General features: G+C 40.9%; 109 protein-coding genes and 1 riboswitch (1 of these 110 cut by a window edge). Of the genes, 49 read left to right on the top strand and 60 right to left on the bottom strand.

Going from position 1 to position 115,343, the window contains the following annotated elements:
* Nucleotides 1-46: 46 nt before the first annotated feature.
* The 4 genes from ABJV04_RS10215 to dusA form a co-directional block, all read right to left on the bottom strand.
* A complete protein-coding gene (locus tag ABJV04_RS10215; RefSeq protein ID WP_348491420.1) occupies nucleotides 47-466 on the bottom strand; it encodes a MarR family transcriptional regulator in 420 nt (139 codons plus the stop codon).
* Between the two features lie 151 nt (nucleotides 467-617).
* Entirely contained in the window at nucleotides 618-758 is a 141-nt protein-coding gene (locus tag ABJV04_RS10210; protein ID WP_348491419.1) for a hypothetical protein, read from the bottom strand.
* A gap of 117 nt (nucleotides 759-875) precedes the next feature.
* Nucleotides 876-1,163, bottom strand: a complete 288-nt coding sequence (locus ABJV04_RS10205) for a hypothetical protein (RefSeq protein WP_348491418.1) — start codon at nucleotides 1,161-1,163, stop codon at nucleotides 876-878.
* A gap of 223 nt (nucleotides 1,164-1,386) precedes the next feature.
* Nucleotides 1,387-2,418, bottom strand: a complete 1,032-nt coding sequence (gene dusA, locus ABJV04_RS10200; protein ID WP_348491417.1) for a tRNA dihydrouridine(20/20a) synthase DusA — start codon at nucleotides 2,416-2,418, stop codon at nucleotides 1,387-1,389.
* A 332-nt stretch (nucleotides 2,419-2,750) separates the two neighbouring features.
* Here dusA and ABJV04_RS10195 point away from each other — a divergent pair, with 332 nt between their 5' ends.
* Both ABJV04_RS10195 and ABJV04_RS10190 read left to right on the top strand, forming a co-directional pair.
* Entirely contained in the window at nucleotides 2,751-3,044 is a 294-nt protein-coding gene (locus ABJV04_RS10195) for a hypothetical protein (RefSeq protein WP_348491416.1), read from the top strand.
* 147 nt (nucleotides 3,045-3,191) lie between these two features.
* The gene (locus tag ABJV04_RS10190; RefSeq protein WP_348491415.1) at nucleotides 3,192-3,752 is read left to right on the top strand and encodes a CBS domain-containing protein; all 561 of its coding nucleotides are present in this window, start codon (nucleotides 3,192-3,194) and stop codon (nucleotides 3,750-3,752) included.
* A gap of 53 nt (nucleotides 3,753-3,805) precedes the next feature.
* Here the strand turns inward: ABJV04_RS10190 and ABJV04_RS10185 are convergent, their stop codons facing one another.
* A complete protein-coding gene (locus ABJV04_RS10185) occupies nucleotides 3,806-4,927 on the bottom strand; it encodes a zinc-binding dehydrogenase (RefSeq protein WP_348491414.1) in 1,122 nt (373 codons plus the stop codon).
* Nucleotides 4,928-5,216: 289 nt separating this feature from the next.
* On the opposite strand from ABJV04_RS10185, the gene ABJV04_RS10180 reads away from it, so the two are divergent.
* The 3 genes from ABJV04_RS10180 to ABJV04_RS10170 all read left to right on the top strand — a co-directional run bounded on the left by ABJV04_RS10180 (nucleotide 5,217) and on the right by ABJV04_RS10170 (nucleotide 7,917).
* Nucleotides 5,217-6,710 carry a methyl-accepting chemotaxis protein gene (locus tag ABJV04_RS10180; RefSeq protein WP_348491413.1) on the top strand — a complete coding sequence of 498 codons (1,494 nt, stop codon included), beginning with the start codon at nucleotides 5,217-5,219 and terminating at the stop codon, nucleotides 6,708-6,710.
* Nucleotides 6,711-6,719: 9 nt separating this feature from the next.
* Nucleotides 6,720-7,244, top strand: coding sequence for a DUF6436 domain-containing protein (locus tag ABJV04_RS10175; RefSeq protein ID WP_348491412.1), 525 nt, complete (start codon nucleotides 6,720-6,722; stop codon nucleotides 7,242-7,244).
* Between the two features lie 79 nt (nucleotides 7,245-7,323).
* Complete coding sequence (locus ABJV04_RS10170) at nucleotides 7,324-7,917, top strand: pyridoxamine 5'-phosphate oxidase family protein (RefSeq protein WP_348491411.1); 594 nt, start codon at nucleotides 7,324-7,326, stop codon at nucleotides 7,915-7,917.
* A gap of 18 nt (nucleotides 7,918-7,935) precedes the next feature.
* Here ABJV04_RS10170 and ABJV04_RS10165 read toward each other — a convergent pair whose 3' ends face one another.
* On the bottom strand, nucleotides 7,936-9,225 hold the full coding sequence (locus tag ABJV04_RS10165; RefSeq protein WP_348491668.1) for a ribonuclease J: 1,290 nt from the start codon (nucleotides 9,223-9,225) through the stop codon (nucleotides 7,936-7,938).
* 358 nt (nucleotides 9,226-9,583) lie between these two features.
* On the opposite strand from ABJV04_RS10165, the gene ABJV04_RS10160 reads away from it, so the two are divergent.
* The 4 genes from ABJV04_RS10160 to ABJV04_RS10145 all read left to right on the top strand — a co-directional run bounded on the left by ABJV04_RS10160 (nucleotide 9,584) and on the right by ABJV04_RS10145 (nucleotide 13,291).
* The gene (locus tag ABJV04_RS10160; protein WP_348491410.1) at nucleotides 9,584-10,141 is read left to right on the top strand and encodes an HNH endonuclease; all 558 of its coding nucleotides are present in this window, start codon (nucleotides 9,584-9,586) and stop codon (nucleotides 10,139-10,141) included.
* Between the two features lie 94 nt (nucleotides 10,142-10,235).
* Nucleotides 10,236-11,144 carry an acyltransferase gene (locus ABJV04_RS10155; protein ID WP_348491409.1) on the top strand — a complete coding sequence of 303 codons (909 nt, stop codon included), beginning with the start codon at nucleotides 10,236-10,238 and terminating at the stop codon, nucleotides 11,142-11,144.
* A gap of 6 nt (nucleotides 11,145-11,150) precedes the next feature.
* Nucleotides 11,151-12,047 (top strand): acyltransferase, encoded by an 897-nt coding sequence (locus tag ABJV04_RS10150; RefSeq protein WP_348491408.1) that lies wholly within the window; start codon nucleotides 11,151-11,153, stop codon nucleotides 12,045-12,047.
* Complete coding sequence (locus tag ABJV04_RS10145; protein WP_348491407.1) at nucleotides 12,047-13,291, top strand: mechanosensitive ion channel domain-containing protein; 1,245 nt, start codon at nucleotides 12,047-12,049, stop codon at nucleotides 13,289-13,291. Before ABJV04_RS10150 ends, ABJV04_RS10145 begins: the two co-directional genes overlap by 1 nt.
* A 118-nt stretch (nucleotides 13,292-13,409) precedes the next feature.
* On the opposite strand, the gene ABJV04_RS10140 is transcribed toward ABJV04_RS10145, so the two are convergent.
* The gene (locus ABJV04_RS10140) at nucleotides 13,410-13,592 is read right to left on the bottom strand and encodes a hypothetical protein (protein ID WP_303471126.1); all 183 of its coding nucleotides are present in this window, start codon (nucleotides 13,590-13,592) and stop codon (nucleotides 13,410-13,412) included.
* A gap of 329 nt (nucleotides 13,593-13,921) precedes the next feature.
* On the opposite strand from ABJV04_RS10140, the gene ABJV04_RS10135 reads away from it, so the two are divergent.
* Both ABJV04_RS10135 and ABJV04_RS10130 read left to right on the top strand, forming a co-directional pair.
* Nucleotides 13,922-14,701, top strand: coding sequence for a YggN family protein (locus ABJV04_RS10135; RefSeq protein WP_348491406.1), 780 nt, complete (start codon nucleotides 13,922-13,924; stop codon nucleotides 14,699-14,701).
* Nucleotides 14,702-14,718: 17 nt separating this feature from the next.
* Nucleotides 14,719-15,531 (top strand): NAD-dependent epimerase/dehydratase family protein, encoded by an 813-nt coding sequence (locus ABJV04_RS10130; protein WP_348491405.1) that lies wholly within the window; start codon nucleotides 14,719-14,721, stop codon nucleotides 15,529-15,531.
* Between the two features lie 66 nt (nucleotides 15,532-15,597).
* Here ABJV04_RS10130 and ABJV04_RS10125 read toward each other — a convergent pair whose 3' ends face one another.
* Together ABJV04_RS10125 and ABJV04_RS10120 are read right to left on the bottom strand one after the other, a co-directional pair.
* Nucleotides 15,598-17,019, bottom strand: coding sequence for a sodium-dependent transporter (locus ABJV04_RS10125; protein WP_348491404.1), 1,422 nt, complete (start codon nucleotides 17,017-17,019; stop codon nucleotides 15,598-15,600).
* A gap of 197 nt (nucleotides 17,020-17,216) precedes the next feature.
* Nucleotides 17,217-17,951, bottom strand: a complete 735-nt coding sequence (locus tag ABJV04_RS10120; RefSeq protein WP_348491403.1) for an SDR family NAD(P)-dependent oxidoreductase — start codon at nucleotides 17,949-17,951, stop codon at nucleotides 17,217-17,219.
* Nucleotides 17,952-18,159: 208 nt separating this feature from the next.
* Between ABJV04_RS10120 and msrA the strand changes: the two genes are divergently transcribed.
* Nucleotides 18,160-18,696: a peptide-methionine (S)-S-oxide reductase MsrA gene (gene msrA, locus ABJV04_RS10115; protein WP_348491402.1), complete on the top strand. Its 537-nt coding sequence runs from the start codon at nucleotides 18,160-18,162 to the stop codon at nucleotides 18,694-18,696.
* 9 nt (nucleotides 18,697-18,705) lie between these two features.
* Here msrA and ABJV04_RS10110 read toward each other — a convergent pair whose 3' ends face one another.
* Entirely contained in the window at nucleotides 18,706-19,815 is a 1,110-nt protein-coding gene (locus tag ABJV04_RS10110; RefSeq protein ID WP_348491401.1) for a hypothetical protein, read from the bottom strand.
* Nucleotides 19,816-19,926: 111 nt separating this feature from the next.
* Between ABJV04_RS10110 and ABJV04_RS10105 the strand changes: the two genes are divergently transcribed.
* The 4 genes from ABJV04_RS10105 to ABJV04_RS10090 all read left to right on the top strand — a co-directional run bounded on the left by ABJV04_RS10105 (nucleotide 19,927) and on the right by ABJV04_RS10090 (nucleotide 23,927).
* The gene (locus ABJV04_RS10105; RefSeq protein ID WP_348491400.1) at nucleotides 19,927-21,864 is read left to right on the top strand and encodes an alkaline phosphatase D family protein; all 1,938 of its coding nucleotides are present in this window, start codon (nucleotides 19,927-19,929) and stop codon (nucleotides 21,862-21,864) included.
* A 190-nt stretch (nucleotides 21,865-22,054) separates the two neighbouring features.
* Nucleotides 22,055-22,597: a flavodoxin FldB gene (fldB, locus tag ABJV04_RS10100; RefSeq protein ID WP_348491399.1), complete on the top strand. Its 543-nt coding sequence runs from the start codon at nucleotides 22,055-22,057 to the stop codon at nucleotides 22,595-22,597.
* Between the two features lie 7 nt (nucleotides 22,598-22,604).
* Complete coding sequence (locus ABJV04_RS10095; protein WP_348491398.1) at nucleotides 22,605-23,387, top strand: CLCA_X family protein; 783 nt, start codon at nucleotides 22,605-22,607, stop codon at nucleotides 23,385-23,387.
* Between the two features lie 129 nt (nucleotides 23,388-23,516).
* Entirely contained in the window at nucleotides 23,517-23,927 is a 411-nt protein-coding gene (locus tag ABJV04_RS10090) for a biopolymer transporter ExbD (protein WP_348491397.1), read from the top strand.
* 99 nt (nucleotides 23,928-24,026) lie between these two features.
* Here the strand turns inward: ABJV04_RS10090 and ABJV04_RS10085 are convergent, their stop codons facing one another.
* The 3 genes from ABJV04_RS10085 to ABJV04_RS10075 form a co-directional block, all read right to left on the bottom strand.
* Nucleotides 24,027-24,404, bottom strand: a complete 378-nt coding sequence (locus ABJV04_RS10085) for a hypothetical protein (protein WP_348491396.1) — start codon at nucleotides 24,402-24,404, stop codon at nucleotides 24,027-24,029.
* Between the two features lie 112 nt (nucleotides 24,405-24,516).
* Entirely contained in the window at nucleotides 24,517-25,278 is a 762-nt protein-coding gene (locus ABJV04_RS10080; RefSeq protein ID WP_348491395.1) for a methyltransferase, read from the bottom strand.
* An 82-nt stretch (nucleotides 25,279-25,360) separates the two neighbouring features.
* Nucleotides 25,361-25,732: a PH domain-containing protein gene (locus tag ABJV04_RS10075; RefSeq protein ID WP_348491394.1), complete on the bottom strand. Its 372-nt coding sequence runs from the start codon at nucleotides 25,730-25,732 to the stop codon at nucleotides 25,361-25,363.
* A gap of 185 nt (nucleotides 25,733-25,917) precedes the next feature.
* Here ABJV04_RS10075 and ABJV04_RS10070 point away from each other — a divergent pair, with 185 nt between their 5' ends.
* A complete protein-coding gene (locus ABJV04_RS10070; protein WP_348491393.1) occupies nucleotides 25,918-26,901 on the top strand; it encodes a serine/threonine dehydratase in 984 nt (327 codons plus the stop codon).
* A gap of 14 nt (nucleotides 26,902-26,915) precedes the next feature.
* Nucleotides 26,916-28,568 (top strand): amidohydrolase, encoded by a 1,653-nt coding sequence (locus ABJV04_RS10065; RefSeq protein WP_348491392.1) that lies wholly within the window; start codon nucleotides 26,916-26,918, stop codon nucleotides 28,566-28,568.
* Between the two features lie 548 nt (nucleotides 28,569-29,116).
* On the opposite strand, the gene ABJV04_RS10060 is transcribed toward ABJV04_RS10065, so the two are convergent.
* Together ABJV04_RS10060 and ABJV04_RS10055 are read right to left on the bottom strand one after the other, a co-directional pair.
* On the bottom strand, nucleotides 29,117-29,602 hold the full coding sequence (locus tag ABJV04_RS10060; RefSeq protein WP_348491391.1) for an N-acetyltransferase: 486 nt from the start codon (nucleotides 29,600-29,602) through the stop codon (nucleotides 29,117-29,119).
* Nucleotides 29,578-30,435, bottom strand: coding sequence for an MBL fold metallo-hydrolase (locus ABJV04_RS10055; RefSeq protein ID WP_348491390.1), 858 nt, complete (start codon nucleotides 30,433-30,435; stop codon nucleotides 29,578-29,580). Before ABJV04_RS10055 ends, ABJV04_RS10060 begins: the two co-directional genes overlap by 25 nt.
* Before the next feature lie 165 nt (nucleotides 30,436-30,600).
* On the opposite strand from ABJV04_RS10055, the gene ABJV04_RS10050 reads away from it, so the two are divergent.
* Entirely contained in the window at nucleotides 30,601-32,331 is a 1,731-nt protein-coding gene (locus ABJV04_RS10050; RefSeq protein ID WP_348491389.1) for a Na+/H+ antiporter NhaC family protein, read from the top strand.
* A 27-nt stretch (nucleotides 32,332-32,358) separates the two neighbouring features.
* Here ABJV04_RS10050 and ABJV04_RS10045 read toward each other — a convergent pair whose 3' ends face one another.
* Nucleotides 32,359-33,114 carry a LytTR family DNA-binding domain-containing protein gene (locus ABJV04_RS10045; RefSeq protein ID WP_348491388.1) on the bottom strand — a complete coding sequence of 252 codons (756 nt, stop codon included), beginning with the start codon at nucleotides 33,112-33,114 and terminating at the stop codon, nucleotides 32,359-32,361.
* Nucleotides 33,107-34,189 carry a histidine kinase gene (locus ABJV04_RS10040; RefSeq protein WP_348491387.1) on the bottom strand — a complete coding sequence of 361 codons (1,083 nt, stop codon included), beginning with the start codon at nucleotides 34,187-34,189 and terminating at the stop codon, nucleotides 33,107-33,109. Before ABJV04_RS10040 ends, ABJV04_RS10045 begins: the two co-directional genes overlap by 8 nt.
* Before the next feature lie 457 nt (nucleotides 34,190-34,646).
* On the opposite strand from ABJV04_RS10040, the gene ABJV04_RS10035 reads away from it, so the two are divergent.
* On the top strand, nucleotides 34,647-37,604 hold the full coding sequence (locus ABJV04_RS10035; protein ID WP_348491386.1) for a TonB-dependent receptor: 2,958 nt from the start codon (nucleotides 34,647-34,649) through the stop codon (nucleotides 37,602-37,604).
* A gap of 94 nt (nucleotides 37,605-37,698) precedes the next feature.
* Here the strand turns inward: ABJV04_RS10035 and ABJV04_RS10030 are convergent, their stop codons facing one another.
* The 16 genes from ABJV04_RS10030 to ABJV04_RS09955 all read right to left on the bottom strand — a co-directional run bounded on the left by ABJV04_RS10030 (nucleotide 37,699) and on the right by ABJV04_RS09955 (nucleotide 53,471).
* Nucleotides 37,699-37,908: a DUF1653 domain-containing protein gene (locus ABJV04_RS10030; protein ID WP_348491385.1), complete on the bottom strand. Its 210-nt coding sequence runs from the start codon at nucleotides 37,906-37,908 to the stop codon at nucleotides 37,699-37,701.
* A gap of 2 nt (nucleotides 37,909-37,910) precedes the next feature.
* Nucleotides 37,911-39,110 carry an MFS transporter gene (locus ABJV04_RS10025; RefSeq protein WP_348491384.1) on the bottom strand — a complete coding sequence of 400 codons (1,200 nt, stop codon included), beginning with the start codon at nucleotides 39,108-39,110 and terminating at the stop codon, nucleotides 37,911-37,913.
* Nucleotides 39,111-39,223: 113 nt separating this feature from the next.
* Nucleotides 39,224-40,291, bottom strand: coding sequence for a DNA polymerase IV (dinB, locus tag ABJV04_RS10020; RefSeq protein ID WP_348491383.1), 1,068 nt, complete (start codon nucleotides 40,289-40,291; stop codon nucleotides 39,224-39,226).
* A 58-nt stretch (nucleotides 40,292-40,349) separates the two neighbouring features.
* Nucleotides 40,350-41,246 (bottom strand): hypothetical protein, encoded by an 897-nt coding sequence (locus ABJV04_RS10015; protein ID WP_348491382.1) that lies wholly within the window; start codon nucleotides 41,244-41,246, stop codon nucleotides 40,350-40,352.
* 206 nt (nucleotides 41,247-41,452) lie between these two features.
* Nucleotides 41,453-41,686, bottom strand: a complete 234-nt coding sequence (gene nqrM, locus ABJV04_RS10010) for a (Na+)-NQR maturation NqrM (RefSeq protein ID WP_348491381.1) — start codon at nucleotides 41,684-41,686, stop codon at nucleotides 41,453-41,455.
* Between the two features lie 27 nt (nucleotides 41,687-41,713).
* A complete protein-coding gene (locus ABJV04_RS10005) occupies nucleotides 41,714-42,745 on the bottom strand; it encodes an FAD:protein FMN transferase (protein ID WP_348491380.1) in 1,032 nt (343 codons plus the stop codon).
* Nucleotides 42,746-42,828: 83 nt separating this feature from the next.
* A complete protein-coding gene (gene nqrF, locus ABJV04_RS10000; protein ID WP_303471192.1) occupies nucleotides 42,829-44,061 on the bottom strand; it encodes an NADH:ubiquinone reductase (Na(+)-transporting) subunit F in 1,233 nt (410 codons plus the stop codon).
* Between the two features lie 26 nt (nucleotides 44,062-44,087).
* A complete protein-coding gene (gene nqrE, locus ABJV04_RS09995; RefSeq protein ID WP_216048953.1) occupies nucleotides 44,088-44,696 on the bottom strand; it encodes an NADH:ubiquinone reductase (Na(+)-transporting) subunit E in 609 nt (202 codons plus the stop codon).
* A 3-nt stretch (nucleotides 44,697-44,699) separates the two neighbouring features.
* A complete protein-coding gene (locus ABJV04_RS09990; RefSeq protein ID WP_348491379.1) occupies nucleotides 44,700-45,332 on the bottom strand; it encodes an NADH:ubiquinone reductase (Na(+)-transporting) subunit D in 633 nt (210 codons plus the stop codon).
* An 11-nt stretch (nucleotides 45,333-45,343) separates the two neighbouring features.
* Nucleotides 45,344-46,102 carry a Na(+)-translocating NADH-quinone reductase subunit C gene (locus ABJV04_RS09985; RefSeq protein ID WP_348491378.1) on the bottom strand — a complete coding sequence of 253 codons (759 nt, stop codon included), beginning with the start codon at nucleotides 46,100-46,102 and terminating at the stop codon, nucleotides 45,344-45,346.
* On the bottom strand, nucleotides 46,092-47,300 hold the full coding sequence (locus ABJV04_RS09980) for an NADH:ubiquinone reductase (Na(+)-transporting) subunit B (RefSeq protein ID WP_348491377.1): 1,209 nt from the start codon (nucleotides 47,298-47,300) through the stop codon (nucleotides 46,092-46,094). Before ABJV04_RS09980 ends, ABJV04_RS09985 begins: the two co-directional genes overlap by 11 nt.
* Nucleotides 47,301-47,303: 3 nt before the next feature.
* Nucleotides 47,304-48,644, bottom strand: a complete 1,341-nt coding sequence (locus ABJV04_RS09975; protein WP_348491376.1) for a Na(+)-translocating NADH-quinone reductase subunit A — start codon at nucleotides 48,642-48,644, stop codon at nucleotides 47,304-47,306.
* 480 nt (nucleotides 48,645-49,124) lie between these two features.
* Entirely contained in the window at nucleotides 49,125-50,303 is a 1,179-nt protein-coding gene (gene fabV, locus ABJV04_RS09970; protein ID WP_348491375.1) for an enoyl-ACP reductase FabV, read from the bottom strand.
* A gap of 159 nt (nucleotides 50,304-50,462) precedes the next feature.
* On the bottom strand, nucleotides 50,463-51,560 hold the full coding sequence (locus ABJV04_RS09965) for a TRAP transporter substrate-binding protein (protein WP_348491374.1): 1,098 nt from the start codon (nucleotides 51,558-51,560) through the stop codon (nucleotides 50,463-50,465).
* 19 nt (nucleotides 51,561-51,579) lie between these two features.
* Entirely contained in the window at nucleotides 51,580-52,938 is a 1,359-nt protein-coding gene (locus ABJV04_RS09960) for a TRAP transporter large permease subunit (RefSeq protein ID WP_348491373.1), read from the bottom strand.
* Nucleotides 52,938-53,471, bottom strand: coding sequence for a TRAP transporter small permease subunit (locus ABJV04_RS09955; RefSeq protein ID WP_348491372.1), 534 nt, complete (start codon nucleotides 53,469-53,471; stop codon nucleotides 52,938-52,940). The genes ABJV04_RS09960 and ABJV04_RS09955 overlap by 1 nt, the downstream gene beginning before the upstream one ends.
* A 142-nt stretch (nucleotides 53,472-53,613) precedes the next feature.
* A riboswitch (cobalamin riboswitch) is annotated at nucleotides 53,614-53,743 on the top strand.
* A gap of 173 nt (nucleotides 53,744-53,916) precedes the next feature.
* On the opposite strand from ABJV04_RS09955, the gene ABJV04_RS09950 reads away from it, so the two are divergent.
* From ABJV04_RS09950 to ABJV04_RS09940, 3 genes are read left to right on the top strand one after another with little or no spacing between them, the layout of a single operon-like run.
* Nucleotides 53,917-54,735: an ABC transporter ATP-binding protein gene (locus ABJV04_RS09950; protein ID WP_348491371.1), complete on the top strand. Its 819-nt coding sequence runs from the start codon at nucleotides 53,917-53,919 to the stop codon at nucleotides 54,733-54,735.
* Nucleotides 54,728-55,756 carry an iron ABC transporter permease gene (locus ABJV04_RS09945; RefSeq protein WP_348491370.1) on the top strand — a complete coding sequence of 343 codons (1,029 nt, stop codon included), beginning with the start codon at nucleotides 54,728-54,730 and terminating at the stop codon, nucleotides 55,754-55,756. Before ABJV04_RS09950 ends, ABJV04_RS09945 begins: the two co-directional genes overlap by 8 nt.
* An 8-nt stretch (nucleotides 55,757-55,764) precedes the next feature.
* Nucleotides 55,765-56,661, top strand: a complete 897-nt coding sequence (locus ABJV04_RS09940; protein WP_348491667.1) for a cobalamin-binding protein — start codon at nucleotides 55,765-55,767, stop codon at nucleotides 56,659-56,661.
* 72 nt (nucleotides 56,662-56,733) lie between these two features.
* On the opposite strand, the gene ABJV04_RS09935 is transcribed toward ABJV04_RS09940, so the two are convergent.
* Together ABJV04_RS09935 and ABJV04_RS09930 are read right to left on the bottom strand one after the other, a co-directional pair.
* Nucleotides 56,734-57,057 carry a BolA/IbaG family iron-sulfur metabolism protein gene (locus ABJV04_RS09935; RefSeq protein WP_348491369.1) on the bottom strand — a complete coding sequence of 108 codons (324 nt, stop codon included), beginning with the start codon at nucleotides 57,055-57,057 and terminating at the stop codon, nucleotides 56,734-56,736.
* A 146-nt stretch (nucleotides 57,058-57,203) separates the two neighbouring features.
* Nucleotides 57,204-57,818 carry an alpha-ketoglutarate-dependent dioxygenase AlkB gene (locus ABJV04_RS09930; RefSeq protein WP_348491368.1) on the bottom strand — a complete coding sequence of 205 codons (615 nt, stop codon included), beginning with the start codon at nucleotides 57,816-57,818 and terminating at the stop codon, nucleotides 57,204-57,206.
* A 24-nt stretch (nucleotides 57,819-57,842) separates the two neighbouring features.
* Between ABJV04_RS09930 and ABJV04_RS09925 the strand changes: the two genes are divergently transcribed.
* Both ABJV04_RS09925 and ABJV04_RS09920 read left to right on the top strand, forming a co-directional pair.
* Nucleotides 57,843-58,982, top strand: a complete 1,140-nt coding sequence (locus ABJV04_RS09925) for a methyltransferase (RefSeq protein WP_348491666.1) — start codon at nucleotides 57,843-57,845, stop codon at nucleotides 58,980-58,982.
* Between the two features lie 12 nt (nucleotides 58,983-58,994).
* Nucleotides 58,995-59,594: a peptidylprolyl isomerase gene (locus tag ABJV04_RS09920; RefSeq protein WP_348491367.1), complete on the top strand. Its 600-nt coding sequence runs from the start codon at nucleotides 58,995-58,997 to the stop codon at nucleotides 59,592-59,594.
* On the opposite strand, the gene ABJV04_RS09915 is transcribed toward ABJV04_RS09920, so the two are convergent.
* The 4 genes from ABJV04_RS09915 to efp form a co-directional block, all read right to left on the bottom strand.
* The gene (locus tag ABJV04_RS09915; protein WP_348491366.1) at nucleotides 59,589-60,119 is read right to left on the bottom strand and encodes a GNAT family N-acetyltransferase; all 531 of its coding nucleotides are present in this window, start codon (nucleotides 60,117-60,119) and stop codon (nucleotides 59,589-59,591) included. The genes ABJV04_RS09920 and ABJV04_RS09915 overlap by 6 nt on opposite strands.
* A complete protein-coding gene (locus tag ABJV04_RS09910) occupies nucleotides 60,116-61,255 on the bottom strand; it encodes a GGDEF domain-containing protein (RefSeq protein WP_348491365.1) in 1,140 nt (379 codons plus the stop codon). The genes ABJV04_RS09915 and ABJV04_RS09910 overlap by 4 nt, the downstream gene beginning before the upstream one ends.
* A 174-nt stretch (nucleotides 61,256-61,429) precedes the next feature.
* A complete protein-coding gene (gene epmA / locus ABJV04_RS09905) occupies nucleotides 61,430-62,407 on the bottom strand; it encodes an elongation factor P--(R)-beta-lysine ligase (RefSeq protein WP_348491364.1) in 978 nt (325 codons plus the stop codon).
* Nucleotides 62,408-62,460: 53 nt separating this feature from the next.
* Nucleotides 62,461-63,030, bottom strand: a complete 570-nt coding sequence (efp, locus tag ABJV04_RS09900) for an elongation factor P (protein ID WP_348491363.1) — start codon at nucleotides 63,028-63,030, stop codon at nucleotides 62,461-62,463.
* A gap of 32 nt (nucleotides 63,031-63,062) precedes the next feature.
* Between efp and epmB the strand changes: the two genes are divergently transcribed.
* On the top strand, nucleotides 63,063-64,088 hold the full coding sequence (gene epmB, locus ABJV04_RS09895; RefSeq protein WP_348491362.1) for an EF-P beta-lysylation protein EpmB: 1,026 nt from the start codon (nucleotides 63,063-63,065) through the stop codon (nucleotides 64,086-64,088).
* Between the two features lies 1 nt (nucleotide 64,089).
* Here the strand turns inward: epmB and ABJV04_RS09890 are convergent, their stop codons facing one another.
* Nucleotides 64,090-64,278, bottom strand: a complete 189-nt coding sequence (locus ABJV04_RS09890; RefSeq protein ID WP_348491361.1) for a hypothetical protein — start codon at nucleotides 64,276-64,278, stop codon at nucleotides 64,090-64,092.
* 122 nt (nucleotides 64,279-64,400) lie between these two features.
* Here ABJV04_RS09890 and ABJV04_RS09885 point away from each other — a divergent pair, with 122 nt between their 5' ends.
* The gene (locus tag ABJV04_RS09885; RefSeq protein WP_348491360.1) at nucleotides 64,401-64,730 is read left to right on the top strand and encodes a hypothetical protein; all 330 of its coding nucleotides are present in this window, start codon (nucleotides 64,401-64,403) and stop codon (nucleotides 64,728-64,730) included.
* 175 nt (nucleotides 64,731-64,905) lie between these two features.
* On the top strand, nucleotides 64,906-65,256 hold the full coding sequence (locus ABJV04_RS09880; protein ID WP_348491359.1) for a hypothetical protein: 351 nt from the start codon (nucleotides 64,906-64,908) through the stop codon (nucleotides 65,254-65,256).
* 9 nt (nucleotides 65,257-65,265) lie between these two features.
* Here the strand turns inward: ABJV04_RS09880 and ABJV04_RS09875 are convergent, their stop codons facing one another.
* From ABJV04_RS09875 to nudF, 7 genes are all read right to left on the bottom strand, one after another.
* A complete protein-coding gene (locus ABJV04_RS09875) occupies nucleotides 65,266-66,585 on the bottom strand; it encodes a hypothetical protein (RefSeq protein WP_348491358.1) in 1,320 nt (439 codons plus the stop codon).
* A gap of 128 nt (nucleotides 66,586-66,713) precedes the next feature.
* Nucleotides 66,714-67,223: a type II secretion system protein gene (locus ABJV04_RS09870; protein ID WP_348491357.1), complete on the bottom strand. Its 510-nt coding sequence runs from the start codon at nucleotides 67,221-67,223 to the stop codon at nucleotides 66,714-66,716.
* Nucleotides 67,224-67,269: 46 nt separating this feature from the next.
* Nucleotides 67,270-69,159: a DNA topoisomerase IV subunit B gene (gene parE, locus ABJV04_RS09865; protein WP_348491356.1), complete on the bottom strand. Its 1,890-nt coding sequence runs from the start codon at nucleotides 69,157-69,159 to the stop codon at nucleotides 67,270-67,272.
* 178 nt (nucleotides 69,160-69,337) lie between these two features.
* Nucleotides 69,338-69,913, bottom strand: coding sequence for a YqiA/YcfP family alpha/beta fold hydrolase (locus tag ABJV04_RS09860; protein ID WP_348491355.1), 576 nt, complete (start codon nucleotides 69,911-69,913; stop codon nucleotides 69,338-69,340).
* A complete protein-coding gene (locus ABJV04_RS09855; RefSeq protein WP_348491354.1) occupies nucleotides 69,914-70,669 on the bottom strand; it encodes a metallophosphoesterase in 756 nt (251 codons plus the stop codon).
* An 11-nt stretch (nucleotides 70,670-70,680) separates the two neighbouring features.
* Entirely contained in the window at nucleotides 70,681-71,127 is a 447-nt protein-coding gene (locus ABJV04_RS09850; RefSeq protein ID WP_348491353.1) for a DUF1249 domain-containing protein, read from the bottom strand.
* A complete protein-coding gene (gene nudF / locus ABJV04_RS09845) occupies nucleotides 71,114-71,740 on the bottom strand; it encodes an ADP-ribose diphosphatase (RefSeq protein ID WP_348491352.1) in 627 nt (208 codons plus the stop codon). Before nudF ends, ABJV04_RS09850 begins: the two co-directional genes overlap by 14 nt.
* A gap of 353 nt (nucleotides 71,741-72,093) precedes the next feature.
* On the opposite strand from nudF, the gene tolC reads away from it, so the two are divergent.
* Nucleotides 72,094-73,431 (top strand): outer membrane channel protein TolC, encoded by a 1,338-nt coding sequence (tolC, locus tag ABJV04_RS09840; protein ID WP_348491351.1) that lies wholly within the window; start codon nucleotides 72,094-72,096, stop codon nucleotides 73,429-73,431.
* 126 nt (nucleotides 73,432-73,557) lie between these two features.
* Nucleotides 73,558-74,391 (top strand): ion transporter, encoded by an 834-nt coding sequence (locus ABJV04_RS09835; RefSeq protein ID WP_348491350.1) that lies wholly within the window; start codon nucleotides 73,558-73,560, stop codon nucleotides 74,389-74,391.
* Between the two features lie 731 nt (nucleotides 74,392-75,122).
* On the opposite strand, the gene prsT is transcribed toward ABJV04_RS09835, so the two are convergent.
* A complete protein-coding gene (prsT, locus tag ABJV04_RS09830; RefSeq protein WP_348491349.1) occupies nucleotides 75,123-77,864 on the bottom strand; it encodes an XrtA/PEP-CTERM system TPR-repeat protein PrsT in 2,742 nt (913 codons plus the stop codon).
* Between the two features lie 329 nt (nucleotides 77,865-78,193).
* Here prsT and ABJV04_RS09825 point away from each other — a divergent pair, with 329 nt between their 5' ends.
* The 3 genes from ABJV04_RS09825 (at nucleotide 78,194) to ABJV04_RS09815 (ending at nucleotide 82,499) form a co-directional block, all read left to right on the top strand.
* The gene (locus ABJV04_RS09825; protein WP_348491348.1) at nucleotides 78,194-79,924 is read left to right on the top strand and encodes a DEAD/DEAH box helicase; all 1,731 of its coding nucleotides are present in this window, start codon (nucleotides 78,194-78,196) and stop codon (nucleotides 79,922-79,924) included.
* A gap of 142 nt (nucleotides 79,925-80,066) precedes the next feature.
* The gene (gene cysG / locus ABJV04_RS09820; protein ID WP_348491347.1) at nucleotides 80,067-81,464 is read left to right on the top strand and encodes a siroheme synthase CysG; all 1,398 of its coding nucleotides are present in this window, start codon (nucleotides 80,067-80,069) and stop codon (nucleotides 81,462-81,464) included.
* Between the two features lie 81 nt (nucleotides 81,465-81,545).
* Nucleotides 81,546-82,499 (top strand): hypothetical protein, encoded by a 954-nt coding sequence (locus tag ABJV04_RS09815; RefSeq protein ID WP_348491346.1) that lies wholly within the window; start codon nucleotides 81,546-81,548, stop codon nucleotides 82,497-82,499.
* Nucleotides 82,500-82,707: 208 nt separating this feature from the next.
* On the opposite strand, the gene ABJV04_RS09810 is transcribed toward ABJV04_RS09815, so the two are convergent.
* A complete protein-coding gene (locus ABJV04_RS09810) occupies nucleotides 82,708-84,105 on the bottom strand; it encodes a PhoH family protein (RefSeq protein WP_348491345.1) in 1,398 nt (465 codons plus the stop codon).
* Between the two features lie 394 nt (nucleotides 84,106-84,499).
* On the opposite strand from ABJV04_RS09810, the gene rapA reads away from it, so the two are divergent.
* From rapA to ABJV04_RS09785, 5 genes are all read left to right on the top strand, one after another.
* Complete coding sequence (gene rapA / locus ABJV04_RS09805) at nucleotides 84,500-87,340, top strand: RNA polymerase-associated protein RapA (RefSeq protein WP_348491344.1); 2,841 nt, start codon at nucleotides 84,500-84,502, stop codon at nucleotides 87,338-87,340.
* A gap of 35 nt (nucleotides 87,341-87,375) precedes the next feature.
* Entirely contained in the window at nucleotides 87,376-88,080 is a 705-nt protein-coding gene (locus tag ABJV04_RS09800; RefSeq protein WP_348491343.1) for an RluA family pseudouridine synthase, read from the top strand.
* Nucleotides 88,081-88,142: 62 nt separating this feature from the next.
* Nucleotides 88,143-88,988, top strand: coding sequence for a DUF3530 family protein (locus tag ABJV04_RS09795; RefSeq protein ID WP_348491342.1), 846 nt, complete (start codon nucleotides 88,143-88,145; stop codon nucleotides 88,986-88,988).
* 161 nt (nucleotides 88,989-89,149) lie between these two features.
* Nucleotides 89,150-89,473, top strand: coding sequence for a hypothetical protein (locus ABJV04_RS09790; protein WP_348491341.1), 324 nt, complete (start codon nucleotides 89,150-89,152; stop codon nucleotides 89,471-89,473).
* A 102-nt stretch (nucleotides 89,474-89,575) separates the two neighbouring features.
* A complete protein-coding gene (locus tag ABJV04_RS09785) occupies nucleotides 89,576-90,931 on the top strand; it encodes an MFS transporter (protein ID WP_348491340.1) in 1,356 nt (451 codons plus the stop codon).
* Nucleotides 90,932-90,972: 41 nt separating this feature from the next.
* Here ABJV04_RS09785 and ABJV04_RS09780 read toward each other — a convergent pair whose 3' ends face one another.
* From ABJV04_RS09780 to rppH, 7 genes are read right to left on the bottom strand one after another with little or no spacing between them, the layout of a single operon-like run.
* Nucleotides 90,973-91,926 carry a diguanylate cyclase gene (locus ABJV04_RS09780; RefSeq protein WP_348491339.1) on the bottom strand — a complete coding sequence of 318 codons (954 nt, stop codon included), beginning with the start codon at nucleotides 91,924-91,926 and terminating at the stop codon, nucleotides 90,973-90,975.
* 6 nt (nucleotides 91,927-91,932) lie between these two features.
* On the bottom strand, nucleotides 91,933-92,976 hold the full coding sequence (locus tag ABJV04_RS09775; RefSeq protein WP_348491338.1) for a response regulator: 1,044 nt from the start codon (nucleotides 92,974-92,976) through the stop codon (nucleotides 91,933-91,935).
* Nucleotides 92,977-92,988: 12 nt separating this feature from the next.
* Nucleotides 92,989-93,822, bottom strand: coding sequence for a thymidylate synthase (locus ABJV04_RS09770; protein ID WP_348491337.1), 834 nt, complete (start codon nucleotides 93,820-93,822; stop codon nucleotides 92,989-92,991).
* Between the two features lies 1 nt (nucleotide 93,823).
* The gene (gene lgt, locus ABJV04_RS09765) at nucleotides 93,824-94,654 is read right to left on the bottom strand and encodes a prolipoprotein diacylglyceryl transferase (protein WP_348491336.1); all 831 of its coding nucleotides are present in this window, start codon (nucleotides 94,652-94,654) and stop codon (nucleotides 93,824-93,826) included.
* 8 nt (nucleotides 94,655-94,662) lie between these two features.
* Nucleotides 94,663-95,463 (bottom strand): sulfite exporter TauE/SafE family protein, encoded by an 801-nt coding sequence (locus tag ABJV04_RS09760; protein ID WP_348491335.1) that lies wholly within the window; start codon nucleotides 95,461-95,463, stop codon nucleotides 94,663-94,665.
* Complete coding sequence (gene ptsP, locus ABJV04_RS09755; protein WP_348491334.1) at nucleotides 95,464-97,752, bottom strand: phosphoenolpyruvate--protein phosphotransferase; 2,289 nt, start codon at nucleotides 97,750-97,752, stop codon at nucleotides 95,464-95,466.
* A gap of 12 nt (nucleotides 97,753-97,764) precedes the next feature.
* On the bottom strand, nucleotides 97,765-98,286 hold the full coding sequence (gene rppH / locus ABJV04_RS09750; protein WP_303471346.1) for an RNA pyrophosphohydrolase: 522 nt from the start codon (nucleotides 98,284-98,286) through the stop codon (nucleotides 97,765-97,767).
* A 129-nt stretch (nucleotides 98,287-98,415) separates the two neighbouring features.
* Here rppH and mutH point away from each other — a divergent pair, with 129 nt between their 5' ends.
* Nucleotides 98,416-99,096 carry a DNA mismatch repair endonuclease MutH gene (gene mutH / locus ABJV04_RS09745; RefSeq protein ID WP_348491665.1) on the top strand — a complete coding sequence of 227 codons (681 nt, stop codon included), beginning with the start codon at nucleotides 98,416-98,418 and terminating at the stop codon, nucleotides 99,094-99,096.
* Nucleotides 99,097-99,151: 55 nt separating this feature from the next.
* Here mutH and ABJV04_RS09740 read toward each other — a convergent pair whose 3' ends face one another.
* The 4 genes from ABJV04_RS09740 to ABJV04_RS09725 form a co-directional block, all read right to left on the bottom strand.
* Nucleotides 99,152-100,582 carry an aldehyde dehydrogenase family protein gene (locus tag ABJV04_RS09740; RefSeq protein WP_348491333.1) on the bottom strand — a complete coding sequence of 477 codons (1,431 nt, stop codon included), beginning with the start codon at nucleotides 100,580-100,582 and terminating at the stop codon, nucleotides 99,152-99,154.
* A gap of 8 nt (nucleotides 100,583-100,590) precedes the next feature.
* The gene (locus ABJV04_RS09735) at nucleotides 100,591-102,231 is read right to left on the bottom strand and encodes an acetolactate synthase large subunit (protein WP_348491332.1); all 1,641 of its coding nucleotides are present in this window, start codon (nucleotides 102,229-102,231) and stop codon (nucleotides 100,591-100,593) included.
* A 333-nt stretch (nucleotides 102,232-102,564) separates the two neighbouring features.
* Complete coding sequence (locus ABJV04_RS09730; RefSeq protein ID WP_348491331.1) at nucleotides 102,565-103,710, bottom strand: helix-turn-helix transcriptional regulator; 1,146 nt, start codon at nucleotides 103,708-103,710, stop codon at nucleotides 102,565-102,567.
* A 7-nt stretch (nucleotides 103,711-103,717) separates the two neighbouring features.
* On the bottom strand, nucleotides 103,718-105,217 hold the full coding sequence (locus tag ABJV04_RS09725; RefSeq protein WP_348491330.1) for a CYTH domain-containing protein: 1,500 nt from the start codon (nucleotides 105,215-105,217) through the stop codon (nucleotides 103,718-103,720).
* A gap of 156 nt (nucleotides 105,218-105,373) precedes the next feature.
* Here ABJV04_RS09725 and ABJV04_RS09720 point away from each other — a divergent pair, with 156 nt between their 5' ends.
* The 10 genes from ABJV04_RS09720 to ABJV04_RS09675 all read left to right on the top strand — a co-directional run.
* The gene (locus ABJV04_RS09720; RefSeq protein WP_348491329.1) at nucleotides 105,374-105,979 is read left to right on the top strand and encodes a TIGR04211 family SH3 domain-containing protein; all 606 of its coding nucleotides are present in this window, start codon (nucleotides 105,374-105,376) and stop codon (nucleotides 105,977-105,979) included.
* 207 nt (nucleotides 105,980-106,186) lie between these two features.
* Nucleotides 106,187-109,987 (top strand): bifunctional proline dehydrogenase/L-glutamate gamma-semialdehyde dehydrogenase PutA, encoded by a 3,801-nt coding sequence (gene putA / locus ABJV04_RS09715; protein WP_348491328.1) that lies wholly within the window; start codon nucleotides 106,187-106,189, stop codon nucleotides 109,985-109,987.
* 216 nt (nucleotides 109,988-110,203) lie between these two features.
* Nucleotides 110,204-110,482, top strand: coding sequence for a cell division protein FtsB (ftsB, locus tag ABJV04_RS09710; protein WP_348491327.1), 279 nt, complete (start codon nucleotides 110,204-110,206; stop codon nucleotides 110,480-110,482).
* A 116-nt stretch (nucleotides 110,483-110,598) separates the two neighbouring features.
* Nucleotides 110,599-111,297 (top strand): 2-C-methyl-D-erythritol 4-phosphate cytidylyltransferase, encoded by a 699-nt coding sequence (gene ispD, locus ABJV04_RS09705; RefSeq protein WP_348491326.1) that lies wholly within the window; start codon nucleotides 110,599-110,601, stop codon nucleotides 111,295-111,297.
* 2 nt (nucleotides 111,298-111,299) lie between these two features.
* Nucleotides 111,300-111,779 (top strand): 2-C-methyl-D-erythritol 2,4-cyclodiphosphate synthase, encoded by a 480-nt coding sequence (gene ispF, locus ABJV04_RS09700; protein ID WP_348491325.1) that lies wholly within the window; start codon nucleotides 111,300-111,302, stop codon nucleotides 111,777-111,779.
* Complete coding sequence (truD, locus tag ABJV04_RS09695) at nucleotides 111,776-112,825, top strand: tRNA pseudouridine(13) synthase TruD (RefSeq protein ID WP_348491324.1); 1,050 nt, start codon at nucleotides 111,776-111,778, stop codon at nucleotides 112,823-112,825. Before ispF ends, truD begins: the two co-directional genes overlap by 4 nt.
* The gene (gene surE / locus ABJV04_RS09690) at nucleotides 112,803-113,555 is read left to right on the top strand and encodes a 5'/3'-nucleotidase SurE (RefSeq protein WP_348491323.1); all 753 of its coding nucleotides are present in this window, start codon (nucleotides 112,803-112,805) and stop codon (nucleotides 113,553-113,555) included. The genes truD and surE overlap by 23 nt, the downstream gene beginning before the upstream one ends.
* A 26-nt stretch (nucleotides 113,556-113,581) precedes the next feature.
* A complete protein-coding gene (locus tag ABJV04_RS09685; protein WP_348491322.1) occupies nucleotides 113,582-114,220 on the top strand; it encodes a protein-L-isoaspartate(D-aspartate) O-methyltransferase in 639 nt (212 codons plus the stop codon).
* Nucleotides 114,221-114,246: 26 nt separating this feature from the next.
* Nucleotides 114,247-115,188 carry a DUF368 domain-containing protein gene (locus tag ABJV04_RS09680; RefSeq protein WP_348491321.1) on the top strand — a complete coding sequence of 314 codons (942 nt, stop codon included), beginning with the start codon at nucleotides 114,247-114,249 and terminating at the stop codon, nucleotides 115,186-115,188.
* Between the two features lie 5 nt (nucleotides 115,189-115,193).
* Nucleotides 115,194-115,343, top strand: the 5' portion of a protein-coding gene (locus tag ABJV04_RS09675; RefSeq protein ID WP_348491320.1) for a peptidoglycan DD-metalloendopeptidase family protein. Its footprint extends 720 nt past the window's final position; the window shows 150 of its 870 coding nt (coding positions 1-150); the start codon lies at nucleotides 115,194-115,196; the stop codon falls past the right edge of the window.

Raw genomic sequence — 115,343 nt, 5'->3', positions numbered from 1 at the left:
GAGAGAGTGCATAACAAATAAAAAACAGTCCTCAAAAGGAAATTACTTAAAGCTTTTTAAGTACGTCTAAAACAGACTCCATTTGATATTGTCGTAAGTCAGATAAAAGATGTTCAGAAAAGTGTTTAAACGTAACCGATGCATCTGCATACAGAGATACTCCAGTATCTGATAACTGCACTAAACTTACCCGGGCATCCCTTGGATTTTTTTGTTTTTCGATTAGGTGAATCTTTTCCAGAGGATTTAGCATACGAGTAACACCTGAAGCAGTCATGCCCAGTGCTTCAGCCAACGCTATACGACTCATGGTGTGAGAGGGTTGTTCTGCAAGGAAGTGTAAAGCCATGTATTCACTGAAACTAATACCATGTACACCCAAACTTCGATCAAGTTTTTTATTCAGTTTGATTGATGCCAAGTTTAAATTAGTCAGTAGTAACATAGCGTCAGTAAGTTGTTTCATTTCAAGCCTCAATTTTAGTTAACTAGTCAAGTATATATCAACCATTAGAAAAGTAAAATGAGTCTAAAGGTTTATTTTTGGTAGGCTAGTGAAAACATTAATACTGAATGAGGGATCTTTTCTTATAAACGAGCTGGAAAAGGATTAAATGTTAGATGGTGATTGCGGGAACCCGTTGAGAAACAGTGGGTTGATTGGGTTTCAAAAAGTAATGAGTAAGAGAATGACGGTCTCTACTGCGTATTGCGACCGTCATGATATTGGAGGTTAGAACCGTTAACCGGTACTGCATGGCTGTTTTTCTTACTCTCGACCAGACTAAATACAAGTGCTGCTGCGAGGTAGGCCATAACCGGTGCTAGTAATAAAGTAAGTAGATGTATGTGATTAAACATCGCTAGTCTCCTTACTATTCAGCTTTATCGCTTTCTTCTTTTTTCTCTTCAGTATTGCTGTTCAAGTCAGTAATAGTCACGTTAGTAACATAATCTTGTGAATCGGATTCAAAACCAATTGAATTGTTTACTGTCAAGATTGCTTCTTCAACACCGTATGACAATTCTTCTTTGGTAACTTCTACGGCTTGGGAAACAAGTGAACCAACAAGTTGCTCTAAAGAGACTTCTGCGGCTTGTGCAGATGACGCTACGAATAAACCTGAGATAAGTACAGTTGCAGTTGTGATTTTCTTAAACATAATAATTTCCTTAGTAGTTGTGCTGTGTTTGTAACTGATTATTCAGTTACTAGTTAAGTCGCAATCATTATTGCGATAGTTGTGCCAACTACTAAAAAAATATTCATCTAATTGATTTATATAAACTTTTTAAAAATCATAGGAAATAAATTAAAAACTAATGGGAATTTTCGTGAAGTGAAAAATTACATTTTAGTATTTTTGACCAAGTCAGTTAGTTATTTTAACCAACTTGATCAGGTGCGTGGGTATTCCGGAATTGTTCTGCTTGGTATTGAGCTTCATTAAGGGTATCTAAGGCATCATTTAATAACTCAATGCCAGTACCTTTTTGGGTGCCATTTTGACTCAAGTACCTGCGCCAAATGCGCGCGCCAGGTTGCCCTTGAAATAGCCCAAGCATATGTCTAGCAATGTGCCAAATTCGGGTGTGAGGTAGTTCCAATTGAACTTTGGCATACTCAACCATGTTTGCCACAATATCGTGGCGAGTGGGAATGTTGTGGTTATCGTCGTAAAAACGTTTATCAACTTCAGCCAAAATATAAGGGTTGCTATAGGCCTCTCGACCGATCATCGCCCCGTCTATATATTTAAGGTGTAAAGCCACATCATCCAAAGTTTTAACACCACCGTTGATACTAATGTGTAGATCTGGAAATTGTTCTTTTAGATGGTAAACACGCTCATACATCAATGGCGGGATATCGCGATTTTCTTTTGGACTTAACCCTTTTAACCAAGCTTTGCGGGCATGCACAATGAAAGTATCGCACCCTGAGTCTGCGACTTGACTGATGAACCGCGTTAAGTCCTCGTACTCATCCATTTCATCAATACCAATGCGCGACTTAACCGTCACGGGAATATCCACTTCGGCTTGCATACTCTTAATACAGGCTGCAACGGTTTCTGGTTCCGCCATCAAGCATGCGCCAAAACGACCATTTTGAACACGATCAGAAGGACAACCAACATTAATGTTCACCTCATCATAACCACGCTCTTGGGCTAACAACGCACAACGGGCCATATCTGCGGGGTCAGAACCACCTAATTGCAAGGCGACGGGATGCTCTTCATCATTAAATGCTAAATAATCACCTTTACCAAAAATTATCGCGCCCGTTGTGACCATCTCGGTATATAACAAAGAGTGTTGTGATATCTGGCGTAAAAAATAACGACAGTGTTTATCCGTCCAATCTAACATTGGTGCAATTGAGATGGTGCGGTTGATGGTTGATGTATTCAAGAGAGTCTAGTTGCCTAAAGTATGCAGGTTATAAACCTATAGTTAAAAATGCGAATAATTTAGCGTGACATTTTTTGACAATTTCTTAACATTTACGACAACTGGTCGATTTAATGGGTTAAAAAGTTTGTACTCTGTCACTGTATGGGCGTATTTTAACACATAACAAGTTAGGAGAAAGTAATTGCATGGTCTTTGCGTTGATTCTAACTGGTTTACAACTCGAGGTTCGTGGGTATTGAATAAGGCGTAAATCCTTTTTTATACAACAAACCGTCAAGTTTACTAACGTAGTTCATAAACAAGTTTACTTATTTAAGAGTAGGAATTTGATGAAAGTCCTTTGGTTCAATATATTGTTAATGTCATGGGTAGCTAGTTTTAGCTTCTCGTCATTAGCATATGAGAATCAACAAGGGGCAGTAGATCAAAGTACTTCCGTAGTCGAGCAGGCTGAAATATTTAACCTTGATCCCTTCGATTTCGATTTAGATGCGATATTAAACTCTGTTTCCGCATCCGCTAACCCCATCAACTACCTTGCTATTACTTTTCAGCATACTGAAGCCTTTGAGGTTTCTAAAAACGCTGATCTTATTCGTGGACCTCCCTCTTTAACCATCTGATATAAAAACAATTTTTCTAATAATATAAATCAGAGGGTATTCCTATGAGTATAACTGACGTGCTAATTCGTTACCGTAGTGACTGTGCTTTTATTCAGTCTAAAACAAAAAATAATCTGCTAAAAACCGTTAAAAAGGAGCGTGCAAATGAAAAAGTTAGCGCTCTATAACACTGAATCCGTAGACAAGCTTGCCTGGCCACCAGAGAACACAGGTATTACCATGCGCTCAAACGCATTATCTATTTTCACTGATTTCAAGGAGTTCACTCCTTTGGTAATAGATGCGTCAGCCAAAGCTGTGGAGCTTGAAGGTTTGATGAAAAAGTCTCATGTTAGAATGGAGCTAGTGCTCGATAACGAGCAAAACTTCATTGGCATTGTGGCTTTAAGTGACTTAAATGAACAAAAGATTCTCGCCAAGGTAACAAAAGATCAACCTCGAGAAGAGATAACCGTCACTGATTTTATGCGCCCAAGAAACATGCTTAAGGCCTTTGCATACGAAGATTTAAGTGTCGCCAGTGTTGGTGATGTGGTTGAAACCCTTAGGGATAATCATCAACAACATTGTTTAGTCATTGATAAAAGTAACCACGAAATCCGGGGACTGATATCTGCAAGTGATGTGGCAAGAGTACTAAAATTGCCTGTGGATATTCAATTACAGCCGTCTTTTGTTGACTTGTTCAACGTCGCAGCTGCGTAACAATTCGCACCCTATCTACACGATAGGGTGCGCTATTGAAACTAAATTTTAACTTAACCTAAGCTTGGGTTAAGTAGAAATTTCTCTCCTGTCTTCTTGGCCATATATTTACCAATAATACTTGGCTGCAAAGCCTGCTCGAACGTTAGTTCATCGGTAAAATCAATGGCAAAAGTCGTGTCAATTTCATTGGCAACCCGTTGATGCAATTGTTTAACTTTTTGTGGGCTTTGTTTGCCTAAGAATTGCATTAGCAACCAGCCGCCAATTCCCCACGTCATTCCATAAGCACGATTTAACACTGTTGGCGAGAAATCTAAGCCACCATAAATGTACACTTGTTTGTTATCAGGTGAACCATAGGTATTGAACCCTTTGGCGTCTTTACTGCCAACTTGCTCCATTGCTGCCAGTATATTACTTACTAAATCACCACCTCCAATGGCATCAAAGGCCAGCGTAGCCCCCGTGGCTTTAATTGCTTCGTATAGATCTTGTTTAAAACTATCACTTGAAGAGTTGCAAATGTATTTAGCGCCCAGCTTTTCTAAAAGCTCCACTTGCTCTTGTTTTCTGACAATGTTTACTAAGGGAACATCTTCAGCAATACATATCTTATTGAGCATAGTTCCTAAGCTTGAAGCTGCTGCGGTATGCACCAAAGCAGTGTGCCCTTCAGCTCGCATGGTTTCCACCATTCCTAATGCAGTAAGAGGATTAACAAAAGAAGACGCAGCTTGTTTAGCTGTCGTATTTTCATTGTGAACAATACAGGCCTGCCAAGGCACAACACAATACTGAGAATAGGCTGCACCGCTTAAAATACCCACGGTTTTACCTAGCATTGCTTTGGCCCCTTCACTTTCACCAGTGGCAACCACCTTGCCAGCGCCCTCATTACCAATGGGTAAAACCTGATCAAGTCTAGATTGCACGCGGGCAAGCATAGATTGAGCAACGGGGGCGGTAAATTCCATTTTCTCTTTATTAAAAGAGCCTTCGGCTAAATTTGCAGGACCGAACATGGGCCACATATCTGAGGGATTGATAGGCGCGGCTTGAACTTGAACTAAAACTTCATGAGGTTTTAATGAAGGAACGTCTCGCTCTTTTAATGAAACCACTAATTGACCGCTGGAAGTAATTTCGGTGAATAATTGTTTGCTTACTTTCATTTATTGACTCCGATATTGAAAAGGCAGAATAAGTAAATCCAAGCTAACATTAAGTTTAGAGATATTCGAATGCTAAAATTTGTTTGACGTATATTAGTTACATTAATGTAACAAGTTTGCAAGACGATAAAGAAGTATTCGCGGCAAGCTTAAATGAATACGGTCATTTAAGACAAGGGCTGCAAAGAAGCCATTAGTGTTAACTATTTTGCTTTATCAAAAACACAAATTTGGCAAATCAATCTGCAAACTCCATATTTGAACTATAACAAACCCATGGATGAATAAAATGGATACGATTAACCGACCTTGGATTGATAGCGCAAACAAAGTCGTTACTTTCGCGTTATTGATTTTATTACTAATTAGTTTCGCCATCGCACCTATTTACGATACATGGCTCGAAGCTACCGTTGTGGGCATTCCCACCGCCCTTATCCCACTATTTTTGATCAAAAAAAATGGTCAAGCTGAAATAACTCAACATGTTGTATCCGTCAGCTTCATGTTGTTTTCAGCGTTGCATATTCAGCAAATGCAGGGGTTAACTGAAGTTCATTTTGGCATATTTGTGTTAATGTCATTTTTAGCTTTTTATCAGAATTGGCGTATTTTTATTACTGCAATTGTCGTAGTCGCAGTTCATCACGCCAGCTTTTACGTATTGCAAAAATCTGGTGCTCCGCTATATGTTTTAGTTGATGAAAATTTGCTATTAACATTACTAATGGTGCATTTCGCTTATGCTATTGCCCAATCTGTTATTTTAGCTTGGATGAGTAAGGAAAATGCCGAAACCAGTCATTCAGCACATGAAATCCTTAAAGGTGTTAGCCGTATAAGTGCAGGTGATGGAAAATTCAATTTATCCTACCGGATAGATTCCACAATAAACAGCCAATCTATAGCGGCCTTTAACCATTTAGTGGAGTCTTTTGAAGCCATAGTCAACGAGGTTGAGTCTTTGGGGAAGAACGTAGATAAGAATGCTAGCTCGACTAAAACGGCTTCCGGCAAGCTGTTAAACTTTAAGCCAATCGCCAACAACGAGCTCTCTTCCATTGCAACCGCGTCTGAACAATTATCTAGTTCGGCTTCTACCATTTCTGAACTGGCCGTAGAGACCTACGATCGAGCAAGAGAGGCCAGACAAGATACCGAAAAAGCGCAAATAGAAATGACCAACGCTAACACTGAAGTAAGCAAGTTAGTGGAAAATATTAGTAAAACAAGTGAAAGTATTGAAGATTTAGCCAATGAATGTGACAGCATATCCAGTGTTTTAGAAACCATTCAATCCATTGCCGATCAAACCAACCTACTAGCCTTGAACGCAGCCATTGAAGCAGCCCGAGCAGGGGAGCAAGGCCGGGGATTTGCAGTGGTCGCTGATGAAGTTCGTCAACTGGCATCGAGAACCAAAGTCAGTACTGAAGAAGTGAATGAAATTATGGCCAGATTATTGTCTTCCTCCAAGCAATCAAGCACATATATGCAAGATTGCATGACCTCAGGCACTATCACCAGTGAACAAGCAGATTCAGCCCTCAATTTAATGCAAAACGTGCAAACCAATATCGAACAAGTAGATAATGTTACCAATGGTTTAAAAAGTGCCGTTGAAGAGCAAACTAACGTAATCGATAACATTGCAAACTCTGTTGGACAATTAAGTTCTATTAGTGAACAAGAGTCAGTATTAGTGCAATCAGTTTCCCATGAGACTCAACAACTAGAGTTAATCTCAAACAAACTGATGTTAAGTCTTAATATTTTCAAATGATAATAATCAATGTCGTTTAAAGCTATATTGGGAATAGTGATGTGGGCAGGAATAAGCTTGTTTGCCCTATTTTTCATTGCGCAAAACAAAGTAACAAGTTTTGATCCTCAGCAATTATTGTTGTCAGCCTCAATGTCTCAGGATTTTGATGAAAAGGTTAAGTCGGCTTTTTCAGAGACTTTACAACCACTGGCTCGCACCGTTTTTCATATTGGCGAAGAATCATGCGCCTGTAGTCAGCTATCTAAGGCTCATATTCGTAAACTCAACCGAACATTTGCTGAAAATGGCTATGTGGTGAAAACACTTAACCCTAAAGATAAAGTAAAACTGAAAGCAATTGTTCCATCCTACCCTGCTATGGTTATTTTCGATAAATCTGGCAATTTAGGGTACTTAGGGCCCTATTCCACCGGCTATCTTTGCAGTACTAAAACGAGTTTAATCGAGCCGATTGCAAGCACAATAGTTGCAAATAAACATTTAGGTGCCACCGTGATAGCCGATGGAGAAGGCTGTTATTGTCAAACCTAACAAATACCGTGTAACTCAAAAATTAAATACCTTGTGCAATATTTTTACTAGCATGGGTTAGAAAAAGTTGAACGAAAAAATGAATAACAATAAAAGTGCCACTAGTTGGCTACAAACTCTTCAGGGTTCATTAAATGAGAACCAAGCATTACCAGAAGCAAAATATCTGCAACTAGCCACTATAAACAGTGAAAACCATCCCGAAGTAAGAACAGTGGTTTTTCGCGGCTTTGTGGACTCAAGCGCTTCGTTATTAATTCACACTGATATACGTAGCCAAAAAATTCAGCACATATGGGCTCATAACCAAGCTCAAATATGTTGGTACTTTAGCCAATCCAGAGAGCAATATCGTTTGACTGGTAAGGTTAAGGTCGTCACTGCTAACAGCGATCTACAGCAGTCACTTCGCTTACAACATTGGCAGAACCTTTCCGTCAGTGCAAAACACTCCTACTACTGGGATACACCTGGGGAAGTTTTAGGGCTTGATGACGAATTTCAGGGACGAGTTGATGAAAACAAACACACCGAGCAAATAAGTGACAACTTTTGTTTATTGGTGTTTTCAGTTTTAGCGGTAGATCATTTGCAACTAAAACCAACTCCCCATAAACGCAGTCGTTATGTATACAGTGACGATAGTTGGCAAACTATCAAGGTGAACCCATAAAGTCTTCGTCAACTTTGGCTAATTATTTTGCAGGGCAATACGTCCAGTTTTGATAGCTTGGCGCTTCACTCCTAACTGGGGAGCAAGTAAAAATATGTCGCCATTTTGCCCCGTCAAGGTACGTAAAACCTTTGATTGTTTAGCTAAATAAGCATTTCGTTGCATATGCATCTCCTCACCATGGGTAGGCACTGCAACTTGCGGTCTCACCCAGCTGTACATTAATTTCAATTCTTCCTCGCAAGGATGTCCAGAAGCGTGAATGGGGAGTTCACTGTCATCTGACAAAACCGTTTTTATTTTGCGTGCTTTAAACGCTTTAATGAGAGTCTCTACGTCTTTTTCATTGCCAGGGATGATAATAGAACTAAAAATCACTAAATCGCCTTCATCAAGAGATAAATCACGATAGTTGTCCTGGGCGAGCCGAGACATAGCTGCTCGAGGCTCTCCCTGACTGCCGGTTGCAACCGCGAGCACTTCATTGGACGGTAAATAGCCACTATGATAGGCATCAATAATGGTTAAATCGTCGGGCCAATGCCCGGTTGCTTTGGCCGCTCCCACGGTGTTTTGCAGTGAACGTCCGAGTAAAGCTAGGTAACGACCTGTATTTTTTGCAATTTTCGCTAAGGTTATCAGTCGCGCAATATTACTACTAAAACAGCCTACAACTACGCGCCCCTCAGCCCCATCTACCAATTGCTTCAAACCTCGATAACACGCACCTTCGGATACAGAATAACCGCTTTTTGTGGCATTAGTTGAATCGCAAATCATGGCTAAAATATTTTCTTTACTCAACTGCTTAAATGGCTGTTCGTTAAAAGCTTTACCCGTTACCGGATTGTTATCAATTTTCCAATCAGCAGTATGGAAAATATTCCCAGCCTCGGTACGTATAATTAACCCGTGGGGCTCCGGAATAGAGTGAGTAATTGGCACCCACTGAACATTGAACGCACCAATATCCACTATTTGATTGGATACCACTTCAATAATTGGCATATTTTGATTAGCTGTATTTCGTAACTTTCGGCGCAGTATCTCAGCGGTATAAGGCGTTGTATAAACAGGACATTTAAAGCGTTGCCAAAGATGAGGCAACGCGCCAATGTGATCTTCGTGTGCATGGGTAATGACAATCCCAGCTAAGGTCTCTTTCTGACGGGTAATAAACGCGGGATCAGCACATACAACATCGTGCTTCGGGCCAACTGCACAACCATGCTTTAGGGTTAATGGCTCATCGAACGTGATACCACAATCTACCATCAGCCATTGATTATCATGACCGAAAAGGTTCATGTTCATACCGATTTCACCTGTTCCACCTAACGGTAAGAACCATAGGTCGTTGCGACCAGGAATATAAGACTGAATAAATACCGTCCTTTTATAGATTCACTTGCATAATCTTATTATGCACTAGCTACATAAAAAGTTTTGTTTAAACATAAATAAATATTTGTTTTTTGACAAAACTGTATTGTTAGATTTTTTGCATTAAATCTGTCACAGTAACTGTATATTATTTATACCGCTGCAAAACCATATAGATAAATACGGGCTTGAAATTCTTGCAAGGTGGTTTTTGGCAAAGCCAAATCACAAAAACACTATTTTCATACGGGTTTCAAATAACTAGAGTGAATTGGGGAAGTGTATGTTGGTACTGCGATTAAACAAGTCAGGTATGCCGCAAGCGTGGATAACACCTGAAGAAGCGGCTAAGTATTATGCCCAAGAGCGCGTTCTATTTGAGTTAGGGGAAAGTAAAAAAGTCATGCTCGGTGGCTGGAATAACCAAGGTGTGCAAAGTCGTCTGCAACTTTCTTCAATTATTGGTTGCGAAGGTAAAGTGACTAATTTAGATGGCAAAATATCTTTGTGTAATCGTTATTTGTTTCGCCGCGACAATTACCTGTGTATGTATTGCGGACAAAAATTTAAGTCTTCCCAACTCACTCGTGATCATATAATTCCCCGTTCTCGTGGCGGCAAAGATGTCTGGACTAACGCTGCGACAGCTTGTATTCGTTGTAATTGCCACAAAGCTGCAAGAACCCCTGATGAAGCACAAATGTCGTTAATTGCAGTGCCTTTCACCCCCAATTTATATGAACGATTTTATTTGATGAATCGACGAATTTTAGCTGACCAAATGGCCTTTTTGGGAAACCACTTTTCACGAAATAGAAGTTGGTTAGAGCAAATTTTATAATCCCCTTAGCTGTTGCAATAATTGTATATAACAATATCTGCAATTTAGTTTACAATATCCCCCATTAATTCTGAGAAATAGGGTCTATTCTAGCGTGTCTATCCGCAATATTACTGCTCATTTTGTTGGTGCCATATCTGTCATTATTTATTTCATTAATACTGTTTTTTGGGTCATACCCATTGTACTTCTTTCATTTCTAAAGCTGATTCCCATTATGACTTGGCAGAAATTGGTAAGTTATCCTTTAGATGGGTGTGCTACAGCTTGGATAAGTATTAATAATTTAAACCAAAGAATCACGTCGAATACACAGTGGGATGTTGAAGGCATAGAAACACTCACACTTAATGACTGGTACTTGGTGACCTCTAACCATCAATCTTGGGTTGATATACTTGTTTTGCAGAGAATATTTAACCGAAAAATTCCCTTTTTAAAATTTTTCCTTAAAAAGGAATTGATTTGGGTTCCGTTTTTAGGCATTGCGTGGTGGGCACTAGACTTCCCATTTATGAGTCGTTATTCAAAATCTTTCCTAGCAAAAAATCCGCATTTAAAAGGAAAAGACATGGAAAGTACTCGAAAAGCCTGTGAAAAATTCAGTACTAAACCCGTTAGTATCATGAACTTTGTAGAAGGCACCCGCTTAACAGAAGAAAAGTTAAAGCGACTTAATGGTCCTTATAAACATCTACTAAAACCTAAAGCCGGCGGAATGGCTTTTGTGTTAAGTGCCATGGGCAACCAATTACACAAATTATTAGACGTAACAATCTATTATCCAGAAGGTATCCCTACTTTTTGGGATTTTGCCTCTGGCAGAGTCAAAAAGATAGAAGTTAAAGTTCGTATCTTGTCCATTGAAGATATTCTTAATAGCGATGCGTTTGCCATGGATTATTTTGATAATCCCGAACAACGTGCTCGTTTCCAACGATGGTTAAATCAATTGTGGTTAGAAAAAGATCAGACTCTATTGAACATGTCTTCGAGTAAATAAAGCGCTATGTTGAGTTTTATCCCTGCTTTTTTAATGTTTCCGGTCCACTTTACCCTGCAGATGCTCAACCTTGGTTTTTGGGCTGTGTTAATTATCTGTTTAGGCTTGGTCAAATTTTTACTGCCTTTTAACTGGATAAACTCGGTTCTGAGCCCAATTATGCACTTTATGATGTTTGCTTTTGGTGTGGTGAGTATCAAGCTCATACGTCTAACTAATAACGTCCAATGGGACTGTTCAGTTGAAGGTGAGTTAAGTAAAGACAACTGGTATTTAATGATGCCAAATCACCTGAGTTATTTGGATATCATTTTATTAATTGAATTTGCCGCTTCTCGGATCCCGGCTCCTAAGTTCTTTCTAAAAAAAGAACTCATTTGGCTGCCTTTTGTAGGCTTGGGAGCTTGGGCACTTGGCATGCCGTTTATGCAGCGCTATAGCAGAGAGTTCGTGGAGAAAAATCCCCACTTGAAAGGAAAAGATATAGAAACTACCCGAAAGCACTGTAAAAAGTTTCAAACTACGCCGACTACAGTGATTAACTTTGTGGAAGGCTCAAGATTCACGCCCAAAAAACAACTCGTCAAGGCTAGTCAATATCAAAATTTACTGCCACCAAAAGCCGGTGGGGTTGCTTTTACTTTAGCGACAATGGGAGAGCAATTTACCAACATTTTAAATGTCACGATTTTGTACCCCGAAAATACTAAGCATCCGATGATGGATATGCTTTGCGGTAATCTTACTCGGGTATTTATTCATATTGATGTTTTGCCAGTGACAGATGAAGTGATTGGGGACTATTTTAATGATGTTGAATTTAAAGGTCGCTTTCAAACTTGGTTGAACCAGTTATGGTCCAGTAAAGATAAGTTTATTTCACAAGTAGGTAATTCAAAATAATGCTTAAACAAGAGAAAGTAAAAGATTGGTTACTGACAAATTTAAGTACCATTGATGTCGGTATCACTGAACATAGTTGGTTATATCAAAGTTCCGCTATTTTACTATCTTTAGGCGTAGCCACTATCGCCTTTATGTTGACCCGTTTGCTAATGCGCGGGCGTATCTCTCGGATCGTTTCTTTGAGCCGAAATAACTGGGATAACGAACTCCATAAACATGGTTTTTTCACTCGAATTGGGCATATAGTGCCAGCTTTGGTAATGTTCTTATTAACCCCAGTTTTCCTGGACAGTTCGAATATTCTTTACGCCTTTATTCAAAAATCCATGCTGGTTTATATAGCCATCTCTGTTGTGTGGTCAAGTAGTGCATTATTTAACACTATTGAAGATATTTACAATGCCTCAGAATTAGCCAAGCGAGCCCCAATAACCGGGTTTATTCAAGTGGCTAAACTGGTAGTAGTGATTGTTGCAGTACTACTAATTATCTCCAATTTGCTTAATAAATCTCCGCTGTTATTGCTATCAGGCTTAGGTGCTGTTACCGCGGTTTTATTGTTATTGTTCAGAGATACTATTCTCGGTTTTGTCGCGGGAATTCAGATCGCAGCCAATCGAATGGTAAATAATGGTGATTGGATTGAACTACAAAAATACGGTGCTGATGGTGAAGTTTTAGAAGTGGGCTTAACAACAGTGAAAGTGCAAAATTGGGATAAGACAATCTCAACAATCCCCACTTACACTTTGATTAGCGATTCAGTCAAAAACTGGCGTGGTATGTCTGAATCAGGTGGCAGACGCATAAAACGTGCAATTCAAATCGATATTAATAGTATTGAGTTTTGTGATGCTGAAACCCTTGCTGAATATAAAAAAATTAGATACATCAGTGATTATATTGAGTCTAAAATTCAGCTTCTGCGGGATTATCACAATCAACAACATATTGATGAGCAAGACTTATTAAACAGTCGTCGATTAACCAATATAGGTACCTATAGGGCTTACGTTAATGCATATTTGCAACACCATATGCAACTTAACAAAGAAATGACGATGATGGTTCGACAGTTACCCCCCACCGAAACGGGTTTGCCGTTAGAGATATATTGCTTTTGTGCTGATAAAAATTGGGTCAATTATGAAGGGGTTCAAGCAGATATATTTGACCACTGTTTAGCTATGTTACCTGTATTCAACCTTAGAGCTTATCAAAGAGTCAGTGACAAATCCTAAAGCCCAAGCTTTCAAAAGTATGCTTTAAAGCAAATTGCAGACATAAAAAAACGCTGACTAATGGTACTCTTTTCAAATACATTCGTCAGCGTTCAAGTCTCTGGTAAACAGAGTGGATTTAGCTCCAGGCGATGGCTACAGACAACAGTAGTGTTGCAACTAAACCTGTAACGCCAAAAAAGCCATACTCTACTTTTTCACGCATTCCACCAGCTGGGGAAGGTAGAAAGCCCATAATTAAACAAGTTGTGCCTAATACAAACACAAGAACAGTTATTCCAAACAAAACGGCATCAACCATGCTATCTCCAAATTAATTAACGTTAAACTCCGTATATTATGCACCAAAATCATTAATTGGGGGAGTGATCTATATCAAACAGTTAAAATATTCTTCAATATATAATAGCCAAAAGAATGTAGTGAAATTGACTAACATTTAGCATATCTTCCTACTCACTTACACTAACTCCGCCTCAATGAAACCATAAAAACACACTAACCACTTGATTTTAAAAAGCTTTTAAAAAGTGGCTAGAGTGTTGCTACTCTATAGCCATAACTAATCATCACAGGCGGTGTGTGCTAAAGCCACTGTCTAAAATCGTTAAAGTATACAAAGGAAAAATTATGAAACAATCAGTGATCGCCGCAAGTTTATTATTGCTATCTGGCACAGTGGCAGCCAATGAGTGCGACGTTAGTATGAACGGTCAAGTTTCATTGATGAATAACGTGTTGACCGTTACCACAGAAGATAACGATATAATTAAAATAGACGCTGGCGAGAAGCTTTTTGTAAATGGCCAACGTATGGATGTCGACAAAAATCAAGAACGCTGGGTATCTGAGTATTATAATGGTATTTACAATGCTGTTCCTGAGGCTGCTGACCTTGCTTTAGAGGGAGTTGCAATTGCCAATGTAGCAGTATCCGAAGTCTTGGGTAATTTACTGGGAACGGATAGCAGCGCCGTTGAAAAAATCCAAAGCAAGCTAGATGACGTTAAACAGAAAATCGAATATAACTTTTACGCTGACGATGGCAGTATTCAATTAGATTCAACCAACTTCTCAGATGGAGATTTCCTCGGCGCACAGTGGGAACAAGATTTTGAAGATACGGTTGAAGAAGTTGTTACCGCGTCCATAGGTCATTTGATGATCGCCTTAGGAACTGAGCTTATATTTGGTGATGGTGATACAGATGACTTTAGTCAACGTATGGATAACTTTGGTCAAGATATTGAACAAAAAATTGAAGCAAGAGCGGGTAATCTAGAGCAAAAAGCTGATGCATTTTGCATGAGTTTAGCGAAAATTGATATCGTTGAAAATAACCTACAAAATTCAATGCAAGCGTTGTCTGGGTTAAACCTGATTACTGTTGATTCTGACCGCAGAATGTAAGGAACTCATTAAAAATCGTGAAAATTGCAATTATTGGGGCGGGTTGGTTAGGTTTACCACTTGCCCAAGCATTAACTAAAAGTGGCCACACAATAGTGGCCACAAAGCGTTCTGGCACTGAAGTTAACAAGTTACAAGAAATAGGGATTTCGGCAATCCAATATGAACTTGGAGATAACTTAGACACTCAGCAATTAACTCATTTATTCAATGCGCAAACATTGATCCTAAATATCCCGCCAGGTAGAAAATCACCTTCATTAGACACCTTTAGCCAGAACATGCGAGCCTTGCTCTCTACAGCTAAATACAAAGGTATTCAGAATGTGCTTTTCATTTCCACTACTGCGGTTTACGGCAACACCGAGGGAACTATTTACGAATACACGCCTGTTGCTCCTCAAACACAAAGTGGCAAAATCCACGTTGAAATTGAAAACTGCGTTCGTAGCTTGTTTCAGCAAAATGCCTGCATTCTTCGATTAGGGGGATTAGTTTCACCAGACCGACACCCTGCACGCAGTTTAAGTGCGAGAAAACACATTGAAAATGGTCAACAACGTGTGAACCTAGTTCATAGAGAGGACGTTATTCGTGCCATTGAAAAGATAATTAACAGCAATAAATTTGGTCAAACTTACCATTTGTGTAGTCTTGAGCACCCCACGCGACAGCAATATTATACGGATGCTGCAACCGCAATGAAATTGGCACCGCCGGAGTTTGTTGAAGACTTATCATTACCCTCAGGCAAATGTATAAATAGTGAATTTACCCTTAACGCCCTAGAAATGGCGCTCGTCTATCCCAGCCCCTACGATATGTTTTAGGGCGTGCGAAAACCCTGCATAAAAAAGCCGGTCGTTTGACCGGCTCCGAATTACACGACATTCGAACTAGCCAACCAAAGCCTTACCAAAATATTTCAAAGCAACGGTGTTAATAAAGACTAGAAGCAGTATCAGAGGAATAAAAGTCCCTACCGAAAAATCAACGTATCGTTCAAAGAAGCTACCTTTGTAATTAGGAGCCCCTTCATCTAACTCGGCATTAAAGTTCTCTTTTTTCCAACGATAAATGACGAATAAACAGATCAGTAAGCCGTTTAGAGGCAGAATTGTGTCATAGAAAACATCGACGATGATGTCGAACAATGACTTATTCAAGCCCGCGTAGCTGGTCAATGAGGTAACCGGGTCCCAAATACCAAATGACAATGACGTTACACCAGAGGTGACAACTAATAGCAAGCCCATTACCCCTAGGGCTTTTTTACGGCCGACCTTTTTTGATTCCATATAAGACGCTACTGGCACTTCGAATATTGAGACTAAGGAAGTGATAGCAGCAAAGAAGACGAGTAAGAAAAACAACCCCGCAACGACACTCGCCCCGACATAGCCAATTGATGCTTGTAAGGCTAAAAAGATCTTCGGTAAGAAGGTAAAAATCATTCCTACAGAGGAGTCACTTAACTCAGCAGTATTGGTATTAGGGTTAAAAGAGAACACCGCAGGAAGAATTAAAAGTCCAGCAATGAATGCAACTCCGGTATCGGCCAAAGCCACGAACTTTGCTGATCCTGGTACATCACTCTTGCTATCTAAATAGGAACCATAGGTGATCATGATCCCCATCCCCAAAGACAATGAGAAGAATGCCTGAGACAACGCAGCGCTAACCACAGAGGCATTAATTTTACTAAAGTCTGGCACCAGATAATATTCGACACCAGCAAAGGCATTATCTAAGGTAAGAACAAAAATCACTAAACCTATTAGCATCACAAACAATGCTGGCATCATTACTTTGGCTGCTTTTTCGATGCCTTGTTTGACCCCACCTTGTAAAATCAAATACACCACAGCTAAAACACCCACCATATAAATAAATAAGTGAGATGATTTAACAAAGTCAGTAAATGTGGAGGGATCAGCTAGTTTATCTAGGTTCCCAGAGCCTATTTGAAAAAGGTAGCCAAAAATCCATACGGTAATGACGAGATAAAACACCGCGATCATAAAAGGAGTAATGATGGACAACCATCCCGCCATTCGCCAGTGCAATTGATTCTTGCTCAATTTCACATAGGCGTTAAGAGGGTCCATTCGGCTTCGTCGACCTACCGACATTTCGGCTAACATTACAGGTAAACAAATTAATGCAACAAAAAGCGCATAAATGAGTAAGAAGGCCCCTCCCCCATTTTTAGTAGCAGCAACGGGGAATCCCACCATGTTACCAATACCCACTGCGGACCCAGCCGCGGCTAAAATGAATCCGAGACGAGAACCAAACTGCTCACGATCTGCTGCCATAATATTTTCCTTTCTTATTGGTTGTTGACTCCCATTAGCTTCAATTTAATGGGGTTTAATCAACCTTATTGTTTTTAGGTTAGAATGACGATGTTAACAGTCTAATTTTAAAATGTCTTTCACTTAAAAAACTAGGGGAAGCAAAAACCTGTTATTAAAAGTTTGCACGCTTTTATTGCTCACATAACCGATCACATTCACCACGGAATGGGCTTATTGTCCCAATCAATAAAGTGTGGTGCATTATTAATGTCTAAGGTTGCTAAGTGTGAAAGTAATTTTTCCACCGTAAAACTCACTGAAAATAACTTGTTATTAGGTACGTTAGCTTGAAAAGGTTTAGATAGGCCCGTATCAACTGTACCAGGATGATAGGCTACGATTTGAACGGTTTTAAATCGACGTTGGTACTCCACCTGACTGGTTTTTATCAGCATATTTAAAGCGGCTTTACTCGCTCTATATCCATACCAACCACCAAGCTTATTATCCTCAATACTAGCAACTCTAGCAGATAGGAAAACAACGTGAGAATCAAAAGATGGAGAAAAAAGCTTGGGCAGATGTTTCATCCACATCATGGGCGCAAGAGTATTAACGTTGAAATAAGACTCTAATTGCTTAGCCGATAAATCCTCTAGTCTTTTTTCTGGTTTTATGTGTTCATCTTGCCCATCTAAATGAAGCATACCAATACAACAAACGACTAGGGTAAAGGGGCCATGTTTTTGTAGGGTTTGACAGATATTTTCAACTTGGTTTTCATCACTACTTTCTGCCTGATGCGAACACAGTTTGGGGTGAGAAAACCTCAGTACATTCCGTGAAACTGCATGCACGTTATCAAAGTAACTGTTATTACATAATTGCCGCACCAATTCCGCGCCAATTCCTGAGGAGCTACCAATAATTAACGCATTTTTTTTCGACATGACAGTATCTACCTCTTTGCTTAAAATTCGGCGGCTTAACGCCGTTAGTTCCTTAGGTTAACCTTTCATTCACCGCACCATCTCATTGTTGATGGATACGAATATAGTCTAGTACGCAAAACTATCTGTTGTGGATGCCTTGAACTAAACTAATTTCATGACCATGTTAATCCCAAACAAATTCACTAATTAGATATCTGAGGAAAAAATGGCAAATATTCAACAAGCAACTCTGGCAGGTGGCTGTTTCTGGTGCCTTGAGTCAGCGTTCAATTCAGTCGAAGGAATCCAATCGGCCTATTCGGGTTACGCTGCAGGTCATGTAGACAACCCAACTTACGAGCAAGTTTGCTCTGGCTCAACAGGTCATGCTGAGGTAGTAAGAGTCAACTTTGACGAAGACAAGATTTCATATCGAGATGTATTAGAAATATTTTTTGCGTTACATAATCCCACTCAGCTAAATCGGCAGGGCAATGATGTTGGCAGCCAGTATCGAAGCGCAATTTTTTATCACAATGACGAGCAAAAAAAGCTAGCGGAAGAGATTATTACTGAAGTTGAAGAACAAAAAATCTGGCCTGATCCTGTTGTTACTGAAGTGACACAGATTAATAATTATTATCAAGCTGAAGACTATCATCAGGATTATTTTAGTAAAAATCCTCAGAACCAGTACTGCAATATGGTGGTGGCCCCTAAACTCGCAAAATTTAAACAAAATTTTGCGAGTCGCCTGAAGTAATTAAACGACTTACTTAAACCACAATGGATTAACTGGCATCGAGAACATTAACGGTGCCATTTTTTCATATTTACCGCGATTGGATTCACAAATTACATTTTTTGTATAATTCTTTTTCCAAGGATCATTAATCATCCAAATTCGGTCACCGTCTACAGCAACACCTTCTAGTGAAGCGTTGTGCATCAATTCCCACTCGTCACAACTTGCGTCGTTTGAGTCAGTAGGTGCATAAAATTCAACAGGAATCACTAAGGTAGGGTGTTTCTTGGCTAAATCTATTAACCAAATATCGTTGTCATTTCTCGCAGCAGCAACCAAGTAGCCTGGATGGTTATCCCTCGGTAAATAGTCCATACCATTCACAGGGTGATTACCTTTTTCATAATGTGGCAGGTTAAGTTCTACGTCAGTTACTTGTGCAAAATCATCGGAGTTCCAAAATTGCTCATCAACTTTTACGGAAAAGATTCTAGCTTGCACTTTTTCGTCTTTTTCTTTGCCAAGATATAAAGTGCCATCCAGTCCAAACGCTAACCCTTCAATACCATCATTGGGGAAGTTTCCAATATGGTAGGAGGCTTTGAATTGCAGGGGTCTGACATTGGTCATCAAAAGGCTATTGTCGTCTTGTAATTCAAGTCTAACTAACAAACTAGGATAATCCGTTGAACCGCTACCTTGATATTTTTCGAAACAGCTATCAGACATGGTTTTACTGCGGGTCGCATCTTCAGTAACAACCACAAAAACTTTGTCATTTTGGGGGTCAACAGCTAGGGCTTCTAAATCAGGAGAGTCATTTAAATAATCGGCAAAACAACTTTGTTGAACATTGTCTGACATTTTAAATAATAACGATTGTTCCGCTACCACGGCACTTTGAGGGTCGATAATATGCAACTGCTTACGTTGCGAAATGTGAGCACTTCCATCTGAAACAGAAAGTAATTTCCCTCTCCAAGCTTTCAGCCCAGAGGTTTGTGGGTTTAACATGACTTCGCCGTTTGACTCAGTTAACCATTGCCCTTTTAGAGAAATCAGTTCAGGTTTAAACGTCGTTGTTGCACAACTGATTAACCCCGTGACAATAATTATTAATAGACCAAATTTTTTCATTTTCCTTCCTCTCCCTAGGCAGGGTTTATAAATTTATAATGATTCAATAGCAAGTAATTCAGAAAACAATTTGATTGATCGGTTAAATCTAATGCAAACTTAGCTGTAACCGTGGCTATTTTATTTATTGATTTGCAAAAAACACAACAATTTCAAAACTCACAACAAGCGCTCCCCCCAATTATTGCGGGACCCATTTTGCGTGCAATAGATGAAACTAGCATGACAATATGGATGTTAGTTAGCCATAAACATGAATTCAATGCAAAAGTCTGGACCAAACAGTCTGAAATCCTATTTGACCAGAATATTAAGCAATTCTCAAATATTGTGAAAGTCGGCGAAAGTGCTTTCATTTATGTCACGACCTTAACACTTTCACAAGCCCTTTCGGAGGGCAGTCGGTATAGTTACGATATTACATTTACCGACAATCAGGGGACGTGTAAAAATCTGCAAGAACTAATGCCAGATATTGTTTATGGCAATCAAAAAAACCCTAGTTTTTACTTCAACAAACGCATAAAAAATATTTTACACGGCTCGTGCCGTAAGCCTCACCACGCGAGCAAAGACGGCATGTTGTCCGTCGACCAAGCCATCGAGCAATCATTTGAAAATGATACCTCACCACCAGACTTACTTATATTATCTGGAGATCAGGCTTATATTGATGATGTGGCAGGGCCCACATTATTTGCCATAAACCAAGTAATAGAACGCTTAGGCCTTTTCCAAGAGGATTTACCAGGTGCGACTGTTAACAATAGTAAGCAGTTACCAACTGACGAACATTGTTACTATCAACGACCCGCTTTATTACCAGATAATGAAACCACTGAAACTGTCATGTCGTACTTTTTCAAAGGTAAAAAGAAGCCTATATTTACCTCGGTGAATGCCAATAACCACCTCATAAGCTTTGCAGAAGTAATAGCTATGTATGCGCTAATTTGGTCACCTGAAATGTGGCGCTACACTACATTAACTCCTGAAAACATCGCCCCTCAATTTGCAGCGACTTACGCAGAAGAACTGAAATGGGTTGAGGACTTCAAACAGGGATTATCAAAAGTTCGTCGAGCAATGGCACACATTCCTGTGTATATGATTTTCGATGATCATGACGTAACCGATGACTGGAACTTAACCAGAGGTTGGGAAGATGCCGTTTACAACAACGCCTTTGCCAAACGTATTGTGGGTAATGCCCTCATCGGTTACTGGTTATGTCAAGGCTGGGGAAATGATGTATGCAAACTTTCTCCCTTAGCAGAACAACTGCTGCCTTTTTTCTCTGATACAGGTATCACCGAGCATGACAAGGTCATTGATATTCTACTGCATTGGGATCAGTGGCACTATACCTTAGATACGCAACCCAAAATCGTCGTGTTAGATACAAGGACACAGCGCTGGCGTTCTGAATCAAGTTTGAGCAAGCCTTCAGGATTAATGGATTGGGAAGCCCTGTGCGATTTGCAGCAAGAGTTAATTAATCAGCCCGCCGTTATTATGGTATCCCCAGCCCCTATTTTTGGGGTTAAGCTAATTGAAACCATTCAACGTATTTTTACGTTTTTCGGTCGAGCACTTGTGGTCGATGCGGAAAACTGGATGGCCCATAAAGGCACAGCGAGTGTTATCCTTAATATATTCAGACACTATAAAACGCCTCCCAACTTTGTCATTCTATCTGGGGATGTACACTATTCATTTGTTTACGACGTTACCTTAAAATTTAGACGTAATAGTCCCCACATCACGCAAATAACCAGTAGCGGAATCAAAAACGAATTCCCAGCAAAGCTGTTAAACTGGTTTGATCGACTTAACCGTATTTTATTCGGAACCAAGTCACCTTTAAATTGGTTTACCCAACGTCGAAACATGACAATTCGCCATCGTCGCCCAAGTAATCAACAAATCAGCACTCTCCTAAACGGGTCCGGAATCGGGCAAGTAAAGGTAAACCATGACTGTACTGAGGTTGATGCCACGGTTTTGCTATCAAATGGTGAAGAAGTGGAGTTTATTAAGCGGGATTAGCAGATTGTAATCCCGCCTTCAGCAAGTTCCTTAAGCAAAGTGACAATCACCAAATGAATAAATTAAAAAATCGTTGGATATTGCTAGCGCATACAGGGACAATAATGTCTGAATAATCGTGAATACCTTTTTCGTTAAAACGCCGGTGACAAATAACGGCTTTTTTAATGAAATAAGTATGAGGAAAAAAATGTCAGAACACGCTGTAAATATTGGCTTATTTTTCGGTTCTACCACCTGTTATACGGAAATGGCTGCGGAAAAAATCCAATCGGAAATCAATGAACTTTTCGACGCGCCTGTAGTTGAGTTATTTAACATAAAAGACGTGGCGTTGAGCAAAGCAGAGTCATTCGATATCTTGTTGTTTGGTATTTCCACGTGGGACTTTGGTGAATTACAGGAAGATTGGGAGTCTACCTGGGATGATATAAAAACCCTAAACCTAAAAGGCAAAACCGTGGCTCTATTCGGCCTTGGCGACCAAATTGGTTACGCCGATTGGTTTCAAGATGCGTTAGGTATGTTACACGACGAACTTGCTGTGCTTGATTGTGAATTTATTGGTTATTGGCCTAATCAAGGTTATGAGTTTAATCATTCAAAAGCACTTACCGCGGATAAAGGCCATTTTGTTGGACTATCGCTAGATGATGAGAACCAATACGATTTAAGCGAACAACGCATCAGCCAATGGTGTGAACAACTCCTCACTGAACTTCCACTTAGCTAATTACCCCATGTCTGATATTCGCCCTAGAATCCAACGACCTTTTTATCGAAATGGTCCAGAGCATAGGGCGGGGGCAGACGTAAGTTTTGGCGATATCCGTAAAATATTTGGCTTCAAAACAATTCAAATTGGCAAGTGGGTAACCCAAGCTGAACAACAGTTGGCCGCCAATCTTTTTTTCGATGCCCTATGTGATTTAATGGATATATTGCAAGTTAATGAGCAGGTAATATCCCTCAACGGCACCCTATCATTAGCTTTTGGTATCGGTGGACAAAAACATAGTAGTGCCCATTACCAAGCGCCTAAAAGGCAATTATCCTTAGCTAAAAATGCCGGTGGCGGTGCCCTCGCCCATGAATGGTTCCATGGTTTCGATCATTATATTAGTTCTAAAATGTATAACACGACATTACCCAATGGTTTTGCCTCAAGCCTTTGGCTAGAAGATGCCACTATGCATTCACATCCTTTAAACCAGACCCTTTCACATTGGTTTCAAACGTTATTTTTAGATGCCGATGGAATCGAACCTAGCGACTACGTCACTCGCTGCGTAAAAGCAGATAAGAGCCTACAATTTTATTATTTTGCTCAACCACAAGAGATGGCAGCAAGGGCCTTTGAAGCCGCAATTCAGGATCAAGCCATCAAAAATGCTTTTTTAGTACAAGGCACAAAACAAACTGTTGAAGCACAGGTAGGAATTTACCCCATCGACCAACATCGTTTAGAAAGTAACGCTAGCATACTGAAATATTTTAAAATTTTAGGTAAAGCGCTCAATTAATGGGCAAATTTAAACTCAAAATAAAATTAATTGCCAAAATCTATCAACAAATTGCATTTAACGCATTTACTCTTGCACCAAAGTAATTCTATACTAGGACATTAACGATTAGTAACTGTGGTTGAATTTATGAGAAAGAAAAAGCACGGCTCCGCTGATGACGAAGCTCAAATTGATATGACCCCCATGCTAGACATCGTTTTTATTATGTTGATTTTCTTCATTGTAACGACGTCTTTTGTGAAAGAAGCTGGCTTGATGGCTAATCGTCCAAAGGCTCCTGATGCGCCGCCACCGCCAAGTAATGCAAAAACCTTGGCAATACGAATTGATCAGCAAGGTACCATTGTAATGGATAACCGTGAAGTTGATATCCGTCGTGTTGTGGCAAACATCCAAAGCTTTTTAGCAGAGAATAATACGGATTCTGCAGCTATCCAGGCTCATTCAAAAGCTAAACACGGTATCGTGGTTGAAGTGATGAACCAAGCTAAAGAAGCAGGAATAGACAAAGTGTCGATTCTTGTTAAAGATAGCTGATAAGTTTCAAGACTAATTAAAAAGCCCTTCTATCGAAGGGCTTTTTTGTATCTGTAATATGCTTGTCTGCTGATTCCCTGCATGCCTGAGCTAAAGGGCTTACACAAAGTCCTTTACAATGTGCCTCACTGTACGATGATTCCGAGGAACACTTAGATCATCCGCCACATGATCTGCAGGGTAACCGTACAAACCAAATCTATCTTCCTTACTATGGGTAATGATAACAACATGGGCCGGAGGCTTATCAATATTGCCTCGAAATGGGTCGATAACGGGCACTTCGTAACGTCCGAGCTTAATCAGTGCGACTCTCCGTCCGTTGCGATATATAAAGCGGTCGAACACGGGGTTGTCCAAAATACTATAAACCGCAAACTTGGGAATTTGAAAGGGGATACCCTGCCACACTATCTCTACGATCTGTAGCTTATCTGCTAAATTAGAGATCGAATCCGGTAGGTCAATATCTCGCATACATCACCACTTTATCTAAACCACTTAAATTAAATATAGCAACAAAACCGCTAAGAGAGAATTGTTTGTACAAAAAACCTGCAGAGGTGCAGTCTAAATCAGTGCTGGGTATTTAAAAATTAAGATAGTAATCACGGCAAAGCGCCACATAATCATCGGAATAGCCACCCTGCTGAGTATGGATAGTAATATATTCCACTCTTGCTTCAGTTTGCTGAAAACCAAACTTAAGTAATTGACGAATGGCTGGCTTAGAAGGACTCGATTTCACCATAGTCTGCATTTGGCAATAAAGTCCGTGTTGAGCTGCGAGGGAGATTATGCCGTTGTTATCGGTAGGAAGTATGCAGCAAAACTGTCCTTCCTTTGTTAGTAAACAAGATACTGATTTAAGTAAGTCCTCAAGGCTTAAGCTTTTATCATGCCTCGCCTTTCTTCTGGATTCAGAGATAAAGTTAGCATCAGTGACCTTCAAATCTCCGGTTTTACCTTTGAAATAAGGGGGATTGCTAACAATTAGGTCATATTGAGGCAACGGCGGTAGCTGTTGCAAAGCTGTATGCTGAAAAGTCAGTTTATCCGCCCAGGGACACTTTTGGCCATTTTGCTGTGCCTGTTGCACTGCACTTTCATCAACGTCGATACCCACTATTTTTGTGGTTTCATGACTGCGCTGTGCTAGCATAATTGCAATTAAACCGCTGCCGGTACCAACATCTAAAATAGATGAATAACTGCCCCTAGGCACCCAACTGCCTAGCAATATGCCATCGGTTCCCACTTTCATGGCGCAATTTTCATGTTCAATATCGAATTGCTTAAATCGAAATCCATTAAACTTGGTTTTTGCAGGCGCGGTTTGTTTTGCAGTCACGTTGAGCGAATCACTTAAATATAGGCAGTTATTTTAAAGGGGGTTAGGTGGAAATTATTTCCACCTAGATTTCAAATAACCATTAAAACATATAATCGGCAAGGGTACGTTGAATGCCCACCACCACGTTTTTATTGAGTTCTTTTTTGATAGGCTCATCAATTCCAGAAATCCAAATTTTAAACTCGGCATCTAAGTCAAAATGACCAGCGGTTTCCAACTTGAATTGAGTGATAGCTCGATAAGGAATCGAGTGATAATCAACCTTTCTTCCGGTCAATCCTTGTTTATCAATTAATATCAAACGCTTACTAGTAAAAACATACATATCACGTATTTCTTTAAAGACGCGTTCTACGGTTTCATTTTCACCGATAATAGGGGCTAACTCGTCACTCACATCAGACACATCTATTTCTGATGCATTGCCCATTATTTTGTCTAACAATCCCATTTTTGTCTCCTGATTCAAATAGCTCTGTCAAGCATAGGGGATTGGTTGTAAAACACAATACACCTATACCCATAGTGTCGAGTTTATGCTTCACTAGTAAAGGATAAAAACGTTAAGTAGAGTAAGCCCCTTACCATACATAATATGCGTGTGATACGCGTGAAAAGCACATAAAAGGAATATTAATGACAGCTTATTCTGACATTGTTCAAGCCCGCAAACGGATTGCTAAATTGATCCATCAAACTCCAATTATGGAGTCTTCATTACTTAATCAATGGCTAGGCCATCGAATTTTGTTTAAAGCGGAATGTTTGCAACGCACCGGCGCGTTTAAAGTCAGAGGGGCGATTAACACTTTAGCTAAACTCGCGGAACAAAATGCATTACCTGAACGGGTTGTGGCTAATAGTTCAGGCAATCATGCCCAAGCAGTAGCCTACGCGGCGAGTCTTTATGGTATTCCTGCAAAAATATTTAGTACCCAAAATGTATCCGCAGTAAAAGCTCAAGCCACTCAATTTTATGGTGCTCAATTGGCTCTATTTGCAACTCGTGTTGAAGCAGATGAAGCGGTTAAACAGGCTTCCTTAGAACCGGGAACCTTGTGGATCCCCCCCTTTAATCACCCCGATATTATCGCTGGTCAAGGCACGCTATTGGTGGATGCATTAGAACAAACCGGTGATGTGAATGGGATATTTGCCCCTTGTGGTGGTGGCGGTTTATTATCAGGAACTATGATTGCAGCCAAAGCGCTTTGCCCTGCAGCAAAAGTATTTGGAGCAGAACCTCTTGCGGCAAATGATGCAGCTGAATCATTGCGACAAAACAAAATTATTTCCCTCAGCCAACCTCCACAAACCTTGGCGGATGGAGCAGCTACACCATCGGTAGGCGAACATACTTTTGAGGTGTTAAAAACCCTGGATGGTATAGTGGAAGTATCCGAGTCTCGTATCGCATACTGGACCCAATGGTTACAACATTTACTGAAGTTGCATGTGGAGCCGACGAGTGCCATGTCAATGCAAGCTGTTGTTGACTGGTTAAAACATCAACCTAAAGATCAAACAGTGTTAGTGCTTTTATCTGGCGGCAATATTGACCAGTCAAAAATGCAACAAATTTGCTCAATCGATCACCTAGGTGAACTACCTAGCTTATAAAAATAAGAGGATTTATGAAAAATCTATTTGTATTAGCTGTCTGCTTGTTTAGTGTAATAACACATGCTAAACCAACTATAATAGGCAATGTTAAAGGGTATACCCTTGATAATAACGGAGCCACGATACAGTTTTCTCACCTTGCATTTGAAAATGGCAAAGTCTTGTCAATCGGCGACCAAACCATAGTCAATCATTACCCTAACAGTGTATTAATTGATGGTCAGCAGAAAGCCCTTATCCCCGGTTTAATCGATGCCCACGGACACTTGATGTCTCTTGGAGATTCACTGCTAAAAGTAGATATTCGAGATGTTAAAACGGCTCAACTATCTGCCTCTAAGGTAGGCGAATATGCAGCAGCAAACTCACATTTAGAGTGGATAATGGGCGGTGGATGGAATCAAGTATTGTGGCCAGATAAACAATTTCCCAAAGCACAACTGCTTGACGAATATGTGAATGAAACCCCTGTTATTTTAAGTCGAGTGGATGGTCATGCCGTTTGGGTTAACAGTAAAGCAATGCAAATCGCGGGCATAGACAAAGACACTTTAGATCCGCCAGGTGGCAAGATAATTCGAGATGAACAAGGAAATCCATCAGGTGTATTAATAGATACGGCGATGGATCTGCTATGGGAACATCTACCAGAAGAGAGTAACGACAGCAATGAAGCTAGCCTAGAAGCCGCTTCACAGCACTTACTTTCAGTGGGTATAACCAGTATGCATGATGCTGGAATAAGTAAATCAGAATATGATTTTTTAAAACAAAAAGCCTTAGCAGAAAGTTTAGCCGTGCGTATTTATGCAATGTTCTGGTTTGAAGATCCCAGTTTACAGGAAGTACTCGAGGCGGGTTATTTTAATGATCCCGACGATTTTTTATCGATTAGAAGTGTTAAAGCCATGGCCGATGGAGCGCTAGGTAGTCGCGGAGCAGCTTTGTTTGAAGACTATTCAGATGCAGCTGACAATAAGGGGCTGATGGTCATGCAGGAAGAACAATTTAAACCCCTTTTTGATTTGGTACTTAAACACAAATTTCAACTCAATGTGCACGCCATTGGTGATCTCGCGAACCACTTAGCCTTAAATCAATTTGAAGCCTCATTTAAAACCGTTGGCGGCAAAGATCTGCGCAATAGAGTGGAACATGCTCAAGTTATCAGCTTGAATGATATCCCTCGCTTTAAACAACTAGACATCATTCCTTCCATGCAACCTACCCATGCCACCAGCGATATGAACATGGCTGAAGACCGTTTAGGAAAAGATCGTTTACGTGGCGCATACGCTTGGAAACGCTTCATTGATCAGGGCTCACCATTGCCCCTAGGTTCAGATTTTCCAGTTGAATTAGCTAACCCATTTTATGGCATTCACGCAGCTGTCACCCGTCAAGACAGAAACAACCAACCTGTGGAAGGCTGGATCCCCAGTCAAGCGTTAAGTCTACAACAGGCCTTTAAAGGTTTTACCATTGATGCTGCTTTTGCCGCACATCAAGAAGATATTTTAGGGGGCTTAACAAAAGGTAAATGGGCAGATTTTATTTTAATTGATCGTGATATTTTTGAGATTGATAAACAAGATCTTTGGAAGACGAAAGTTTTGGAGACTTGGGTAGCTGGGAAACGAGTTTATAAGAGTAGCGATAAATAACAGAAGGAAAAAACCCGCACAAACCACAGGACACGAAAATTTGTGCGGGTAGTATTGCCTTCCTGCCTCAAACAACTTAGCTAGCGTTTGAAGTATTTCAACATTGTTTATTGTTTTTATTATCAATGGTTACACATATAACTTTTCTATCGTAGATGCGTAATCAAGACTTACTTAGCATCTTCAGTGCCAACTTTTTTATCTTTATAAATCAATGGGTTAAATTTTACCGATCTGTACCTTTTTACTGAGATCATACCAGTTTGGTGCATCAGCACTTTATTAGGGCGCAGACCTCAATCTGGTGATCATATTTCATACAGCACTTATCAGGCTTTTTACATGACATTTTGTTTATTTTTTGCACAAGCAACTGATAACAAAGGTAAATTTTCTTCCAACGGCCATGATTGACTCAGCATAAGTTCGAGCTAATGTGGATAAAAAGCTTAGTTTGCCGATTATTTAAGTAATTTGAAGGATTTATCGTTGAATTGTTTCACAGTAGATATTTTTAGCTATGGGCGTTGCACCACATTAGCTAACCCTTAGTCTTTGATTAAATAGTCACACTCAGCCATCTCTGTCGTCATAGCTTCTGGGTAATCAACAACTTGAAAACCAAGAGACAGGTACAAACTTTTAGCCACTTGATTATGGGGCCAAACAAATAACGAAAAGACTTTGAGGGAATTTTTTTCTGTTTCTTGCTCCAATAGTTGCATAACTAATTGTTTACCGAATCCCCTACCTCTATACCTTGGATTAACAATCAAGCGGGCGAAATGACACCTGCCCAGTCGATCATAACATTGGCCAAAGGCAAGCATAGTGTTTTTGCTGTCGATTAACTTATAGCTTAATACTTTGTTGAAGTTCGTTTCTGCAACCAAGGTTGCTAAACTAACGGGAAAAGACATTTGTGGCCCTCCCCAATCGCGAACTTCATCAAGGCTATCAAACCAACTACAAAGGTTAGCTAAATCCTCTTCACAGGTCTCAACTAAGGTTAACGGTAAAGTGTTCTTATCCATTTTTCTTCATTAATAAAGGCCCAACTCCAACCTTTCCATTTTTCATCTAATCCGGAATCTATAATGTCTTCAACGGGCATACCATTTATCTTCAGTTGTTTAACTTGAGCAGACGTTTGTTTAATCATATCAACAAACTCCTGTAACTGTGCTTTATTGCCCAATTGACCGTGGCCAGGAATAATCTTGGTATCATCATCAATCATACCAATAAGTTTCTCAACACCTGCAATATACCCCTTGACTGAACCACCACCGTCAATATCGATATAGGGAAATAGACCATTAAAAAACAAGTCTCCGGTGTGCAAAACGTTAGCACTTTCAAACATAACGGCACTGTCACCATCTGTATGGGCATGTGCTAAATGCACCACTTTGAGTGTGTCACCGTTAAAATGAAAGGTCACACCTTGGGAATAAGTCACAACAGGTAACTCTGAGTGTTTATGTTGTTCTTTGCTAAGAAGTCTAATGCGCACATTATCATGGGCAAAAATCGTCGCATCTTTGACTTCTTTCATATATGCGTTGAAGCCGGTGTGATCGCCGTGATAGTGGGTATTGATCACATACCTTAATTTGTCTTTTAGAATGGCATCCAGAGCAACAGAGATTTTTTCAGCCATGGGCTCGTATTGGTCATCAATAATCAACAGGCCATCGTCCCCCGCTGACACACCAATATTACCGCCCATACCAGTCAGCATATAAACTGAACCGCCCAAACTTTCTGATTTCATAATGACATCTTCGGGGTTATTTTGCCCATAGCTAGAAGCCGATATGAGTGCGCTGAACAGAAACAGCAATGAAAGAATTTGTTTACGCATTTTTCTATCCTTTGTATTTAATCAAGTTTCAAAATTAAGGAATGAAGCAATAGTGAGCATTTAACAACATTAGTGCCTAATTAGCTTAGATGTTTAGACTCCTTGGATGCTAAACTCCCTATTTCCTAAATTGCTTATCAACTAATTACTTAGAGTGGCGCTAGAATGAATAAATTGCAAAATAAGTTAACCTTTTTAACTATTATTTTAGGTTTAGTAGGTGCTTTATATGTCAATTTCTCCGTTCCAGCAACTTGGATTGAGTCCAGAATTCAGTACCAAACCTACTTAACTGAACAAGGCGAATGGGCATATATCAAACAAGGTAAGGAACAAATAATTAGTTCTGTAACCCCTTACCAACAATCCCCTCTGGCCCAAGCTAAACTGGATTTACTCACCTCAGAACCAGCAATGAAGGAACAGTGGGTAGTAATCTCAGAGGTTAGTCCGAACCCCCTCTTACTCCGTGCAGACTATCATTTTAAAGCCTGGTCGCTGTTACCAGCATTTATCGCCATTGCCCTGTGTTTGATTAGTCGAGAACCGCTGCTGGCGTTGTTTAGCGGCATCGTTGTAGGTGCTTTTATGTTAGGTAAGTTTGATATTAGCCAAGAGGTTTTAATCCCCAACATGGCCACCACTGATGCTGCATCTATTTTAATATTGTATTTATGGCTACTGGGGGGGCTCATGGGGATTTGGTCGAAGACTGGCGCTGCCCAAGCATTTGCGGAAATGATGAGTAAGCGTTTTGTTACCGGTCCCCGCTCCGCGAAACTGGTTACTTGGATGCTGGGCGTGTTATTTTTCCAAGGTGGCACCATGAGCACCGTATTAGTTGGCACTACGGTAAAACCTATGGCCGATAAAGCCAATGTAAGTCATGAAGAACTCAGTTATGTGGTTGACTCAACAGCGTCGCCAATTGCCGCTGTACTTGCGTTTAATGCCTGGCCAGCCTATATCCAGGCTTTTATATTTGTTCCTGGCGTTGCTTTCTTAGCCACGGAAAGTGACCGAATTTCCTTCTTCTTTTCCAGTATCCCATTTAGTTTTTACGGTATTTTTGCAGTAATTGGTACTCTACTGCTGAGTTTAGAGTTTACGGTATTCTCTGGAAAACCAATTCGTAAAGCCATTTCCAGAGCTAGGCTCACCGGCCAATTGGATGCGCCAGACGCTGCTCCAATTAGTGCTAAAGAACTTCAAGAAACCAGTGTTCCTGAAGGGTATAACCCTCACTGGATAGAGTTTGTTTTTCCCCTTGTTAGTCTCATTGGGATTGCGGTGGTGACCTTCATCATAACCGGCACCCCGCAAATTCACTGGGCCTTTGGAGGCGCTTTGTTAATTGCGGTGCTGTTCGCCATCGGTAAAGGCATGCAAATTCGTGAAATGCTTAATGGTCTTGGCATCGGCTGGAAAGGTGTTGTCGTCGCTTCGGTAATTTTAATGTTAGCAATAACCATTGGCACCATCAGTAAACAACTTGGTGGTGGGATTTATTTAGTCGACCTACTGGGTGAACAGATGCCGTTCTGGATTCTGCCGGTAGTTTTACAATTGCTCACTATGATCATCGCCTTTTCCACAGGCACAAGTTGGGGAACATTTGCTATTGCATTCCCCTTAGCCATGCCTTTGGTTTGGGATATTTCCCAAAATGAAATGTTAGCCAACCCTGAAGTATTTATGATGATTTGTTTTGCTGCAGTGTTAAATGGCAGTGTCTATGGCGACCAATGTTCGCCCATATCGGATACCACTATTCTTAGCTCGATGACAACCGGCTGTGACTTAATGGATCATGTAAAAACCCAGCTAGTGCCAGCTACAATAGCAGCCTCTATTGCAGCGGTGTTATGGACCTTGTGTGCATTATTTATGAGTTAAGCGCAGATTAAAGGCGAGTCGTCATTTTTAATTGGTTAACTCATCAAGCTTAACTCTATTTCCACGAGATAAAGTTAGAACCTCGCCACTTTGTAAGATTACTGAGTAGTCACCTTTGTCATTTGGACGCAATTCACTAATGGCACTGCGACGAACAATGGAAGAACGATGAATCCGCACAAAATCTTGGGGGTTGAGTTGCTCTTCCAAAGTAGAAAGAGTTTCTCGATGCAATACATGTTTACCATCATTTAGATGAATTTCCGCATAATTTCCTGCACCAGAGATAAAGTTAATTTGCGCCACATCGATTAAACGAATTCGACCAGGATCCCTTATCACTAACCTTTCTCGATAAACCGTTTGCTGATCATCCATAATCTGCTGAATAACTTCACTCAACTTAGAGTAGTCATCTTGTTGTTCACCTTTGATCTTTTTCCTCGCTCGCTGCAAAGCCTTAAAGAAGCGCTCATCGTCATAAGGCTTCAAGATGTAATCTATGGCATTAAGTTCAAAAGCCTCAACGGCATGCTCATTATAAGCAGTTACAAAAATAATCACGCTTTCAGGTGGTACATGTTTGGCCACTTGAATACCAAATAGTTTCGGCATTTCAATATCCAGAAAGACTACATTCGGTTTATATTCGTTAATCAATAAAAGTGCCTGATTGCCGTCTTCAGCTTCGTAAACAGTACCAATATCCGTTTCATTTGATAACAATACTTTGATCGTTTCCCGAGCCAGATATTCATCATCAGCAATAAGCACATTAAGCATCTTGCGCTCCTATTGGTATAGCTAAAGAAGTTTCAAATAAGTCGTTTTCAAGGGGGTGTAACTCCAATCGAAACTGCCCATAGAGTCGAGCTAATCTCTCACGAGTATTACTCAGGCCGATTCCAAAACCATTGTGACTATCATTCCTAGCGACCTTGTTGGTTAGTACCACTCTAAGTTCGTATTCATTCCTACTAATATCTAAATTTAATAGATTTCGGCTCGACTCTAATTGCGATCCGTGTTGTACCGCATTTTCAACCAACGGATGCAAAAGCATATTGGGAATTGTCAGGTCGAGACATTCTGGTTGCACGTGAATGTGGGTATCCAGCTTGTCTGCAAAACGCATTTTTTGGATAGCTAAATAACTATTGATAAAAGCAATTTCGTCTTTAATCTTAATATCATCATTATTTTTCGTTTCGAGTATTTTTCGTAACATAATACTTAATTCAGAAAGAGCAGTTACAGCATCTTTATCACGCTTTAAGCGCACCAAGCTGGCGATAGTATTGAGTGCATTGAATAAAAAATGTGGATTCAATTGGGAGCGTAAAGTCCGCAATTGCTCTTGGGTGAGTTCATGATGTAAGCGTTTTAATTCTACACTTTCCTGAACTGCATTGTGATAAAAACGCAAAGCCATCGCAGCACCAAGCACCCCTAAATACATAAAAATATCCAGTTGTGCATTCTGCGTTATCGTGCGCATAAAATAATATGAAAACTCATCCATGGTCCTATCTGTCAAAGCAATGATGAGTACATGCGCTGTAGCCCAATAAATTACTAAAATAAACAGCATCCATCCTAGATGGAAGAGCACTTTAGCTGTGACTGATTTAGATGATTGACTAGTGAGTTGCACCAATTTGAAGATAATGGCAGTAACGCCGATCCAAATAACAAACCAGGGACTTATAGCAATCCACAATTCAGTCCAGTTTGGGTTTTTATCATTTTGTTCAAATGCGAGAAATTTAACATGAGTATAAAGGGCGTGAACGGCCAACCAAAAGAAGGTGTTGGCAAACCAGAAATAGCGATTAAAAATCAGTTTTGAATGGGCCATTTCAATTATTCTTTTTTATTGGCTTTTTTTTAACATATCTGTCTTTTTACAATTAATCCACAAATAAAATTACACTGGAGCAGTGTCAAAAATTCTTCACAAGCGGCCCCTATTCGAACCAAAATTGTTTTATTTAAATACTTTAGAAGTAAGCTGACAAAAGCACAACATTAATTACAAATTATATTTAAACTCTTAATTATCAATAATTTAATTATTTCCAGGGCATTTTTTTAGCCCCTATTTACCCTCAAAAAACAGTCGTTCATCGAAAGTTCCCCCAACTCATCACGCAAAACATCCATTTGATCACACACTTGCTGCAACTGACGGATACGACCTAGAGCAACTCTCTGTTAGCGCATAGGTTATCCCTAGACAAACGATTTTTGTCGCAAACTATCATTACAAAAAATGTGAGTCCAATTCACTATTGAGACCCATTGGGGAGCTAAAAATGTATATCACCTCAAAACTAGCTAGTTCAATTAAGTTAGCACTTTGTGCTAGCTCGATTGCTGCATTAAGCACAACACCTGTTGTCGCACAAGAAGCAACAGATGCAACAGACGTAGAAAAAATTTCAATTACTGGTAGCCGTATTTTGTCACCTGGCGTTGAATCATCTAGTCCTATTTTTTCCTTAGGTGAGGAAGAAATTGGTTATTTACAAACCCCTGAATTTGAAAAAATAATTCGCTCACTACCTTCTACGATTCCAGCAGATGGCGGTAATGTAAACAATGGCACAGCGGGTGCTGCAACCATTGATTTACGCGGTTTAGGCGCGCAACGTAACTTGGTGCTACTAAACGGGAAACGTATGGTGCCATTTAATTTTAATGGCCAAGTAGATACCGCTAACATACCCACAGCCCTTATCGACAGAATCGATGTGGTCACCGGAGGAGCCTCTGCAGTGTATGGTTCGGATGCCATTTCTGGTGCCGTAAACGTAGTATTAAAAAACAACTTCCAAGGAGTTTCTTTGGATATGAACCACTCGCAAAGTAGCGAAAGTGATGGGGATCAAGACAACATATCTCTTACCATTGGTGCTAACTTTGATGACAGCCGAGGGAATGCAGTTTTATCAATTAGCTGGATGGAACGGGACTCAGTACTGCTCGGCGATCGTTCCTTAGGATTATTTGGTATTAACTCCAACACAGGTTCAGGTTACCAAGAGTTTTTAAACGGAGATGTCGCCACACCTCCGCCCGCTGGTTGTGGCGGTCCAAACGTTGTGGATTTATCTGGTAGTGGTTCAACGACTGCAATCCCCACTCGATTTGAGTTAATAGGAACCGGTGTAAGTGGACAGTTTAGAGAGGACGGTACCCTTGGTTCAAACTGTAGTTTATTCAACTTTAACCCGTTTAATTATTATCAAACTCCAGCTCAACGCTATGGTGCAACAGCTCTTGCTAACTATGAAGTAAATGATCACATGGAGTTCTACTCGTCGTTTAACTTCACGAATACCACAGTGGTTCAGCAAGTCGCTCCATCAGGTACCTTTGGCAGTAGCTTTAATTTACCTTTATACAACCCTCTGATTGGTAGCCAAGCATTAGGCTTTATTCTTGATGGCGCAAATGCCGCAGTTGGTGATGGGACCTTAGTAGATGGTGGTAGTTGGACTGATGCTAATGCCAACGGAATTGTGGATACAGAGGATTCTCTAACCGTTAGATTACGTAGACGAACCCTAGAACTAGGCCCACGTTCCGAACGTTATGATGCCGAACTTTGGCAAATTAACGCAGGTATTCGTGGTGAACTAGCAGCCGACTGGGATTATGACTTTTCCTATCAATATGGTGAGTCTAATCGTACAACAGTGCGTGACGGCTATACCAACCTGGGTAATATCCAAAATGCTCTAGATACCCGTGATGGTGTCACCTGTGCAGTTGGCGGAACTTGTGTACCCATAGATCTATTCGGTGGTTTCGGCACCATAACGGATGCTGCATCAGCCTACGCTAGAGCGATTGCTTTGCAGCAACAAAAATACGAACAAGAAATTATATCCCTAGTACTTACCGGCCCAGTGGATTTCATTGAGTTACCTACCGCAGGGGCGCCTCTTGCCATGAGCTTTGGTTTTGAAAACAGAACAGAAACAGGTATTTTGGAACCTGACGAATGTTTAAAGGAAACCCCAGCTAGCTGCCAAGGTGGCGCGGGAGGAAACTTACTTCCAATCAAAGGTGGGTTTAAAGTTGATGAGTTCTATTTTGAAGGAATTTTGCCCGTTTTTGACGGTGCAGCCTTTGCTGAAACCATGGATGTAGAATTCGGGTTTAGAACTTCGGATTTCGACACAATAGGTACAGCTGAATCATGGAAAATTGGATTTAATTGGCGTCCTGTAGAGCCAATACTTTTGCGTGTAATGCAGCAAAAAGCTAACAGAGCTCCAAATGTAGGCGAACTTGCTTCCCCTGTGACGTCAGGATTAGACAATGCCGTAATAGATCCTTGCTCAATTGCAAATGCTGGCAATATTGATGCTGCACTAACAGCTCTATGTGTATCAACCGGCATGACTGAAGCGCAAGTAGGCGTGATACCCGACATCATTTCTGGTCAAATCAATACCTTTAATGGGAGTTCACCAAGCAATCCTCCGGGACCAGAAGAAGCTGATACTTTCACGGCGGGTTTTGTGTGGACACCAGATTTTACTTGGGCTAACGATTTTACCCTTTCGGTAGATTATTATGACATCGATATCTCAGGCATTATTGGTAACTTTTCTGCACAGGAGATACTTGATTCATGTTATATCAACGGAGACGCGGGAGAGTGTGCGAAAATCAATCGCGTTGGCGGCGATTTAACCGGCTCTGCGGCGGGTGTTAATCAATTTACCACCAACCTGAAGTATCTTCGGGCTGAGGGGGTTGAAATTGGCTTTAACATGAACTTTGATTTAGAGGAGATGGGCAACATTGCCATCTCAGGTAACATCAATAAATACTTAACCCAGGAGTCACAAAGCTCAGACACAGTGCCAGTACTAGACTGCAAAGGGTATTACGGTACTAGTTGTGATCCGCTATCCGATATACGCTGGATCCAGCGTACGACTTGGTCATATGATGACTTTACTGTTTCGTTATTGTGGAGACATATTAATTCTGTAGATGTAGAGCCAGGTGAACGTGACTTGCGATTTGAAGCCTTCAGAAAAATTGATTCTTATGATTACTTCGACATATTTGCCAGTTATAGTTTTACTAAATATGCCACCTTTACTTTGGGTATAGATAATATGTTTGACAAGGAACCACCCGTTTTAGGAAATGATATTGGTGACACCAGTTCAAATTCGGGCAACACCTTTCCAAGCAACTATGAAGTTTTAGGTAGAATATATAAAGCAGGTCTTAAATTTAAGTTTTAGTACTTTGATTTAAACTAAAAAGTAACTTTAGCAAACTCAAAACGGAGCTTAAATAGCTCCGTTTTGATTCCTGTTTAGCAATCTTAGGCTTAACTTACTCTTCCACAAAACGAAAACGAGGGGTGGATTTGCCATCAATCACCACCTCTTCAATAAACATCTCCAATGGCCTTACCCACAACTTGCCTTCTCCGTAGAGTGGACGATAAACCACTAACTCAGACTCATCTTCGGAATGTTTAGCAACCCCAATCACTTGATAATCATTACCTTTATAATGACGATACTTACCCACTTTTAACATCTTTAACTCTCTCCACTTAATTGCGAAATTCTTGCGCTTTTAATTCGCCAAGCTTGCCATGCCAACAAGAATGTCTGGCAGCAAATAATGATAAAACTGGTTAACATTAGCCCTTGCCATCCCAAAACAAAAAGCAATGCCCCAGCCCCTAGCGCGGCCAGACCTTGGGCACTAAATACGGCAAATTCATTAATACTTTGAACTTGGAATTTCTGCTTTGCTGTGTGGGTTTGCGGTAACAGTACAGTGCCGCCCAAAAATAAAAAATTCCAGCCAATCCCGAGTAAAATTAAAGCACTCCAATAATTAATCAATTGACTGTCTATGGAACCCACCATGATGGTCAGCAAATAGATAATCAAGCCCGCAGCAATCACTCGGTAAACACCCAGTTTTGCAATCAACAGTCCGCTAAATAGTGATGGTAAATACATCGCCAAAATATGACTTTGGATGACCCATTTTGCATGCTCTAAAGTATGAGGTGTATTAACATGCATATGCACAGGCGTAGCTGTCATAATAAAGCTCATTAGCGCGTATCCCACCACGGATGCTGAGACAGCAATAATAAATGATGGTTTGCATAAAACATCCTTAATATCTACTTTTTGCGGCTCTGAATTCGGTGTCGGTCTATGAGTCTCTGCAAAAAAACAAAATAATCCCATACACACTAAACAAAGCACCCCCATTAACATGAATGATCCGACATAAGCGGTGGGTAATAATTGATTACCCAAAGTGGCAAGTTCGGGGCCTATGATTGCCGCGGCTAATCCACCGAGCAAAACAGTTGATGCAGCTCTAGGGGCGCGCTCTAAATCAACGGACTCCATGGCAGCAAAACGAATTTGTTGAAATCCAGAAATGGCGATACCCAATAGAAACGTCGCCAGCAAAAAGAGTGCAAAATACTCCACGTAAATACTAACTGCGGCAAGGAAAGATGCCAAAGATGCGATTAAGGCAACAGTGAGAAAAATCGGCTTACGACCCACTCTGCCCATGGCCCGAGTTACCGGTAACACCCCGGCAGCCGTGCCAATAATCATCATAGCAACGGGTAAAGTAGCAAGCCCTTGGGAAGGAGCTAGATTTGTGCCCACCAATCCACCTACCATTACCATCATCGCGCCGGCACTCATGGCTAAGGCAAGTATTAAAGTTAATATCCATACATTTCGAGGGAGCGTAAACAAACTGGTCATTTCCTATTGAAGTGAATAACGTACTAAAACTAGCACTCTTGGGATCAGCATAACGTGAATAATACCGAGGAAACATCTTGTAAGCACGATTTGTTGAGCAACACTTAGGTCAGTGCAGTCTCGAAAGGTAAATCCATTTGCTGAAATTTGCTTTTTGTAGGCAAGCCAACGTGCAATCCAACTAAGCGAATACCACGTTCAGTTTTGCGATTGAATGCCTCATCAAGCAACTCAACAAAATAGTCTTTATCTAATTCCCCACACCTGTGTTCAACTGTGGTTTGTTGGAAGTCACTGAATTTTAGCTTCACACCTTGGGTTTGGATCTTGTTATCGCTTCGAGCAGATTTTAATCGCTCTTGCAGTTTCGGATAGAGGGTTTCCAAAACTTGCAAACATTGTTCTTTAGTCTGAATATCTTCATGTAGGGTGCGCTCTACCCCGACAGACTTCCGCTCTCTAGACAGGCTTAAATCTCGATCGTCTATGCCATTGCTACGCTTCCAGATTACAGGGCCAAACTTTCCGAAACTTTTAATTAGCTGCTCTATGGGAAAGGTACGAACATCGTTACAGGTAAATAGCCCTAAATTATGCAGCTTCTGCACTGTTACTTTGCCAACCCCAGGAATTTTCCCAAGGGGAAGCTTTTTAACAAAGTCATCTAATTTGTCTGGCGTGATCACGCATATGCCATTTGGCTTGTTTTCATCACTTGCAATTTTTGCCACAAATTTTATAGGTGCGACGCCAGCAGAGGCTGTTAACCCCGTTTCGTTCACTATTGTGTTACGTATATCCTCTGCTATTAAAGTAGCACTGCCAGAGAATAGCGTGGAATCAGACACATCTAAATAGGCTTCGTCCAATGATAGGGGTTCTATTTTGTCGGTATATCGCTCGAAGATAGCGCGTATTTGTTTTGAGATCTGTCCATAGAGTTCCATACGGCCTGGCACCATAACAAGGTTAGGACAAAGTTTTAGGGCATGCGCAGTGGCCATCGCTGAACGTATACCAAACTTACGAGCAGGATAGTTACAAGTTGAAATAACACCACGCTTATCGGAGCGCCCACCTATGGCAATAGGAACATTTTTCAGCGCGGGGTTGTCACGCATCTCCACAGCTGCATAAAAGCAATCCATATCGATATGAATAATTTTGCGCATATTAACGACCTAAACTAAAACCTGTTTTTTTATACAGTAACAACAAATTCAGGTCAAGTTATTTGAACGTTGGTAACTCCGGCAGCAAAGACTTCATTTGTGCATAAATAGGCTTGGCAATTTTTTTAAACCCCGATTCCGTAGGGTGGATTTCATTAAGCCAATCACTCTTATTACCTGGGCGCAAAATACCTTGGGTATTAACCACAATAAGTTTGTTTAAGTGCTCTGGTCGACTAGCTAATGCCTGAAGTCGGGTTTTTAACGTCCCTAGTAAGATTTCGACGATTGGCAAATGTAGCTCCAAAGGGATATTTTTTTCGATTAAATAGGGATATATCCAAGGCTTAGTTTTAATCAAACCCCAAAAGAATTCAGCGCCATCTTCACTAGGTTTAGCGATATCGTAGGTATGGGTGATGATAGTTGCTTGTGGATTATATTCATCACGTAGATCTATTAATTGGTCAAAGGCCAAAATAATAGCATCCACTTTACGGCTGAAACGCTCTGCATGAATACAATCTTGAGCGCTAAAACCCTCTTCGTATTCGTTAAGCAGCATGGGCATATCACGTTTGCCCACAATATCATTCCCACCGCCAGAAAAAAGGATCAACTTAACGTATTTAGCAGTCTGTTCCATTACGGAGGCTAAGTCAGCCTTTTGTTGACCCGACATCATATCAACCGCTTCATCTCCGTTGCTTGCTAGTCTGAGCAGGTTGACTTTGTCGGTTCGCGAGACCACATTTTCAATATGATGAATAACGTTTATATCGCCTCCAAATGCAATCCACTTCTTAGGATAAGCGAACCAAGAATCGCCTTCGGTAATAATTCCGATTCTATCTGGATGTTTTTTGCAGATATGCAAAAAATCAGTACGTAAACTTGTAACTCCGGTATGGGCAGCTATGCGTCGGCGGCGTTCTATTGGTGTTTCTTTTGGCATTTTTCTATCCCTGCTTACCTTTTTATTAAGTGTAGTAAAGGTAATTCAATTTGCAGCAGATTTTAACAATTTCATTGCTAAGCAAGTTAGAAAATAAATAACAGAATCAGAAAGGGAGTATCAAGAATAGAGGGATAGAATAACTATTGAAGGTAACAAGGTTGTATTGAGCCACACAACCTTGTTACCTATTTCCCTAGCACAGGTTATAGAATTTGGTTTTGTTTCCACTCAGCTAATTTTTTCTGGCGGATTTCCTCTTTTTCTAAACGCGCTTTTTTGCGGTCACATGGTTCAGGGCAGTCACAGGCTTTAGAAATCCCTATGGCACCTAAGCCGCCGCAACTTCCGGAGATAGTTTTTTGTTGAAATATGTACCCAACTGCCATGGCTAACACCACAACTAGAAAAAACACAAAGGCTAAAATAAACGTACTCACAATATATCCTAGTTATTTCAAGTTAAATTACTGCTCGTTCGCAGCGTTAATATATTCGTCGAATTTACCCGTAGTATACGCTTTAAAGTCGCCATTTTCTCGGGTAATTAACATCACATCCAAATTGTGCTGTTTCGCTACACGTAACGCATCTTCCTTACCAAGCACGTTCAGAGCAGTAGCTAAACCATCTGCAGTCATCGACGAAGGATGCACAACAGTGACGGCAACTAAATTATGTGTAATGGGGTAACCGGTTCGAGGATCAATTAAATGAGAATAACGCATACCATCTTGTTCAAAGTAGTTACGGTAATCGCCTGAGCTAGCTACAGCGTTATTACCTATGGTCAAGATAGATTGCACAGCGCGTTCATCGTTGACGGGTTTCTCTACTGCAATGCGCCATTCTTGACCATTACTTTTTACCCCAGCAACACGCATCTCTCCACCAATCTCGACTAGATAGTTGGTGTAGCCGTAAGACTCCAATAACTCAGCCACAGCATCCACTCCGTAACCTTTTGCAATGGTAGATAAATCCACATACAAGTCTGGCTGTAGCTTAATTATAGTAGAGCCTTGGATCACTAATTTATTCAATCCAATTTTATCTTTAACGGAGTTGATGGTTTCTTGAGAGGGTATTTTATCTGGTCGAGCATCCGGCCCAAATCCCCATAAATTCACTAATGGTCCAACGGTAACATCAAGTACCCCATCGCTAACCTCACCAAGCCGCTTAGCTTCCTTTAATACCTTCAAGGTTGCTGGCGACAATTCAAACGGTTCAGAAGATAGTTGCTGATTGAAGCGCGAGAGTTCCGAATTTGGATCGTAGGTCGACATTAATTTATTAATATCCACCAAAAGCGCGTCGATTTTTTGTTGTAACTCTTCTGGCGCCATTCCTTTAGCTGAGGGCACTTTAACATTGTAACTTGTGCCCATAGTTGCACCTGACAAATGCACTTCACCGGCATTATCAGGGTCATTCCAAACAATGAAAATAACCACTGCAACACAAAGCAGTAGGCCAAGGGATTTTAATTTACTCATTTAAAACGCCATTCACACAATTTGATAGGTTGGAAAAAAAAGAGGGACATTAAATGTCCCTCTTAACAATTTCCATCTAAAAGTTAGCCACCGAAGTCATCTAACATGATGTTTTCGTCTTCAACACCTAACTCTTTAAGCATGTTGATTACGGCCGCATTCATCATAGGAGGACCACACATGTAGAACTCACAATCTTCAGGTGCAGGGTGATCTTTTAAGTAGTTTTCAAGCAATACGTTATGGATAAACCCGGTATCACCTTCCCAATTATCTTCCGGTTGTGGATCAGATAATGCAACGTGCCACTTAAAGTTTTCATTTTCTTTTTGCAGCATATCGAAATCTTCAACATAAAACATTTCACGTAGTGAACGAGCACCATACCAGAAAGTAATTTTACGGTCGGTTTTAAGACGACGTAACTGGTCGAAAATGTGAGAACGCATTGGTGCCATACCAGCACCACCACCAACAAAGACCATTTCAGCTTGTGTGTCTTTAGCAAAGAACTCACCAAATGGACCAGAAATAGTGGCTTTATCGCCTTCTTTCAAGCTCCAAATATATGATGACATTTTACCAGCAGGCAAGCTCAAGTTGTTGGGTGGAGGCGTAGCGATACGCACGTTCAACATAATGATGCCTTCTTCTTCTGGGTAATTAGCCATTGAATAAGCACGAATAGTTTCTTCATCAACTTTAGATTCAATATCAAAGAAACCGAAACGTTCCCAATCAGGCTTATACTCGTCAGGAATATCGTAATCTTTATATTTAACGTGATGAGGTGGAGCTTCAATTTGAATATAACCACCGGCACGGAAAGGAACACTTTCACCGTCTGGCACAGCCAATTTAAGTTCTTTGATAAAGGTTGCTTTATTATCGTTAGAAATAACTTCACAATCCCATTTTTTAATACCAAAGACTTCTTCTGGCAACTCAATATCCATGTCTTGTTTAATCGCAACCTGACAAGATAGGCGGCAACCTTCTTTAGCTTCACGTTTACTAATGTGGTCAAGCTCAGTAGGCAGAATTTCACCACCACCTGATTTTATATCAACTCGACACTGTCCACATGAACCACCGCCACCACAGGCAGAAGATACAAATATGCCTGAATCAGCCAAAGCACCTAGCAGTTTGCCACCTGGTGAGGCTGTAATGGCTTTATCTGGGTCGCCATTGATAGTGATAGTCACGTCGCCTGATGGTACAAGCTTAGACTTTGCGAACATGATGATAAGTACGAGTGCCAATACAATGGCAATAAACATACCTACACCAAGGTAAATTTCATTTGGATTCATTTACAAATACTCCTTAGTGTCTTCGCTTAAAGGGCTACGCCAGTGAACGACTGGAAACCCAATGCCATAAGACCTGCAATCATAAACACAGAGCCTAATCCACGTATGCCTTCCGGCATATCAGCATATTTTAATTTTTCACGTACTGCTGCTAGTAGGGTAATCGCGATTGCCCAACCTGCACCACTACCGATACCGTAAACCACACTTTCAGTGAAGTTATATTCACGTTGTACGGCGAAAGCTACACCACCAAAGATGGCGCAGTTAACGGTAATTAGCGGTAAGAAAATACCTAACGCGTTATATAGCGCTGGGAAAAACTTATCCAAACTCATTTCTAGAATCTGAACTAATGCTGCGATAACACCGATAAAGGTTAAGAAGTTTAGGAAACTCAAATCTGCATCAGGGAAACCAGCCCAAGCAAGTGCGCCAGGAGCAAGAATGTTCACGTAAATTACTTGGTTTACAGGTACTGAAATACCTAACACCACGATAACCGCAACACCAAGTCCCATAGCAGTTTTTACTTTTTTAGATACTGCTAAGAAAGTACACATACCTAAGAACAGTGACAATGCCATGTTTTCAATGAAGACAGACTTAACAAAAAGGCTTAAATAATGTTCCATGTCTTACTCCTTAGGTTCGACTTGTTCAGGACGAATGGTACGAATAAACCAAATTAATCCACCGATCAAAATGAAAGAACTGAAAGGTAGAATTAATAGACCATTACCTTGATACCAGCCACCATTTTGCACTAATGGCAAAATTGGGAAACCAAGAATAGTACCGAAACCAAATAGCTCTTTAATAGTACCGATAACGATAAGTACCATTGAATAACCTAAGCCATTACCAATACCGTCAAGGAAGCTCATGAAAGGAGGACTCTTCATAGCATAAGCTTCTGCCCGTCCCATAACGATACAGTTGGTTATGATCAAACCAACAAATACCGATAGTTCTTTAGCTATATCGTAGGCGACCGCCTTTAGAATTTGGTCAACAACGATTACCAAAGAAGCAATAATAGTCATTTGAATAATAATACGTACGCTAGAAGGTATCTGCTTACGAATAAGTGAAATAAATAAATTAGAGAATGCTGTAACTGAGGTTAGAGCTAAGGCCATAACCAATGCAGTTTCTAATTTAGTTGTAATAGCAAGTGCGGAACAAACACCTAACACTTGCAATGCGATGGGGTTGTTGTCCAGAATGGGTCCGAACAGCACCTTTTTCATTTCTTTAGTTTCAGCCATTGTGCTTCGCCCTATGATTTCCAAGTCTGATTTTTAAGGTATGGTCCATAACCATTCTCACCCAACCAATATGTCAATGTGTTCTGCACACCATTACTAGTTAAGGTTGCACCAGATAGCGCATCAACCGCATAGTCGTTATTAGACCCTGCATTTTTCTTAACTTGAATTGCCACATCGCCATCTTTAAACAGTTTTTTGCCGTCCCACTTCGCTTTCCAGCTTGGGTTTTGCACTTCACCGCCTAGTCCGGGAGTTTCTTTTTGCTGATAGTAAACCAATTCACGAACGGTGTTACCGTCAGCATCAATAGCAAGGAATCCGTACATCAAATCCCATAAGCCTGAACCATGGACAGGTAATACGATACGAGTAACTTCATTGGCTTCATTTTCAATTAAGTAAACGCTTGCAACACTTGAACGACTCTGAAAACCAACATTGCTGTTTTCAACTTTGACACTGTACGCTTCTTGTTTAGCGGCTTTGTACATATCGAAGTCTTCTTCAACTTCTACATATTCACCCGTTTCTAAATCAACGAAACGCTCAGTTACAAACTTATCAAAGGTACAAGGTACGTCACAGTCAGCTGTAGTTTCGAGACCAGCAGCTTGTAATATATTACTACGCTTATCGTTAGCAGCGTTTGTTTGTTGCATTTCACGCAAACCTACCGCTGCGCCAGACACTACAACAGAACAAACCAAACATACGGCAACAACAACACCGATAGTTCCGCCTAAGGTTTCTTTTTTCTTATCCGACACGAGCAACCCTCCGCTTAATGTTACTTTGAGCCACGAAATAATCGAATAGTGGCGCCCATAAATTTGCAAATAATATGGCTAGCATAACCCCTTCAGGGAATGCTGGGTTAAGGACACGAATCATCACTGTCATAAACCCGATTAAGAAACCATATGCCCACTTAGCTTTGTTGGTAAACGAAGCTGATACTGGGTCAGTTGCCATGAAGAACATACCAAAGGCCAAACCGCCAGTTACCATATGCCAGTACCAAGGCATAGCGAACATTGGGTTAGTACTGCTGTCTACAAAGTTCAATAGGGATGCAAAGAAAGCAACACCTAAAAGCACACCCAACACAATGCGCCAAGAAGCAATACGCATGTAAATAATAAAGAGTCCGCCAAGCATTATCGCAAGGGTAGATACTTCACCTACAGAACCTGGGATGTTTCCGAAGAAAGAATTCCACCATAGGTCCATATTGGTATAGTCCATCTCACCAGATGCAGCTTTACTTAACCAAGTTGCACCAGAGTATCCATCTGCAGCAACCCAAATTTGGTCACCAGAGATTTGCGCCGGATAGGCAAAGTATAAGAAAGCACGACCAGACAAGGCTGGGTTTAGGAAGTTACGACCTGTTCCACCGAATACTTCTTTGGCAATTACCACACCGAAGGTGATACCTAAAGCAACTTGCCATAAAGGAATAGTGGCTGGTAGCGTCAATGCAAAGAGCACTGAGGTAACGAAGAAACCTTCGTTTATTTCGTGTTTACGCACAGATGCAAATAACACTTCCCAAAAACCACCAACAATAAACACAGTGGCGTAAATAGGAAGAAAGAAACAAGCGCCGTAAGACATCATGCCTAACCAGCCTGTGCCTTCTACACCAATTTGACCACCCAAGGCAGTAAACAAATTAGCCTGCCAAATATCAGGTAATGTGCCAGCGCCCAGCAATAAAGCTTCATGAGCTTGAGCACCTACGTTATACATACCGTAAAACATAGCTGGAAAGGTTGCCATCCAAACCATGATCATGATGCGCTTAAGATCAATGCTGTCACGAACATGTGTTGATGCTTTGTTTACTTTACCTGGCGTGTAAAAGATAGTTGCTGCAGCTTCATAAAGCGCATAAAACTTTTCATATTTACCACCGGCTTCGAAATTCGGTTCTATTTTTTCTAAATAGGCTTTTAATCCCATGACCTAACCCTCTTTCTCAATGGTGGTGAGACAGTCACGTAGAATAGGTCCGTAGTTGTATTTACCCGGACAAACATACGTACACAACGCCAAATCTTCTTCGTCAAGTTCTAAGCAACCTAGAGTTTGAGCACTATCGGTATCACCAGAAATAATGTCACGAAGCAACAGAGTTGGTAAAATATCTAGCGGCATAATGCGCTCATAGTTACCGATTGGCACCATTGAACGATCTGAACCGTTAGTCGACGTTGTCATATTAAATAATTTTTTAGGTGACAAATGTCCAAGATAAGCACGAGTAACAGAATGCATATCACTACCTGGCGCTAACCACCCTAAGAATTTTTTCTCATGGCCTTCAGGCAACAAAGAAATCTGGGTGTGATAACGTCCCAAGAAACCGTGAACACCGTGGGCGTTTGTGCCCATTAACACTGAACCTGAGATAACACGAACATCATCACCTTCAGTTTCGCCAGCAGTTAATTGCTCAGTATCAGCACCAAGAATGGTACTTAGCAAACGAGGGTTTTTAGCAGCTGGACCGCCAAGTGCAATAACACGTTGGTTGTTTAACTCTCCAGATGTAAACAACGCACCAAACGCCATAACATCCTGATAGTTAATTGACCAAACTGTTTTGCTCGCACCAACAGCGTCTAAAAAGTGAATATGTGTGCCAGCTAAGCCCGCAGGGTGTGGTCCAGCAAACTCTTCTACTTCAACCTTAGTTGAACCAGTAGGAATGTCAGCACCAGGAGCCTTACAAACGTAAACCGAACCTGTGGTAAGTTGTTTCAAAACAGCTAAACCGTTTTCAAAATCGGTTTTACGCTGTGCAATCACAACTTCAGGATCAGCCGCCAACGGATTGGTATCCATAGCAGTGACAAAAATTGACTTTGGTTCACTTCCCAGTGCAGGTACTTTGCTGTAAGGACGCGTTTTTAAGGCGACCCACAAACCTGACTTAACCAAATTCTCTTCAACTTTTTCGCGAGCAATTGAACTCAATTGACTAGCTTCATATTTGTCGAAGGTTTCATGCTCATCACCAGCTAGTTCAATTACCACAGATTGCAAAACACGTTTTGCTCCGCGATTAACTTCAACTACCTTGCCCGCTGCTGGCGCAGTAAAGAGAACACCAGGATTCTTTTTGTCTTCAAAAAGAGCCTGACCTTTCTTAACTACATCGTCTACCTGAACAAACATGGTAGGACGCATGCCAACATATTCTTCCCCCAATACAGCCACGCGTGTGATGCTTGGGCCGTTTTGAATTGTTTGGTTAGGAGCCCCCTTAATAGGAAGGTCTAACCCTTGCTTGATTTTTATCATATGCAACCGCAGTCTTGTAAAAATAAAATTAAAGTGAAAGAAATATCAATTTTGAATTCTGCTTAAAAGTGCGAAAAATGACGACATCCGCAGTTTCGCTTGAAAACTCAAAGGTGATCTTACTTATCTACTATTTTTGTCTTTTGTTGAGTGTGAATCCTTAACCAGGTGAACACAGAAATAACTTCCGTATTGGTCCACACCTCGCAAGAGAATGATTGAGCAAATGAGCTACTTATGAACTAAATAAGGCAACTCATGTCAGTAAACTCTGGAATTTTAGCATTATTCCACCGGTTTACGCTACGCTATTTACGGCTAAATAGGGATTTTCCGTATATTAATTAAGGTTTTTCTAAATATAGTGCAATTTATGAGCAGTGCTGAATTTTTTTAAGACCCCTTAAAAATATTAAAAACCCTAACACGCGAACGTTAATTAGGGTTTGATATACCATTTAATAGGAGTCTAACGATCTTCTACCACTCAACTAAAGGATTGATATCCTGTTCGTAATCAACACCTTCAATGTCAAAACCAAATAACTTCAAAAACTCATGGTGATAACCAGCGTAATCACTCAGTTCATGGAAATTATCTTGGGTAACTTGATCCCACAAACCTTTGATAACGGCTTGAGTTGCTTCATTCGTTTCTTTTCCATCCATACGAAGTCTATTGTCTTCGTCAGTTTCAGGAGCATCAGCTAATAATTTTTGCTGGAACAAGCCGGTGATCTGTTCGATACAACCTTCGTGGGTCCCTTCCTGCTTCATCACTTTGTAAATTAATGATATGTACAAAGGCATCACAGGAATGGCCGAACTAGCTTGGGTTACCAACGCTTTTAGCGATGAAACATAAGCAGAAACATTTTTGTCACTGTGCTGCTTAATAATTTCACTGGCTGCACGATCAAGGTCTTCTTTGGCTTTACCAATAGTCGCCTGACCGTAGATAGGCCAAGTTAACTCTTTACCAATATAGGTATAGGCTGTTGTTTTGCAATTTTCTGCCAACAAATCAGCTTCGGCTAAAGCATTCAACCAAAGCTCCCAATCTTCACCACCCATAACTTTAATCGTATTGGCAATTTCGTCTTCGTTTGCAGCTTCTAATTCAATTTCGTGGATCAGATCTTTATCAGTATCATAGGTTTTGGTTTTATAGTTTTGTCCAACCGGCTTTAGAGTAGACTTATACACTTCACCAGTTTCTGGATCGGTTCTGCGAGGAGAAGCCAAACTGTAAATGACCAAATCAACCTTACCTATGTCGGCTTTAAGAGTTTCAATCACTTGTTGTTTGATTTCATTGGAAAATGCATCACCGTTTATGGTTTTTGCATAAATACCAGCGTCTTTTGCTTGCTGATGAAATGCAGCCGTATTATACCAACCCGCAGTACCAGTTTTTCTCTCTGTAGGTGGTTTTTCAAAACAAACACCAAGGGTTTTGGCTCCATAACCGAAAGTCGATACTATGCGAGACGCAAGACCGTAGCCAGTTGAGCACCCCAACACTAGAACGTTTTTGGGTCCTTCTCCTAAATCTCCCTGACTTTTAACATATTCGATTTGTTCTTCAACACTCGCAGCGCAACCAACAGGATGAGCGTTAGTGCAGATAAAGCCACGTACCTTGGGCTTAATTACCATAGTCTATTTTCCTCAAAAATTTTTCCGAACATTTTAAACAGCCGTTTAACTATCAAAACCCAATCACAAACAAGATTTATAAAGGCGTAAGTATAGCTTTCACTGAATAAGCTTCTATTGTAATAGGCATTGCCATAACAACAAATCTGAACAGCTAATTTATTTTCTCTCTTGTCGATTATTATAATATTCCATTTCAGAAAGTTGATGGTATTTAGATACCCCTTCCTGGAATTTTTGGTAAGACGCATAAATTTTAGCAAACGTAGGATCGGCAGCGGATTGCTCCTGCATCACCTCAATGCTAGCGGCATGCAGAGCTACAATGACATCTTTAGGAAGAGGACGCATATCAACGCCATGGGTTTCAACCAGTGCTTGTACAGCATCATTATTTGCTGCCGTATACTCGTCCCACATATCTTGATTCACTGCTCTAGTGGCTACCTCAATTATTGCCTGTAGATCTTCAGGCAAAGATTCATATGCGCTTTTGTTAACAATAAACTCTAAACTAGCCCCAGGTTCATGCCAACCTGAGTGATAATAATACTTTGCCGCCTTATAAAGTCCGAATGATAAATCGTTGTATGGGCCAACCCATTCTGTCGCATCTATGGCACCAGATTGCAAAGACGTAAATAACTCACCGCCGGTCAGGGCCACAGGAATACCACCCAATTTTTTAAGAACCTCAGCCCCTAAACCTGGGATACGCATTTTTAAACCTTGCAAATCTTCCACGCTATTAATTTCTTTTTTGAACCAACCTGCGGTTTGAACACCAGTATTGCCACCAGCAAACGGAATTAAATTAAATGGTGCATAGAGTTCACGCCACATTTCTAAGCCACCACCATAGTGCAGCCAAGCATTAAATTCAGTGGCATTCATGCCAAAGGGGATAGCTGTAAAAATTTGTGCAGCTGGCGCTTTACCTTTCCAATAATAAGAACCTGAATGTCCCATTTCAGCGGCCCCACTGGAAACAGTATCAAACACTTCAAACCCCGGAACCATTTGGCCCGCACCAAAGACTTTAATTTTTAAGCGGCCGTTAGACATGCGCTCAACGTTTTTAGCAAATGTTTCAGGGGCTCTACCTAACCCAGGAAAATTTTTCGGCCACGAAGTGACTAATTTCCATTCATAGGTCTGCTCTGAGGCACTAGCACCAGCATCTGAAGATGACTTGCCACCGCAGGCGGTAACAGCAATGATGCTAAAAAGTAATGAGACAAGTTTTAAGGTTTTCATTTCAATAAATCCATAAGGGTCACAACATAGAAGGCAGCCACGTTACCAGATCCGGCCAAATAGCCAAGCCTATTAATAATAGCAATTGAATAATAATAAAGGGTATCACGCCTTTATATATTTGAGTGGTCTGAACATTAGCAGGCGCGACTCCGCGCAAATAGAACAATGCAAAACCAAAAGGTGGCGTCAAAAACGAAGTTTGCAAATTCACCGCAATCATTATACCTAACCAAATAGGATCGACGCCCATAGCTAACAAAACTGGCGCAATGATAGGCACCACAACAAAAGTAATTTCGATAAAATCGAGAATAAAGCCAAGTAAAAAGATCACTACCATTACTAACAACACGGCACTGAATGTGCCTCCAGGTAGCTGTTCAAAAAAGTGCTCAATTAACTCTTCACCACCAAAGCCTCTAAACACTAAGGAAAATATTGAAGCACCAATGAGAATCAGAAACACCATAGAAGTTACTCGAGTGGTGCTTAACATGACTTCTTTTAACTTGTTCCAATCAACTTGTTTTTGCACTAAGCCCAAAATAAGAGCGCCTGCAGCTCCCACTCCAGCGGCCTCAGTGGGCGTTGCAAATCCCCCTAAGATAGACCCCAAGACCACAAATATGAGGATAAGTGGCGGTAACAAGGCCCCAGCTAAATTAACCGATACTTGTGATTCACGCTGTTCCTCGCCTATGGTTTTATCGATATGGCGGTTAGCAAACAACACCACATAGAGTAAATACATCCCTACCAAAATCATGCCTGGCACTAAGGCACCAATAAATAAATCCCCGACAGAAACCGAATCAGGGGAGAATATCCCCATATTGAGTTGAGCCTGCTGGAATGCGCTTGATAACACATCACCTAACAAAACCAAGGCAATTGAAGGAGGGATAATCTGCCCTAAGGTACCGGTTGCACAGATCGCCCCAGTAGCAAATGAGGGAGAATACCCTTGTTTTAACATGGTAGGTAATGACAACAAGCCCATGGTAACTACGGTAGCGCCGACGATACCGGTGCTGGCTGCTAACAACATACCAACCAAAACCACAGAAATTGCTAAGCCTGAGTTCAATCTACCAAAGACTTGTCCCATGGCGATTAATAGTCTTTCAGCAACTTTGGATTTTTCTAACATGACGCCCATAAACACAAATAAAGGCACGGCAATCAAAGTTTGATTGGTAACTATGCCGTAGAGTCGGCTAGGCACAGCATGCAGGTAAGCGGTATCAAAAACGCCAAATAAAGCGCCACCGCCGGCAAATATTAAAGCGGTACCCGCTAAGGTGTACGCAACGGGATAACCCAGTAATAAGGTTAAACAAACAACTAAAAACATTATCAGTGAGAGGTATTCCATTATTTACCCTCTGTAATTGCGTTTTTAGGATGATTCAACCAGACATTAATATTACGAATTAACTCTGAAATTCCCTGCAAAACCATAAGACCGGCGAACAACAGTATGAAGGTTTTAAGTAAAAAGACAGCAGGTAAACCACCAGCTGCCTGTGAGTCTTCCATTATGGCCCAAGAAGATGTCACGTAGTCCCAGCAAATTATTAATATAAACAGATTCACCGGCAGCATAAAAAATAGAGTACCAAAGGTATCGACTTTAGCTTTTTTAACCTTATCAAACCCACTGTAAAAGATGTCGACTCGAACATGTTCGTTAACCCGTAACGTATGAGCACTGCCCAATAAAAAGACACAGGCGTGCAAATACATAACAGATTCCTGCATCGCAACCCAACCAATATCAAAACCATAACGTAGCACCACAATTAACAATGTGATTAACGCCATAAATAACGTAAACCAGCTTACTAATTTGCAAATATTATCGTTAAAAACGTCAATGGTCCGCGATAGGGATGCGGCGTTAAACATTTCCATACACCTGTCTAATTATTCTATTTGTACGATATTAAACGTTTTTTTCGCAAATAACGCTAGGGCGCAAGCATAAAGATTGTTATATTTTGGCTATATATTAGATTCGGTTTTTCACTTTATTTAGGAAAGGGATAATTTTATTTCCTGCGCATCAAGTGAAACGAAATGGGAATTTGGTGTAAATCCAAAACTGTACCCGCAACTGTAATTGATAGGCAATATTGTCAGTCATAAGTCAGATACCAGCCAGATCTTCAGCTATATCTTTTTTCTAGCGTGCGGGAATTCACGATCGTCTTGGGTAATCATTTCATTGCGAATCCCCCTATTATCAACATCGTTCATGTCGAATAAATCGATACGAAGGCACGCACTCGACTAACAAAAACCTATCGCCAAACTAGTGCGACTCAGATGAATGGGAAAAACTGTCACAGTAATGCTCAAACTTAACCACCTTAATTACTATATTGACGAAAAGCAGATACTTTCTGATATACAGTTTCAGGCAGAAGAAGGGACAATCATTGGGGTGGTTGGACCTAATGGTGTGGGTAAAACCACTTTGTTAAAGTTAATCTCGGGTCAGTATCCGTCCGAGCAACAGGTATTTTGGCAGGCAACCCCAGTTGAAAGTTTCACTGCAAGTATCCGGGCGAAACAAATAGCGGTGGTGAATCAGTTCAATAATAGTGTCTTCAACCTCGATTTAGAACAAATAGTTAGTATGGGCTTACTTCCCCATCAGTCTATATTTTCTAAAGTATCAGTTGAGCATAAAGCCAGAGTTGCAAAAGCAATCGCGCAAGTGGGTTTGACTGAAAAAAGCGACCAACTGTTTAGCTCTTTATCAGGAGGCGAGCAACAACGTGGGCAAATTGCTAGAGCATTGGTGCAAGGAGCAGGGTTATTTGTTTTAGATGAACCCATAAACCATTTAGATGTGTATTATGAGCATCAAATATTATCTTTGTTGTGCAAAATAGCCAAACAAAACAAAGTTACCATAGTGATGAGCTTACATGACTTAAATCACGCAGCCGACTATTGCGATAAAATTTGTCTACTTGCCCAAGGGCAATTGTTAGCCTTCGGCCCACCCAAACAAGTATTGACAGAACAACGCTTGCAACAGGTTTTCAAAACTCCATGCCAAGTAATTGAAAAGCCCAACAATAACAAAATAAGAATCGAATTTTATCCCCCCAACATCGATATTGAAGAGCCCGCAGATGATATGGGTTTAGCTAATGTCTAAGGGCAAGTGGGGATTTCTAGCCAGTTTTAGCATACTTAGTATCTTGGGAGGCCTATTTTTTGGTGCCGCTGACCTAGATTTACTCAGTGTATTACGCTGTATGGCAAATAGTTGTGAAGCCAATGTTGAAGAGGTTATTTTCTGGCAAGTTCGCTTACCTAGGGTGCTTGTGGGCTTTTTAGTGGGCGCGGGATTAGCCGTTGCCGGGGCGACTTTGCAAAACGTATATCGTAACCCTTTAGCCGATCCCTATTTATTTGGAGTGGTTTCTGGAGCAGGTTTAGGAGCAAGTATTGCAACCCTATTGTTTAATGGTAGTTTGGCCTCACACTCTCCCATTTTTGCGTACCTAGCCCAAATCCCCTTTACTTATGCGTTACCGCTAGCTGCGTTCCTTGGTGCATTTCTGGCAGTCATTATTGTGCAAATTTTGTCTCGAAAACTGTTTGGAAATCGTACCGAACATTTACTTTTGGCAGGCGTGGCGGTGTCATTTATGCTCAGTGCCCTAAGCCACTTTTTATTATTTATGGCGGAACCCTTTGCCGCTAATAAAGTGATATTTTGGTTACTAGGAAGCTTAGCCAATGCGCAAATGTGGTTCGTCTGGATTATGCTTCCTATCGTTACTATTAGTGTTGTTTTACTTTGGCTTTTTGGTCGTCATATGGACGCAATGTTATTAGGTGATGAAAACGCTCAAACCTTAGGAATCAAAGTTGATTCACTGCGTTTACTGGTATTAATCATTTGCGCCGCACTAACATCCTGCATAGTCGCATATTGTGGTGGTATCGGCTTTGTTGGGTTAATGATCCCGCATATTGTTAGAGGCTGGTTTGGAGTAACGAGCAGAAATTTAATTGTCGGCTGTGTGTTAGTTGGCGGTAGTTTTTTAATATGGATCGATGTCATCGCCAGGGTGGTTGTGGAAAATCAAGAAATCCCCATTGGGATTATCACATCAGCCATTGGCAGCTTATTTTTCTTATTTGCCCTGCAAAAAAACCGAGGACGCTAATCTTGTCTGTGCCAAACATCAAAAACATTCTGGTGTGTTGTTTATTGGGTTTTCATAGCCTATTGCTATCAACCGCTAATGCCACAACGGTACAGAATTTTGAGCAGGTAAAACAAAACGAACGACAAAATTTTAAAATCATCGCCTTAGCTCCTCATATTGTAGAACTGCTGTTTGACATCGGTGCCGGAGAGCAAATTATTGCCACGGGTTCATATGCCGATTATCCAGAACAAGCCAAAACCTTACCGCGGGTCGGTGATCATAGTCGTTTGCAAATTGAAAAGATTTTGCAGTTAAAACCCGATCTGGTAATCGCATGGAAAAGTGGAAATCCACTTGAGGATTTGGATCGGTTACAACAATTTGGTATTCCAGTGGTTTATTCTGACCCAAAAACCTTAGAAGATGTCGGAAAAGAGTTGCTGATGCTTGGTGATCTAACCGGTAGACAAACTCTAGCAAAGCATCGTGCAGACACTTATTTAACACAATTGGCAAAACTAAGGCACGATTTTGCTAATCAAACACCGGTAAGCGTATTTTTCGAAATTTGGCCTGCTCCCCTGCAAACCATTGCGGGTAATGCTTGGCCCCAACAACATTTAAACACCTGCGGTGCCATCAACATTTTTGCTGAACTAGATAATGACTATCCTTCAGTATCCCTTGAGCAAGTCATTAGCAAAATGCCGCAAGCCATTATTCAACCTAAATCAAATAAGCAGTCAGTCAATAAATTATATAATTGGCAAAAGTTTAGTTTTTTGCCTGCCGTACAGCACGGTTTCATCTTTCGTCCAGACGCCGATAAGCTCTTTCGAATGACCACCCGAGTATTAAGTGAGGTTGAAGTTTTGTGTAAGCAAATTCAGCAGACTAGGCGAATTTATCAGCAGGAGTGATTATCTGACATCCCCTTTACGATATTAAGGCGTGCCCTTGAAAGGAATAGGCACACCTAGATACAAACTGTTTTACGATGCGGCTTGCTTCATCCCACCTAAACAATTAGGTGAGTCTGGCGAGTTACCGTATAAGTTTTGCCATTCTTCTCCGGTGTAAGTATGTAACGCCAATGCATGAATTTGCTCAGCAAGTTCCTCTTTGAGCACAGCGTTTACCGCTCTATGGCGATTAATTAAACGCTTACCTGCAAACTCAGGCGTAACAAGAACAACTTTAAAGTGTGTCTCGGACCCTTTAGGTACGTTGTGCATAAAGCTTTCGTTAATAACCTCCAAATGCGCCGGATTGAAATGCGATAGCAACTTCTTTTCAATATTATTTTGGATATTCATTGTGTGGTTCCTTTGTGTGTCCAACTATAAATTTAGCCTGTTCACGGAAAATTAAAAAACTATTTTTTCATATTTTTGACTAAGTGATTGAGTCAATTAGATATAATTTCCAATCCATGAAGAAGGTGTTTTTATAACGTCTACACTTATTTAATTATGTTACGAAAGGTAAGATTTATACGGCCGCCTACTGACTGACTGCGTTTAGGCAAACTGTGTTGCCAAAATTGTTGAGTATTTCCCGCCATAAGTAACAAGCTGCCATGTTGCAGTGCTAACCTCACCTTTTGACCAGTTTGCATATGTTTAAAATCAAAATCGCGAGTTTGGCCTAAGGTCACAGAGGCTATTGTGGGCTGGTAGCCCAACTCTGTTTCATTATCAGCATGCCACCCCATACTATCTTGACCATTTCGATACCAATTTGCTAAAACCGAATTAAACTCAGTTTTACAAATTTGCGCTAACGAATCTTTTAGTTGGCGTAATTCATTGATCCAGGGATTAGGTACCATGGTCAACCCAGAATATTGATAACTTGCTTGTTGGTCACCGTACCACGCTTGTAAACGGGGAATCGCAACCTTACGACCATAGACCTGAATTGAATCTTGCTGCCAAGCTAATTTAGCCTGTAAATTCTGATATAATTCACTGGCGGTATCTGAATCTAAAAAGTCGGCTTGATAATGCACTACAGCATCTTGCATCGGCATTTGACTCAGACCGACTTGGTGGGATGAAAATAAATCCTGTTGCATAAAACTTACGTGAATCCTGCTGAAATGAATACTAGCTTTAACTTTTTAGAAAAGTCCCTGGAATTATACCGCTATCCAAAGCGAATTACTCACCCTAGTTGGCAAGCATGGGATGCAGCAGATGAATTGCTTCTCGCTCACATTCAACAAAGCCAAGAAAATATCGAGCAAGCTAGCATTGTTGTCCTAAATGACGATTTTGGTGCCTTGAGTTGTTGGTTAAACGAAGCCAAGGTTCACCATGTGAGTGATTCTCTAGTTTCTCAGTTGGCATGTAAACAAAATATAGAACTTAATGGCTTAGACAAGGCTCGAATTACGTATATCGATAGTCTCGCACCCATGCCTCAAGCTCCAGACTGGGTGGTGATTAAAGTCCCAAAAACCTTGGCCTTGTTAGAACATCAGTTAATTCAATTGCAAACCGTGGTTTCACAGAACACGAGAATAATAGCTGGCGCTAAAGCGAAATTGATACAAAAATCCACCTTAGCACTGTTTGAAAAGTATTTGGGCAAAACCCACACATCCTTAGCTAAGAAAAAAGCGCGTTTAATCTTTTGTGAACCTGATCTGGCAATCCAACAAAAGCCCTCGCCCTACCCTAGCGTTTGGAAGATGCAACAAGAACCTTTTACCATTAGCAATCATGCCAATGTATTTGCGCGTCAGCAAATTGATATAGGTGCCCGTTTATTAATTGATAATTTGCCCGATTGCACCGCTAAAACTGTGGTCGATTTAGGTTGTGGGAACGGTGTTTTAGGATTATGTATTCTTAAACGCTATGCGGATGCCCAAGTGATTTTTATGGATGAGTCTTATATGGCGGTGGCATCTGCGAAACTGAATGTGCAAAATAATTTACCCGAAGAGACGCATCGCGCACGTTTTATTGTCAGCAACTGCATGGAAGAATTGGAAAATAACCCACAAGTTGATAAGGTAATTTGCAACCCTCCTTTCCATCAACTGAATACGATTACAGATCATATTGCCAATCAAATGTTTGAGGATGCACGCTCAGCGCTGAAAAAGGGGGGAGAATTGCGGATAATCGGCAATCGACATTTAGAATATCCACAAAAACTAAAACGCCTGTTTGGTGGCTATAACGTCATTTCGAGTGACAAAAAATTTAGTATTTTATCTTCGCTGAAGTAGAGAGTAATTATCATGAAAAAGGCTTTGTTCACCCTAACATTAATCTTCGTCACTTTTTTAGTCCAGGGCAAACCCAAAGACGATGGTTCACAAATTCAACCGGATAATTATTACCCAAGAGTAATGATGCATACCACCATGGGTGACTTTGTTGTCGAACTAGATAGATCTAGAGCGCCCATTACGGTTAATAACTTTTTACGTTATGTGGATAAACGTAGTTTTGAAGGTACAATTTTTCACAGAGTGATAGCCGACTTTGTAGTGCAAGGTGGTGGTTATGATAAAGACTACAAAGATTTATCTAAATTTCCTGATATCTATAACGAAGCCGGAAACGGTTTAAAGAATCGCACCTATACCATTGCGATGGCCCGTTCAAATGATCCCCATACCGCGAACCGTCAATTTTATTTCAATTTAAATGATAATGAGAGTTTAGATCCTGGTAGAAAATGGGGTTACGCTGTATTCGGTTATGTAACAGAGGGCACAGATATTTTAGACGCCATATCTCAGGTAGAAACTCAGTATGACGCCATTGTTGGTTGGGCTGATGTGCCCATAGAGCCGGTACTATTAAACAAAGTGACGATTTTACCCCCCCTATAATGCTTCCGGCTTGGTGTAGGTAAAGAGTTTTGTATCTACACCTTGGTGTTGAATAACCTTAGTAAATTCAAACCCCAATCGTTCAATTAGATTAATTGATTGCGTATTTTCTGGCGATATCATTGCATGCACGGTTTTTAAACCTAGACGCTTACAATCCGCTGATAAGACTCCACCACAGGCCTCTAAGGTTAATCCTTTGCGTCTAAATTCAGGCAAAATAGCATAGCCAATATCGGGGTATTCAAGAAAGGGTCTTTTTAACATTCCGCAGATACCCATGGGGCGATTTTTGCGGTTATCGCAAAATACGTACAGTCCATAACCATTTTCTCGATAAGAGACAAAGGGCCCATTTTCAATAAATTCACGTGCATCTGCTTGATTGTGAATATTACGGTCACCTATATGCCGGATCCAATCCGGATCATTAACCAAATCTAGGATAAAATAAGCTTCTGCTAGGGTGACTTTACGGATATTTAAACGCTCAGTTTGAGCTACTAGGGTACCTTTACAATTCATGAACCTGGTGCATCATTTGGTTGTGAAAAAACACTACGGACTTTATTTTTGCCAGCCTTTTTAGCAAGGTACAAAGCTTTATCCGCTTTTTCTAATAGAGCCATAACGCTCTCTCCTTGCATTGAAGTAAGACCAACACTAATAGATATATCGCAATCTAATTTTTGACTATTGATTGTTCGAACTTCATCGCGCATTCTGTCTGCAATTTGAAGAGCATTATTTTGATTAGTTTCAATTAAAATCACTAAAAACTCATCGCCGCCCATTCTACCAACATAATCAACATCGCGAACGTGTTTTTTAATGCTAGTTGAGATATCGATTAGTATTTGGTCACCAAAAACATGTCCAAAGCCATCATTAATTTGCTTGAAGTTATCCACGTCAATCATCAGTAAAGATAAAGAATGGTCAAAGCGCTCACTCCGTGCCATTTCTCTTTTAAGGGCACTATCAATGGCTCGGCGATTCAGTAGTTTGGTTAAGTGATCTTGTTGCGAAAGGGTTTGTAATTGCTTATTCGTATTAGTTAAGGAATAAATGGTTTCAAAGCTTTTCAATCTGGTTTTTTCGACCAAATGGGCAACCGCAAAACACCCTAAAACGCTACTAAAAGCGATGCTAATGTGAGGCCATAGATCAATGGAATCTGTGCCCCAAATAAGCCCAACAAGCAGTCCAGCAAAAGCCACCACAAGAATACTCAAAAGATAACTTAGGTAACCTTGGAGGGAACAGCACAGTAACACCATAATAATCGTAAAAGGCGCAATCCCCTGACCATCATTCACACTTAGCAGAGACCAAAAAACACCTACAGTGGCAAAAAATATTGAGAAAATAATTTCAATGGCATTGCCAAAAGAGAGTAACTTTGGAAAACGTTGTAATTTGCTTAATAGAAATGCATTGGTCAAAGCAAATAGAAATGACACTAAGTACAACAAAGTATATGGAATATTGGCAGCAAAAAGCACGCCTTCTCCCAGACGAAAATGACTTAGTAATTGGATACCAAAAACTACAGATGCCAAATAAGAAAAGTAAATGGCGTACTGAATGTTATTGGAATTACTTTGTACCAAATATTCCGCTAGAAAAGCAGGCTTTGGTTTGGGAAAAAGTTGTGACATCAATCCACTCGTCAAATCGAAACCGAAAAACACTCACATTCATTGGTATATAAACTAAGTAATAAGTGTTAGTGCGTCGATTAAAAATCCTTCAAATTCAGTTTAACAAAAATGTGAAGGCATACCATGTATTTTGTTAACTTTGACGATTAAATTTTAGTTTAGATTGTTGAACTATGCATTTCCAATTGAAAAACTCATGACTTGGTCGATGTTTTGAACCTCACAAGCTAACATCACTAATCTATCCACACCTAGGGCAACCCCTGAACAATCAGGTAAACCGTTTTCCATCGCAGCCATCAAATGCTCATCTAAACCTACTTCAGGCAGACCAGTTTGCTGGCGAACCTGATTATCGTTTTCAAACCGTGACAATTGTTCCTTAACATCAGTTAATTCGTAATAGCCGTTTGCAAGCTCCAACCCTTTGAAATAAATTTCAAATCGTTCCGCCACACGAGGATCGTCCTGTTTTATGCGAGCTAGAGCTGCTTGTGACGCTGGAAAATCAGTTAACGCCACAGGTTTAACAAGGCCAATTTTAGGTTCTACAACTTGACTGCAAAGCAATTGTAGAAGCACATCTTTTGAAGTCTCATGCTGAGCAATATTAGTAAACCCAAAATATTCTGCTTTGCGTTTTAAGTCTTCTAAAGTGCAGCACAAGGGATCAATATCACAATAAGTGAGAAAAGCTTGCTGATAAGTGAGTCTATCGAGGGGATCGGTTTTGAGTATCTTTTGCAAGAGCTCATCTATTTCGTCAATTAGCTGGGATGAATTAAAACCGACGCGATACCACTCTAACATGGTAAATTCAGGATTATGATGCTTACCAGATTCTTCATTGCGAAAGGATTTACATATCTGAAAGATACTGCCACTTCCGGCACATAATAAACGCTTCATGGCAAACTCTGGAGATGTCTGCAAAAATAAATTTTCAGTTTCTGGCTTCAAAGGGCTATTAAATTGTGTGCAAAATCCCTGAAGATGTATGTCGGTGACACTTGCATGTGCTAACACCGGGGTTTCCACTTCTAATACGTTACGATGAGCGAAAAACTCACGGATCTGAGTATTAATCTCTGCACGCTTTTTCAAGGTTTGAATAGTTGCGGTGGGTCGCCAGTTGACTGATGAATTCATAAAAACCAGATAATTTGAGAGCCCAATGGATATTGGGCCCTAGACGTGAAAACTTACTTTTGCGCCCGTGAAACGTATTCACCGCTGCGCGTATCTACTCGTATTACTTCACCCCTTTGTACAAACAAAGGAACTCGAACTACGGCACCAGTCACCAAAGTAGCAGGTTTGCCACCTGTTCCAGCAGTATCACCTTTTAGACCAGGATCAGTTTCAGTGATCTCTAGTTCAACAAAATTAGGTGGTGTTACAACGATTGGGCTACCGTTCCACAGGGTAATTGTGCAATTGTCGTTCTCAACTAACCACTTCACACTCTCACCTACGGCTTTTTCGTCAGCAGCAATTTGTTCAAAAGTTTCGTTGTTCATAAAATGGTAAAATTCACCATCGTTATAAAGATACGTTAGTTCCGTATCCATTACATCTGCACCTTCTACGCTGTCACCGGATTTAAAGGTTTTCTCTAACACTTTTCCGGAAATAAGCTTACGAATTTTAACTCGGTTAAAGGCCTGACCTTTACCTGGTTTTACATATTCGTTCTCAAGAACGTTGCAAGGTTCGCCGTCGAGCATTATCTTTAAGCCCGCTTTGAATTCATTTGTGCTGTAATTAGCCATAAACCCTCTAAATTAATCGATTGAGTACTCGTTTGGCCAAGATAATACCTAAAAAATCCATCTCTGTAGAGAGTAACTGGCAAAAAGAACTAGCAACTAGCTTTAATGATCCGCAAAAACTACTGAAATATTTAAATATTCCAGTGGAAGAACAGATTAAAAATATAACGGCTAGGTCACTTTTCCCCATGCGTGTTCCACAACACTTTGCTAACTTGATGAGCAAAGGTGACACCCAAGATCCGTTATTCAAACAAATATTTCCGTTATATGACGAGTTCCTTGAAGACCCCGAATACACTGTTGACCCTTTACTAGAACAAGAAACACCGCAACAAGGAATTTTGCATAAGTATCAAACTCGGGCGCTATTAATGGTTCGTGGTGGGTGTGCGGTTAACTGCCGTTATTGTTTCCGTCGACACTTCCCCTATCAGCAAAATAGTTTAAATAAACAGGGATGGATAGAAGCCTTAGATTATATTGCTCAAGATTCAAAATTAAATGAGATAATCTACTCTGGTGGTGATCCACTAATGGCCAAAGATGACTTTCTAGCATGGCTAACCAAAGAGATTGAACAGATTCCTCACATAACGCGACTAAGAATGCACACCCGCTTACCAGTAGTCATTCCGAATCGAATAGACGCTCAGTTTGTTAAATGGATTAGCCAATCTAGGTTAAAAATGATCATGGTATTGCATATCAATCATGCTAATGAAATCGACACAAAGTTAATCTCAAAGCTAAATTTACTGCGGGAAAATCAGGTGACACTGCTGAATCAATCTGTATTGCTTGCGGGCGTAAACAATACCGCCGAGAGCCAAATAGCCTTAAGTGAACGTTTATTTGAAGCAGGCGTGATGCCATATTATTTGCATATGCTAGATAAAGTAAAAGGTGCTACCCACTTTGACGTGAATGAAAATCAAGCAAGGGAAATCATGGCAGAAATGATAAAGCGCTTGCCAGGTTTTCTTGTCCCGAAACTCGTAAGAGAAATAGGCGGACAACCTGGCAAGACACCTTTAGACTTACATCTTCACCCTTAAATTAGGCAAATGTGTTTACATTTGACCCAATTGCAGGATTAGAAGAAACTTTTGGTACGTCAGCCGCTGATTCCAACAACTGAAGCGTCGCTTGACCTTGCGTCTCTTGATTTGATTTCGCGAGTTGCAAAGCTTTGGTTTCAAGTGACGCACCGGTAGCCCCTGATGCATTTACACCCTGAAGTTCCATACCAATTACCTCATTGCTTGTAGCAATTTAAAAAAACAGGCAGAATTACCCGTCTACGCTTGTTATCGACTCTAATCAAACATTCTTGAGTATTTTTTTTCACTTTATTGAGATTATTTTCCATGTCCCCACAATTGAACGCTACACTTCGCCCGTTATTTGAGAAATTAACTGAAAATATGCAGCTTATTTATCGTAAAGCTATAGATGCAGACGAAGCACTTTCTAAACTGCAACAATCAGGAAAAGGCAAGTTTAATCATATATTTGCAGAAGACGCGGGATTTGGCGTTCAAAGTAAACGATTCATGCCCTATGTGAAAGAGCTTGCCGCCGAGGTCGCTGAACTTGAAACCGCGGAGCAACAAAAGTTCGAGAATGCTCTGCCTGGAATAGTCAAAAAAATGGAATTATTACTCAGTACTTTAAGTCAATTGAAAACGACTCTTTAGTAACAAGGCTAATATGAAACACGGCTAAAATCATATTGATAAAGCCAATATAGTTGGACAGGTTGTTTTTTGAGCAAAATACACCATAATTATAAGCAGAGGTTCAGGTATTTAAACTCGATTTGTAAGTGTAGAACATAGTAATCAACTATGTGCAAAGTTTGGAGGTGAGATCATGGAAATTACAACAAGTAACAGTCTAAATAATATATCTAACTCTCTTTCCAATACTTCAAATAGTAAAGAGCCTAGCCTCAATGCCTTCGGCATAGGGAATGCAAACAAACCAGAGGTTGAGCTCTCCGCTCAAGCTAGAATTTTACAACAAAACGAACAAACTGTGCGGGAACGGACTCAACCTGAACAAAACCAAAATACAGAGGCAGATAATCAAAATGATAGTGCTGAAGGTCTCTCTGGTAATGAGTATATTCGTGTTTCCAGCAGCGTTGGCTCTGCAGCCAAAAATAATTTAACCACTGAAAAGGCCACTGAAGTTTACCGCTCTATTCAAGAACTCTTGTAGCACCGCCTATCATTGGAGGGTATCAGAGTTACTATTTTTAACCTTGAATTCTAGGTACAAAGGTAGGAGTTCAAGATGCTGGTTAATTTGAGCAACCATCTGCTTGTATTCGTCACTTTCAACATTTCCATATTGCTTAATAAAAGCCTGTTTACTCAAGCCTTCAGGTAAATTATCGATAGCAGGGAAAAATACATCTTCGCTTTCTACTTGTGCTAAGGCATCTTGGAAAGCTTTAGCGTAGATAGGATCGATAGCCATAGACGCGAATTTAATTCCAGCCAGGTCAGCAGCTAAATCAGCAAAGCTAAAACCAGATCCCCCCTCAGCCCTATCCATTAATTCTTTAAACTCTCCAACGGCATGACTTATTCCTTGTTGGGTTAAAATCTTTATTGCTGAGGAAATGACAAAATGTTGGGTTAAATCGCTACGCCCTCTTAAAAGGGGACGGTAATAAGGCATAACTAGTTTATTTTGATAAGGCTGCACGTCACCTATAAAGTTCGCCATGCGGTGGTGACCTACATAAATTGCTAAGGCTAATAAGGCCGATTCATTTTCCATGACTGCGCTAGATTGAGGGGTCCTAGACTTGACCTTTTTGAATAGCGGATTCATAAAATCAGATAATGGCAATCCACCACGGTGCTGAGAAAAGCTCAAACTATCTAAAAATGCCAAATAATAACGAACTCTTTGTTTAAGCTCCTCATCACCGCTGCCTGAGAGTCCATTTTTGATTTCATTTAAGCTAACTAAAAAGTCATGAATAGGAATTAACTTTACCTTCAATTCCTCAGCAGAAACGGCCACTTCAGAGATTTGATTCAAAGCCAAGTCACCCAATTCGCTCTTAGTCCAACGGTTGACGATAAAAGTCATCATTGAAATCCCCCAATCTCCGGATATAGGCAGATCCCCTAAATTTACATTTTCCAGTTTAATGCCCGGGGCGGAATACAAATCGCCTTGCAAATTAATGTAGGCAGAGGGCCATTTAATTGGGATTTTATAACTAAATTTAACGCCTAGTTTTTCGGAGTTTGTTTCAATTTGACCAGAGAACTCTGGTACAGCACGTTGTAAAAAGCCAACAATACTGTTCATTTGCGGTTTAGAAATGGTAATGGTTTGGGGAATGTAACGCTTACGAGTAATTTGCCTCGTTTGATCGATTAGAACGTTGATGCTATCAGCATCGTCAACTTGCACAGATGCGTTGGCGATAACTATGGGTTTTGATTCAACAATTAGTACAACTAATATAACTAAAATTGCCACTAAGAGTAGTAAGAATAGTTTGCATAATTTAAGTGCTTTAGACATCAGTGACCGTCCAAACGACTCGTAACACTAACCTGATAAAAATCATCCTTGTTTTACCGATTTGCTTGATGAATGAGTAGGAAAACCAACTCTTTATTCTGTTTAAAACCTGAACAATAAGTCACTTTTTAACAGTCTATATCGACGACCTCTATAGTACAGTCTGGCTCTGCAAAAGAGTCATATATCACATAGCATCCCTGGTCGGTTGGGACTCCTGAACTAGGTACACTGTAACCTATCAATGCATACTGATTAGTTGTTTTCCTTTCTAGATCTTCATCTGATGAAATTTCCATGAATTCGAAGAAATCCACAGCATCGCCAAACTCAGACTCCGCTTCAGGGCAAAGATTTCCAAAGTAAAGTTCGGTCTCTGCAAAGCCGAAGTCAACAACAAGCTCTGATTGACCGTCAACTGGATTCACCGTAGAAGTTTCAAGCCCTTGAATTCTGGCTTTATTTTGCACTAAACGAACGGTGGCACGCATATTTCCAGCCATACTATTTAATACAGAAATCTTTGCATCACTTGAAATGCCTACGAATTTTGGCGCAGCAAATACGGATAAGATACCTAATATAACGATAACTAAAATTAATTCTATCAGAGTAAAACCACGTTGAACTAAATTCACACATTCACCTGTTTATTTGTTACTTTTTATAGCTAATTATTGTTAATTATACCTCAGCCATATTACCTTTAGATTCTAACCAGACCTTACGATCCGACGCGCGCTTTTTAGAAAGTAGCATGTCCATTAATTCCATCATTTGCCCAGCATCCCCTTCGGTAAGTTGAACAAGTCGACGAGTATTAGGATCCATAGTCGTTTCTCTAAGTTGCATAGGGTTCATTTCCCCCAAACCTTTGAATCGTTGCACGTTCACCTTACCGCGTTTCTTTTCGGCTTCAATTCGGTCTAAGATCCCTTGTTTTTCGCCTTCATCAAGGGCGTAATAAACTTCCTTACCCACATCAATTCTAAACAAAGGCGGCATGGCAACATACACATGTCCACGATTGACCAGAGTTCTAAAGTGACGCACAAATAATGCACATAACAAAGTGGCAATGTGTAATCCGTCAGAGTCTGCATCGGCTAAAATACAAATTTTACCGTAACGTAAACCCGTTAAGTCCTCTGAGTCTGGATCTATCCCTAAAGCCACCGATATATCATGGATTTCTTGAGATGCCAGTACTTGGGAAGAATCCACTTCCCAGCTATTTAATATTTTACCGCGCAGGGGCATGATAGCCTGAAAAACACGGTCTCGAGCCTGTTTAGCGGAACCACCCGCAGAATCCCCTTCCACCAAAAACAGTTCAGAACGTTCAATATCCTGATTGGTACAATCGGTCAATTTGCCCGGTAATGCCGGACCTTGAGTAACCTTTTTACGAGCGACTTTTTTACTTTGGCGTAAACGGCGCTGCGCATTGTTAATACACATGTCGGCCAATAACTCAGCCACATCAGTATGTTGATTCAACCATAAACTGAATGCGTCTTTAACCACACCTGAAACAAATGCAGCGGATTGCCGTGACGACAAACGTTCTTTAGTTTGTCCGGCAAATTGCGGATCTTGCATCTTTGTAGACAGAATATAAGCGCATCTATCCCAGATATCTTCCGGTGACAGCTTCACTCCACGGGGTAATAGGTTTCGGTACTCACAAAACTCTCGCATGGATTCAAGTAAGCCTTGTCGGAGTCCATTTACGTGAGTTCCACCTTGTGCAGTAGGGATCAAGTTAACGTAGCTTTCAGTTACCAGTTCTCCACCTTCAGGTAACCACATTACCGCCCAATCTGCGGCTTCATGATTGCCCGCCATTTTACCAACAAATGGAGCATCTTCAGGTAAAGTGATGTAATCACTGACTGACTGATATAGATAGTCTCTTAAGCCATCTTCGAAATACCATTCTTGAGTTTCTTTGGTGATTTTATTGTCGAACTTAATTTTTAAACCAGGACATAAAACCGCTTTAGCGCGCAATATATGCAATAACTTGGTCACAGAGAACTTAGCGGAATCGAAATAAACAGGATCAGGCCAGAACTTTAAGCCAGTTCCGGTATTGCGTTTTCCGCAGGTATCGACAATTTTAAGATCTTCAACTTTGTCGCCGTTTTCGAACGCCATGCTGTAAACATTACCATCACGCCGAATCAATACTTCGACGCGCGTAGACAATGCATTCACCACGGATATTCCCACACCATGCAGACCACCAGAAAACTGGTAATTTTTATTGGAGAATTTACCACCAGCGTGCAACTTGGTCATGATCAATTCGACACCTGAAATGCCTTCTTCTGGGTGAATATCCACCGGCATTCCACGACCGTCATCAACCACTTCCAATGACTGATCTTCATATAAGGTGACTTTGATATTACTGGCGAATCCCGCTAAAGCTTCATCGACACTGTTATCAATAACTTCCTGGCTAAGGTGATTTGGGCGAGTGGTATCGGTATACATCCCAGGACGACGTTTTACCGGATCTAATCCATTAAGGACTTCAATTGCATCAGAATTATATTGGTTTGACATGCTTTTTATTCGATTTTTGTTGCCAAAAGGAGGTGCTTTGTCACACCTATACTTGCATTGATGTTATCAACTCAAGATGAGCTGAGCAATCAACATATTAGGTTTTCTCTACTCTTGAGCGCTAATCATTTTTTTACAGGGTTTTGGAGGCCTAAAGTTAATGAACAACTAAATTAACTTAAGAGAGTAAAAATTTAAAAATTTCTGGCAGATGATCGGCGTAGTTTTGAAAGCTATGATCTCCGCCTTGCTCGATCGTCAGTCTACTATTTGCATATTTTTGCTCAGCTTGACGATAATCCAAGGTTTCATCATTAGTCTGTAATAACGCCCAATACACTCGGGGATCATTTAAGTTAGTTGTGTTCAAATCAATAAGTTGTTGAATATGTGCAGCTTGTAAGGTGAATTCTTGATTAGTGTAAGGGTTAATATGGGTGCCTAAAAAGCCCTCTAACAACTCAAAAGGACGAACAGCTGGATTAATCAATACCGCTTTTCCACCGAATTTCTCAACCAAATGAGTCGACATAAACCCGCCCATGGAACTGCCTATAAAAGCTAATTTTTTACCTGCATATTTACTCACCAAACTTTCCAGCATATGCGCTGCCTCTAAAGGATAATTCGGCACCTGAGGCACTTCCATTGTCAATTCAGGATGATACTCACGCACATACGTAATGGTTTGTTGCGCCTTGACTGATTGCGGAGAGCTCATAAATCCGTGGATATAAATTAGTACATGTTCCATTTATTTAAATTGTTCCTGTTGTAAGCGAAAAGTGGTGCTATCAAAGCTGCCATTGTTATGTAAGTGATAGAGCTTAAACCCTGGCATTTCTTCACTGATTGCAAAATCAGCTTGGGAAGCGAATTGCCAACATGTTGAGGGACTCGAATGAAAATCACACTCTAGAATTTTGTGCTGACTGTCATGATGAATGTGCCCGTATACCACCAACTTCACTTGCGGCAGTGTGGTCACAGCATTGACAAAATCGTCCCGATTAAGCCATTGATGTTTATCCATCCACCCTCCACTAGCTAGGGGGTGATGATGACAAGCAATTAAGTGAAAGTTATTAGGGCTATTTTGCAGATTGTTTTTTAGGTTTCCTAAATCTTTATCACTGACCCGTCCCAAGGTGTCTTGGTATCGGGTATCAATGCCATGTAAAAACCAATTGTGTATTTGCCAAGGTTGGCTGTTGGCTAAATCCAAGTTAGCAAGGAGCTTGTTAAAGGCATTAGATTGATCGTGGTTACCGGCAATCACTTTGAATTTATTTGATAAGTTAAATTGAGCCATTAAAGTTAAAAAGTGCTGGTAACTTTGCTCGCTATCGTCACCTGAAATATCGCCTGTCACCAAGACTCCGTCAGGGTTAAGCTGTTCAACTTTGTCTAGAAGCAACTGTAAACTTTGGTAGGGATTAATATTGTTATAACCGACTTTGTTCTTATCTTTGAACAAGTGGCAATCACTAAGTTGCACTATCTTTGTCATGATGATTTACGTTAAGTCTCAGATGAGCCTATGGATTCTGCGTGACGTAAACAAAACGATAGCCATTCCGCAAGGAAGCGGTTGGTCATTTCCTTTTCGTTAGGTTGGTGCATATTGGTATTAGGGTAAGCATAACTAGGTTTTAACGAGCCGATATGTTGTGCACTAAGTACTTCAGCAACATTGGCATCATGATAAAGTCGAATTTGCATCACTGGCCGCAAAAATGCAGGTACACCATCGGCTAACTGCGCCAACTCAACCGTACTAGTATAGCGGCTGCTATCAATAATTTTAACGCGGTAATACAAACCGTCGTTAATTTCAAAGGTATAACTTAGTGTCACAGTGTCACAATCGGGCAACAAACGAAGTAGACGGGCATAATTAGCCTCACATACCGCCAGCAATGAAGGTAAGTTTGGGACATATTTACGTTGTCGACTAAGTGTTTTCATGCCAAGAATTACGTACTTTTTGTTCGTTAATAAGGAACCATTGTACCGCGATAAGCGTAGCAGCGTTATCGATTTTACCTTGGTTAAGCCAATCAATTGCTTCTAACTTAGTTGCTCGGCGCACTAAGATGTCTTCACTCTCCTGGTCCAGTCCGTGCACGCCTTGTGCAGTTGTTGCATCCACTTCACCAATATAAATATGGATCCGCTCCGTCGTTCCGCCTGGGCTTGAGAGATAACTAAGGGCTTTGTGCATGCGTTTAATCGTTACGCCAGCCTCTTCAAGTGCTTCACGGCGACAGACCTCTTCGATGGACTCATTTTGTTCAATCATTCCTGCAACTATTTCAATCAACCAAGGAGATTCGCTTGTAGCAAATGCGCCTATACGAAACTGTTCAATGAAAACAAATTCATCAAGTATAGGATCAAACAATAATACGGCTACAGCATGACCTCGTTCTAAAACTTCACGGGTAACGAGTTGACTCCACCCACCATCAAATAAACGATGGGTAAATTGATAATTAATAAGTTTAAAAAAACCGTTATATAGGGGTTTGGTTTGACTAATTTTTAAATCGTCTTTGCCAAATGTTGGAAAAGGTTTCAATTTTCAAACTCCAAATTTTATGTAGACTTGCTAATTTATCGGCTCAGTTACCTTGATAAACACGCCATCTCGTAGCCTAATAGCATGATATTTTTACCCTAAACACTATTGTCTAAAATATTAAGGTAAAATACACAAATTAGGTTATTAAAGTACAGAATCAGTGCAAAAGGCGAGTTAAATAACTCTGAATATAGGTTCTGCCAAACATATTCTGTTACACTTCACAGGATACTGTTACCACTTATGGTTTTCGATTAACGCTTGATTTACTTACACTTTGAATCGAAATAAAAATAATCGAAAAAACTAAACATCATGCAATACACTACGGAACAAAAATAGGAAAGCAAATGAAAAAATCAATTCTGTCTCTGCTTATTGGCTTTAGCGTGGCCACTCAAGCCTATGCAGATGATCTTTATCAGGTGTACCAACGCGCACTGGAACAAGATCCTACGATCAATCAAGCGAAAGCTGATCGTGACGCAGCCTTTGAAGGCATATCAATCAGCCGAGCGAACTTATTACCTCAAGTTTCTGGTGTTATTAGCTATAGTAAAAGTAATCAAGAATCACTTAATTATACAAGTGGCAGCTCTTCTCCCTCAATTATCACTACAGACACAACCAATTTAGGTTGGGATATCAACCTGTCGTTGTCAGTTTATGACCATAAAAATTGGGTAGGTCTAGACCGAGCTGAGAAAGTTGCACAGCAGAGCGACACAAATTATGCATTAGCCAAGCAAGAACTGATTGTTAGAACAACCATCGCCTATTTAGCCGTGCTTAGAGCAAAAGATGGTTTGGAATTTGTGCAAGCAGAAAAGCGCGCTATAGAACGCCAGTTAGAACAGACTAAGCAACGTTTTGAAGTGGGTTTGACCGCTATCACTGATGTGCATGAAGCCCAAGCCAATTTTGATAATACCGTTGCCCAAGAAATTGTCGCTGAAAACTTAGTTGAGCTTAGACTAGAAGAATTGCGTGAAATAACCGGTAAATATCACGATAATTTATCGGTACTGAATACCGAGAGCTTTTCGGCTTCCAGACCTATTCCAGAGCGAGTTGATGGCTGGTTGTCTATTGCAGAAGAAAAAAACCTAGATCTTATGGTCAGCAAATTGGCTACTGAAATAGCCAAAGACGATATTAAACATGCTCGTGCTGGTCACTATCCTACACTTAGCCTTACAGCATCAATCGGCAGTGATGACACCGAAGTGCTGGGTATCGACCTACCAGCTCGGGACAATGACTCAATTGGCCTAAGTTTAAATGTGCCCATTTATTCAGGTGGCAGTGTTAGCTCTCAAACAGCCCAAGCAAAATATAACTATATTGCTGCTAGCGAAAGTTTAGAACTGACTCACCGTTCGACTGTTCGTTCTATTCGTAGTTCATATAATGATGTAGTAGCAGCAACCTCTACTATTCGAGCGTTCGAACAAGCGGTTATTTCTGCGCAAAGTGCTTTGCAAGCTACTGAAGCCGGGTTTGACGTGGGTACGCGTACCATAGTTGATGTGCTTAACAGCACGCGTAACCTGTTTGACGCTCGTCGCAACCTTGCTAGCGCTCGTTATGATTTTATCTCAGCAGTAATGACGTTGAAACGTTCAGCGGGTAATCTAACGGAACAAGACTTAGAAGATATTAACCGAGGGCTAAAACCGGCGTCTTGAGTTTATTAAACTTCAGAAAAATCCGTTACCGGTCATGCCGCTAACGGATTTTTTATGTTCACCTAAACACACGTTTTGTTAAGGTATGGACGCTTTATTTAACTTTTTGTTTGGACTTCAACTGACATGAATGCCTCTGCAATAAAAGCCAAATTTATAAAAATTCGTTCGAATAAAATTTTCGAGCTTGTAGTGATTTCAGTGATTATCTTTTCTGCACTACTGGTTGGCGCGAAAACTTATGAGATGTCACCAACCTTGATATCTGTCACCACCTTTCTAGATTGGTTTATAACCTTTTTCTTTTTCACAGAGATAACCATACGTTTTTTTGCAGAGCCTCGAAAACGGGATTTCTTTAAGAGTTTGTGGAATATATTCGACACCTTAATAGTGTTAGTGAGTGTGATACCCGCGGATAATAGCGATATGGCCATCATTGCACGCTTAGTGAGAGTATTTAGAGTACTCAGGATGGTTTCTATTATCCCTGAATTGCGGCTGCTATTAACCTCTTTGGTTAAAGCCATGCCTCAACTCGGCTATGTAATGTTGCTGATGTTTATTATCTTCTATATTTATGGGGCAATTGGCAGCACCTTATTCGAAGAAATAAATCCAGTGTTGTGGGGTGATATAACCATATCCATGTTAACCCTATTTCGAGTCATGACCTTTGAAGATTGGACTGACGTCATGTATGAGACAATGGAGGTTTATCCTCTAAGTTGGATATTTTACCTGACATTCATATTCTTAAGCGCCTTCGCGTTTTTAAATATGGTAATCGGCATTGTGGTGAATGTTATGGAACAGGAGAATGAGAAAGCTCGTAGTGAAAAAATGCTTGAACTGGGAGAGCCGACAATCGCTGATTTATCCAAACAATTGAGTGATATTCACCTGCAGCTAAATAAGTTGAACCAAAACAATCAACCTAAAAAGACAGATATACAATAAACTAAACTGACTATACCAATCTGCTAGGATTTTTAGCCCAAAGTGCGACTAGCAGAATGGTATGGGCAAACAGCAAGCCCTGCTCTTCACTGCTCCATTCTGTGTTTTCTCAGCTTTGTCTGCACGTTGTAAAGATTTATGTTCACCGGTTTTAAAATTTATTCAATTCAAATGAGAGTAAAGTCGTTCTAATTACACTATAAAGATAGAGCGTCAAAAAATAATTGACGCAAAGGCGTTTTAGAAGGACTTAAGCGTCAAAAGTATAACTAACCATAACTATTAGGTAAATTAAATAACCAATATAAGCGCCAAAAGTTGTATTATTCAATTTTTAAAAGCTGGCATTGTTTTCGCTTAGTAATAATTTAAGTGAATAAAAACAAATATTAGCTAACAAAGATGAGAGCAATGAACAGAATTGTTTTGCCCATTGCTTACATCATTAATGGAATAAAATTATGCGTATTAAAAGAGTCTCAGAACCATTCAAGCACTTGGCTGGAAAGTCTTTTAAGTTAGTTTGTATAGATTTGAATAGGGAAAGTTCAAACCAAAAGTCTAAAGTTCATGTGAACAATGTGATTAATTTTCCTTTTTCTCCAAAGTGTAAGAATTTCAAAAAAGATTAGAATTATTTTCTGATTTATTAAGATTAAATAAAAAGGGAGCATAAGCTCCCTTTTTTGATATATCGACTTTTTAGAGGTTCTTACCGAAACCTTATGGCTTTAAATCCCATATTGATTTTTTAGATTTTTAACCCGCTCAATATTATTTTCAGCGGTAAAAGTACGTTCACTTAGCTTCCGTCTCCCCAAGGTATTGTTGCCACTCGCGAATAAAACTTCCACGTAATTAAGATATATCTCATTATTTTTCATGGAATCATTTATGACACGATCATAATACTTTAAGGATTCATCATACTTTTCTTGCTTCATTAAAGCTTGAGCCAAAGTATCCACTGCATCAGGATTATCAGGATATTGCTCTACGGCTTGTTTAGCGTATTTTTCAGCCTCTTTTAACCGTCCATTTTGAGCGTACAAATACGCTAGGTTATTTAACACCACAAAATTATTTGGATTTAGCTCCAAGGTTTTTTCATAAGTCGCTATGGCGGTTTCCTCATCACCACTTATTTGCCGTTCAGCAATCATCATTTTCACAGCAATGTCATTGGGGTATTTTTCCGCATGTTGCTGCAATAATGAAAGTGCTTCAGGCTTTTTATCAAGTCGTTCTAAATTTACTGCTAACAAAACTGCATTTCGACTATTTGGTACAGCCTCATAAACCGCTTTAGAATTTTCTAGCGCCTCTGCATATTTCTCTTCAGACATTTGAATCCGAGCTTTGAAACCTTTTGCAACAGGCAACTGTTGAGTTTTATCAGGCAAATTAGATAACGCAGCCTTAGCTTCCTCAAATTGTCTAGACATCACTAGAAAGTGGGTTTTTAATACTTCAACGCTCAGATCATCTCGAGCGTCAAGAAAGCGGCTACTTAATTCAGCCCCTTCGGTAAAGGCTCCTTTAGCATCAAGCAATAACATTTTACCGATGTTGGCAGCTTTGCTATTAGGATAGGCAGCTAGCCACTTATCATAATGTTGATTTGCATCTGCTATACCACCAATTCCTAGCAGCGCTTTACCTTTTAAGTTCCAATAAGTCGCTGGCGCAGTCTCATCATCTGGAACGCCTTCTAAAGATGCTAACACGTCATCCCATTTCTTTTCCGTTAAGTACATGCGAGCCACGACTAACTTCAACGAAACATTTTGTGGATCATTTTTCAGCGCGGTTAAGGCGGGCTCCATGCCCTTAGCATTCTCTTTGATTTGCATGTGAGAGAGATAATAAGAGGCTAACGCAGGCACGAAATTTGGTTTTTTAGCTAAGATTGCCAACAATTTTTGATGCCCGCTGTCTCTATCCCCTCTGGCAATGTCTAAATTAGCAATAGCTAACTTAATCAGGCCATTTTCAGCATCCAGAACTTCAGCCTGCTTGTACATATCCATTGCAGTATCATAGTCTTTTTGTTTAGTGGCTAACTCCCCAGCCAACATATAACCTTTAAAATCATCAGGGTTAGTAGAAATCCATTCCTCAGCTAGAGCTTCAGCTTTATCGAGTTGACCAGTAGCCAAATAAGCATTTGCTAAAGTGGCTTTAGTCACAGCCATATCAGGGCTTTGCTCAAGAGCATTTTCTAAATCAACGATGCCACTAACATCATTCAGGGAAAGTCTTAGCACGCCTAAACGCGTTAAATCCTCAGCAGAACGGCTTATTTCCGCTGAACGTGCAATCACTTCTTTAGCATCATTCAGGTTACCAGCACGAATTAATTCATATCCAGCTTTGCTAAACAACTTAGCATCTTGTTCTGTTACTTCACTGAACATTTCCAACACATTGCTGGCATCTTCAGATAAGCCAAGCTCCAATTGGCTTGCTGCTAACATTTTTAACGCTGGATGGTTAGGTTGCAAAGAACTGGCGATATAAGACAAGTGAGTATTTGCAGCCTCATAATCCTCAAGGACATAAGCAGCATATCCGGCAATCAATCTTAGAACTGGGTCACCACGGCCACTTTGAATCGCTTTTTCAGCATATTTTTGTGCATTTTCATGCTCATTTTTAGCCGCGCTCACAACACTTTTTAATTGATTAAGTAATGCGTTTTCTTGATTGATCGCGAGCAATTGATCGATGTAGGGTTCGGCTTCGGTTATTTTACCGTTGTCGACTAAAAGTTTTGCTAAAACAAAAACGATTTGCGTATCTTCTGGATATGCTTCCAAATAAGACACATAAACGTCAGCGGCTTTATCTACCTGCTGAGTGCGCAAATACAATTGACCTTGCAGTTTGAGGACGTCGGCGTTTTCTGGGTATTTTTGCGCTAGAGTTTCTGTTTTACTTACCGCCTCATCAACGTTTTGCTCTAACACTAAACCAAATACTTCAACTAACCCAGAATACACTGTATCTGCATTAACCGTACTCAGTTGTTCCAATAACAATTTCGCATCCGCTTCTTTGCCTAATTGAGCCAAAGATTGTAATTTGAAAAAGCCCACTTCCATTTCTTGTTCTGGGGTCATTCCCGCTTCGGTATGATCAATTTGGCTTAATTCCGCATAAGCACCAGAATTTTGGTAAGCCTGTGATAATAAGGGGATAACATCAGAAGCAGGCTGTCCATATTCTAATGCTCGGTTTAGTTCTTTTTCTGCACTTTCATATTGTTTTTGCTTTAAATACACTTTCCCCAATTCAAATCGGGCAATTGGATTTCTAGGGTCAGCTTGAACCGCACTTTTCAGTTCAATAACGGCAGAATTTAATTTATTTTGTGCAACAAACTCTTGAGCAGAGGTTAAATGTTCTTCACTTGTTTTCTGGGTACATCCGAGAATGAGGCTAACGCTAATTGCTATTAGTAATTTTCTCATGTTGTTAACTCTTCCTTAATGTCAAATTAGCTCTATTTGGTTCTATGCTTCAAGACTAATTATATTTTTACAGCAGGGTTTAGTCTAAAAACCAATAGACTAACACCGATTTTATTAAAATTAAGCTTCTAATGTTAAGTCGTGGTTAATAGCCAGTTAAAAAACAAAAAATTATCACCAGAAATGGCACCTTTGTTGGCTTAAAATAAGGTTATCTAATATACTACGACTTTAATCAATACCGGCCTTTAGGCACTTTTCAAGATTGCCTGTTTAGCTGTAATTAGCTGATGTCAGTTAATTACTTATCCGGTAACCAGGGATCATGAATGACCAGTACGACAGATATAACCTTTAAAGAACTTAATCTACCTGAAGCACTCTTGCAAGCAATTGAAAAAGTTGGCTACGAAAAACCATCTCCAATTCAAGCCGAGAGTATCCCGTTAATATTACAAGGCCATGACTTACTAGGCCAAGCACAAACGGGTACGGGGAAAACCGGTGCGTTTGCACTTCCTATGTTGGCCAACCTAGATATTGATGCTGACTTCACGCAATTATTGGTATTAGCCCCAACTCGGGAATTAGCTATTCAAGTTGCAGAAGCGTTTCAAGTTTACGCTAGCTTTTCGAAAAAAATTCGCGTCTTGCCAATTTACGGTGGCCAATCTTACGACAATCAAATTCGCCAGCTAAAACGTGGTGTTCAAGTGGTTGTTGGTACTCCGGGACGTGTTATCGACCATATCAAGCGCGGCACCCTTAAACTCGACAAGTTACGCTTTTTGGTATTGGATGAAGCCGATGAAATGTTGCGTATGGGTTTCATTGACGATGTAGAGTGGATTTTAGGCCATGCACCTGAAACACGCCAAACGGCATTGTTTTCAGCTACTATGCCAGCGCCAATCAAAAAAATAACAGAACGTTATTTAAACAATCCAAAACATGTGAAAATTGCTTCTAAAGTCAGTACTGCTAGTACCATTAAACAGCGTTTCTGTCAGGTTGCAGGACATCACAAGTTAGAAGCTCTAACCCGAATTATGGAAGTGGAAGAATTTGATGGTGTCATCATATTCGTTCGTACCAAAACAGCAACGGTAGAGTTAGCCGACAAACTTTCAGCTCGCGGTTACGATGTTGAACCTTTGAACGGTGATATAGCGCAAAATGCCAGAGAAAGAACGGTTGACCGTCTTAAGCAAGGTAAAATAGATATTCTTGTAGCTACCGACGTTGTAGCTCGAGGATTGGATGTTGAACGCGTAAGCCATGTTATTAACTACGACGTTCCTTATGATACAGAATCTTATGTTCACAGAATTGGACGAACTGGTCGTGCAGGACGCCAAGGTGATGCGATTCTATTCATATCACATCGTGAAAAGCGCATGTTGTTCTCAATTGAAAAAGCGACGAAACAAAGTATTGAACAAATGCCAATTCCGTCAATTTCTGAAATTAATCAAACTCGTTTGTCTCGATTCAAAACCAGTGTAATTGAAGCAATTCAAGACGATTCAATCGAAAGCTTGATTCCTATTGTAGAGTCTATTCAAAAAGAAACCGAAGCGGCTCCAGAAAAAATCATGGCAGCGTTGGCTAAAATTGCACAAGGCGATGAGCCATTAATTCTTAAAGAAGGTGACCGCCCTGACTTAAACGCTAAACCTGCTTACAACGAGAGAGATCGTGGACCTCGTAGTGGTGGCAGAGAACGTGGTTCAAGAGAAGAACGTGGTGGTCGCGGTCGTAATCGTAGCAGTAAACCAGACGAAGGAATGCAACGTTATAGAATTGATGTTGGTCATTCTCATGGAGCTAAACCTGGCAACATAGTTGGCGCGATTGCCAATGAAGCGAATATTAGCAGTAAGAATATTGGTGCCATTGAGATCTTCGATAGCTTTAGTACCGTTGACCTGCCTAAGGGCATGCCAGCTAACACCTTTGGTGTGCTTGAGAAAACTCGTGTAGCGGGGCAACGATTGGCCATTCGTGAGTGGAGTGATGAGCCACCGAAACGTAAATCGCGTAAATTCGATAAACGTTAATATACTAAACCCGCTCACAAGGCGGGTTTTTTGATTCAAAACCTAAATAACCAAACGAACTATCAATTAGTTTTTAATACTTTTGCTATATATAAAATTTCACGCAGAATCTACTTCTAAATGATTACAATAGGCAGCTAACATGCGTTATTTCCCGATTTTTATTGATACTCAAGAGTTAAATTGCTTAGTAGTAGGTGCTGGGGAAGTGGCTGCCCGTAAGATAGAGTTACTACTTAAAAGCGAAGCTAAGATTACCGTTGTAGCACCTTGGATGTGTAGCACTGTAGAGCAATTTGCCGAACAAGGGTTGATTACCGCGATAACAAGAGAGTTTGATCAAGGTGATATTGATAAGCGCGACCTGATTTTTGTCGCCACTGATAACAGCGAGGTGAATCAGCAGGTTCATAAGCTTGCGAGTGCCGCAAATATTCTCGTTAATGTGGTAGATAACACGCCTTTGTGTAAGTTTATTACTCCCTCAATCATTGACCGTTCACCAATAGTGATAGCCATGAGTAGCGGTGGCGTTGCACCGGTTTTACTGCGCTATTTACGTCAAAAACTAGAGTCTTTCATTCCGCAAAAAATCTCGCTTTTAGGTCAATTTTCGGAGAAATTTAGAGAGCAAGTGAAACAACGTTTGTCGTCGGTCACGTCTCGAAGGTTTTTTTGGGAAGATGTACTTGATGGTCCTATCGCAGAACAGATTTTAAATGGTAATCAGCAAAAAGCTGAATCGATGTTTGCTGAGTCATTAGCAAACCATGAGCAAAAGAAAGTTCACGGTGAGGTGTATTTAGTGGGAGCTGGCCCCGGTGATCCCGACTTACTCACGTTTAAAGCCCTACGTTTAATGCAAAAAGCCGACGTTGTTGTATACGACAGGCTAGTTTCCAAAGAAGTTTTAGAGCTAGTTCGCAGAGATGCTGAAAAAATCTATGTGGGAAAAGCAAAAAGCCAACATACCCTACCCCAGCAAGATATTAACGTATTACTCGCTGATCTTGCCGCAGACGGTCAAAGAGTTGTCAGACTCAAAGGCGGTGATCCCTTTATCTTTGGACGAGGTGGCGAAGAAATAGAAACCCTTGTAGACCGCAATGTTTCTTTCCAAGTTGTGCCTGGTATTACCGCAGCAACAGGAGCTGCAAGTTATGCAGGGATCCCGTTAACCCATAGAGATCATGCGCAATCAGTGGTTTTTGCCACTGGGCATTTAAAAGACAACACCATTGATCTAGATTGGCCAGCGTTAGTTCAAAAAAATCAAACCATCGTCTTTTATATGGGAATAACGGGTTTGGCGATTATCCGTGACAAACTCATTGAACATGGCATGCCCAAAGATATGCCTATTGCAATGGTGCAATCTGCCACAACAGACAAACAAAAAGTGGTTACAGGCAGTTTAATTACAATACAAGAACTTGCCGAAGAAGCTGAGATAAAACCACCTTCTCTTATCATTATTGGCACTGTTGTTACCTTGAGAGAAAAACTAAATTGGTTTGCGACTGAACAACCCACTAACTAAGGGGATAATTGGTTAGCGGCAAATTTAACCTCAACACTGATATTCGCTACTATGCTTAATACCAAGAGAGGGTGAATACCAATGAAAGCATTATTAATTGTTCTGTGCCTACTATTTGTAATAGGGATAATATCCCCAGCCAATGCACAACAACTGCAATTTAAAAAATCATCAGATAGTGATACATACACCTACAATTACAAGTGGGTTGACCAAGCTAAACAAACGAACACATTAAGCTTTTCAGTCGATAAAACCACTGCCCAAGAACAGTATAAAAATCAAACCGTCTTTAAACCGGAAATTGCGCAACGTTATGTCTACGTTGAATTGATGAAGCAAGCACAAAAAGTCAGCCCAAAGGAAGCTCGAGTCACCATTCAACAACGTGGTGAACGGTTAGAGATGAAAGTATCCAGTCGGGATCAAGCCATGCTCGATAAGTGGAAATCATTGATGTCTGAAAAGCAGGAAAGCGCCTTTGATGACTACTTATTTGCCAATCATTATACGCGTTTTGTTAATCACTTAGGTCAAGAAGGGGTGATTCCTGATCACATTCGCTATATCCAACAAAGTAGAGCGTTTTTATTGCCCGCTGCCCAAGCAATATATGAGCAATTAGACGAGGGAACGGACACAAGAGCATATGTGAATTTAATGCTAGGCTGGATCCAAAGTATTCCCTATAACCAACTAACCAGTCGCGTCGATGCCAACGGTGCTGGTTTTTTCACACCTTTAGAGGTACTTAATAACAACAAAGGAGATTGCGATAGCAAAGCGACCTTAACCGCATCGTTAATGCGTTCACTGCTTCCAGATTTGAGTATGGCAATGGTATACCTCCCCAATCACGCACTGTTAGCCGTTAACTTAGGTGAGCGCCCAAATGAAAAATCCATAAATATTCGTGGTGCTCAACACGTTTTAATAGAACCTACAGGGCCTGCAATGGTAGGCATTGGCGAAATCTCTGATGAGACAGCTAGACATATCGCAAATGGCAGTTACAAAGTGGTGATGATTCCTTAATCACTATTCACCTCAAAGACGATAATGTTCTTTGTTCAATTAATCTTCTAAGACCTGTTGAGGTAATAGTGGGCCTCACATGAACTTCAACCGCCAAACTATACATTAGCACTTTTATGCCTGAAAATTTACGTTGTAGATAAAATAAAAAAGGAGATGCAAAGCACCTCCTTTAAGTTTATTTGATGGCTATTTCAGTTAACTTAATTTACAAATTTTCTTCTGCAAATTCAGCTAAACGACTTCTCACTACACCATCTAAATTGATAGTTGCACTACCTGAGAAGTCTTTAAATTTCTCCACCAAATAAGTCAAACCAGAGGTGACTGCAGATAAGTAATTACTATCAATCTGAGCTAAGTTTCCGCCACAAATTAGCTTAGTACCTTCGCCACATCGAGTTATGATGGTTTTTAGTTGGGAAGCTGTAAGGTTTTGTGATTCATCTAAAATAACAATGGCATTTTGGATACTACGACCACGCATAAAGTTAACCGACTTAAACTGAATATTGGCCTTTTCCATGATGTAACTCATAGAACCTTTCACGTTTTCATCGTTTTTATGCAGCACTTCTAAAGAATCCGTAATGGCTGCTAACCAAGGTGCCATTTTTTCTTCTTCGGTACCGGGCAAGAAGCCGATAGATTCTGCTATTTCCGGGGTACTACGGGTGACGATAATTTTATCGTACATATTTTTTTCGATGACCATTTCTAGGGCAGCAGCCAGTGCAAGCAGAGTCTTACCACTTCCAGCAGGCCCAGTCAGAATCACTAAATCGATATGCGGATCAAGTAACGCATGGAATGCCATGGCTTGGCCGATATTTTTCGGTGATATTCCCCAAGCATTGCGCCCCATAAGCCGATCGTAACCTAAGTCGAGTACCTCTAGCGTATCGCTGCTAATGTTTTCCACTAAACCTGCGAATTGCTCTTCATCATCAATTAAAAACTCATTGATATAGGCTTCTGGTAAGGCTTTTTTATCAATGGTGTGAATCGTATCTCGCCCTTCAGTGCGACTATCAACAGTTTTCACACATTGCCAAAAATCGCCGTTGAATGTGTGATAGCCCTTAGATAAATACTTGATGTCACTGATTAACTGGTCGGTTCGATAGTCTTCAACATGGGCTAATCCAGCTCCTTTGGCTTTTAAGCGCATATTGATATCTTTGGTTACCAAAACAACCTGTCTGGGAAGCTTGATCTTTTGTAGATGCAAGGCAGCATTGATGATGCGATTGTCATTATCATTGCTAGTGAACACCTGCTGTTCAAAGGGTAACCCGTGATCAGCAAAAATAGATAGCTGACCCGTAGGAGCTGACTCACCAGAGCCGAGTCCTGACATTGCCACCCCATCTATCATTTGTTCAGGTGTCGCTTCGTGGAGTAAATCCTCCATTGCACGAATAGAGACTCTTGCATCCCGAGCTACGTCTTTTTTACTGTCTTTGATGTAGTCTAGTTCTTCTAAAACCGTCATGGGGACGACGACATCGTGTTCTTTGAAAGAGAGAAAGGCGAGAGGTTCATGTAAGAGGATATTGGTATCGAGCACATAAAGTTTAGTATTTATTTCAGCTTTTTCTGGCATCCGCTACTCCGTTTAACTGCCCGCATAGAAAATAGGCGCATGGTTTTAACTAAATCCATAGTTACCATAAACCACTTTTTCAGCACTTTCACCAACTTTTACAAAAGACTTTAACGGTTATAAAAAATCACATATAGATCAATATCTTTTTTATAGCCTAGGGATTCTTGTTAAACAATTCAGTAGCGCCAATTACCCTCAATTAAAACTTATAGGATGATTTTTAGTCTTTACTTTTTGCACCTATACTTATTTACTAAAAGCACAGTGATAACACACTGCAAAAGTGCATTATAAGCGTTATAATCTCGCTCTTTATGATTTGGCGAAAGCCCTTAATTGGCAAAATAGGCATGCTTAGAATTGGCCTGTAAAGCTCAAGAGATTTTCTACTATGACACAAACGAACAACTTTGCTTTAGGGCAACGTTGGCTTAGCAATACTGAGTCAGAACTTGGCCTAGGCACTATCATTGCCGTAAACAACAGAACCGTTGAGATACTCTTTCCCGCCATCGGTGAAACCCGCACATACGCTCCGGCATCAGCGCCTTTAACCCGCGTAACATTTGAAATTGGCGACAAGGTCACTAGTTATGAAAGCTGGCAATTTATAGTTGCAAGCATAAGCGAACAATCCAGCATGCTAACCTATCATGGCAAACGCATAGACACTGGGGAGCAAGTCGATTTAAAAGAAACCTTTATCGATCACCATTTTCAATTAAACCAACCACAAAAAAGGCTGTTAGCGGGTCAGGTTGATGAGCCTAAATGGTTCGATATTCGCGAAAAATGTATTACCCAGCAATATCAGCACGACACTTCAGACTTATTGGGCTTTTTGGGAGCCCGAGTTGATATTATTCCCCATCAGTTACACATCGCATCTGAAGTAGGCCGCCGTCATGCTCCTCGAGTGTTACTAGCCGATGAAGTGGGCTTAGGAAAAACCATTGAAGCGGCATTAATTATCCATCAACAATTGTTAACTGGTCGGGCACAGCGGATCTTGATAGTGGTGCCAAATAGTTTAGTCCATCAATGGTTAGTGGAAATGTTAAGACGAGTTAACTTGGCCTTTTCAATCTTTGATGAAGAACGCTGCCAAGCCATGGCAGAAGAAACCGGTAACCCTTTTGAAGCTGAGCAATTAGTACTTTGTAGTCTCGACTTCCTTACCCACAATAGCCGCTATTTCCAGCAAGCTTGTGAAGCTCCGTGGGACTTAATGGTAGTCGATGAAGCCCATCATTTAACTTGGTCACAAGGACAACCTTCCCAAGAATATGAAGTAATAGAACAGTTGGCTCAAGTGACTAAAGGTGTGCTTTTATTAACCGCCACCCCAGATCAACTAGGCCATGAAAGTCATTTTGCTCGTTTACGCATTTTAGATCCGGCTCGTTTCCATAGTTATCAAGAGTTCGTGCAAGAAGAACAACAATATAGCCAGCTTGCTCAAGCAATAGAGCCGCTACTAACGATGGATGATACTGAAGTCACTCTCAGCCAAGAGGCTATTCAAGCGATACAGGAATTCGCCGGTGAAGACTTAGTGTCTAGTGTAGAACTCGCCGATGAGGCTAGCAGAGAGAAGTTAATTCGCCAACTTTTAGATAGACATGGTACCGGACGAGTATTGTTTAGAAACAGTCGTTCAGGTGTTAGCGGATTCCCTGCCCGAGAGTTGTTGTCTTACCCCTTACAAATGCCTGAAGAATATGAACAACATCTTGAAATTGAACTCGACTCAAGCCGCTTGTTATCTCCAGAGCGGATCCCTGAATTAGTCGATAGTTGGACCGACTTCGACCCCAGAATCGACTGGTTTATCGATCATTTGCAGCAACTGCGGGGAGAAAAAGTGTTGGCTATATGTGCCAAGGCATCTACCGCCCTAATGTTGGCTGAAGCGTTACGTCGTAAATCAGGTATTAGAGCCGGTGTATTCCATGAAGGATTGAGCATTGTCGAACGCGACCGTACAGCTAACTTTTTTGCCCAATCTGAAGAAGGCGCTCAAGTTCTGATTTGTAGTGAGATTGGTAGTGAGGGGCGAAACTTCCAATTCGCCCATCATTTAGTGTTATTCGATTTGCCACAAGTTCCTGATTTATTGGAGCAACGTATTGGTAGACTCGACCGGATTGGTCAAAAACACGATGTAAAAGTGCATGTGCCATTTTTTGTGAACTCTGCCCAACAGGTTATGTTGGAGTGGTATCACGATGGGCTCAACGCCTTTGAATTAACCTGCCCTGCTGGAACCAGTGTTTATGAAGAAGTAGAAGAGATGTTACTCACGTCCCTTCAAAATCCTCATGATGAGTTAGCCAAACGCAAACTTATCGAAGACACTCAAGTTATTTATGCTCAATTGAAAAGTAAATTGGAGCAAGGCAGAGATAAATTATTAGAAATTAACTCATCTGGTAAAGGTAAAGTTCAACAACTTATCGAAGGGATTGAGGATTCGGATAACTCCCCTAAACTTGAGCGCTTCATGACCCAGCTGTTCGACACCATAGGTGTTCTGCAGGAAGAAACAGACGACGACTGTTACCTACTAAAACAGACAGAATCTATGCATACGCAACTTCCAGGGCTTGAAGAAGAAGGTATGACGATCACATATGAGCGCAACACAGCCACAAAATTAGAACACGTACACTTTTTCAGTTGGGATCACCCCATGGTGCAACACGCAATGGATACCATCACAACCGATGTGCAAGGTAAAAGTGCTATTGCGATGAACAGAGATAAGTCTCTTCCACCTGGTTACTATTGGTTAGAGTGTTTGTTTGTTCTATCCACAAAAGCAGAAAAACACTTGCAAGTGAATCGTTATATGCCCGCCACACCGATTAAAATCACTGTTGATCCCAAAGGGCAGCAAACGGATAAAGTGTTTTATATGCTCGATAGGGTGAAACCTAAAATGTCTGCGCAGCTGGTCAACGCGCTGCAATCGCAAATAGAAAAGGCGATACATCAAGCGACGGATATAGCCACGGATTCAGCCGAAAACATTAAACAGCAATGTATCGATAGTATGCAAAATAGTTTGCAGGAAGAACTAAATCGCTTACAAAGTTTGAGTGTGGTTAACAAGTCTATTCGGGAAGAAGAATTAGATTTTATTCGCAATCAGTTGGACGCACTGAACAAAGCTTTGGAAAATGCCGAAGTGCATTTAGAAGCGGTGAGATTAGTAGTTAATAATCATTAATGAACGATGACAAAGCAAGGGAAACAGCAGTATAAATGGCGATTTTAAATTATGCCCCCAGCCGATATCCCTATTTCGATATCATTTATCAAGACGAGAGCATGTTGGTGTTAAACAAGCCTAGTGGTCTGTTAACCGTTCCAGGTAAGGCCCTGGAACATAAGGATAGCCTACAACTTCGAGTTAAGCGTGCTTTTCCAACAGCGACTATTGTTCATCGTTTGGATATGGCTACCTCTGGGCTTATAGTGTTGGCACTGAATATGGACAGCCATCGTAAGATCTCCAAAGCGTTTGAGCTGCGTCAAACCTCTAAGTCTTATATTGCCAGAGTATTTGGTAAGCTTGAGGAAGAACAAGGAAGTATTGATTTACCGCTAATTTGTGACTGGCCCAACCGGCCAAAACAGATGGTTGATCATGAACGCGGAAAACAAGCGTTAACCCATTACAAGTGCTTGGCCAGTGATGAGCAAGAGTCTCTGGTAGAGCTGACGCCCATCACTGGACGTTCCCATCAACTAAGAGTGCATATGTTGAGTATTGGCCACCCAATATTGGGAGATAGGCTTTACGCTCATGAGCAAGCTCTGCAAGGTGCTAGTCGTTTGCAGTTACATGCTCAATCTTTAAAATTAAATCATCCATTAACAAATGAGCCCATGGCATTTGAGTGCCCTAGCCCGTTTTCATTCAAGTCTGCATCGGGTCTTACCGATATAGAACATAGTGGAAATTAAATGAGCTGTGAGCACACGTGGTTAAAAAATCGTTAAGCACAATACTTGGCTTGGTCATATTGATGATCGGCTTTGCCGCCTATGGTTTACAATCACCTGAAGCGGCCCTTAACGATATTCAACGCAGTCAGTTTGATGATCAATACGATGTGCTTTTAGTGGGTGAAAAACAAATTCCTTTGGTTATTGCGGAATCAAATACCCCCATCACTCGCGGCGTTGCAGTGATGGTGAGTGAATCAGGCAGAAACCCATTTAGTGAACATGGACTAGTTCAACTTTCTACAGCCCTGAACAACGTAGGCTGGGTAACAATGATAATGCCAGCCCCCACCAGTGGTTTTGGGCCTGCCCCGGATCAAAATGCAAACGCGAATCAACAGGCCGATACATCCAATCAAACACCAAGTCCTGGCAGCAACGGAACATCTGACGATAGCGTAAATAAAGCCTCTGTTAATAGAATAGAACAAGCAGCATTTGATCAACATGAACAACAAATTATTCTACAAATGCGAGCCATTGCCGAAAAAACCCGTCAATACAATGGTTTCTTCTTAGTGATCGCCCAAGGAACAAGCGCGGCCTGGTTAACCAAAATTTATGCTCAAAACAAATTGGATTACCCGGACGGCATGGTATCAATTAGCCCACAATGGCCAGATCGCAGCTATAACCAGCAACTTCCTAAATGGGTCTCGCAAACCCCAATGCCTTATCTTGATGTGTACTCTGCTGCAGATACCTCATGGGCAAAAGCAACCGTGAGTCAGCGCAAAATACAATCCCTAAAGTCGTTGAAAATGATGTATCGGCAAAGGGAGTTAATTGGGCAAACTATGGACAGCCAACAATATGCTCGGTTAGGAAAGGAAATTTACGGTTGGTTAACCCACATGGGTTGGTGAGGATTTTAACCGCAAATGTACCTGATCTATATCTTTTATATCTAATTAATGTCTCGTTATTTCAATCAGATGAAAGTTTTCTTCCAATCCTAGGGAACATTCATCGTATTTGCGGTCTATACTTCATAATATTCCACCAACTGGAGTGATTCAAACTAACCGTGAATATTAAGAACTTTATAAATAATAAAGCTGGTCAATTAGCTTTTTTTGTACGAGGGTATTGGTCCTATAAAATCCCTTACATAGAGTTAGATCTATATTTCTGGGATACCCTTGAAGAGTGGGCGCACGTAAAAAAAAGAGATGATGAACCCTACTCACAAAAAGAACGTGTTTTCTGGCATTTGCTGCATCAGTTAAATTACTGGCCAGAGCAAAAACTATTGCATGACAAGTATTTACGCTCTGAACTTGAAACCTGTATAAATTATCTAGAGGGTGAAGGGCAATACCCACTAGACTGTATCGGTATCCGACCGTAACTTCCCAAAACTAGCATCTGCTACATTGCTTATTTGAATTAGATATTGAACTGTAAGGTCATACGTGATCCAATAGCTCTTTTCCTTAGCTACTGAACCTCTGTGTCTGAAACAATCAAAAATACTCTTCTTTGTTACAAAGATAAGCGTCTGCTTTTTGTCTTTTTATTCGGTATCGCTAGTGGTTTCCCATGGGTGATGATTGGCTCAGCACTATCTGCATGGCTACAGGAAAGCGGCCTAAGCCGGTCTTCTATTGGTTTAATTGGCTCAATCACCATTGCTTATTCAATCAACTTTCTATGGTCACCTTTATTAGATAGAGTTCGACCACCGATTCTAGGTCAACGGCGGGGTTGGATCGTTACCACCCAACTAATGATTATTATGGCTTGCGTTGCTATGGCTGTAGTGCCAGCACAAGAGAACCTGTTAGTTATTGGTTTAGTCGGCTTTTCAATTGCTCTATTTTCAGCTACCCAAGATATTGCCATTGATGCTTACCGTATCGATATTATTAAGCCCCATGAAAAAGACAAACTTGCAGCCGCATCATCGATGGCAACGGCAGGTTGGTGGACCGGTTATGGTGGTTTAGGCGCCATCCCCTTTTTCATTTCCGACATGGCAGGGTGGCAGTGGTCAGATATTTACTTCGTCCTTGCCGCTATTATGGCTGGACTTATGCTGTTGGTATTTTTCAGTGATGAACCTGTTACTAGCCGCATAGAACAACAGGTAGCAGCCAGTGCTCGATACGCTAAGGCCTTGGTTGGCGATATGCAATTGAATCGCTCTCAGCGCTTAGTGAACTGGCTTGCCGTAACATTAGTAGAACCTTTTCGCGATTTTTTCGCTCGCAATAGCGTAAAACTGGCTCTTTCCATTTTAGCATTCATCTTTTTATTCAAGATCGGTGAAGCCTTTTTGGGACGAATGAGTATTGTTTTTTATAAAGAACTGGGGTTCACCAACAGTGATATTGGTAGCTACTCAAAACTACTAAATTGGTGGGTAACTATTGTTTTCGCTGTTTTAGGCGGCATGGTTAATGTGCGATACGGTATCTATAAGGGTTTGATGACCGGAGGGGTTGCTATGGCGGCAAGTAACCTCATGTTTGCATTAATGTCAGTAGTGGGGCCGGATAAAGCGTTATTTGCCGCCACAATCTTCGTAGACGGTTTTACCGCAGCTTGGAGTTCAGTGGCGTTAGTGGCGTTTATTTCACTACTTTGTAATCAAGCATTTTCCGCTTCTCAATATGCCTTAATGGCATCGTTAGGGACATTAAGTCGAACCTTAATGGCTTCAGCCAGCGGCTTTTTGGTTGATTGGATGGATGGTAATTGGGCTTTCTTTTTCATCTTAACCGCCATAATGGTGATACCTAGCTTGATCATTTTATGGTTAATTAAAGATCATATATATGCATTAGAAAGGCGTGATCTAAAGTGATTTAGTTTTTGCAGAATCCCTAGGGCGAATAACCAGCTCAATTAAAATTTGCTGACTCGGTTTCGTCCTTCTTTTTTAGAACGATACAATGCTTGGTCAGCTTTTTCCAACCAAACCATATGATCTTGGTAAGTCACTCTAAACTCAGCAATACCAATACTAACCGTAAACGGAATCTCATTGCCTTCATAAACTGGCAATAAATCTTCGCAACTACTGCGTATCCTTTCTGCCACAACCATGGAGTTTTCAGCGTTTGTTTCTGGCAATAACACTGCAAATTCTTCTCCACCGTAGCGCCCGGCTAGATCAGTTTCTCGGATAGATTGTTGCACCACACTAGCCAAGGTTTTTATTATGTAGTCACCGGCGGGATGACCATAGGTGTCGTTAACTTTTTTAAAGTGGTCAATGTCTAACATCAATACAGAAGCTGGCGAACCATTACGCACAATTCGTTTATGTTCGAGGGAAAATTGCTCTTCCCAATAGCGACGATTAAATACCCCTGTGAGTCCATCAACACGACTAATTTGCTGTAATTGTAGATTAAGGGACTCGATGCCCTTTTTATTCAAGGCTTCATCGGTCACGTCATAAACCACGATACAAATCTGCTCAACGTCCCCTTCTAAGGAAGTTAGTGGGAACAATGTGACATTCTGATACATAAAATCTGAAGCGGAAGTGATTGGTCGACTGGTTTCAAACTTAAATAAATAGGGGCGTTGTTCCCAAATAATAAATGCAGGGCTTTTGAGACTAATAACCGGCTCTGTTTTGACTAAAAACCAGTCTTTATCTATCTCAGGGAAAAATTCAAACAGGTTCTTATACTTGATTTGACTAGGCAAAATACCGCTATTGTTTTCCATGAACTGATTCCACACCAGTACATTAAAATCGCGGTCTAGTACGGTGATCCCCACTTCAATCGAGCCGAGCAAATCAAACTGCCAATGCAGTGCATTAATGTCAGAAAAGTCGTCGGTCATGATTTATCAGTTACCTTCTACCAGTTTTTCAAACATAAGATCGATTGATTTATCTGGAAATAATAAGAGTAAATCAAAGTTTATAGATTTAGCTTTAATTTCATAACCTATTTCAATTGCCAACACTCTATTCCATCTCGATACATTATTTTTCAACAGTTCGCCTAATCCACAATGCTGCCCCAAAATAATAGGATGGTTGTGGGTAAAGGTCACATTTAATTGCTCTGACAAGGCTGTTAAACAAGCACTGACAGCTATATTTGCCACATCCATCAGCGCTTCTAACTCGATAGACTCGTTGATCTCAACTTGTTTGTAATTAAGCAGCTCGACCAAATTAGCGAAGTTTGAATCATTAAACATCATTATAGCTTCGCCACTAATACCCGCGCTAATAAAGCCTTTGGAAATGGCTGACACACTTTCATTATCACTAATTTCGGCCATTGCCATGTGCAATTCTGTGGTTTCAATTAAGTTAACGTTAGGGATGGGTAAATCAATAAATGTGTTTAGTAATTGTGCTAACTTCTCACCAGCTTGTCCCATAGCAACATTGGCCATTTCTCGATAAACATCCAGCTTTTCCGCCATTGAAAATTGTTTTGACTGGGAAAGGGCTGGCATGGCAGCTGGGTTTATATCGCGATTAGCGCTCGAGCCTGACGGCAAGTCACTTTCAGTATAAAGACCATATTGAGTCAAGATTGTAGCGAGTTTTTCATTGTCGACGGGTTTACTAATGAAATCTAAAGCGCCCATCTGCTTCATACGAGCTCGGGCTTGAGGTTGTACGTCGCCGGACACCACAATCACTAAAGTAGGTAAGTCTTGTTCTTTGATAACCTGCATGGTTTGGTAACCATCCATGATAGGCATATTTAAATCTAAGAAGACCAACTCTGCTTTACCAGCTTTGATCATCTCGATACCTTGTTCACCGTTTTCAGCAAAGCTTAAACTTATATCCCAACCACGAGGTAACGCACGAGCCATTTGCTTGCGCGCAAAACCCGAGTCGTCACAAATAAGTATATTAATCGACACTCGAAGTTCTCATCAGATTGCAACCGGTGCTTTGATATGTGGATAAGATTGATAATCGACTAATTCAAAGTCATCAATTGTGAAATCAAACAGGCTTTTGACCTCTGGATTTAACTTCATTTTAGACAGCGGTAACGGTTCCCTAGATAATTGCAGTTCAGCTTGTTCTAAGTGGTTAGTATATAGGTGAGCGTCGCCAAATGTATGGATAAAATCGCCAAGTTGCAAATCACAGACTTGGGCAACCATCATAGTTAACAAAGCATAACTTGCTATATTAAATGGAACTCCTAAAAAAATGTCTCCGCTGCGCTGGTATAACTGACATGACAACTTATTATCAATCACATAAAACTGGAACATAGTATGGCATGGTGGTAGAGCTTGTTTGCCATGCTTGGCATTCTCTTTGGGTGATAATTTACTATCTGGTAATACAGTAGGATTCCAAGCACTTAACAATAACCGACGAGAATCAGGATTATGTTTTATTTGCTCAAGTAGTTCGCTAAGTTGATCAACTACAGTCCCATCGGTTCCTTGCCAACTGCGCCACTGTTTACCATACACAGGCCCAAGTTCGCCTTCATCGGTGGCCCACTCGTCCCAGATGCTAACGCCATTATCCTTTAAGTACGCTATGTTTGTTTCACCTTTAATAAACCATAGTAATTCGTGGATTATTGAACGTAAGTGACATTTTTTTGTGGTGATTAAAGGGAAACCGTCAGCTAAATTGAAGCGCATTTGGTAGCCAAATATACTTAAAGTACCGGTACCGGTTCGATCTTCTTTTTTGCTGCCATTTTCCAATACATGACGCATTAATGATAAATATTGCTGCATTTTAAACTTTCTTACCTTTTTTTAATTTAGTACTTTGTGGTTGATATACTGCATTTTGCTTATAAGCCCAAACAACCATCAAAATGCCAGCGATAATCATCGGTAATGATAACATTTGACCTCGGCTGAAAAAGCCTAAATACAGGTCCAAATGACTATCCCACTGACGGAAAAACTCCACAAAAAATCTAAAACTTCCATACCCTAACAAGAATAGACCACTAACGGCACCGATAGGACGTGGCTTCTTAGAATATAACCACAAAATAATAAACAACAAAACCCCTTCTAGGGCAAATTCATAAAGCTGAGAAGGGTGACGCGGCTCACTGCCGGCATTGGGGAAAATGATCGCCCATGGAACGTCTGTTGTGCGCCCCCATAATTCAGAATTGATAAAGTTACCTATTCGCCCAGCGCCAAGTCCAATGGGAACTAGGGGAGCGATAAAATCGCCCACCACCAAAAAAGGAACTTTTAAGCGTCGCGCACTCAACCATAATGCGGTTAATACACCGAGCAAACCGCCATGAAATGACATGCCGCCTTCATTAATTTTAAACAGGTACAGTGGATTATCCAGAAATAGATCAAACTGATAAAACAACACATAACCAATGCGGCCACCGAGAATAACCCCTAAGAAACCCCAAAATAACATATCGCTAAGTTGCTCTTTGCTCCAGCCAGTACGGGCAAGGCGACGATTCGCTAACCACCATGCCGCAACAAAACCAACCAAATACATCATTCCATACCACTTGGGACTTAAAAATCCTAAATCGAATATGGCGGGATTAATTTCAGGGAGGGTGTAATAACTTTGCGACATAATTTCAATTATCCTAAAAACATTTGCAAACTAACGACCACTAGGAAGGCGGCAAATATTTGCTTTAAACGTTGTGTATGTAAACGGTGGCTAATTTTAGCCCCAAATTGGGCAGTAAATATCGAGGTCATCACTATGCCCAATACTGCCGGTAAATAAATATAACCAAATGCTGCTGTTGGTAAACCTTGCACATTCCAACCTGCTAAAACGAAGCTAAACGAGCCAAAAATAGCAATCACCATACCGCAAAATGCAGCACAGCCAATGGCTTGTTTAATGTCGACCCGAAACCAAACTAAAGCGGGCACCATAATAGCGCCACCGCCAATCCCCATAAATGCAGAAATGATCCCAGTCACACAGCCAATCCCCATTAACATTGGCTTTGAAATACAGCTTTTGACACTTTTGGGTTTTAAAAAAATCATTTGTAATGCAATGAATAAGACCATAAAAGCGAAAATTAATTTTAAGCTTTGTACCGGAATTCTCACCGCTATCTGAGGGCCAACTAAAGCGCCGAGAATAATACCAAGTGCACACCAGATAACAATCTTTGAATTTATATGTCGCAAGCGAATGTGGGAGAGTGTAGAAGACAAACCGGTGAGAATAATAGTCGACAAAGAAGTGGCAATAGCCATAGGTAGTGCATGTTGTAAAGGCAGCCCCAAATGACGCTCAAATATATACATCAAAACGGGCACGATAATTAAGCCACCACCAATACCCAGCAAACCCGCGAGAAAACCAACAATAGCACCCAGCGACAAATAAACAGCAAAGAAAGTTGGTATTTCAGACAATTAAATACCTGCTCGAACTAAACCGCCCAACCCTATTGATTCAAGATATTGATTTACCTGTTCACGCACTTCCCAAGGGTCATCGCAGCTCAAAACACTATCCAATAATAATTTAGATTGTTGTACGGTGACACTTCTCACAACCCACTTAATTTTTAATAAGTTGTGACTATTCATACTAAACTTATTATAACCCATGGCTAATAATAAAATTATCCCACCTGGTTCACCGGCCAATTCGCCGCAAACGGTAATAGGGACATTATGTTCATTTGCCTGTTTAACAATACTTAAAAGTGCTGATAAAACTGCCGGATGATAACTGTCATACAAACCTGAAACACGCGCATTATTGCGGTCTACTGCCAGTAAATACTGAGTTAAATCGTTGCTACCCACTGAGAAAAAATCGACTTTTTTAGCCAATTGGGGAATTTGATAAATGACAGCAGGAACTTCCAACATCACCCCGATCTTCGGCATTTCAAGGACTTTACCGGTATCTGAAATCTCTTCCGAAACTTCATGATATGCCTGCTTAATTAAACGTTTAGACTCGTTAACCTCAGAAACTGACGTCACCATAGGTAACATAATCTGTAGATTACCCAAGCCGATGTTTGCCCGCAGCATAGCGCGTATCTGTACTAGAAAAATTTCAGGATGATCAAGGGTAAGCCTGACACCACGCCAGCCCAAAAAGGGGTTTTCTTCATTAATGGGAAAATAGGGTAATGGTTTATCACCACCTACATCCAAGGTACGCATTGTAATGGGTTTATCCGGGTCAGACTCCAACATCTCTCGATATAGGTCCATCTGCTCTTGTTCAGAAGGGAAACGCTCTCTAAGCATAAAAGGCACTTCTGTCCGATATAAGCCGACACCTTCACCATGGGTGAAATTGGTATTTTCCATCTCAGCCGAAAGACCCGCATTAATGAACAGTGACACGGGATAACCGTCCTCTGTCACAGAAGGAAGATGCGCTTTTTCTAAAATACGATCAGAAAGTTCCTGCTCTTCCGTCACCAGAATGTTAAATTCTTGGCGAACACTTTCCGATGGTGAAACAATTACCTCACCAGAGTAACCATCTACTAATAGCTTTTTTCCATCCAAAAGAGATAGAGGTGCATCAGACAAGCCCATTACGGCGGGTAAGCCCATTGCTCGAGCCAAAATAGCGGCGTGTGAGTTACTAGAGCCTCGCACGGAGATAATGCCGCACAACTTCATAGTGGAAAACTCAGCAAGCATTGGAGCTGTTACTTCTTCCGCGACGAGAATGGCATTTTGATTCACATCTAATGGTCGCTGATCAGGACTATCTGTCCCTAAAATATTAGCAAGTATGCGATTAGATAGATCTTCAATATCAACAGCTCGCTCTTGCATATAAGGATCACTCATATTGCGAAACTGTTGGATATAATTTTCAATAATATATTTTAGTGAACTGGCGGCATCCCAGCCCTCTTTGATTCGCCCTTCAACTTCGTGGCCGAGACTATTGGCATCCAAAAGGTGGCTGTAAATTTGAAAAATAGCTTGGACATCACTAGGCACCTGCCCTTCAACTCGGTTCGATAGCTCTTCTACTTGCGCGCGAGTAATATTCACCGCTTCACGATAGCGGGCAATTTCCAAGTCTTTGTTTTTAGAGCGTTTCGCAACATGGCTGGCCAAACTGACCTTAAAGTGCGGTACAAAACCAATTCCCATTCCCAAACCAGCAGAACCAGGTACACCAGAAATTTTCCGTTGCCATTTATCGCGGTTATTGTCATCCACAAAAGAGAGGAAACCACGGGTTTCGGCATGTACTATTTCTAATGCTATTTGGGTAGATAAGGTAACTAAGAACGCTTCTTCGTCTTCACTGAAACGACGTTTTTTTTGCTGCTGTAAGGTTAATACCCCCAAAACTTTACGTTGATGTATGATTGGAGTGCCAAGAAATGCGTGATATTTCTCTTCTTTAACTTCAGGATAGTGCTTGTAACGAGGATGAGACTGGGCATCAAGGATATTTAAAGGTTCTTCGCGCTGACCGATTAAACCAATCAGCCCCTCAGAAAAACCGATTGCGACCTTACCAACAGCGCCAGAGTCGAGGCCGTCGGTGGCCATTAGCATAAAATGTTGTTTTTCGTAATTTGCGAGATAAACCGAGCAGGAGTCAACTCCAATCGCCCCTTTGATACTGCTAGTCAGGTGCTTTAAAGCCTCCTCCAGCACGGGGATTTTACTAACTTCCTGAACTATCCGTTTTAAGCTCGTTATCATGGGTGTTAAAAACTATCTCCGCCGTCTACGATTCCGTTGAGACTGATTGTTTTTCGTATAAATCGGCATGGCAAAAGACACGAACTCTTTCATTACGCGCCGATATACATCTCGTTTAAATGACACAACGTTTCTGACTGGATACCAAAAACTTACCCATCGCCAATCGTCAAACTCTGGATGTCCTGAACTCAACACATCTACGTCTGACTCTTTGCATTCAAGTTGCAACAAAAACCACTTCTGCTTTTGTCCAATACAAACTGGATTAGTTCCTTGCCTAATCAATCTTTTAGGTAATTTATACCTGACCCAATTTTTGGTAACTCCGAGTATTTTAACGTTTTCTGGTTTTAATCCAACTTCCTCATTTAACTCACGATACATAGCCTGTTCAGCAGTTTCACCTTGATCTATTCCGCCTTGTGGAAACTGCCATGAATGTTGTCCATAGCGCTTTGCCCAAAATACTTGCCCCATTCTATTGCAAATCACTATACCGACATTCGCGCGGAAACCTTCGGCATCAATCACTTTGACTCCCGGGGGGATTGATTTCTTTAATATTTTGCCATTCTTCCATAAACTAAGGGTCAAGCAAAGCAATATCATCGCCGACTGACTTAATGGCGATTAAAAAATATTAGGAAAAGGTTACATTTGATCAAACCCGCAACAACTTCCCCCGGCACAATTGAAGAGCTACTTACACGAGCTCAGGCGTTAGCTGGCCTAACGTTAGGCGAATTAGCTAAGTGGGCAAACATTCAAGTTCCAGCCAATTTTAAACGAGAAAAAGGTTGGACTGGGCAGTTATTAGAACTGTTTTTAGGTGCCCACGCTGGATCCAACCCTGAACAAGATTTTCCCGATTTAGGTGTGGAACTAAAAACCTTACCCATAGATTCACAAGGCATGCCCTTAGAAACGACTTATGTTTGTTTTGCACATTTGCTGAATGTTTCAGGGGTAACTTGGGAAAACAGTAATGTTAGAAACAAACTGAATTGTGTTTTGTGGGTGCCCGTGGAAGGTAATCGCGAACTTTTACCAGCACAACGTAGAATCGCGACCCCTGTTCTTTGGCAACCTAGCCAAGCCCAACTGGCCGTGCTCAAGCAGGATTGGGAAGAACTAATGGATATGATTGTATTGGGAGAAGTAGAGAAAATCACCGCAAAACATGGTCAAGCATTACAAATTCGACCCAAAGCAGCAAACGGCAAAGCATTGACCGATGCCATTGGGAGCCAAGGTTCAATTGTACAAACTAGACCAAGAGGATTTTACTTGCGTAAGCAATTCACCCAACAAATACTGCTAGACGCTTTTTCTGACTTCTAATCCTCGCAAATAAAAAAGGGCCATGAAAGGCCCTTCAGCTCATTTACCGTCCACTCTATTGAGGGGTTCTTAACACCATCAAACGCAGTTCTGTCATGTCTTCAATGGCATAACGAATACCTTCACGACCTAAGCCTGACTCTTTAACACCACCATAGGGCATATTGTCTACTCGCCAGCTAGGTACATCACCAATGACAACACCTCCAACATCCAAAACATCCCAAGCTTTATGGGCTTTATAGATATCTCGGGTAAACACACCAGCTTGCAAACCAAACTGACTATTGTTTATTTCCTCAAGGGCTTCATCGTAATCACTGAAAGGGGCAATGATGGAAACTGGACCAAAGGCCTCGTCAGCATTAATACTGGCATCCGTAGGTACGTTTTCCATTACCGTCGCTTGCAGCATAGCACCATCACGTTCGCCACCACATAACACACTAGCACCTTTTGATTTCGCTTCAGCAATCCAACCATCGAGACGGGATGCTTCAGATTCGGAAATCATGGGACCAATAAAGGTGTCTTCGCTTAAAGGATCACCATGTACCAAGTTTGACACTTTTTCGACGTAACGCTTTTTGAAATCCGCATAGATGGATTCATGTATCAAAACACGCTGCACACTAATACAGCTCTGCCCAGATTGATAATACGCCCCAAACACGATGCGCTCGATGGCATCATCTAAATCGGTATCATGATCAACAATACAACCTGCGTTTCCACCAAGTTCTAGAATTACCGGCTTTTTACCCGCGCGAGCTTTTAGATCCCAGCCTACATCAGGAGAGCCGGTGAAACTCAGTAATTTAAATCTATCATCCGTTGTAAATAGGTCTGCACCATCACGGCTACAAGGTAAAATTGAAAAGGCTCCGGCAGGCAAATCCGTTTCAGCTAAAATTTCACCTATAATCAGCGCGCCCAATGGTGTGCGGCTTGCTGGCTTAAGCACAAAAGCACAACCAACTGCCAATGCTGGCGCAACTTTGTGAGCCGCTAAGTTTAGTGGAAAATTAAAAGGGGAAATAAATGAACAAGGTCCGATAGGCACCTTTTTGTACATCCCCTGATACCCCTTGGCACGGGGTGTAATTTCCAAATTCATCACTTCGCCAGTGATTCTGACGGACTCTTCAGCAGCAATTTTGAAAGTATCAATTAAGCGCGTCACTTCACCACGTGCATCTTTGATTGGCTTGCCCGCTTCAATACACAACGCATAGGCTAGCTCTTCAAAGCGCTCTTCAAAACGCTTTACGCAATGGTTCAATATTGCTTGGCGTTCATAAGGTTTCATTGCAGTCAGCGCTGCCTGACTTTTTTCTGCGGCTTCAATTGCTTGATCAATTACGTCAGCTTTTGCCATAGCTACTGTTGTAGCAGCTTCGCCAGTATATTTGTTAGTAACGACTAAATCTTGGTTAGCAAAAACTGCTTTATTCGCTAAGTAATAAGGATAAGCTTTTTGTAACATAGTTGTTCCTATAGTTTTTGGCTAAGTTCGCGAATGGTTTTATTCAACGTTTGGTCATTCAAAGAATAATCAACCGGTACATCGATGAGATGCACTGCCGGTTCTGCTAAACAAGCCTCAACTCTTGGTAACAACTCTTCTGCTGAGTTAATTCGCCACCCTTTAGCGCCATAACTTTGTGCGTACTTAACAAAGTCAGGGTTGCCATAATCCAAACCAAAATTATCGAACGACATATGCGCTTGCTTCCACTTAATCATGCCGTATGCATCATCACGTAGAATAATCACCACTATATGCAGATTAAGACGCACTGCAGTTTCCATTTCTTGACTGTTCATCATAAAACCACCATCACCACATACTGTAATGACCGATTTTTCAGGATTCACAATTTTAGCAGCCATTGCCGAAGGTAGCCCAGCGCCCATGGTTGCCAGAGCGTTATCGAGTAATAACGTATTTGGAAGATAGGCAGGATAATTTCGTGCGAACCAAATTTTATACACACCATTGTCTAAGGTGACAATGCCATCCTTTGGCATGGCTTTGCGTATGTCTCGCACAAAACGTTCAGGCAAAATAGGAAAACGGTCATCATCTTCTGACACTTTGCGATGGGCAATGTAGGCATCATGAACATCACTGTAAAAATCAAGTTTCCAATTATTCGATGGCGTAATGTTTTGTTTGATTTGCCATATGCTATTGGCAATATCACCCACGACTTCTAATTGCGGGAAGTAAACCGGATCGACGGCGGCAGAGGCAAAGTTCACGTGAATTACTTTTTTACCATCGTTGCTCATGAAAAATGGCGGCTTTTCAACGACATCATGGCCAACGTTAATGATTAGATCAGCCCGTGAAATAACCCTATGTACAAAGTCACCATCAGACAATGCGGTATTACCCATAAATAATTTGCCGCTTTCGTCTAAAACGCCTTTCCCCATTTGCGTGGTAATGTAAGGAATACCGGTTTTTTCAACGAACTCTTTGAGCATTTTTGCAGTTAGCTTACGGTTTGCAGCAGCACCAATGAGTAACACCGGTGACTTCGCTGCTTCAATCATATCAACAGCACGTTTTATAGACTTATCTTCCGCAATTGGACGTCTGACGGTGCTGGCTTCTATCAACTGAGCATTGGTTTTTTCCGCTGCAATATCTTCAGGCAATTCAATATGTACTGCACCTGGACGCTCTTCGTGGGCTAAACGAAATGCTTCACGAACAATAGAAGGAATTCGATCACCACTTACCACTTGGGTAGTGTATTTAGTCAAAGGACGCATCATATCGACAGCATCTATAACTTGGAAACGACCTTGCTTACTGGTTTTAATTGGTTTTTGACCAGTGATCATCAACATTGGCATCGCACCAAGTTGCGCATAAGCTGCGGGGGTAACTAAGTTAGTTGCTCCTGGGCCTAAAGTAGACAAACAAACGCCAACTTTCCCAGTTAAACGACCATAGGTTGCGGCCATAAAGCCAGCCCCTTGTTCATGTCTAGTCAGTATGAGCTTGATAGATGATTTTCTTAAAGACTCTAATAAATCGAGGTTTTCTTCACCTGGGATACCAAATACATATTCGACACCTTCGGCTTCTAATGCTTGTACAAATAAATCTGATGCTTTCATATTTTTCCCATTAGATTATTGGCAAGAACTACTACTATAAACCTTTAAAGATAGTCCATCATTCCCATCAAGCTAAATGTTAGATATTTCCAACTATTCAGATTTAACGCTTTAAGGATTTGAGAGTGCTCAACTTCACTAGTCGACTAGCCCTCAAACAACTACTTGTTATTTTCTAGTAGAACTTATTGAATGTTAGTTTTCGTTACTGTTTTCAAAAACTAGATTGAGTGTACACAGAGTACTCATTGAACTTAAATGTTTAAAAGTGATTACTTTAATCGTTTAATTATATTAAAGAAAAAAAATCCACACCTCGTCTTGGCAAGCCAATTATTTGGCCGTTTTGGGGGAGCTCATTTTCACCGCTTTAGCATTTTTCTTTTTATCGCGCTTACTCATCAAACCTATGTATTTGACAAAAACATTGCTTAAATATTTTTCCGAATTGAATCCAAGGCGTTTAGCCACGCTAGTCACCTTTTGATCAGTACGCATAAGTACTTTCTTGGCATATTCTAGCCGGTAATGATAAACAAAGGCTCGAAAGTTTCGATTCAGCACAAACCTAGTAGCCAAGGCTAAAGCGGCTGGTTCTACATGTGCAGCATCAGCTACTTGCTTGATTCTAAGGCCTTTACGTTTATAAGCTTTATGTTGAATGATGGCTTTTTCAGCTTGTTTTAAGGTAAACCTGAGGTGATCTTCGGAATAGTTTTTTTTGTCCATCTGAGAATAAGCGAAAGGAGTGGGAGAATATTTTCGGTTCTGAACTAAAAGTAAAATTATATACAAACAGCCAATGGCGTTGAGCATATTCACTAAAGTCTGCCAATGCACAATGGCTGGCAACCAATCAAACACCGCCAAGCCAATAATGCAGATGGATAAAAATGAAGTGAACATGAGGATATAACAGCCATTGGCAGTGAAGCGCATTTCGAAAATATCGATATCAACAACTTGATCTGACAAATAATAATGATAAGAAGCCAGGTATTCAGCAGCATGTACCGCAAAACTTAGGGTAACAATGGCTGTGAATAAATACGTGGCGTAAAAAGGCCAATTTACCAGCAAATCACCCACTGGAGGTGAAAACAACATCCCCACCCTCACCTCATTTGATTCTAGCCAAAGTGGTATTTGGCCAGCTATCAGCAACAAACAGGGTATAAAAAACAAGATATTATTGTTGGCAAACTTAGCGATTGTTAATTGCCGAATACTTAACACTACACAAGCAATAATAATGGCCGAGAAGAACTGTGAAGTACCAACCAAAAAACTCAACTGGGACTCGTAGCCTGATAATTTTAACCATTCATCTAACAACAATAATGGCCACAGCAAGATAGCCACCAATATCAATTTGGCGTGGGGAAATTGCCCATACCGAACCCAGATCAAAATAAGCCCAATAAACCAGCCTATTAGCATAGAGCTAATTGCGATTTGATAGAGACTCATTTCACCCATTATGTGTTCACCAATATGTTTCCACAGACGTGGCAACTTCTTTACTTAACTCTATAACGGACAGAAGACTGTTTTTCTTAACCTCACTCCACTGTAAAAGTTCAGGTTTATCTTCTACATCAGAGTCTAATAGCTTAGTTTGAAACACTTTAAGCTTGCGTAATTCTTGGATTCCCTCCAAAACATCCTGCCATGGATCTAAAAATGGCTGACGTCGATGATTATCCAAACATGCGCCTACTAACAAGTCCGTATTTAATGCACTCAGTAACTCTTTGTAATGCTTTAGATAGTCTTCCATGCTGCACACATCTGAGTTAATGCTAGCAAACACTCCTTGCCACTTTTTTTGCAAAACCGCAACAACGTGCTCTTTTAAGGGCTTAGTATAATCCTCGGATTTTTTTCGCCACGGGCAAGTCACCAAAAGTCGAGATAAACGAAGCTGTAACAATGAATTGTCTTGGTGAGTAATCAAATAATGAGGGCGAGATAAGTTTAAGGTGCCATCTTGCAAACCTCTTAAATAGCTGACTAATGCATCGTGCTGAGATAAACGTTTGCTGTACATACCTCGCTTTGAGCGTAGGGCCCGAATACTTTTTAATTGTTCAATCCAAGCCCATTTATTTAAGCGTAAATTGAGCCCTCGGCTGAGTTCGTCCATGGCTTTACACTTAAGGGGTTTTGAATACAGCCGCACGCAATCACGGGTTAATCGCAATCCAACATATATGTCGACTAAGTCGGCCACTTTTTTGGTTTGCATATATCGATATTCTGCTTGTTGCCAAAATGACAATGCATAACCTAACCCTTTAATAAAACCAGATTCACAGTTATCGCTGTCTGATAAGTTAACACTGCTGATTTTTTTCGGTTCAGGCGCCAGAGCATTGCGTGCCAGGGTGAAGCCTCTACCCGCTTTACTTAAATTGCATAATTGGCTCGGTGCCAAACTTGCCATTTTTTCAGCAATATCGAACAACACCGCAACATCACCATTTTTTAGCTCCAACTCCATCTCACAAATATCAGCACTATTATCGGTGGTGCTAACAGTGCCTTTATCCAAAACTAATTCAACGTCGGTGCCATCAGAAAGCCTCAGTAGAAACGCTTTTCTTTTAAAGTCGGTATTAAAAATTGGAATAATTTTTTCTTGTAACTCAGCAACCGTTATATCCCGAGGCCAAATACTAGGATCAAATAATTCCAAAGAAGGCGACAATGAATCTATGGAAACATTATATTCTGGACGTTGATGCAGACCACCAATACTCTTACCAGCGGTTTTCACGGTCTGTTCGATGCCTTTTTCACTGCTGCGAACACGTAACCCAATACTATTGGCACTTAACAACCATTCTGGTGTATCAAAGTATTGATTAAATAGCGTAAATTCTGATGTTTCAATATTCGCTGAAAACTGCCCTAAGGCGGATAATAACTCAGATTCGTCAATACCATTGGGTAGCAACAACTTTAATTCAATTTCTTTTTCCATTAAAACACGTGTCCGATGAGAGGATAAATTAGCGGGTAATCAATGGCCTAAACAATACTCCGAACAACAAACTAAGGCAATCTATCAAAGCTTCACTTGCCTTTGGGAATACAAGGCCATACCATTTGTCTAAATTTGTATTAACATTGATGAATTATGGGCAAGCTTTCAACCACAATTTTATTTATTTTCACGTTGGCTATTAGCAACGTAAGTGCACAACAAGAGCCAAACGATGGCTCAGGCGACATTCGATATATTACAGACGACTTATCTGCATTTATGCATACAGGTCCGAGTAGAAATTATCGCATCCTTGGATCAGTTATAGCTGGTACTCGTATCACGGTTTTACAAGAGAATAAGGATACTGGGTTTATCGAAATAATTGATGATAAACAACGTACCGGTTGGGTTGAGTCTCAATATGTCAACAGAGATCAAAGCATCCGCGAACTCGTTCCTGGACTTCAACAAAGTGTTAAAGAGTACAGCTCTCAAATTGCACAACTAAATAAATCTAATGATTTATTAAGCCAGCAACTTTCCGACTTAACTAGTCAAAACAAAGTGTTAGTTAAAGATTTAGAAAGTCAAACCAAAGAGACTCAGAAGCTGCAACGAGAACTAGATATGTTAGATCAAAGTGCTCAAATGAAGTGGTTTACCCGCGGCGGTATTATTGCTTTAGTCAGTATTCTACTGGGTGTCATTATTGCGTATTTACCGAAAAAGCGTAAACGCAGTGACCAATGGATGTAATTTGTAAGTTGCGCAATGCACTTCTTAAATGAAGTGCATTGCAAACTGATCTTCCCCCTCTCTTTAACGTAATATCCTTTTTGTAGTTTCTCGACGTTTCTTCTTCCAAACTGGTATAAACAGGTCGACTTTTTGACTGTATTTCTGCCATTTCAATCTATACACTCGCGCGATTATCACTCGCTCATTCCTTAACGGAGGTACAGTATGCTTTTTCAAGGTAATTTAGTAACTAGTTGTCCAATTCGCCAAAAGATAAGAGACTTTTATCGTATAGATGAAAATTTGGCTGTGGACCATATTCTACCTGATGCTGAGGTATCAGTTAGTGCCCGAAGTAGAGCTTGGGAGCGAGCCAGAAAAATGGTCTTACGCATTCGTCGTGAACAAGAAGGTCACGGCGGTGTAGATGCATTGCTAAATGAATATTCACTGTCCACCGCTGAAGGCGTGGTTCTCATGTGTTTAGCTGAAGCACTATTACGTGTGCCGGATAAAAAATCCCAAGATGCACTGATCCGCGACAAGCTATCAAAAGGTGCATGGAGCACACACTTAGGAACCAGTGACTCAATCTTTGTTAATGCTTCTTCTTGGGGGCTGCTGCTCACTGGCAACATGGTTTCCTATACCGATCACCGTAAGCGCAATAGTATTGGGCTGTTGAAAAAAACCCTAGGCAAAATGGGTGAACCCGTTATTCGTAAAGCCATGAACATTGCCATGAAAGTCATGGGTAAACAGTTTGTCATGGGAGAGAACATCGATGATGCCTTAGAGCGAGCAGCTGAAAAAGAACAGCAAGGTTACGTTTATTCTTACGATATGCTTGGTGAAGGTGCGCGCACAACCAAAGATGCTGAGGAATATTTCAACGCCTACGAAGAAGCGATCCATGCCATTGGTAAAGCCGCGAACAAAAAAGGGCCAAAGCGTAGCCCAGGTATTTCCGTTAAGTTATCGGCTATTCATCCTCGTTATGAGTTTACCAATCGTGAAGAAGTATTGGATGTCATTCCAAAGCTACTCAAACAATTATGTATGTTATGTAAAGAGTATGACATTGGTTTAACGGTAGACGCCGAAGAAGCTGACCGCTTAGATATCTCTTTAGATATCATTGAAAAGGTATTTTCCGATCCGGATTTGGGCAACTGGAGTGGATTCGGTTTAGCGGTTCAGGCCTATCAGAAACGTTCTTTGTATGTGATTGATTGGCTTAGAGATTTAACCTTGAAGACTGACCGCACTATGATGGTTAGACTGGTAAAAGGAGCTTATTGGGATACAGAAATTAAAAATGCTCAGCAAGATGGCTTAGAGCATTTTCCGGTATTCACCCGTAAATCTTCCACAGATGTGTCATATCACGCCTGTGCCAACCGTTTATTAGCATACAAAGACACGATTTACCCTCAATTTGCCACGCATAATGCTTACACGGCTTCGGTTATTCTAGAATTGGCTGGTGATGATAAAGAAGGTTTCGAATTCCAGTGCTTGCATGGCATGGGCGATAGTCTGTATGACCAAATTGTAGTTGAAGAAAAAGTACAGTGTCGAGTATACGCTCCCGTTGGTGAACATGAAGACTTGTTAGCGTATTTAGTAAGACGACTTTTGGAAAACGGTGCCAACTCATCTTTTGTAAATGCTATTGTGGATGACAGCAAACCGGTTGAAGACTTGCTCGAAGATCCCGTTGAAAAAACCCAGCGATTAAAATTCAAATATAATCAGCAAATTCTCAAACCAATTGATTTATATGGCGATGAGCGAGCTAACTCTAAAGGTCTGGATTTAACTGACATCAATCATATTGCACCTCTTAAACTGGCACTAGATCGTTGGAAGTTTGAAAATTGTGTTGCCCAACCTGAAGAAAATGAAACTATCCATGTGGTGCGCAATCCAGCCAATCAAGATGAAGCAATAGGTCACTTAACCTTTGACTCCCCGGAGCAAATAAAACACAAACTTGAATTAGCAGAACGCGCATTCAAACAGTGGTCTAACACTTCCGTTGAAGCACGCGCGGATATATTAAGGCACACAGCTGATGCTCTTGAGCGTAACTCCGATGAATTAATGGCGTTGTGTTTAAAAGAAGCGGGGAAAATAGCTCAAGATGCCATTGATGAGATTCGTGAAGCCGTTGATTTTTGCCGTTATTACGCAGCCAGAGCTGAAGAGTTATCCGAAGATGACCGACTCCGCCCTCGTGGAGTTGTACTTTGTATTAGCCCATGGAATTTCCCATTAGCCATATTCTTAGGTCAAGTAGTTGCGGCATTGGTAACCGGCAATACCGTGCTTGCCAAACCAGCGGAACAAACAAGCTTAATCGCCATTCGTGCGGTGGAGTTAATGGAGAATGTTGGGCTACCCAAGGGAACATTACAAACGGTAGTGAACAGAGGTCCAGTTGTTGGCAATACACTATTGCCAGATGACAGAATTAAAGCAGTGATCTTTACTGGCTCAACCCAAACCGGAAGTCTAATTGCAAAAGAGTTGGCGAACCGAGGAACTGAGCAAGTCCCCCTTATTGCAGAAACCGGTGGCCAGAACTGCATGATTGTGGATTCAACCGCTCTGCCTGAACAAGTGATAGATGATGTCATCGCCTCAGGTTTCCAAAGTGCAGGACAACGCTGTTCAGCATTACGAGTATTATTTTTACAAGAAGATATTGCCGATACCATTATTGAGATGTTAATAGGCGCTATGCAGGAACTTAGAGTGGGTGATCCCGCTATGCTATCTACGGATATTGGTCCTGTTATTGACCAAAAAGCGTTAGACAGTTTGCAGCAACATGTTACTGATATGCAGGGTAAAGCAAAGTTACTTTACGACGCACCTTTGCCAGAAGAGTGTCAAAATGGATTCTATTTCACACCAAAGTTGTACGAAATTGACAATATTGATGTGTTAACCAGAGAAGTCTTTGGTCCTTGCGTGCATATCGTCCGATTCAAAGAAAAAGACACCCTGAACGTCGTTGAACAAATCAATGGCACTGGTTTTGGATTAACCATGGGTGTGCATTCGAGAATTGATGAAAAAGCCATGGAGTTAGGACGCTTATCTCGTGCGGGTAATGTCTACATCAACCGTAATATGATCGGTGCAATTGTAGGCGTACAACCTTTTGGTGGCCGCGGATTATCAGGCACAGGACCTAAAGCTGGCGGTCCTAATTACTTGCCCAGATTGATGATTGAAAAAGCCACGCCGTCCAAGGGTCAAGTAAAAGATGAATTGCAAATTCAACAGGTATTTGAAGCGGCGGGTGTTGATGAAAGCGCGGCATTAAACATTATTAAAAATGCTGCGGAAGCCGAATTTGATTGGCGTTCAACCAATCTAACTTCGCGTATATCTTGGGTGCGTCAGTTACTCGCGAAACTTGCTAGAGTAGATATTCTCGACGAGTTGGCTGAAGATTTAGATCAAACCCTAGCGGTCTCTCGAGCCCAATTAATTAAAATTGAAAGAATGCTTAAAGCGCCTAAAGAATTACCAGGGCCAACAGGTGAATCCAATACACTCTACCTTGAACCTAGAGGAGTTTTATTGTGTTATGCCGATGAGCAGGTAACCTTTGAATACTGGGCACTGTCAATTGTAACCGCGTTAGCCACAGGTAATGTTGTTATCGCCGTGGTGTCTGATTTGTTTTACGATGAGGCCACTGAGTTTGTCAATAAATGGCGCTCTATTGGCGCACCAGAAGCTGTGCTTCAAGTGGCTAAGCTTTCCCATTTACAAGCTTTATTAGATGCCCCACAACTTGCTGGGGTCGTTGTTGATAGTCAAAGTCATAGTAAAGCGTATTTTGCGAAAAAATTAGCCCAACGTGAAGGCGCTATTTTGCCGGTTATTACCTCTGAGTACTCTGACAACCTTATTCAACGTCTATTAACTGAGAAAACCATTAGTATCGATACCACGGCATCGGGCGGAAATACCAAGCTAATGACCTTGGAAGAGTCAGATGATTAATCCGCTACCGCTAATACATTTATCAAAATTTTAAATGAACCCAAACCTGTGAGCTTTGTCTCACAGGTTATTAATTCAATTACACATTTTAATCGGTTTTTGATTAAGTAGATTTGGCCGAAAACTCGATGTGGCGGCATTCAAGGTTAGTGCTGGCTTTGACTGTGGATTCTCGGCATAATATTGAGATTATGACAATGGCGAGGGCAGACAAATATGAAATGGATCACGTTAATTCTCGTGAGTTTATGCTTCTTGCTGCAATATCGTCTGTGGTTCGGTAAAAACAGTATCCCCGACTATATTGAAATCAAACAATTAGTTGAAGAGCAAAAGGCGAGAAATGTTGATTTAATCCAGCGTAACAATTTGCTTTTAGCCGACATCCACGATTTAAAAACTGGGGTGGATGCGATGGAAGAGCGAGCTAGGAATGAGCTAGGATTAATTAAACAAGGTGAGACCTTTTACCGCATACTGCCAGCTCAAGATTAAACAACTTAATGCAAAGCTCCCGACTGCTATTTATTGAATATAAACGCTGTTGATTTGAACACTAAAAATAGCCTTCAAATTCGCGCTAAATTTAACTGCAAACGACTTATAAATCCATGACTCAAGATATGCAAAGCTTCACCGTTATAGTACCTGCAGCAGGTGTCGGTAAGCGAATGAAAGCAGACCGCCCCAAACAATATTTAAAAATTGGCCATAAGACCGTGTTAGAACACACTGTTGAAAAGCTAATCTCGCACCCAAGAGTTTCGCATATTGTTATTGCCCTTGATCCTCAAGATCCTTACTTTGAATTATTGCCATTAAGTCAACAAAAATGGATTACCCGAGTAGCTGGAGGGGCGCAAAGAGCTGACTCTGTTTTAGCCGGCTTAGCTGCCGTCAAAGATGCGAGCTGGATAGCGGTCCATGACGCTGCTCGCCCCTGTGTAAGTCACAGTGATTTGGATCAGCTGTTTAGTTTATTTGATAACAATAACGGTGGCGGCATACTTGCCATGTCAGTGAAAGACACCATGAAACGAGCTCAACAAGAATCAACAAATTTGGTAGCAGAAACCGTTGATAGAGAAGGTCTATGGCATGCTCTAACACCTCAGTTTTTCCCTCACCTTCAGCTTAAAAAAGCACTCCAGGAGGCCCTAAGCCAAGGCGTTACCATTACTGACGAGGCATCTGCAATGGAATGGGCTGGATGGCCGGTGAATTTAGTTGAAGGTAGTGAGCGCAACATAAAGATTACCCGTCCCAATGACTTATCATTGGCGACCTTTTATTTATCTCAGGAAGAATAACAATGCGAATCGGTCATGGTTACGATGTACATAAGTTCGGTGGTGAAGGCCCGATAGTGATATGTGGTGAACACATAGAGTATGAACTAGGTTTAGTCGCCCATTCTGATGGCGACGTAGCATTGCATGCACTGTGTGATGCATTGTTAGGAGCCTGTGCCTTAGGTGATATTGGCAAACACTTCCCTGACACCGACTCAGCGTATGCTGGAGCTGATAGCCGAGAGTTGCTGAAACATGTATATGACTTGGTCTGCCAAAAAGGCTATCAATTAGCAAACTTAGATATGACCATTGTTGCCCAAGCGCCCAAAATGGCTCCCCATATTTCTGCCATGCGAGAAAATATCTGTAACGATTTGCAAGTGGATATGGAACAAGTGAATGTCAAAGCCACAACCACTGAAAAACTCGGTTTTGCCGGTCGAAAAGAAGGGATAGCCTGTCATGCTGTGGTATTACTTCAAGTTGCCAGTACATGATTGCACTAAGCACTGACCATTGGCTCCATCAACAAGTTGCGCCGACCTCATCGGGTACCATTAAATCAAGTTATGCAGATTTTGTGGTCAGAGAAGAGTTGGGATACGAACTTACCGGTGAAGGCGAGCATATTCATCTATGGGTACAAAAAGAGGGACTAAACACCGCTTTTGTAGCCGAGCAGTTAGCTAAATTTTGTCGACTTCCATTACGGGCGATTACCTACGCGGGACGTAAAGATAAACACGCTTTAACCCAACAATGGTTTGGTGTGCACGCCCCTGGCAAACAAACCTTCGAGTGGCAAAGTTTAGAATTAGACGGCTTAAGCATTCTTGAATCGAAACGGCACAACAAAAAACTTCGGGTAGGTGCCCTTAAGGGCAATCGTTTTGAATTGGTGGTGCGTGACATCACAGATACGTCGCAGTTACAGCAACGGCTGGAATATATTCAACAAAATGGCGTGCCAAATTATTTTGGTGCCCAGCGTTTTGGTGAATCTCGCCATCATCAACGAGGTGGAAATTTATTACTCGCCCAAAGTATGTTAAACGGTGAAACCATTCGCAATCGTAATAAACGCTCCATGGCAATTTCCGCGTTACGGTCTTGGTTATTCAATGAATTTATTCATCAACGATTGCAACAACAAAACTACGCAACGCCACTTCCCGGCGAAGCCTGCATTTTAACCGGCAGTAATAGTTATTTTATTGCTCCACAAATCGATTCCGAGACTCGATTACGCTTAGCAAAAAATGATATTGTATTATCAGCGCCAATGTGGGGAACCGGTGAGTTAGCCACAGAAGCCCAAGTTAGAGAGTTTGAGCAACAAGTCGCAAAACAACAAACAAGTGTGTGTCAATTACTTGAGTCCTTAGGCTTAAAACAGGAGCGCCGAGGAATTTGTTTGAAACCACAAAATTTAAAGTGGCAAATAGGTTCTGATACGCTAAATATAGAATTTTCGTTGCCTGCGGGATGCTTTGCAACGTCAGTATTAAGAGAATTAATTAATGCAAATACTGCTGAGCAATGATGACGGTTTTTTTGCCGAAGGTTTAGAAACCCTGTACGCCCATTTAAGTGAACTTTATGATGTAACTGTTATTGCCCCAGAGGAAAATTGCAGTGCATTTAGTAATGCTTTATCTATTCGTAAACCCTTGCGTATAGAAAAACAGAATAACGGATTTTACGCCGTCAATGGCACCCCGTCAGACTGTGTTCATTTAGGGATAAACCAATTTCTCGATGATGACCCAACATTAGTCGTATCTGGGATCAACCACGGCCCGAATTTAGGTGACGATGTTATTTACTCAGGTACAGTTGCTGCGGCAACAGAAGGACGTTTCATGGGATTACCGGCCATTGCAGTATCCTTGGCCAGTCACGAGGGCAAACACTTTGAAACTGCGGCTAAAGTCGTGGTGGAAATTCTTCAACGATTACATAAACATCCGCTGCCAGCAGATCAAATTCTCAATATTAATGTTCCAGATGTTCCTTACCAAGATTTGCAAGGCATAGAAGTTACTCGCCAAGGTCGTCGCCATAGAGCTGAAAGCATGGTAAAAGATAAAGACCCACAAGGACAGGATGTATATTGGTATGGCGCAATTGGCCAAGAACAAGACGCCGGTCCAGGAACCGATTTTTACGCAGTGGCACAAAACCGTTGTTCCGTGACACCCTTGAGTGTCGACATGACGGCTTACAATAGTCTAAATGACATGAAAGAATGGTTAGATATAGAAATTACATAACAATAAGATGAAGTACAAGGAATCACATGAAACGCGCCACTAGAAAAGGGCAATCTTTAGCTCAACTGATACATGCTGAAGGTATACAGGAACAGCGAGTGTTGCAGGCTGTCGCCGCAACCCCTCGAGAATTGTTTCTGCCAGATGTATTGCATCATAAAGCCTATGAAAACACGGCATTACCTATTGGCCAAGGGCAAACTATTTCACAACCCTATATTGTCGCTAAAATGACAGAGCTGTTGCTCAATTCAGATGCGCCAAACCATTCAGTATTAGAAATTGGCACAGGTTCAGGTTATCAAACTGCTATTTTAGCGCAATTATTCGATAACGTTTTTAGTGTTGAACGTATCAAAGCTCTGCAGTTCCAAGCCAAACGCAGAATGAACCAGTTGGATTTGCATAACGTATCCATGAAACATGGTGATGGTTGGAAAGGTTGGGCAAATAAAGGTCCATTCGACGGTATTATTGTCACAGCGGCAGCTAGTCATATGCCATCCGACCTTTATCAACAACTTAATGACGGGGGTATGTTAGTCATTCCCGTGGGAACCGATGATCAAAAACTACATGTGGTGGTGCGGAACAAAGACGAATTTAATACCACAATAGTAGAAGCCGTACGTTTTGTGCCCTTGGTGGCTGGCGATATTATTTAGAGGCTTTCAATTACAGGAAGTAAAAAGTGAAACCAATTAAAAGAAACACCAAACAATTTGCCGGTTTAGGTCTCAGAGGAGCTTTAATGGGCGCTGCGGATGCTATTCCCGGCGTATCAGGCGGTACTATCGCGTTTATGACTGGCATCTATGAGGAACTTATCTATTCCCTCAAGCAATGCGGGCCTGAGGCATTAAGCGTGCTGTTCAAAAAAGGGATTCTAGCCGCATGGCAACATATTAATGGGGCCTTTCTAGCCTGCGTGTTTGCCGGCATTCTAGTTAGCGTTATCAGTGTTTCACATCTGGTTGTATTTTTACTCGACACTTACCCTAGTTTACTATGGTCTTTTTTCTTTGGTTTGATATTAGCTGCAGTTTGGTCGGTGGTTCGACATATCGACAAGTGGCGTCCTAGTATAATAGTGGCTTTTCTTCTAGGAGCGATAACCGCTTTTTATATCACAACAATCACCCCTACTCATGTTGAAGCCACAAATATCATGGTGTTTGTATCAGGCATGATCGCAATATGTGCGATGATTCTTCCGGGGATATCTGGAAGTTTTATTCTACTATTAATGGGCATGTATATGCCGATACTTACCGCCGTAAAGTCATTTCAGATTGCCACTTTAGCCTTGTTTGCTGGCGGCTGTGTAGTTGGCTTGCTATCATTTTCACGAGTATTACATTGGATGTTCGAGAAACATAAAACCATGACATTAGCGTTACTTGGTGGTTTTATGCTAGGTTCATTAAATAAAGTATGGCCTTGGAAGCTGGTTGTAGAAAGCATCGTTAATCGTCATGGAAAAGTCATTCCTTTGGTAGAAAATAATGTATTACCCGCCACCTACGAAGCGGCCAGTGGATTATCGGCCCAATTACTTCCAGCCATCACCTTGATGCTTGTTGGTGCTGCGATGGTGTATCTTTTAGAAAAATTAGGCACTACACCGGATTAAATCAGATGCAAAAGCTGACGGGATTATGGGTTAACAAACTAAGACACACATTATTCTCGATGCTAGGTTTTATATTGCCGATAGCATTAACAACCGTATTTGTGTCTGCCTGTACCAGTCGTTCTACGCCCGCCCCAGTCATCGAACTCTATCAA

Source organism: Aliiglaciecola sp. (genome assembly GCF_039982535.1).
GTDB lineage: Bacteria > Pseudomonadota > Gammaproteobacteria > Enterobacterales > Alteromonadaceae > Aliiglaciecola.
The sequence above is the reverse complement of the archived record's forward strand: the minus strand, read 5'-3'. Positions and strand labels throughout refer to the sequence as shown.

What these genes read in the sequence shown, in the direction of transcription:
- ABJV04_RS10215 (WP_348491420.1), bottom strand. Translation starts at nt 466, where the DNA reads ATGAAACAACTTACTGACGCTATGTTACTACTGACTAATTTAAACTTG.
- ABJV04_RS10210 (WP_348491419.1), bottom strand. Translation starts at nt 758, where the DNA reads ATGCAGTACCGGTTAACGGTTCTAACCTCCAATATCATGACGGTCGCA.
- ABJV04_RS10205 (WP_348491418.1), bottom strand. Translation starts at nt 1,163, where the DNA reads ATGTTTAAGAAAATCACAACTGCAACTGTACTTATCTCAGGTTTATTC.
- ABJV04_RS10195 (WP_348491416.1), top strand. Translation starts at nt 2,751, where the DNA reads ATGAAAGTCCTTTGGTTCAATATATTGTTAATGTCATGGGTAGCTAGT.
- ABJV04_RS10190 (WP_348491415.1), top strand. Translation starts at nt 3,192, where the DNA reads ATGAAAAAGTTAGCGCTCTATAACACTGAATCCGTAGACAAGCTTGCC.
- ABJV04_RS10185 (WP_348491414.1), bottom strand. Translation starts at nt 4,927, where the DNA reads ATGAAAGTAAGCAAACAATTATTCACCGAAATTACTTCCAGCGGTCAA.
- ABJV04_RS10180 (WP_348491413.1), top strand. Translation starts at nt 5,217, where the DNA reads ATGGATACGATTAACCGACCTTGGATTGATAGCGCAAACAAAGTCGTT.
- ABJV04_RS10175 (WP_348491412.1), top strand. Translation starts at nt 6,720, where the DNA reads ATGTCGTTTAAAGCTATATTGGGAATAGTGATGTGGGCAGGAATAAGC.
- ABJV04_RS10170 (WP_348491411.1), top strand. Translation starts at nt 7,324, where the DNA reads ATGAATAACAATAAAAGTGCCACTAGTTGGCTACAAACTCTTCAGGGT.
- ABJV04_RS10165 (WP_348491668.1), bottom strand. Translation starts at nt 9,225, where the DNA reads ATGAACCTTTTCGGTCATGATAATCAATGGCTGATGGTAGATTGTGGT.
- ABJV04_RS10160 (WP_348491410.1), top strand. Translation starts at nt 9,584, where the DNA reads ATGTTGGTACTGCGATTAAACAAGTCAGGTATGCCGCAAGCGTGGATA.
- ABJV04_RS10150 (WP_348491408.1), top strand. Translation starts at nt 11,151, where the DNA reads ATGTTGAGTTTTATCCCTGCTTTTTTAATGTTTCCGGTCCACTTTACC.
- ABJV04_RS10145 (WP_348491407.1), top strand. Translation starts at nt 12,047, where the DNA reads ATGCTTAAACAAGAGAAAGTAAAAGATTGGTTACTGACAAATTTAAGT.
- ABJV04_RS10140 (WP_303471126.1), bottom strand. Translation starts at nt 13,592, where the DNA reads ATGGTTGATGCCGTTTTGTTTGGAATAACTGTTCTTGTGTTTGTATTA.
- ABJV04_RS10135 (WP_348491406.1), top strand. Translation starts at nt 13,922, where the DNA reads ATGAAACAATCAGTGATCGCCGCAAGTTTATTATTGCTATCTGGCACA.
- ABJV04_RS10125 (WP_348491404.1), bottom strand. Translation starts at nt 17,019, where the DNA reads ATGGCAGCAGATCGTGAGCAGTTTGGTTCTCGTCTCGGATTCATTTTA.
- ABJV04_RS10120 (WP_348491403.1), bottom strand. Translation starts at nt 17,951, where the DNA reads ATGTCGAAAAAAAATGCGTTAATTATTGGTAGCTCCTCAGGAATTGGC.
- msrA (WP_348491402.1), top strand. Translation starts at nt 18,160, where the DNA reads ATGGCAAATATTCAACAAGCAACTCTGGCAGGTGGCTGTTTCTGGTGC.
- ABJV04_RS10110 (WP_348491401.1), bottom strand. Translation starts at nt 19,815, where the DNA reads ATGAAAAAATTTGGTCTATTAATAATTATTGTCACGGGGTTAATCAGT.
- fldB (WP_348491399.1), top strand. Translation starts at nt 22,055, where the DNA reads ATGTCAGAACACGCTGTAAATATTGGCTTATTTTTCGGTTCTACCACC.
- ABJV04_RS10095 (WP_348491398.1), top strand. Translation starts at nt 22,605, where the DNA reads ATGTCTGATATTCGCCCTAGAATCCAACGACCTTTTTATCGAAATGGT.
- ABJV04_RS10090 (WP_348491397.1), top strand. Translation starts at nt 23,517, where the DNA reads ATGAGAAAGAAAAAGCACGGCTCCGCTGATGACGAAGCTCAAATTGAT.
- ABJV04_RS10085 (WP_348491396.1), bottom strand. Translation starts at nt 24,404, where the DNA reads ATGCGAGATATTGACCTACCGGATTCGATCTCTAATTTAGCAGATAAG.
- ABJV04_RS10075 (WP_348491394.1), bottom strand. Translation starts at nt 25,732, where the DNA reads ATGGGATTGTTAGACAAAATAATGGGCAATGCATCAGAAATAGATGTG.
- ABJV04_RS10070 (WP_348491393.1), top strand. Translation starts at nt 25,918, where the DNA reads ATGACAGCTTATTCTGACATTGTTCAAGCCCGCAAACGGATTGCTAAA.
- ABJV04_RS10065 (WP_348491392.1), top strand. Translation starts at nt 26,916, where the DNA reads ATGAAAAATCTATTTGTATTAGCTGTCTGCTTGTTTAGTGTAATAACA.
- ABJV04_RS10060 (WP_348491391.1), bottom strand. Translation starts at nt 29,602, where the DNA reads ATGGATAAGAACACTTTACCGTTAACCTTAGTTGAGACCTGTGAAGAG.
- ABJV04_RS10055 (WP_348491390.1), bottom strand. Translation starts at nt 30,435, where the DNA reads ATGCGTAAACAAATTCTTTCATTGCTGTTTCTGTTCAGCGCACTCATA.
- ABJV04_RS10050 (WP_348491389.1), top strand. Translation starts at nt 30,601, where the DNA reads ATGAATAAATTGCAAAATAAGTTAACCTTTTTAACTATTATTTTAGGT.
- ABJV04_RS10045 (WP_348491388.1), bottom strand. Translation starts at nt 33,114, where the DNA reads ATGCTTAATGTGCTTATTGCTGATGATGAATATCTGGCTCGGGAAACG.
- ABJV04_RS10040 (WP_348491387.1), bottom strand. Translation starts at nt 34,189, where the DNA reads ATGGCCCATTCAAAACTGATTTTTAATCGCTATTTCTGGTTTGCCAAC.
- ABJV04_RS10035 (WP_348491386.1), top strand. Translation starts at nt 34,647, where the DNA reads ATGTATATCACCTCAAAACTAGCTAGTTCAATTAAGTTAGCACTTTGT.
- ABJV04_RS10030 (WP_348491385.1), bottom strand. Translation starts at nt 37,908, where the DNA reads ATGTTAAAAGTGGGTAAGTATCGTCATTATAAAGGTAATGATTATCAA.
- dinB (WP_348491383.1), bottom strand. Translation starts at nt 40,291, where the DNA reads ATGCGCAAAATTATTCATATCGATATGGATTGCTTTTATGCAGCTGTG.
- ABJV04_RS10015 (WP_348491382.1), bottom strand. Translation starts at nt 41,246, where the DNA reads ATGCCAAAAGAAACACCAATAGAACGCCGCCGACGCATAGCTGCCCAT.
- ABJV04_RS10005 (WP_348491380.1), bottom strand. Translation starts at nt 42,745, where the DNA reads ATGAGTAAATTAAAATCCCTTGGCCTACTGCTTTGTGTTGCAGTGGTT.
- nqrF (WP_303471192.1), bottom strand. Translation starts at nt 44,061, where the DNA reads ATGAATCCAAATGAAATTTACCTTGGTGTAGGTATGTTTATTGCCATT.
- nqrE (WP_216048953.1), bottom strand. Translation starts at nt 44,696, where the DNA reads ATGGAACATTATTTAAGCCTTTTTGTTAAGTCTGTCTTCATTGAAAAC.
- ABJV04_RS09990 (WP_348491379.1), bottom strand. Translation starts at nt 45,332, where the DNA reads ATGGCTGAAACTAAAGAAATGAAAAAGGTGCTGTTCGGACCCATTCTG.
- ABJV04_RS09980 (WP_348491377.1), bottom strand. Translation starts at nt 47,300, where the DNA reads ATGGGATTAAAAGCCTATTTAGAAAAAATAGAACCGAATTTCGAAGCC.
- ABJV04_RS09975 (WP_348491376.1), bottom strand. Translation starts at nt 48,644, where the DNA reads ATGATAAAAATCAAGCAAGGGTTAGACCTTCCTATTAAGGGGGCTCCT.
- fabV (WP_348491375.1), bottom strand. Translation starts at nt 50,303, where the DNA reads ATGGTAATTAAGCCCAAGGTACGTGGCTTTATCTGCACTAACGCTCAT.
- ABJV04_RS09965 (WP_348491374.1), bottom strand. Translation starts at nt 51,560, where the DNA reads ATGAAAACCTTAAAACTTGTCTCATTACTTTTTAGCATCATTGCTGTT.
- ABJV04_RS09960 (WP_348491373.1), bottom strand. Translation starts at nt 52,938, where the DNA reads ATGGAATACCTCTCACTGATAATGTTTTTAGTTGTTTGTTTAACCTTA.
- ABJV04_RS09955 (WP_348491372.1), bottom strand. Translation starts at nt 53,471, where the DNA reads ATGTTTAACGCCGCATCCCTATCGCGGACCATTGACGTTTTTAACGAT.
- ABJV04_RS09950 (WP_348491371.1), top strand. Translation starts at nt 53,917, where the DNA reads ATGCTCAAACTTAACCACCTTAATTACTATATTGACGAAAAGCAGATA.
- ABJV04_RS09945 (WP_348491370.1), top strand. Translation starts at nt 54,728, where the DNA reads ATGTCTAAGGGCAAGTGGGGATTTCTAGCCAGTTTTAGCATACTTAGT.
- ABJV04_RS09935 (WP_348491369.1), bottom strand. Translation starts at nt 57,057, where the DNA reads ATGAATATCCAAAATAATATTGAAAAGAAGTTGCTATCGCATTTCAAT.
- ABJV04_RS09930 (WP_348491368.1), bottom strand. Translation starts at nt 57,818, where the DNA reads ATGCAACAGGATTTATTTTCATCCCACCAAGTCGGTCTGAGTCAAATG.
- ABJV04_RS09925 (WP_348491666.1), top strand. Translation starts at nt 57,843, where the DNA reads ATGAATACTAGCTTTAACTTTTTAGAAAAGTCCCTGGAATTATACCGC.
- ABJV04_RS09920 (WP_348491367.1), top strand. Translation starts at nt 58,995, where the DNA reads ATGAAAAAGGCTTTGTTCACCCTAACATTAATCTTCGTCACTTTTTTA.
- ABJV04_RS09915 (WP_348491366.1), bottom strand. Translation starts at nt 60,119, where the DNA reads ATGAATTGTAAAGGTACCCTAGTAGCTCAAACTGAGCGTTTAAATATC.
- ABJV04_RS09910 (WP_348491365.1), bottom strand. Translation starts at nt 61,255, where the DNA reads ATGTCACAACTTTTTCCCAAACCAAAGCCTGCTTTTCTAGCGGAATAT.
- epmA (WP_348491364.1), bottom strand. Translation starts at nt 62,407, where the DNA reads ATGAATTCATCAGTCAACTGGCGACCCACCGCAACTATTCAAACCTTG.
- efp (WP_348491363.1), bottom strand. Translation starts at nt 63,030, where the DNA reads ATGGCTAATTACAGCACAAATGAATTCAAAGCGGGCTTAAAGATAATG.
- ABJV04_RS09890 (WP_348491361.1), bottom strand. Translation starts at nt 64,278, where the DNA reads ATGGAACTTCAGGGTGTAAATGCATCAGGGGCTACCGGTGCGTCACTT.
- ABJV04_RS09885 (WP_348491360.1), top strand. Translation starts at nt 64,401, where the DNA reads ATGTCCCCACAATTGAACGCTACACTTCGCCCGTTATTTGAGAAATTA.
- ABJV04_RS09880 (WP_348491359.1), top strand. Translation starts at nt 64,906, where the DNA reads ATGGAAATTACAACAAGTAACAGTCTAAATAATATATCTAACTCTCTT.
- ABJV04_RS09875 (WP_348491358.1), bottom strand. Translation starts at nt 66,585, where the DNA reads ATGTCTAAAGCACTTAAATTATGCAAACTATTCTTACTACTCTTAGTG.
- parE (WP_348491356.1), bottom strand. Translation starts at nt 69,159, where the DNA reads ATGTCAAACCAATATAATTCTGATGCAATTGAAGTCCTTAATGGATTA.
- ABJV04_RS09860 (WP_348491355.1), bottom strand. Translation starts at nt 69,913, where the DNA reads ATGGAACATGTACTAATTTATATCCACGGATTTATGAGCTCTCCGCAA.
- ABJV04_RS09855 (WP_348491354.1), bottom strand. Translation starts at nt 70,669, where the DNA reads ATGACAAAGATAGTGCAACTTAGTGATTGCCACTTGTTCAAAGATAAG.
- ABJV04_RS09850 (WP_348491353.1), bottom strand. Translation starts at nt 71,127, where the DNA reads ATGAAAACACTTAGTCGACAACGTAAATATGTCCCAAACTTACCTTCA.
- tolC (WP_348491351.1), top strand. Translation starts at nt 72,094, where the DNA reads ATGAAAAAATCAATTCTGTCTCTGCTTATTGGCTTTAGCGTGGCCACT.
- ABJV04_RS09835 (WP_348491350.1), top strand. Translation starts at nt 73,558, where the DNA reads ATGAATGCCTCTGCAATAAAAGCCAAATTTATAAAAATTCGTTCGAAT.
- prsT (WP_348491349.1), bottom strand. Translation starts at nt 77,864, where the DNA reads ATGAGAAAATTACTAATAGCAATTAGCGTTAGCCTCATTCTCGGATGT.
- ABJV04_RS09825 (WP_348491348.1), top strand. Translation starts at nt 78,194, where the DNA reads ATGACCAGTACGACAGATATAACCTTTAAAGAACTTAATCTACCTGAA.
- cysG (WP_348491347.1), top strand. Translation starts at nt 80,067, where the DNA reads ATGCGTTATTTCCCGATTTTTATTGATACTCAAGAGTTAAATTGCTTA.
- ABJV04_RS09815 (WP_348491346.1), top strand. Translation starts at nt 81,546, where the DNA reads ATGAAAGCATTATTAATTGTTCTGTGCCTACTATTTGTAATAGGGATA.
- ABJV04_RS09810 (WP_348491345.1), bottom strand. Translation starts at nt 84,105, where the DNA reads ATGCCAGAAAAAGCTGAAATAAATACTAAACTTTATGTGCTCGATACC.
- rapA (WP_348491344.1), top strand. Translation starts at nt 84,500, where the DNA reads ATGACACAAACGAACAACTTTGCTTTAGGGCAACGTTGGCTTAGCAAT.
- ABJV04_RS09800 (WP_348491343.1), top strand. Translation starts at nt 87,376, where the DNA reads ATGGCGATTTTAAATTATGCCCCCAGCCGATATCCCTATTTCGATATC.
- ABJV04_RS09795 (WP_348491342.1), top strand. Translation starts at nt 88,143, where the DNA reads ATGATCGGCTTTGCCGCCTATGGTTTACAATCACCTGAAGCGGCCCTT.
- ABJV04_RS09780 (WP_348491339.1), bottom strand. Translation starts at nt 91,926, where the DNA reads ATGACCGACGACTTTTCTGACATTAATGCACTGCATTGGCAGTTTGAT.
- ABJV04_RS09770 (WP_348491337.1), bottom strand. Translation starts at nt 93,822, where the DNA reads ATGCAGCAATATTTATCATTAATGCGTCATGTATTGGAAAATGGCAGC.
- lgt (WP_348491336.1), bottom strand. Translation starts at nt 94,654, where the DNA reads ATGTCGCAAAGTTATTACACCCTCCCTGAAATTAATCCCGCCATATTC.
- ptsP (WP_348491334.1), bottom strand. Translation starts at nt 97,752, where the DNA reads ATGATAACGAGCTTAAAACGGATAGTTCAGGAAGTTAGTAAAATCCCC.
- ABJV04_RS09740 (WP_348491333.1), bottom strand. Translation starts at nt 100,582, where the DNA reads ATGTTACAAAAAGCTTATCCTTATTACTTAGCGAATAAAGCAGTTTTT.
- ABJV04_RS09735 (WP_348491332.1), bottom strand. Translation starts at nt 102,231, where the DNA reads ATGAAAGCATCAGATTTATTTGTACAAGCATTAGAAGCCGAAGGTGTC.
- ABJV04_RS09730 (WP_348491331.1), bottom strand. Translation starts at nt 103,710, where the DNA reads ATGGGTGAAATGAGTCTCTATCAAATCGCAATTAGCTCTATGCTAATA.
- ABJV04_RS09725 (WP_348491330.1), bottom strand. Translation starts at nt 105,217, where the DNA reads ATGGAAAAAGAAATTGAATTAAAGTTGTTGCTACCCAATGGTATTGAC.
- ABJV04_RS09720 (WP_348491329.1), top strand. Translation starts at nt 105,374, where the DNA reads ATGGGCAAGCTTTCAACCACAATTTTATTTATTTTCACGTTGGCTATT.
- putA (WP_348491328.1), top strand. Translation starts at nt 106,187, where the DNA reads ATGCTTTTTCAAGGTAATTTAGTAACTAGTTGTCCAATTCGCCAAAAG.
- ftsB (WP_348491327.1), top strand. Translation starts at nt 110,204, where the DNA reads ATGAAATGGATCACGTTAATTCTCGTGAGTTTATGCTTCTTGCTGCAA.
- ispD (WP_348491326.1), top strand. Translation starts at nt 110,599, where the DNA reads ATGACTCAAGATATGCAAAGCTTCACCGTTATAGTACCTGCAGCAGGT.
- ispF (WP_348491325.1), top strand. Translation starts at nt 111,300, where the DNA reads ATGCGAATCGGTCATGGTTACGATGTACATAAGTTCGGTGGTGAAGGC.
- truD (WP_348491324.1), top strand. Translation starts at nt 111,776, where the DNA reads ATGATTGCACTAAGCACTGACCATTGGCTCCATCAACAAGTTGCGCCG.
- surE (WP_348491323.1), top strand. Translation starts at nt 112,803, where the DNA reads ATGCAAATACTGCTGAGCAATGATGACGGTTTTTTTGCCGAAGGTTTA.
- ABJV04_RS09685 (WP_348491322.1), top strand. Translation starts at nt 113,582, where the DNA reads ATGAAACGCGCCACTAGAAAAGGGCAATCTTTAGCTCAACTGATACAT.